Source organism: Bradyrhizobium sp. Mp19 (assembly GCF_029952935.1).
Taxonomy (GTDB): domain Bacteria; phylum Pseudomonadota; class Alphaproteobacteria; order Rhizobiales; family Xanthobacteraceae; genus Bradyrhizobium; species Bradyrhizobium elkanii.
This window is the reverse complement of sequence record NZ_JASAUT010000031.1, coordinates 1-95775: the sequence shown is the minus strand read 5'-3', so window position 1 is coordinate 95775 and position 95775 is coordinate 1. Positions and strand designations below refer to the sequence as shown.

Here is a 95775-nt window from a genome sequence, read left to right as displayed (position 1 = left end):
TGCGCGGCAAGCTCAAACGCGCCGGATGGAACGATGCGTTCGTCTTCGAACTCCTCGGTCACATGCGATAGCCCTGCGCTTGCGGGGGAGGTCGCATCGCATCGAAGATGCGATGCGGGTGGGGGCTCTCTCCACCAAATGATTCGTGGAGAGAGCCCCCACCCCAGCCCTCCCCCGCAAGCGGGAGAGGGGGCGCACTGCCCTCGCGATAGCTAACGCGGCGTCAGCTCCTCGCGCAGCGCCGACAGGATGGTGAGATCGGCGGCATGCTTGCCGGCCTTGTCGGCCAGCGCAGGGTCGGCGCCATGCGTCAGCAGTGTCCTGGCAATCGCCGGATGATTGCCTTCGGCTGCGATCATCAGCGCCGTGCGGCCGCGCGCATCGCGGTCGTCGACCTTGGCGCCGCCTTCCAGCAGGTATGAGACGACCTCGAGCGCCTGCGCCTCCGGCACGGTCTCATCCGGCCCGGCCGCCCACATCAGGAGCGTCAGATCGTTGGTGTAGCGCGCATTGATGTCGATCTCGCGCGCGAGCAGCTGCTTGACGATGCCGAGCTGGCCGCCGGCCGCGGCATAGACGACCGGCGGCTTGCCGGTGTCGTCGGCCTTGCGGCCGTCGGCGCCGTGCGCCAGCAGCATGCGCACCACCATGTCCCTGCCGGCATAGGCGGCGGCCGCGACCGGGGAGGCGCCGCTGCGTCCGGTGAGATTGACGTCGGCGCCGCGGTCGATCAGCCGCTGCACGATCGCGACATGGCCGTGCTCGGCGGCAAAATACAGCGCGGTCGATCCCGCGAGGTTGCGCGCATCGACCGGCGCGCCGCGCGCCAGCAGCAGGTCGACCATGGCAAGATGGCCGGAGCGGGCGGCGTGGCTCAGCGGCCTTGCGCCCAGCCGGTCCCGCGCGTCGACGGAGGCGCCGTGATCGAGCAGCTCGGTGGCAAGGTTGATGCAATCGGCATTGGCGGCCGCAAACAGCGACAGCGAGATCTCGACCGCGCTGAGCTGGGCCTTGTCGGTTTCGTATTTGCGGATCAGCTCGCGGCACCGTGCCGGATCGGCCGCCGCGAGGCTGCCGTGCACGCTGCCGGCAACGATCAGCGCGGCGAGGGCGAGGCGGCGATACAAGACGTGTTCCTCCGTATGGCGGATCGAGCGTCGCATGATCCTCCGTCGCTGCCAAGCCGCGCGGCCGGGAAGGGCCCGCCGGCACCCGGCAGGCCATGCACTCGTCGCGGCGCCGCGGCCTTTCGCCATGCGTCCGAGCCGATGGACTTGCCGCATGCCGCGCGGCACGATGCGGGCGTCGACCATGCCTGCGCGAGTCCTTGCCCAAATGAGCGACGATCTGTGTCTGCTGTCTGCCGTTGAGCTTCGTGGGCGCATCGCCCGCAAGGAGGTTTCGCCTGTCGAGGTTACGCGCGCGGTGCTCGCCCGTGCCGAGCGGCTGCAACCCGAATTGAACTGCTTCATCACGCTGTGCGGCGATGCGGCGATGGCGCAGGCGAAAGCTGCCGAGCGGCAAATCACGGCCGGCGAGCCGCCCGGTCTGCTCCACGGCATCCCCTTCACCGTGAAGGACATCGTCAGCACCAAAGACGTCCGGACGACCTTCGGCGCGGTGCCGTACCGGGACAACGTGCCCGACAATGACGCCGTCGCGGTGGCCCGCCTCCGTGCCCAGGGCGGCATATTAATCGGCAAGACCACGACGCCGGAATTCGGCAGCAAGTGCCTGACCGACTCGCCGCTGTTCGGGCGGACGCGGAATGCATGGAGTGCCGAGCGGTCCAGTGGCGGCTCCAGCGGCGGCGCGGCGGTGGCCGTCGCGAGCGGCATCGCGCCGCTGGCGGTTGCGACCGATGGCGGCGGCTCCACCCGGATTCCCGCCGCCTGCAACGGCGTGGTCGGAATCAAGCAGAGCAATGGGGTGATCCCGCATAGCCAGGTGCAGGATGCTTTCGGCAACCAGACCTATGTCACACCGACCACGCGCACCGTTGCCGATACGGCGCTGATGATGCAGGCGATGGCGGGAGAGGATCCGTCGGACCCCTGGTCGATCGGGGTGCCGGTCCCCGACTATCTCGGGCTTGCCGCGCCGCGCGGCGACCTCAAGGGCCGACGGGTGCTGTTCTGCGTGTCGCCGCCGGGGCGCCCGGTCACATCAGATGTGGCTGCGGCGTTCAAGGCAAGCCTCGACCGTCTTTCGAGCCTTGGCGCCGAGCTCGAAGAGTTTTCCGGCGACGGCTTTGACATCGAGCCGATCTGGCGTGCGATCAATCACACCGTCTGGCGCACCCGCTTCGAGAAGCTCGCCGCCGATCATCCGGATGATCTCAGCGCAACCTTCCTGAAGCAGCTCGCGCTGGCGGCGCAGGTCAGCGGTGTCGACTACCAGCGGGCGATGTTCGAGCGCACCGCGCTGTTCCGCCGGGTGCAGTCGCTGTTCGCGCGCGGCGATCTCCTGGCGATGCCGACCTTGACCCGGTCGGCGTTGCCGATCGACCAGGACCTATTCGGCACGATCGAGATCGACGGCCGGAGTTTCGACAGCGTGCGGCCGCATTGGTTTCCCTGGACCATGCTGTTCAACATGACCGGGCATCCCGCCGTCAGCATCCCCGCAGGTTTCGGCCGCGACGGCCTGCCGATCGGACTGCACCTGGTCGGCCGCTTCCGGGCCGATGCCGAATTGTTGCGCGTTGCAGCGTTGTTCGAGGCGGCGAGCGACTTGCTTGGTCGCTGGCCGACCTGACGTTGTCGGAGACGCTGATCGCGGCGTCGCTGGTTCAGCCGCTCTGCCCGGTGCTCGCATTGGCGACGGCGCGCGCGACATTGGCGATCACCTCGTTGCACTTCTCCATGGGGGCACTTGCCCCGGTCAGGTAAACCGTCACCACGATCGGCTTGCGGCCTGGCGGCCAGAACACGCCGATGTCGTTGTAGGTGCCGCGCTCGCCGGTGCCGGTCTTGTCGGCGACCCGCCAGTCGCGGGGCACGCCGGCACGCAGCCGGGCGTCGCCGGTTTTGTTGGCGACCATCCAATCCGCCAGCTTCTGGCGCGAGACGGTCTGCAGAACGTTGCCGAGCACGACGCGCTGCAGGTTCTTCAGCATCGCCACCGGGCTCGTGGTGTCGCGCGGATCGCCTGATACCCCCTCGTTCAGCGCCAGCTCCCAGCGATCGAGCCGGCTCACATTGTCGCCGATGGTGCGGAAGAAGCCGGTCAGGCCGGCTGGCCCGCCGATCTCGCGGAGGATCATGTTGCCCGCAGTGTTGTCGCTCCTTGTGATGGCGGCCTCGCAAAGCTCGGCAAGCGTCATGCCCGAGGCGACGTGCTCCTTGGTGACGGGCGAGTTGGCCAAGATATCCTTGGCCTCGAACCGGATTTGCTGATCGAGGCTGGATTCGCCGCGGTCGCCCCGGTGCAGCACCGCAGCCGAGGCCAACGCCTTGAAGGTGCTGCACATCGGGAACCGCTCGTCGCCGCGCCGGCTCGCGCGCAATCCCGTCTCCATGTCGAGCGCGGCGACGCCGAGCCGGCCACTGGTTGCCAGCTCGATGCGCGCAAACTCCTGCTGCAGCCGCTGCGCCGGCTCGCCTTGTTCCGCGGCCGCGCCTGACCGTGGCAGGGTGCAGGACACCGCAAGGCCCAGCGCGCGCAATCCAAATGTCCGTCTCGTCAGCATGTCGAATCTCCCGTTGGCGGCGCGAACCTGCCGGGCGGCGTGACGGCGCACAAACAATCATTTATACAGCGAGACATGAGGAAAACTTGGTCATGACGCCGTGCGCCGGCATCTCCCGCTGAACGCGCTGCGCGCCTTCGAGGCCTCCGCGCGGCTGCTCAGCTTCACCCGCGCCGGGATGGAGCTGCGCGTGACGCAGACCGCGATCAGCCATCAGGTCAAGCAACTCGAGGATCTCCTGGGCACGAGCCTGTTCCGCCGGCTGCCGCGCGGGCTGGTGCTCACCGACGAAGGGCTGGCGCTGCTGCCGGTGCTGTCGGACGCGCTCGACCGGATCGGCGTCGCGATCGACCGCATCGAGGCCAAGGGCACGCGCGAGGTCGTGACCGTCGGCTGCGTCACGACGTTCGCGACCGGATGGCTCTTGCAACGGGTCGACCGCTTCAAGCGCGCGTATCCCTATATCGATTTGCGCCTGCTCACCAACAACAACCGCGTCGACATCGCGGGCGACGGGCTCGATCTCGCGCTGCGCTTCGGCGACGGCTCCTGGCACGGCACCGAGGCGATCCATCTGTTGTCCGCGCCGCTCTCGCCGGTGTGTTGCCCCGACGCGGCGGACCGGCTGCGCAAGCCGTCCGATCTCGCACAGGAGTTCTTGCTGCGGTCCTACCGCGCCGAGGAATGGCCGCTATGGTTTGCAGTCGCCGGCGCGCCGTGTCCGAAAATCCAGGGGCCGATCTTCGACAGTTCGGTCGCGATGGCCGAGGCCGCCGCGCGCGGCGTCGGCGTCAGGCTGGTGCCGATCGCGATGTTCGAAAATGAGCTGGCCTCCGGCCGGCTGCTGCGGCCGTTCGCGGCCGAGGTCCCGGCGGGATCCTATTGGTTGACCTGGCTGAAGTCGCGCGACGTGACGCCGGGCATGCGCGCGTTTCGTGACTGGCTGCTCGAGACGCTGCGGACGGAGGCGAGCGAGAGCGAGGAAGCGCAGGTGAAGGCGCCGGCCGCGCGGCCCAAGACGAAAGCCAAAGCAAAGACAAAGACTGCGAAGAGGCGGCGGCGGGCGAAGCTTTTTGCCCCGTCATCCTGAGGCGCGAGCGGAGCGAGCCTCGAAGGATGCACGGCCACCAGCGGGGCCGTCGACCCTTCGAGACGCGCTGCGCGCTCCTCAGGGTGACGGTGAAAGAGTGGTCGTGCCGACAGTTTGATCGTCGCAGGCGATCCACTCTACGCGAGATGGCACGCCACGGAATGCCCGTTCCTGCCTTCCAGCAGTTCCGGTGCGGTCTGCCGGCAGCGCTCTTCGGCGATCGGGCAGCGGGTGTGGAAGTGGCAGCCCCTGGGCGGATTCATCGGGCTCGGCACGTCGCCCTTCAGGCGGATGCGGTCGCGCTTCGCCTTGGGATCCGGCACCGGCACCGCCGAGAGCAGCGCCTTGGTGTAGGGGTGCTGCGGGTTGCGGTAGAGATCGCTGGCCTTGGCGAGCTCGACGATGCGGCCGAGATACATCACCGCGACGCGGTCGGAGATGTGCTCCACGACAGAGAGATCGTGGGCGACGAACAGATAGGTGAGGTTCAGCTCGGCCTGCAGATCCTCGAGCAGGTTGATGACCTGGGCCTGGATCGAGACGTCGAGCGCGGAGACCGGCTCGTCGCACACGATCAGCTTCGGCTCCAAGGTGAGCGCGCGGGCGATCGCGATGCGCTGGCGCTGGCCGCCGGAGAATTCGTGCGGGTAGCGGCGCATGTGTTCGGCCTTCAGCCCGACCTTGACCAACAGGCTCGCGACGCGGTCCTCGCGCTCGCTGGCCGAGGTCACGAGGTTGTGGATGATAAAGGGCTCGCCGAGGATCGCGCCGACGGTCATCCGCGGATTGAGCGAGGCGAACGGATCCTGGAACACGAGCTGCATGTTGCGCCGCATGGCGCGCAGATCGCCGCCGCCGAGGCCGGTGACGCTCCGGCCGTCGAACACGATTTCGCCCGAGGTCGGTTCGATCAGGCGCAGCACGCAGCGGCCGGTGGTCGACTTGCCGCAGCCGGATTCGCCGACGAGGCCGAGCGTCTCGCCGCGGTTGACCGAGAACGACACGCCGTCGACCGCATAGACCTGGCCGACCTCGCGCGAGAGCAGGCCGCCCAGCACCGGAAAGTGCTTCTTCAGATTGGAAACGCGCAGCAGCGGTTCGCTCATGACGCGTCTCCGAGGTGGCAGGCCATGCGATGGCCGGGTGCGATCTCGCGCAGCCGCGGCTCCTTTTCGGTGCAGATGCTCATGGCGTATTTGCAGCGGGCGGCAAAACGGCAGCCGGGCGGCGGGTTGATCAGGATCGGCACCGAGCCGCCGATTGCCTCCAGTCGGGTCTTGTGCGTGGCGTCGAGATCGATGCGCGGGATCGAGCGGATCAGGCCCTGGGTGTAGGGGTGGCCGGGATTGCCGAACAGTTCGTCGACCGGCGCCTCTTCCACCACCTTGCCGGCGTACATCACGACGACGCGCTGCGCGGTCTCGGCGACCACGCCCATCGCGTGCGTGATCAGCATCACCGCCATGCCGAAGCGTTCCTTCATGTCCTGCAACAGGTCGAGGATCTGCGCCTGGATGGTTACGTCGAGCGCGGTGGTCGGCTCGTCGGCGATCACGAGCTTGGGGCGGCAGGCCAGCGCCATCGCGATCATCACGCGCTGGCGCATGCCGCCGGAGAACTGGTGCGGATAATGATGCACGCGGCCCGCGGCGTTGGGGATCTGCACCAGCTTCAGCATCTCGATGGTGCGCTCGAGCGCCTGCTTCTTGGTCACCGCCTCGTGGCGGCGCAGGCTCTCGGCGATCTGCTCGCCGATGGTCAGCACCGGATTGAGCGAGGTCATCGGCTCCTGGAAGATGAAGCCGATCTCCTTGGCCCTGATGTCGTCGAGCTCATGGCTGGTCAATGGCACCAGGTCGCGGCCCTCGAAGATGATCTCGCCTTCGACGATCTTGCCCGGCGGCATCGCGATCAGCTTCAGGATCGACATCGCGGTGACGGTCTTGCCGCAGCCGGATTCGCCGACCACGCACAGCGTCTCGCCGCGGTTGATGCTGATGTCGACGCCGTCGACCGCCTGGAGGATGCCGTCGTCGGTGGTGAAATGGGTTTTCAGGCCCTTGATGTCGAGCAGCGCCATCAGATCACCTTGCGCGCGTCGAGCGCGTCGCGCAGCCCGTCGCCGATGAAGTTGATGGCGACGACCGCGATGAAGATCGCGCCGCCCGGAAACAGCGCCCAATGCGGGCCGATGTCGAGAAAGTCCTTGGCGTCATAGAGGATGCGGCCCCAGGTCGGGGTATCCGGCGGAAAGCCGAGGCCGAGAAACGACAGCGTCGATTCCGCGATGATGGCGGCGGCGACGTCGATCGTGCCGGCGATGATCACGGGTCCCAGCGCATTGGGCAGGATGTGGCGCACCACCTGCCGCACCGGGCTTGCGCCGAGCGCGCGCGCCGCCTCGACGAATTCCTTCTCGCGCAGCGACAGGAACTGGGCGCGCACCAGGCGCGCGACCGGCATCCAGCGCAAGCCGCCGATCACCAGCACGATCAGGATGAAGATGCCGCCCTCCGGGCCGAACATCGCCTTCAGCCCGTCGCGGAACAGATAGATCAGCATCAACAGCAGCGGCAGTTGCGGCAGCGACAGAAACAAGTCGGTCAGCCACATCAACGCGTAGCCGAGCGCGCCGCGCGACATGCCGGCGAGCGCGCCGATCAGCGTGCCGACGAACACCGAGACCAGCATCGCGGCGAGGCCGACCGCGAGCGAGATGCGCCCGCCATAGATCATGCGGGCGAGCAGGTCCTGGCCGAGATCGTCGGTGCCGAATGGATGCGCCAGCGACGGCCCCTGCAGGCCGGCCACGACGTCCATGTCGCTGATCGAGACGCGCCAGACGAACGGGCCGATCACGACGGCCGCGATCAGCAGCAGCAGCAGCACGGCGCTGACCACGGCCGGCCGGTGCCGGCGGTAGCGCCGCCAGGTTTCGCGCCAGGGCGAATAGCCGCGCCGCTCAGCGGAAGGAGATGCGAGGGTCAAGCCAGCCATAGAGGACATCTGCGATCAGGTTGAACAGCACCACGAGACACGCGAAGACGAAGGTCACGGCCATCACGACCGGCGTGTCATTGGCGAGGATGGAGGAAATCAGCAGCGAGCCGATGCCGGGAATCCGGAAGATCTGCTCGGTGACGATGGCGCCGCCGAACACGGCGGGCATTTGCAGCGCAATGAGCGTGACGACCGGGATCATCGCGTTGCGCATCACGTGCTTGACGATCACCTTGGCCTGCCCGAGTCCCTTGGCGCGGGCGGTGGTGACGTAGTCGAGCCGGATCACGTCGAGCATTGCCGAGCGCACGAAGCGGGTCATCGATGCCGCCTGGAACAGGCCAAGCACCATCACCGGCATGATCGCCTGCCGGATCATCTCCAGCAGCCAGCGAATGCCGCTGCCCGGTACGTCGGTGTAGACGAAGGGCAGCCAGTCCAGCTTCACCGAGAACACCAGGATGAACAGGATGCCGGTGAAGAAGGTCGGCAGCGAGAAGCCGATGAAGGCGAAGGTGTTGGCGAGCTGGTCGAAGATCGAGTAGGGCCGGGTGGCGGCATAGACGCCGACCGGAATCGCGATGAGCAGCGCCAGCAGCTGGGCCGAGCCGATCACGTAGAGCGTGGTCGGCAGCCGCTGCAGGATCAGGGTGTCGACATTGATCCGGCTGACAAAGGAGAAGCCCCAGTCGCCCTGCGCCATCGCCGCGAGCCAGTGCAGGTAGCGAAGATAGATCGGGTCGTCGAGGCCGAACTTGGCGCGCAGCGCGGCCTGCACCTCGGGCGGCACGTTCGGATTGGTCGCGAGCTCGCTGAACGGATCGCCCGGCGCGAGCGCCAGCACGACGAACAGCACGAGCGAGATTCCGAGCAGGCTCGGGATCGCGATCATCAGACGGCGCAGGATATATTGACTCATCGAGAGATCATCTAACTTACGCTCGCACCTTGAGCACGTTGATCTTGCTTCCAGTCGAAAGGCGAGCTTCACCTCGCGCCGCGTGCGGGGAGAGGTCGGAATTCAAGCGCACCTTGAATTCCGGGTGAGAGGGACTCTCCACGAACTCACCTTCCAACGCATTTGCGGATAGGGCCTCACCCCGCCCTCCAAGAGCGAGCTCCGCTCGTCTCGACCCCGTAAGAACGAGGAGAGGGAGAAGAGTGCCCGTTCGATTCCGAGCACGTCACGTCTCAGGTTTCACGATACCAGTCTTGCAGATTGTCGGTCTGGTTGGCCCAGCCGGAGAGCGCGGGCCGCACCGTGTTGGAGCAGGCTTCCACTGCGAGGCGGTGCATCACCGGGATCACCACCGTGTCCTGCCACATCAGATCGTTGCACTTGATGTAGAGCTCGGCCCGCTTGATCGGATCGGTCTCGGTATCGGCCGCCTCGATCGCGGCGTCGAAATCCTTGTTGACCCAACGCGGGAAGTTCTGCCCTTGCCACTTGTTCTCCTTGGTCGCGACATTGCGCGACAGATAGCGGCGCATGTGCAGGCCCGGGTCGGGTTGCGTCATCGGGATCTGGAACATCTCGATGTCGGCGTAGAACTTGGAATAGGTGTCGGGATTGGCGACGTCGGAGGAGAAGAACACCGAGGCCACCACCGACTTCAGCTCGACGTCGATGCCGGCCTTCTGGCAAGCCTGCTTGACGATCGCCTGGGTCTTCTGCCGCGGGCCGTTGATCGAGGTCTGGTACAGGAGCTTCAGCTTCTTGCCATCCTTCTCGCGGATGCCGTCGGAGCCGACCTTCCAGCCGGCCTGCTCGAGCAGCGCGCTCGCCTTCTCGACCGAGAACTCCCACTTGGTGTTCTTGGAAACGAACTCTTCGGGGCCGTTGAGATAATTGGCGGTGGCGCGGCCGGCGCGGCCGTAGATCACCTTCTTGACGGAGTCGCGGTCGACCAGCAGCGCCAGCGCTTTGCGCACCGCGGGATCCGACAGGATCGGATGCTTGGTCTTGATCGACGAGCGTTCGCCGTCGACCTCGGTGTTCGGGTCGGTGAAGTTGATGGCGATGAATTCGATGTCGCCGCCGACGGCATAGAGCGTCTTGCCCTTGCCGCCCTTTTCCAGCCGCAGCAGCACCTCGTCCTCGACCTGGATGTTCCAGGCGAAATCATATTCGCCGGTCTGGATCACCGCGCGCGCCGCCGACACCGCATCGCCGCCGCCCTTCATCTCGATCGTGTCGAAATAGGGCCGGTTCGGCATGTGGTAATCGGGATTGATCTCGCCGCGCACCAGATCGCCCGGCTTGAACTCGACGAATTTGTAGGGGCTGGTGCCGACCGGCTTCAGATTGTTCGGCGCCTCGCGCGACTTGCTGCCCTTGTATTCGGCGAACAAATGCTTCGGGATGATGCAACCATAGGCGCCGACGAACGCGTTGGCCCAGAACGGCGTCGGATCCTTGAACTTGATGCGGACCGTGAGGTCGTCGACCTTCTCCACGGTCATGCCGGAATAGGTGCCGCTCGAGACCGCTGCCGTCGCGGGGTCGGTGGCATATTCCCAGTTGAACACGACGTCGTCGGCGGTGAAGGGCTTGCCGTCATGCCATTTGACGCCGGGCTTGAGTTTCCAGACCACGGTCTTGGCATCTTTGGAAAGTCCGCCGTTTTGGATCGAGGGGATTTCGGCGGCGAGGATCGGGTTGAGATGGCCGTCGACGTCCCAGCTTGCCAGCGGTTCGTAGAACAGCCGCGAGCCGTCCTGGTCCTTGGTGCCGGTGGCGAAGTGCGGATTGAGCAGGGTCGGGCCCTGCCACCACAACAGCTTCAGCGGACCGCCGCCGCCGCGCTTGGTCGGCTTGTAGGGATTCGGGCTCTGCGCCATCGCGACGCCGCCGATCGCAAGGATCTGGTTGGCCATCGGCGCGGTGAGGCCGACGGCAATCATTCGCTTGACGAAGGCGCGGCGATCCATCCGCCCGTCCTTCACCTCGTCGATCATGCCTCGCAGATTCTTCTCGAACATTGTCCCCTCGGTCCGGCTCAATTGGTTATTGCGGCGGGCCGTGGAACCGGCCGCCGTGTTGGCGGCAGGATGGCACACCGAATGACCGCGAAGGTCAACGCCTCCCGCCCGTCAGCGCCTAGGTCTTTTGGCTATCGCTTGTGCAGAACCTCCCCTCGCCGCACATCGGTTCAGCAGATCGGCGCCAAAAGCGCGCCCTTGCGCGCCTCGCAGTGCGGAAAATTTGTTCGTTATCCTTTGTTCCGAGATGCTTTTTTGCCACGCAGGCCGGAGTTCGCATCTGAAGCCCGAGCTATCGCATATGCGCTCGATCCCTCCACAAACTCGTCATGCCCGGCCTTGTACCGGGCATCCACGTCGCCGTTTCCGCGTGAGAAAGACGTGGATGGCCGGGACAAGCCCGGCCATGACGATGTGGATATGCGATTGCTTGATCCGGAGAGCAGGTCCGGCCCACTCTCAATGCGGCTCTTAGGCGATCGACATGTCCAACGGCGGTGCAACATTCGTCGGCAGCGGACTGACATAGGGCGTTCTTGTGGTCCGCTTCTTGAGGTCGGCCTTGGCGGCCGCGATCAGCTCCGGCTCCATCAGCGCCTTGACGCCGAGGCCGGCCATCGCCTTGGCGGCCTGCACCATCGCCTTGTGGGCGGCCGGCGTCTTGCCCTGTGCCACAACCTGCCAGGTGTGGAACGGCGTGCCGATTGCAACCGTCGGTGCATGGACCTGCACGGTCGGCACCACCCAGCTGACGTCGCCGACGTCGGTCGAGCCGATCAGCGGATTGCGCTTGGCGTCGATCGGCACCAGGAAATCGGCGAGCGGCCGGTCGGTCGGCTCCATGCCGATCGCGTAATAGACCGAGGCGATGTCCTTGTCGGTCAGGGTCGCGCGGATCTTGCCGGCGAAATCCTTATCGGCATCGTCGAAATGCGGCGGGCCGAGCTCTTCCATGATCCGGTGCAGCGTCTGTTCCAGCGGCGTGTTGGGCAGGATGTTCGAGACGGCGGAGATGATCTTCATCTCCACCTTGGTCTCGGTCATCAGCGCCGCGCCCTGCGCGATCTTGTGCACGCGCTCGACCAGCTCGTTCATGCCGGGCAGGTCGCGGGCGCGGATCGAATAGCGCACGCGGGCATGGGCCTGCACCACGTTGGGCGCGATACCGCCGGTGTCGAGCAGCGCGTAATGCACGCGGGCGTCGCTCGGCATGTGCTCGCGCATGTAGTTGACGCCGACATTCATCAATTCCACCGCATCGAGCGCGCTGCGGCCGAGATGCGGCGAGGCCGCCGCATGCGAGGTGCGCCCGGTGAAGATGAAGTCGGCGCGGGTATTGGCGAGCGACGGTGTCACCGCCACCTCCCAGAAACTGTGCGGATGCCAGGTGATGGCGATGTCGGAGTCCTCGAACGCGCCACAGCGCACCATGAAGGCCTTTGCCGCGCCGCCTTCCTCGGCGGGACAGCCGTAATAGCGCACGCGGCCCGGCACCTTGTTGGCGGCGAGCCAGTCCTTCACCGCGGTCGCGGCGAGCAGCGCGGAGGAGCCGAGCAGATTGTGGCCGCAGCCATGGCCGTGGCCGCCGCTCTCGACCGGGCGATGTTCGGCGATTCCGGCCTCCTGGCTGAGGCCGGGCAGGGCGTCATATTCGCCGAGGAAGGCGATCACCGGGCCGCCTTCGCCCCATTCGCCCATCACCGCGGTCGGGATGTCGGCGAGGTTCTCGGTGATGCGAAAACCCTGATGGCGCAGTTCGGCCAGATGTTCGGCGGATGAGCGCGCCTCGGTGTAGCAGACCTCCGGCATCGCCCAGACCCGGTCGCTCAATTCGATGAAACGCGGCTTGATCGCGTCGACGCCGCGCCAAACATCACTACGGTTGTCCATTTGCTCCGATCCCTTAACTCGCTAGAGCATGATCCGGAAAAGTGTGAAGCGGTTTTCCGAAAGGATCATGCTCAGACAATGAGCCAAAGCGCGATGATCTCATCGCGCCTTGGGCAATCCGAAGCGCAAAAGGCTAGCAGCTTGGCGTGAGCGCGACTAGGGCGCCTGCTCGCAGACCCGATCCGCGACTTGAGGTTATGTCTTCCGGCTTGGTTTCAACAGCGGATGTCGCCAACATGTCCAATTGTGTCCGCCCAAGGGTTCAACAGCGGAAGTTGCGAAACCGATTCACGCATAGTACTCATGCCGCAATGCCCGTTGAAGTAGAGAGGGCCGCAAGAGGGGAAGTGATATGCATCGGATACTCGCCGTGGTCAGTATCGCGATCTTCACCTTGGTAATGACGGGTTTCGCACGCGCAGAGAAGATCTACTATCTTCACGACCCTGGCGGCAACACCGCCGCGCACATCTACAAGTACCGGCAAGTCAATGCGGAGTATGATCGCGTGGTGATCGATGGTCGCTGCAAGTCTTCTTGCACGACGGTCCTGGGGACCGTTCCCCTCAACAAGATCTGCATTACCCCGAGCGGCTACTTCATGTTTCACGCTGCACATCACGGCGACCGCAGCATGAACCCCGGCGAGACCCAGCTGATGATGTCGGCCTATGCGCCCGAGGTTCGCGACTGGGTGATGCGGCACCATGCGCTCGAACAGGTGGACCCTTACACGTACCTGTACGCCAGGGATGTAAGGTTCATCCGCCACTGTAGCCGATAGCCCAAGCCAGCCGTCCCTCATCCCGCGCTGAGCCGCTCCAGGCCTTTCCAGTCGAAGGCGATGCCGTGCCCCGGGCGATCCGGTGCCATCGCCATACCTTGCTCCAGAACCAGCGGATGCTCGATATAGCGATCGAGGCCGAAGCCGTGCGCCTCGAGATACGACCGGTTCGGGCACGCCGCCAGCAGATGCACGGTGATGTCATGCGCGCCATGACTGGTGACCGGAATATTGAAAGCCTCGGCGAGGCGGGCGATCTTCATGAAGCTGGTCACGCCGCCGCAATTGGTGACGTCGGGCTCGGCGTAGGACAGCGCGCCGCCGGCGATATAGGGCTTGAACTCCCACAGGCTGCGCAGGTTCTCGCCGGCTGCGATCGGCACGCCGCCGGCTTGCAGGATGCGCGCGTGTCCCGCGACGTCGTCCGGAATGGTCGGCTCCTCGAGCCAGGTCAGGTCGAACGGTTGCAGGGCGCGCGCGGCGCGGATCGCTTCCTCGACGGTCCATTTCATGTTGGCGTCGGCCATCAGCGGAAACTCGTCGCCGAGATGGCCGCGCATCGCCTTCACGCGCGCCACGTCGGACGCAAGGCTCGGCCGGCCGACTTTCATCTTGATGGCGCGAAAGCCCTTGGCGAGATTGTCGTCGGTCTGCTTCAGCAAACCATCCAGCGGCAGATCAAGATCGATGCCGCCGGCATAGCAGGGCACGCGGCGGTCGAAGCCGCCGAGCAGCCGCCACAGCGGAAGCGATGCCCGCCGCGCCTTGAGGTCCCACAACGCGATGTCGAGCGCGGACAGCGCCAGCACTGCCGGCCCGCCGCGGCCGCCATAATGCAGCGCCCACCACACCTTGTGCCAAAGCTGCTCGGTGTCGTCGGCCTCCATCCCGCGCGCGATCTCGCCGATTTCGCGGCCCAGGATATCGGCGACGGCGCCGCCATTGCGGCCGACCGTGTAGGTGTAGCCGGTGCCTTCCGCGCCGTCGGCATCGCGGGCGCGGATCGTGACGAGCTCGAACGCCTTGATCTCGCCATGCGTGCTGTCGCTGAGCACCACCGGGAGCGGGATCTTGTAGAATCCGATGCTGAAGTCCTTGAGGATGGCCACGCCGGAACTCCTTGTCATGGACGAATGCAATGCGCGGCGCACGATCCCAGAAGCGCCTGTCGGCCGCAACCTTGCGCCTGCGAATGTCTGCCTTGAGCGATCAGTCTGCCTTCCTCTATGATGTGGCTCGCGAGGACGTGGTCCGACCATGGATGATGCAATTCCGTCTCTGTTGCCGAGAACTTCGGGCCACCAGTTCGTGATCTATGCCGATGCCTGCTCGGGCGTTCCGGGCGCGCTGCATGAGCGCACCTTCGCGTCGGTGAACGACGTGGTGCGCCGGCTGCATCCTGCGCCCGAATTCATTCTGTTCCCCGGCGACGAAATCATCGGCCTCACCGCCGATGCAGACGCGCTGCGCGCGCAATGGCGGCATTGGTTCGAGGTCGAGATGTCCTGGCTCGACCGGCGCGTGGTGCCGCTGTGGCACACGACCGGCAACCACACCACCTATGACGAGATGAGCGAGGCGGTGTTCCGCGAGGTGCTGCAGCTGCCGAGCAACGGCCCGCCCGGTCAGGATGGGCTGTCCTACTGGGTTCGCCGCGACGATCTCCTGATGGTGTTCGTGCACACGCTCTGGAGCGGCCTCGGCGGCGAGGGGCATGTCGAGACCGACTGGCTGCAAGCGGTCCTCGCACAGCACGAGGACGCCAGGCACAAGCTGGTGCTGGGCCATCATCCCGTGTACGCCATCAACGGCTACAGCGGCAGCTATCAGCGCGAGATCGGCCACGAATATCGCGAGCGGTTCTGGGATATCCTCGTCCGCGCCGATGTCACCGCCTATCTGTGCAGCCACATTCTCGCCTTCGACGTCCAGGTTCATCGCAGTGTGCTGCAGGTCTGCACGGCGGGTGCGGGCACCGCGCACCGGATGCCCGAAGGCGTCGAGTATCTGCATTGCGTGCAAGCCGCGCTCGATCAGGATGGGTTTCGCTATCAGGTGCTCGATACCGAAGGTGTGGTGCGCGAGCAGCTCACATGGCCGCTACCATCGCTGGACCAGGCCGCGTGGTCGCCGCTGCCGCGCGGGACCAGCCCTGCACCGCTGTCGGGGACATTGGCGCCTGCGACGGTCATCGCGTTGAAACTGTCGGGCCGCACCGCCGCGGCAACTGCCGCGCCACAAACGCTGCTCTGCACGCCCGCGCCCGGCGTGATCGCACCGCTCTGGCTGGGCTTGCGCGGACCGAACCAGACGCTCACCTTGATCCTTGGACGTGAGCGTGGACGCAGTCCCTATTACTGGATCGGTCCCGATCTCGGCGCCAACAGCGATTTCGACCTCGACATCGCCTTCTACCCGGACATGGGACCGGGCGGCGTGCTGTGGCGACGCAGCGGTGACACGCGCTGGACATCGTGGGCGGCGATATCGGCAACGGGGCTTGAGCGGTTCACATGGCCGGCGGTCTGGAACGTCGGGTGCGGCGAGGGTGGGCCGGATGACAAGCGCTATGCCGGACCACGGCTCGGGATCGCTATTTCCGTCATCGCATTGTAGTCAGTCGCGCCCGGATCGACGCGCTGGACGTCGACGCCGCGGTTGAGCGGGCTTCGACGCCCGCATTGCGGTCGCATTGGCTCCAATGAATGGCCACGGAAAAATCAGACGCCGGCCAAACTTCGCGCGTAGGTTTTATCGCTTGCTGACTCGGATAAGGACTCGGAAAGGAATCGATCATGCGCAATCTCACTGCATTCGTCACTGTTGCCGCGCTCGCCCTCGGAACGCCCGCCTTGGTGCAAGCGCAAGGCGCACAACCCAAGGCGCCGCCGCAGGCATCTGATCAGTCCACTGTCATCCGGAGCATAGAGGTCGTGGACATCAAGGACCTCAAGCCCGAGATGCGATCGAAGGTCGAGGATGCCATCGCAAAGACAAAGGAGGACGACATCCAGTCGCTTCGGAAGTCGATTGACGCGACGCCGCAGGCGGTCTCCGCGCTCAAGGCCAAGGGCCTGACTTCGTCGCAGGTCGTCGCTATCAACATCGCCGATGGCGTCCTGACGATGTTCGCCAAAACAGCCTGACAGGGTTCGAATGTCGGCTTCGGTGGTTGGACCTCCCCGCGACCATCGATGCCAACACCTCCCGCAGCCGGTGCTGCGGGAGTTTTCATTTCTCATAGGCGTGGCACGTCCAATGGACTTTCACCGGGGAGAGTGATCAGTCAGGCTCGTTGGGCCTGGTACGTTCCGCGCGTTTCAATTCGCGATCGATCAGCGTGCAGACGCGCCGCCGCGCCAGCAGGTCGAGCCGCGCGCGCGTGGTGCCTTGCTTGGTCTTGCCGTTGATGTCGAACGACCAACCCCAGAGGTCGGGTTCGATGTTGGTGAGTGTGTATTGAATGTCCCGATGACGACCGATCAGCTTCTTCATGCCGTTTCTTCTTGTTGGCTGAAGATTGCATAGCCAGATCGTGAAGGCGTCTGTATCCGGTCGAATACTGAGCCGGGTGCCCGCAGGGCGGAATTTTCCAAATCACTGATTTAGGGTCGCTGTGCAGTGGCTGCGTGCAACTGACGAGTGCGCATGAAGATTCGCCGTCGTCCTGGCGAAGGCCAGGACCCATTACCCCAAGTGCGCATTGTTGCGCGACGCTGGGGCCACGATCTCGTTCACGATCAAAATGCGGTGGTTATGGGTCCTGGCGCCAGGACGACAATGATGAGTCCCGACTGCAATATCTGCCGCGGCGTATGGGTCCCTGCTTTCGCAGGGACGACGGGTGGAGAGATCTCAGCTCAGCGTCACTACAACAGCAATCCCACCCCTCACAAATTTATCACCCCGCGCCGCGCGGCATGGGCGACGGCGTCGGTGCGGCCGGTGGCGTCGAGCTTGTCGAGCAGGGAGCCGACATGAAACTTGGCGGTGTGGACGGAAATTCCGAGCCGCTGTGCGATCATCTTGTTGGATGCGCCTTCGGCCAGCAGCGCCAGCACGTCGAGCTCGCGCGGCGTCAGCTCGAAGTCGCCGGCGCCCGCGGCCTCGCGGTTGCGTGCGACGACCGCCGCCGTGGCCTGTTCGCCCGGCGCAGCGAGCCGCAGGCCGGCGACGCTGCCGAGCAGGGTCGCCAGCCGATCGGCGAGGACGGCGTCGTCGACCTCGAGCGCGATGACGATGTCGTTGGCCGGCTCACCGCTCACGTCTCGGGCCTCTCGCCGACCGTCACCTTGAAGTTCAGCGGCTCGCCGCCGCGATGCACGGTGAGCTCGACCTCCGTGCCGACGCTCTGCGGTCCGAGGCCGCGCGACAGCGCCCGCACGCCGGACAGCTTCTCGCCATTCACGGCAATGATCACGTCGCCCTGCCGGACGCCGGCCGCGGCCGAGGGGCCGGCCTTGTCGACGTTCATCACCATCGCGCCGAGGCCGTCGTCGAGCCGGACCGGCTGCAATCCGACGCCAAGATATCCGCGCGCGATGCGGCCGCTCTTCTCGAGCTGTGTTGCGACCCGCTCGATGGTCGTAGCCGGGATCGTCAGCACGCGGCGCGGGCCGAGCACGGCCATGCCGAACGGCTCGCCCGCGGCGTTCAGCGCGAGGCCACCCTGCTGGCTGTGCCGCAGCCGGACGTCGAGCTCGATCCGTGCATCGATTTCGCCGCCGCGCAGGCTGCGCCAGGCCGGACCCGACAGCGCGACCATGCCGAGCCGCGCGGTCGGCGCGCCGCGGTCGGCGGCGACGATCACCGCGAGCGATCCCAGCGCGGGGCTCCCGGTCGAGAGCTTGACGGGGGCGGCGTCGCCATCGACGCGCAGCAGCGCGATGTCGGTGGTGTGGTCGCGTCCGACGACGGTCGCGGGCCCGCGGCTGCCGTCGGCGAACTGGATCTCGATCTCGCCCTCGTCGGCCAGCGCTTCGTCGGCAGTGACGACGAGGCCCGCCTTCCAGACAAAGCCGGAGGCGCGTGCGCGATGCGAATGCACGGAGACGATTGCGGGCGCGGCGCGCGCAATGGTCTCCGCAAGGGCTGACGACAGCGAGGACAGGATATTCGGTTCGGTCATGGGAAACTCCGTTGGCTTCCCTCAATCTGGGATGTCGCGGCTGACGGCGATACTGGCCGGATGGGCAGGGCGTGGCCGGGCCGCCCGGAACTGCCGCTCAGCTCAGCCGCTGCAGGGTCGCCTTCGGGCTCTCGCCGAACTTGGCGCGGTAGGCGCTCGCCATCCGGCTCAGATGGGTAAAGCCGAGGTCGAATGCAATATCGACGATGCGTTCGCCCGGCCGCGCCGTCTTGAGGCGGGCGTTCAGATGGGCGAGGCGGATGTCGAGCAACATCTCGGACACGGTGGTGCCGAAGTGACGGCGGAAGCCGAGTTGCAGCGCGCGGATGCCGGTGCCCGCGATCTCCGCAAGCTCGGCGAGGTCCAGCGGCTCGGTCGCCCGGCTCTCCAGATAGGCGCGCACGCGTTTCAAGGCGGCCGGCTGGGCCTCAGTGCGGCCGTTGAAGACATCGATCGCCGAACTCAGGCTGTGCCGCTGCCCGTTGAGCAGGGCATTGAGAAACGACTCGCGCCAATCGGCCGCCGCGATCGCCGACAAGGTCTTGCGCGGCCCGAGCTGCTCGGCCGCCGTGACAAGATGCTCGATCCGGGCCGAGAGCGTCTGCCCGAGCGGCCCGCTCAGCGCGACGGCCGGGTCGAACTCGACCGGCCTCACCGGCACGCCGCCAAGCGCCGCGGCGCGATGCTCGACCAGCCTGCGGTCGAGCAGCAAGATCAGCTGGGCGCAGTCGCCGCGCCAGGTCATTTCGGTCGGAATGGTCGGCGACAGCAGCGAGGCGGTGTGTCGTGGTCCGGTGGTGAGCTCGCGCGCGGCGGTCCGCACCGAGGCCGAGCCGGACAGCGGCATCTGCAACAGGAAGAAGCGGTCGAGGCAGCCGGGATTGATCGCGACCGATCCGCCATAGGCGACATAGTTGACGGAGAAGCCGTCGAAGTCGGCGCAATTGTGATGCGCGGAGAAATTGCTCGCGGAATGATCGACCGGCGTCAGATCGTGCGGGCAGAAGATGCGGCCGATCGCTTCCGCCGCGTCATCGACGCGATCAGTCGCGACCCGTGCGAACTCCGTCAGCCTTGCGCTTGGAGAATTTGCGCTTGCCGAAACCTCGTTGCCAACAGCAGTCACGCCGGCCGTCCGGAGTTGTTTGAGGCCTAAAACATCATGCAGCCTAGAGCATCCCGCGGCAAAGGGGAACGCCGTTTCGTCGCGCAAACTGCCCGATCTGAGCGCAGGCGAATGCGGCGGCATTGGGCAGCAGCCGGCCGGCGCCGCGCTCCCGCATTGCAGCATGAGGTGCCAGGTGCGGATTCGTTTATCGGCTAGACAGCCTCAGCGGCCGGCGACAGGCTCCGTGCCGGCAATGCGCATCAAAACTGGAGAGGCTGACATGGGCACGCTCGAAAAAGGCATTACCCGAACCGGCACCGGCTACGGCGGCAAGACCTGGAATATCCTGGGCCAGGTCTACTATCCGAAGGCGATTACCGACTCGACCTTCGCGTTCGAGACCAACAGCGACCCCGGCCAGTTCGTGCCGGTGCACATCCACCCGACCCAGGACGAGTTCATCCTGGTGCAGGAGGGCGTGCTCGACCTCAAGCTCGACGGCGTCTGGGTGCAGGCCAAGGCCGGCGACCTCGTGCGCATGCCGCGCGGCATCCCGCACGGCTATTTCAACAAGTCGGACAAGCCGGCGCGGGCGCTGTTCTGGGTGTCGCCGATGCAGAAGCTCGAGGCGCTGTTCGAGAAGCTGCACAATCTGCAGGACCCCGTCGAGGTGGTGCGTATCTCCGCCGAGCACGAGGTGGATTTTCTGCCGCCGGAAGCCAACGACTAGCCGGCGGCCAAACAGACAATACGCACGCGAGGCGGCAATCGCCGGGGCTGGCTCCGGCGATGACGGGGACGCGTGCGCCTAACGAAATTGGACCTGTTCATTCAATTCGGAGCGGTTTCATGGTCAAGCAGAAGCATGTGTGCGTCATCGGCGCCGGCATTTCCGGGCTCGCCGCCGGCAAGGCCTTTGCCGGTCGCGGCCACAAGGTGACCATCATCGAGCGCAGCGGCGATCTCGGCGGGGTTTGGGAGCCGGCGCGCTCCTATCCCGACGTGCAGACCCAGAGCCCGAAGGAGCTCTATCGCTACACCGACAAGGCGATGCCGGAGGCCTATCCGGAATGGCCGAAGGGTCCGCAGGTCCATGCCTATTTGCGCGACTACGCCCGCAGCCATGGGCTCGACGGCGCGATGCGGTTCGACACCAAGGTCGAAGGCATGAAGCGCCGTGCCGACGGCAGGCCGGGCTGGACGCTGGCGCTGCGCTCGACCGACGGCGCCACCGGCCACGAGGATTTCGACTTCGTCGCGGTCTGCACCGGGCAGTTCAACGAGCCGCAGACCTTGCCGCTGGCCGGCGAGGATGGCTTCAAGGCGCACGGCGGGCAAATCCTGCATTCGTCGCAATACAGCGATCCAGCGCTTGCCAAGGGCCGCAAGGTAGTGGTGCTCGGCGGCTCCAAATCGGCGACCGACATCGCGGTGAATGCGGTCAATTCCGGCGCCAGCGAAGTCACCATCGTGTTTCGCGAGCCGGTCTGGCGGATTCCCTATTTCGTCGGCGGCCTCGTCAACTTCAAGCGCATCCTCTACATCCGCGCCCAGGAGCAGATGTTTGCGAGCTGGGGCATCGGACCGATGGCGCGCCTTGCGCATGTCGTGGCAAAGCCGTTCGTGTGGGCGAACTGGCGCGGGCTCGAAAGCATGCTGAAGATGCAGCTCAAGCTGAAGCAATGCGGCATGGTGCCGAAGGAGCGGATCGAGGACGGCGTCAACTGCTCGGTGCCGATCGCAACGCCCGGCTTCTATCCGATGGTCGCCGACGGCCGGATCAAGGCGGTGCGCGGCACCTTCGACCATTACGACGGCAAGACCATCGTGATGAGCTGCGGCCAGCGCGTCGCGGCCGATGTCGCGGTGCTCGCGATCGGCTACAAGCTCGGCGTGCCGTTCCTGCCCGAGGAGTATCAGAACAAGCTGGTCGAGCCCGACGGGCAGTACCGGCTCTATCGGTTGATCGCCAATCCCGATCTGCCCGACATGGGCTTTGTCGGCTTCAATTCGAGCTTCTGCACCGTGCTGTGCGCCGATCTCGCCGCGAACTGGCTGGTGCGCTACGCCGACGGCCAGCTGGCACGGCAGCCGAGCGCGGCCGAGATGAATAGCAACATCGCGATGATGCTGAACTTCAAGCGCGTCGAGCGCCCGGCAGCGGGCGTCTATGGCGGGCTGTGCGTCGCGCCCTATCACTTCAAGCATTTCGACGAGCTGCTCGCCGACATCGGCACCAAGGCGTCGCGCCGCAACCCGCTCGTCGAAAAGTTCACGCCGCCGGATGCGGACGCCTATGCCCGCTTCCTCGCGACCGCGCCGGCATACAGGGCGGTGGCCTAATCGCGGCCGGCGTCGAGGAAGGCCTGCGCGAGGCGCTCGGGATTAGAGAAGCACAGCTCGTGGCTGCCCGGCACCTGGACCAGGCGGAACAGCCCGAGCTTCTCCGACAACCGCGGATGCCAGGGCAGGCTGTGCGGCATCGCGGTGTCCTCGATGCAGTTCACGTAGGATTTCGCGATGGGCATCTCGGCGGGATTGGTGCGCAGCGCGATCTTGTCCTGGAAGGTCTTCAACGGGTGCGGATTGAGCTTGTCATAGGCCCGCTGCGCCGTCTCGAGGTCGGCGTCGTTGATGAAGGCCTCGCGCCAGATCGGGAACGGCAGCACCACCGAGCCGTCGCCGCGCTCGGCGTGGATCGCATCGAACAGGCCGACATAGTGCGGCGGCACCATGTCGTTGAGGCACTCGCCATTGTTGGGCACGAACGCGTTCCAGTAGACCAGCCGGCGGATGCGGTTCGCGGCGGCGTCGGCAACGCCGGTGATGACCATGCCGCCATAGCTGTGGCCGACCAGCACGATGTCATTCAGATTGTGCTCGGCGAGGTAATCCACGATCGACTGGATCGCCTCGGCAAGGCCGGAGTCCTTCCGGTCGCCGGGCCGGTTGCCTTTGATGGTCGGGGTGTGGACGACATGGCCGGCCTTGCGGATAACGGCCGCAACCGGTTCAAACTCGGCGCCGGTATGCCAGGCGCCATGGACGAGAACATAGGTCGACATGTTGTACCTCCCTGTCTGGTTTGGTTAGATCGATTGCCGCGTCCGGACGGACCGGGATACGCGCAAGTTTCATCCGCTTCCTGATGGATACTGACCTGGATATTGACCTGGACCCGCGGAACGCGCTTGGCTGTGAGCGAACCGGACTGGGCTCGGAGTGAACTGATGCAGCAAATCGCCGCCGCGGATCGCTCGCGCAAACTGAGCTGGAATACCGCGGACACCAGGCCGGGCGAGCAGTTTGCCTATTATCGCGAGGCGATCTGCCAGGCCTTCATGAACCTGACGCCGGAGCCGCCGGCGACGCCAGGCTTCCTCGCCCGGGTCGAGACCGTTGGACTCGGCGACGGCGCGGTCAACCGGGTCAGCTTCCCGGAGCATATCGTGCGACGCTCCGCTGCCGACATCGCCGCGTCAAGCCGGCGCTGCTACTACCTCAATCTGAAGCTCGCCGGCCGCTGCCGGATCCAGCAGGCGGGACGCGAGATCAGCCTGTCGCCGGGACAGGTCGGAATCTTCGACAGCGGCCAGCGCTTTGCGCTGCTGCACGACCGCGGCCCGGCGCTGCAGGTCGCCTCGTTCTGGGTGCCGGCCGAGGCGCTGGATGAACGGCTGCCGTCGGCGCCCGAGGCCGCGCCGGCGCGGGTCTCCGATGATCCCTTCGTCGGCCATCTCATCACAGAAACGGCGCAGGTCTTGAACACATCGGCGCTCCGTGCTTCGGATGCGGACAACGCGCGGCTGTTCGGCGTGCTGCTCGATCTGGTCGCGCTTAGCCTGTCGCGCAGCGGCCGCGCAGGCGCCGCCGAGAGCGCCGGCCTTGCCGATGCGACGTGGCTTGCGCTGCGCCGCGCCGTGGACCGCAGGCTGCGCGAGCCCGGGCTCGGCGTTGCCGCCATTGCGGCTGCGATCGGCATCAGCGAGCGCTACGTCCACAAGCTGTTCGAGCGCGCCGGCACGACATTCGCCAGCCATGTGATGGACCGCCGCCTCGACGGCACGGCGCGCGATCTGAGGGACCCCGCGATCGCCGGGCGCACGATCGGCGACATCGCGTTCGACTGGGGCTTCTCCGACCTGTCGCATTTCACGCGGCGCTTCAGGCACCGCTTCGGCTGCACGCCGCGCGACTGGCGCCGCGGCTGACCAACGCTTCGGAAATCGCCATGGCACAGCCGTTCACCTACCAGGTCAGCCCGATGCGGGTCGTGTTCGGGGTCGGCACGGTCGCGCAGTTGGCGGACGAGCTCGACCGGCTCGGCATCAGCCGCGCGCTGGTGCTGGCGAGCCGGCGGCAGCAGGCCGAGCTCGGCGATCTCGCTGACCTGACCGGCGGCCGTGTGGCCGGATTGTTCGACGGTGCAGTGGTGCACACGCCGGTCGCGGTGACCGAACGTGCGATGGAGATCGTCCGCGAGCTCAAGCCGGACGGCGTGGTTGCGATCGGTGCCGGCGCCGCGACCGGCCTCAGCAAGGCGATCGCGCTGCGCACCGACCTGCCGCAACTGATCGTGCCGACGAGCTATGCCGGCTCCGAGATGACGCCGGTGCTCGGCGAGACCGTCGACGGCGTCAAGACCACGCAATCATCGCCGAAGATCCTGCCCGAGGCCGTGATCTACGACGTCAACCTGACCGTCTCGATGCCGGCCAAATTCTCCGCGATCTCCGGCCTCAACGCCATCGCACACGCGGCCGAGGCGCTGTACGCGCGGGATGGCAATCCGATCACCTCGCTGATGGCGGAAGAGGCGATTGCGAAGCTCGCCTCGTCGCTGCCGGAGGTGATCGCGCGGCCGCACGATCTCGACGCGCGCTCCGACGCCCTCTACGGCGCCTGGCTGTGCGCGGTCTGTCTCGGCACCGTCGGCATGGCGCTGCATCACAAGCTCTGCCACACCGTTGGCGCGCTGTTCGACCTGCCGCATGCCGAGACCCATGCGGTGCTGCTGCCGCACACCATCGCCTACAACACACCGGCCGCCCGCGATGCAGTCAGCCGCGCGGCGAGGGCGCTCGGAGCGGCTGACGCCGCCGACGGCCTGTTCGATCTGTCGGCAAGGCTCGGCGCGCCGCGTTCGCTCGCCGAGATCGGCATGCCCGAAGACGGCATCGCAAAGGCCGCCGCGCTCGCCACCAAAAACCCTTACTGGAATCCGCGGCCGATCGAGGAGAGCGGCATCCGCGACCTGCTGAAGCGTGCGTGGTCCGGCGCGCGCCCGCAGGCCGGATAGATCAAACCCCGATCGCGTTGCGCGCGATCACGTCGCGGTAGAATGCCGCGCTCAATTTCGGCACCCGGGCCTGGGTCTCGAAATCCACCCGGTAGAGGCCGAAGCGCTTCTCGTAGCCGAAGATCCATTCGAAATTATCCATCAGGCTCCACAGGAAATAACCGTGGACCGGGACCCCGTCGGCGGTCGCGCGCTGCAACTGCGCAAGGTAGTTGCGCAGGAACATGATGCGGTCGAGGTCGTAGATCTGCCCGTCCGGATGCACCCTGTCCTCGCCGGACGTGCCGTTCTCGCTGATATAGATGCTCTTGATGTTCCACAGCTTGGCGGCGATCCGCGGCGCCCAATAGATCGTCTCTGGCGCGATCCGCAGCCATTCCGAGCTCATATGCGGGAAGGAAGCCGGCATCGGCAGCGGCTTCCAGCCGGGCGCATTATCGGTCGCGAGGATGTAGCATTGCGGCGCGTAGATGTTCAGCCCGACGAAATCATTGGGCTGTGCGATGATCTTCAGCTCGTCCGCGGTGAATTTGGGCGCATCCGCGCCGGCATATTGCAGGAAGCCTTCGGTGTACTTGCCTTCGAGGACGACACCGAGAAAACCCGCATTGAGCTCGCGGGTCGCGATCTCGGTGGCGCGGATGTTCTCCGGCGTGTTGAAGGCGGGGACACAGGCGGTGATGTTTTCGGCCGGCCCCACCCGCGTGCCGGCACGGCCTTTGGCGCGGATCGCCTGCACCGCAAGGCCATGCGCCAGCGCGACGTGGTGGCGCGCCTGGTTCACCTCGCCCGCCGGCAGCTTCAGCCCGGGGGCGTCGACGCCGAGCGCATAGCCGAAGGGGAGGAAACGCCCGACTTCGTTGAGGGTGAAGACGTTCTTCACGCGGTCGGTCAGTCGCTGCGCCACGTAGCCGGCATAGTCGCCGAATGCCTTCGAGGTGTCGCGCGAGCGCCAGCCGCCGACACGGTCCTGCAACGCCTGCGGCAGGTCCCAGTGATAGAGCGTGGCGTAGGGCTCGATGCCGTTCGCAAGCAACTCGTCGACCAGGCGGTTGTAGAAGTCGAGGCCCTTCGGGTTCGGCGCCCCGGTGCCGTCGGGAAACACCCGCGGCCAGGCAATCGAGAAGCGATAGGCCCTGGCGCCGAGCTCCTTGATGAGGCGGACATCCTCCTTGTAGCGGTGATAGTGGTCGTTGGCGCGATCGCCGGTCGAGCCGTCCTCGATCTTGCCCGATGTATGGGTGAATGTGTCCCAGATCGATGGGCCGCGGCCGTCCTCATTGACCGCGCCCTCGACCTGGTAGGACGAGGTCGCGGTGCCCCAGACGAAGCCCGTGGGAAAGTTTGTGCCGTCCGGCCGCGACGCACGGTTTGCAGCCTCGGCGGGGCCGGTCAAACCGAGCGCCGAGAGGCCTGCGAGGCTCGCAAACTGCCGGCGCGAGAACTTTCCGAACATTGTTGTCTCCCGTCGCGGACGTTGCCGCTGGAATGCGAGCCGTACGTTAACCTTCCATCCCGCCGTTGAGCAACAAGGGTCAGCAGGCCAAAGCGGCGTGGCGAGCGGCGCACCAATCAATGCGAAGCATTGTGACGCCAATGTCGCGGAGTTGTCAGTTTTGTGGCGACATTTTCTCTACTAGATTGCCTGCTACGTCCTTCCGCAATGACATCCGAATATCCCCGAGATCCCCGTGAGCTGCGCGCGATGAACAAGCCTGCAACCCATGTCCGAAGGGCGCTGCTGCGGCGTCTTGCCACTGCGATCGGCTTGGCTTTGGCGATGGCCGCAAGCGCGCAGGCCGAGCAGACATTTTCGTTCGACCACACGCCCGGAAAGCTCGCGAAGACGGTCGTCCCGTTGCATTACGCGATCGAGCTGACGCCTGACATCGCCAGCCTCGCTCTGCCTGGGGTGGAGACCGTCGACATCGAGGTGCGCGAGGCGACCGCGCAGCTGACGCTGAACGCGATCAACACGGCATTCGCAGGGGTCACGATCGATGACGGCGCGCAGCGCGCGGAGGTCGCGACCGACGCCGCCGCGCAGACCGCGACGCTGACCTTCGCCAAGCCGCTCGCGGCCGGCCGCCACAAGCTGCGCATCGCCTTCACGGCGCAGATCAATAAATTCGGCACCGGCCTGTTCTCGGTCGATTACCCGACCAAAATCGGGATCAAGCGGATGATCTCCAGCAAGCTGGAGCCGGCCGATGCAAGGCGGATCTTCCCGTGCTGGGATGAGCCGTCGTTCAAGGCGAGCTTCGCGCTGACCGTCGTCATTTCGCGCAATCTGCTCGCGGTCGGCAACATGCCGGTGACCAGCGAAGAGCCGGTCGCCGGCGATCTCAAGAAGGTTACGTTCGCGCCGACGCCGAAGATGTCGAGCTATCTGTTCGTGCTCACCGTCGGCGAACTCGAGCGCGTCACAGCGGATGCCGGCGGCGTCACGGTCGGCGTGGTGACGACGGAGGGCAAGGGCGGGCAGGGCCGGTTCGCGCTCGACAGCGCGGTGAAGCTGCTCGCCTATTACAACGACTATTTCGGCGTGAAGTATCCTCTGCCGAAGCTCGACCTGATCGCCGTTCCCGGCGGGTTCGGCGGCGCGATGGAGAACTGGGGTGGCATCACCTTCTTCGAGAGCCGGCTGCTGTTCGATCCCGCGACCTCTGCGGAGACCGCGCGGCGCGGCATCTTCGCGATCATCGCGCACGAGATGGCGCATATGTGGTTCGGCGATCTCGTCACCATGGCGTGGTGGGATAATCTCTGGCTCAACGAGGGCTTTGCCAGCTGGATGGCAACCAAGGCCTCGGAGCAGTTCTATCCAGAGTGGCAGGGCTGGCTGAACGGCTACGGCGCGAAGCAGTTCGCCATGACGCTCGATGCGCGGCGCACCTCGCATCCGGTCCAGCAGCCGATTGCCGATCACAGTGAAGCGGTCACGGCATTCGACGCCATTACCTACAACAAGGGGCAGGCGCTGATCCGCATGCTCGAGAACTATCTCGGCGAACAGGCGTTCCGCGACGGCATCCGCAAATACATGGCCGCGCATGCCTACGGCAACTCGATGACCGCTGATCTCTGGCAGGCGCTCGAGAGTACCGGCGGCAAGACGATCGCCGGTATCGCGGCCTCGTTCACCGAGCAGGACGGCGTGCCGCTGGTCGTGGCCGAGGCGGCTTGCGATGGCGTGGCGCAACGCCTGACCTTGCGGCAGGATCGCTTCGTGATCGTGCCGGCCAACAATCCGCCGCTGCCGGCCCGCAACTGGCAGATTCCGGTCGCGGTCGGACCGGCGCATGGCAGGCCGTTTGACGAGATATTGCTGAAGGGAAGCACCAATATCCCGGCCGGCGCCTGCGGCGATGCGATCAAGGTCAATCTCGGCGATGTCGGCTACTACAGGGTCGAGTACGGTCCGAAGAACCGTGCGGCGTTGTTGAACGCCTTCCCGCAAATGCAGGTCGCCGACCGTCTCAATGTCGTCACCGACAGCTGGGCGCTGGTGCAGGCGGGCCGCGCGGAGGCGCCGTCCTATCTCGCGCTGCTCGACGCGCTCGATGCCGGTGACCATCGCGCGGTGTGGGACCAGGTGATCTCGACATTCGCGGCGCTGAACCGCCTGTCGCGCGGCCGCACCGAGCAGCCGGTGATCCAGGCCTATGCCCGCGCCAAGCTGCGCCCGGTGTTCGATCGGATCGGATGGGACGGCGCCGGTTCAGGCGGCGATGACACTGCGTTGTTGCGTGCAAGCCTGATCTCGACGCTTAGCGACCTCGGGGATGCGGCTATTGTGGCGGAAGCGAAGCGGCGCTTTGCGGCATTCGTCGATGATCCCAATTCGCTTCCGACCGCATTGCGCGATGCCGTCACGCATGTTGTCGGTGTGACCGCCGATCGGGCAACCTATGACAAATTGCTCGCGCTGGCGCGCAACAGCACGGCGACCAATGAACGGCTGCGTTATTATCTCGCGGCGGCAAGCGCCCGCGATGCCGAATTGGCGCGGGCGACGCTGGCGTTGACGCTGACCAACGAATTGCCCGATACGATCGTGACGGGGATGATCAACGCGGTTGCGTCCGCAGGCGAGCAGCCACAGCTCGCCTGGGACTTCGTCCGGACCAATTTCGATATCTTGCTGGCAAGGCAGGGGCCGAACTTCCGCGACCAGTTCGTGCCGAACTTCATGACCAATTTTACCGATGAGGACCACGCGGCGGAACTCGCCGCGTTTGCTCCGTCGCAATCAACCACCGGCGGACGGGTGATGGTGGCGCGATCCGTGCAGGCGATCGCAATTTCAGCCGATCTTGCCGCGCGCGTGCTGCCCGCCGCCGACGCCTGGATCAGGGCGCACAAGCCGTGAGATCGCGAGGGAGTTTCCGGCAGCGCGCGATGCGGATATGCTCCGTGCGCGGCATGCAATCAACGATGCGAGGCTGAGATGGTCAAAGGTTCCGATTTGCTGGTCGCGGCCCTCGAGAATGAGGGCGTGGAGCGGGTGTTCGGCGTTCCCGGCGAGGAGAATCTCGACGTCGTCGAGAGCCTGCGCAAATCCTCGATCAAGCTGATCGTCACCCGCCACGAGCAGGCTGCGGCGTTCATGGCGGCGACCTATGGCCGGCTGACCGGTAAGCCCGGTGTGTGCATGACGACGCTCGGCCCCGGCGCGCTCAACCTCACTACCGGCGCCGCCTACGCGCTGCTCGGCGCGATGCCGATGGTGATGCTGACGGGCCAGAAGGGCATCTTGAGCAGCCGGCAGGCCAAGTTCCAGATCGTCGACATCGTCAACACGTTCCGCCCGCTAACCAAATTGTCGCTGCAGATCGTCAGCGGCGCGACCATTCCGACGCTGGTCCGTGACGCCTTCCGCATTGCGACGCAGGAACGGCCGGGGCCGGTGCTGCTCGAGCTGCCGGAAGACATCGCAGGCGACGAGACGACGCCGGTCGAAATGATACCGCCGCATCCGATCGAGATTCCGATCGCGCACGCCGCCGCGCTCGACCGCGCCGCTGACATGATCCTGAAGGCACAGCGCCCGCTGATCATGCTTGGTGCGGCGGCATCGCGTCCGCGTTCGACTGCCGGGATCGGCGATTTCGTGCGGCGCACGAAAATCCCGTTCTTCACGACGCAGATGGGCAAGGGCACGGTATCCGGCGGCACCAATCAGTATATGGGAACCGCCGCGCTGAGCGAGCGCGACTATGTGCACGAGGCGATCGACCGCGCCGACCTCATCATCGCGATCGGTCACGACACGGTCGAGAAGCCGCCCTTCATCATGGGCCCGAAGGGCCCGCAGGTGATCCATGTCAGCTACATGCCGGCAACGGTCGAGCAGGTCTATTTCCCGCAATGCGAGGTGATCGGCGACGTCGGTCCGAGCCTTAAGCTGCTGGCCGATCGGGTCGAGGGAAAGCTGCCGCATGCCAGCGCGCTGCTCAGCCTGCGCCAGGGCATTCTGGCGAAGATCACCGATCGCGCCACCGAGGGCCGCTGGCCGCCGACGCCGCAGCGCATCGTGCACGATGTGCGGCAGGTCATTCCGGAGGACGGCATCGTCGCGCTCGACAACGGCATGTACAAGATCTGGTTCGCGCGCAACTACCGCACGCTGCTCGCGAACTCGCTGCTGCTCGACAACGCGCTCGCGACCATGGGCGCCGGTCTGCCGTCGGCGATGATGGCGGCGATGCTGTATCCGAACAACCGCGTGCTCGCGGTGTGCGGCGACGGCGGCTTCATGATGAACTCGCAGGAGCTCGAGACCGCGGTCCGCCTCAAGCTCAATCTGGTGATCCTGATCCTGGAGGATTCCGCTTACGGCATGATCCGCTGGAAGCAGGCGGTCGATCATTTTCCGGATTTCGGCCTGACCTTCGGCAATCCGGATTTCGTCAAATACGCTGAAAGCTACGGCGCCAAGGGTTCGCGGATCGCGAGCACGGATGCGATCGTCCCGACACTGGAACGGGCGTTCTCCGGCGGCGGCGTGCACCTCGTCGTGGTGCCGATCGACTATACCGAGAACAAGCGGGTGCTGGTCGACGAATTGCGCGAGAAGGTGCAGCAGATCGATGTGTCGTAGAGCATGATCCGGACCCGAAAGGCCGCGTTAGCGCAAAGTGCGAAGCGGTTTTCCCTCGCGACAAACGCAAAGCGTTTGCGCGGAGATCATGCTCAAACAAGAAGCTGAAGCATGGCTGCGGTGGGCAAGGAACGAAAAGCCCTCGGCTTGATTGAACGTAAGCCGCCATGGTAGCACGCCAAGATGTCACGCAATGGCATCACCATTGCGCAGATGGTCGGCGATACCAGATCTGAGAGGTCACGTGACTGCACCAAATCCTGCCGCCGGCAAACCCATCGATCCCGCCTCGCTCGCCAATGTGCCGCGGCTCGTCACGGCCTATTTTGCCGGCAAGCCCGATGCCACCGATCCTACCCAGCGGGTTGCGTTCGGCACCTCGGGCCATCGCGGCTCGTCGCTGAAGAATTCCTTCAACGAGGACCATATCCTCGCCACCACGCAGGCGATCTGCGATTACCGGCGCGAGAAGGGCCTCACCGGGCCGTTGTTCATCGGCATCGACACCCATGCGCTGGCCGAGCCGGCGCTGGCCAGCGCGGTCGAGGTGTTCGCGGCGAACGGCGTCGAGATCATGATCGATGCGCAGGGCGGCTACACGCCGACGCCGGTGATCTCGCACGCGATCCTGAGCTACAACAAGGGCCGCAGCACGGGCCTTGCCGACGGCGTCGTCATCACGCCGTCACACAATCCGCCGGAGGATGGCGGCTACAAATACAATCCGCCGCATGGCGGCCCGGCCGACACCGATGTCACCGCCGTGGTCGAGAAGAACGCCAACCGCTATATCGAGACCGGCCTCAAGGGCGTGGCGCGGATGCTCTACGATCGCGCGCGCAAGGCCGCGACCACGCATCTGCACGACTACATCACGCCCTATGTCGCCGATCTCGGCAACACCGTCGATCTGGCGCTCATCAAGTCCGCCGGCGTCAAGATCGGCATCGACCCGCTCGGCGGCGCGGCGGTGCACTACTGGCAGCCGATCATCGCGCGCTACGGCATCAGCGCCAGCGTCGTCAATGAGGCCGTCGATCCGACCTTCCGCTTCATGACCGCGGACTGGGACGGCAAGGTCCGGATGGACTGCTCGTCGCCTTATGCGATGGCGAGCCTGATCGGGATGCGCGACCGGTTCGACGTCGCCTTCGCTAACGACACCGACGCCGACCGCCACGGCATCGTGACCCGCTCGAACGGGCTGATGAACCCGAACCACTTCCTCGCCACCGCGATCGCCTATCTGTTCGCGCACCGGCCGCAATGGAGCAAGGACGCCGCGATCGGCAAGACCATCGTGTCGAGCTCGATCATCGATCGCGTGGCGAAGAAGCTGAACCGCAAGCTGGTCGAGACGCCGGTCGGCTTCAAATGGTTCGTCGACGGGCTCGGCAGCGGCGGCTTCGGCTTTGCCGGCGAGGAGAGCGCGGGCGCTTCGTTCCTGAAGCGCGACGGCTCGGTGTGGACCACCGACAAGGACGGCATCATCCTCGGCCTCCTGGCAGCCGAGATCATCGCCAGGACCGAGCGTGATCCGAGTGAATTGTTTGGCGAGCTGACCGCCGAACTCGGCGTTCCCTATTACGAGCGCATCGATGTGGCGGCGACGCCGAAGCAGAAGAACGCGCTGAAGGCGCTCGGGCCCGAGCAACTCAACATGACGCAGCTCGCCGGCGATGCCGTGCGCGCGGTCAGGACCAAGGCGCCGGGCAACGACCAGCCGTTCGGCGGCATCAAGGTCGAAAGCGAGGCGGGCTGGTTCGCCGCGCGTCCCTCCGGCACCGAGGATGTCTACAAGATCTACGCCGAAAGCTTCCGCGGGCCGGATCATCTGAAGCAGATCCAGGGCGATGCGCAGGCCGCGATCGCCAAGGTGTTCTGAAAGGCGCGGGCCGGGCGGAATTCATGCGAATATTGTTGACCGGCTCCTCCGGCTGGCTCGGCCGTTTCCTCGCGCCGCGGCTTCGACAGGCCGGCCATGACGTGGTCGGCCTCGACGTCGTCGCGGGTGAGGCGACCGATGTCACAGGCTCGGTAGCCGAACGATCGGTGGTCGAGCGTGTGTTCGCCGATCACGGCATCGAGGCCGTGATCCATGGCGGGGCGCTGCACAAGCCCGATATCGCGCGGTTCGCGCCGCAGGCCTTTGTCGACGTCAACGTCACAGGCACGCTCAATTTGCTGCAGGCAGCAGTGGCTGCCGGCCACGACCGTTTCGTCTTCACCTCGACGACCTCGCTGATGATCTCGCAGGCGATCCGCGACGAGGAAGGCCATGCTGCGGTGTGGCTCGACGAGACGACAGGACCGCTCGAGCCGCGCAACATTTACGGAGTGACAAAACTCGCCGCTGAAGGGCTGTGCCGCCTGTATAGTCGCGAGCACGGGCTGAACTGCGCGGTGTTGCGCACCAGCCGCTTCTTCCCCGAGGATGACGACACCATCCGTGACATCCATGGTGAGAACCTGAAGGCGACCGAGCTGCTGTACCGCCGCCTCACGGTCGAGGACGCCGCCGATGCCCATGTCGTGGCGCTGGACAAGATCCGCGGCTTCGAGGTCTTTGTGATCAGCGCGCCGACGCCGTTTGCGCGCGGCGACGTCGCCGACCTGAAGACGGACGCGGCTGGCGTGATCGCGCGCCATTTCCCTGATGCGCCGGCGCTGTTCGCGCGGCGCGGCTGGCGTCTGCCGAAATCGATCGGCCGGATCTACGACGCCGGCAAGGCCGAACGGCTGCTCGGCTTCCGCGCTGGGACGGATTTCGCAGCGGTGCTCGGCGCCTTGCGCAGCGGCGCGCCGCTTCCCTTTGCGCACGATCCCGATTATGTCTCGCCGTCAACGAGGCTCGCAAATGACTGATTTCCACGGCGTCTTTCCGTACCTGGTGTCCCCGGTCGACCCCGCCGGCCATGTCCGGACCGAGGTGCTGGGCCGGCTCTGCGACGATCTGGTCAAGGCCGGCGTCCACGGCTTGACGCCGCTCGGCTCGACCGGCGAGTTCGCCTATCTCAACAATGCGCAGCGCATGCAGGTGGTGCAGACCACGATCGAGGCCGCGCAGGGCCGCGTGCCCGTGGTGGCCGGCGTCGCCTCGACCTCGACGGCGGATGCTGTGGCGCAGGCCAAGGCCTACCAGAAGCGCGGCGCGACCGGCATACTCGCGATCCTGGAGGCCTATTTCCCGATCGCCGATGCGCAGGTCGAATCCTATTTCCGCGCCATCGCCGATGCCGTCGACATTCCGGTCGTGATCTACACCAATCCGAATTTCCAGCGCTCCGACCTCACGCTCGACGTCATCGCGCGGCTCGCCGAGCATCCGCGCATCGGCTACATCAAGGACGCCTCGACCAACACCGGGCGGCTGCTGTCGATCATGAACCGCTGCGGCGACAGCCTGAAAGTGTTCTCGGCCTCCGCCCATATTCCGGCCGCGGTGATGCTGATCGGCGGCCATGGCTGGATGGCGGGCCCGGCCTGCATCATCCCGCGGCAGAGCGTCGAGCTCTACAATCTGTGCCGCCGCACCCGCTGGGACGAGGCGATGACCTTGCAGCGCAAGCTCTGGCGCATCAACGAGGCGTTTGCCCGCTTCAACCTCGCCGCCTGCATCAAGGCCGGGCTGGCGAGCCAGGGCTACGACGTCGGCGACCCCGTGCCGCCGCAGGCGCCGCTCGCGGCCGAGCAGCGCAAGGTGGTCGAGGCGGCGTTGCGCGATCTGGCCTGAAGCCGTCGGGGGCTGCGCGGCAAAATGCCGGGCAATCCGCCTTGGCCATGCCGGAAACCTCTGCTTCTTCAGCGCGTTTGTTGCGTGGAGCACACCAATGAATCGGCGCACCGTCCTTGTCCTGGCCGTGATTGCGGCCGTTCTGCTGATCTTCGCGGCCGGCAGCATCCGTCAGGCGCCGTGGAGCGGCCCGGCTGCCCGCGCCGTCGCCGAGCGCGGCGCGCTGTCGGATGCCGAAAAGGCCAATGTCGAGATCTTCGAGAAGGTCTCGCCGTCGGTGGTGCAGGTGGTGACGCAAACCGCCGCCAATCCGCTGAGCGAGGACCAGGAGGGCGGCGGCGCGGCGTCGGGCACCGGCATTGTCTGGGACAATGACGGCCACGTCGTCACCAACAACCATGTCGTGCAGAACGCAGGCCAGGTCGCGATCCGCTTTGCCTCCGGCGAAGCGGTACGCGCCGAGATCGTCGGCACGGCGCCGAACTACGATCTGGCCGTGCTGCGCATCCGCAGCGCGCGCAAGCTGCCGCCGTCGTTGGCGCTCGGCAGCTCGTCCGATCTCAAGGTCGGCCAGTTTGCCTATGCGATCGGCAACCCGTTCGGGCTCGATCAATCGATGTCCAGCGGCATCATCAGCGCGCTCAAGCGCCGGCTGCCGACCTCGAGCGGCCGCGAGATCTCCAATGTGATCCAGACCGACACCGCGATCAATCCGGGCAATTCGGGCGGCCCGTTGCTCGATTCCGCCGGCCGGCTGATCGGCGTGACCACGGCGATCCTGTCGCCGTCGGGCTCGAATGCCGGCATCGGCTTTGCGATCCCGGTCGACATCGTCAATCGCGTGGTGCCCGAGCTGATCCGCAACGGCCGCGTGCCGACGCCGGGGATCGGCATCGTCACCGCCAATGAGGCGGTCGCCACCCGTATCGGTGCCGAAGGATTGATCGTGGTACGCACGACACCGGGGTCGCCGGCCGAGCGCGCCGGGATACGCGGGGTCGACATGTCGACCGGTGAGCTCGGCGACGTGATCACCGCGGTCGACGGCAAGCCGGTCCACCGGCTCTCCGATCTGGCCGACCAGCTCGAGCAGATCGGGGTCGGCAAGAAAGTGCGGCTCAGCGTGAACCGCGACGGCTCGGCGCGCGATGTCGAGGTCGCCATCGTCGATATCGGCCGGGCGCAATAATGTCGTCACTGGCCTGACGCGTGCCACCGAATTGTGCTTCCGCGCGCCGCGCGACGACACGCCTGTCCTCCGGCCGGCGCGTGGTTGTCAGGCCGCCAAAATCCGCTAAAACCCCCGCCAAATTCTCTGGAAATTCTTGGAAGCTCGAAGGACCCTCTGATGAACATTCTTCCCGGCAATATGCGTTTTGGTGCGGGCCAGCCAGTCAAGCGTCTGGAGGACCAGCGGCTGGTCACCGGGAAGGGGCATTTCATCGACGACAAGCCGCAGGACGGCGCGCTCTGGCTGCACGTGCTGCGCTCGCCGCACGCACACGCCTACATCAAGTCGATCGACGCCAAGGCGGCGCTGGAGATGCCCGGCGTCAAGGCCGTTTATACCGGCGCCGACCTCGTCAAGGACGATATCGGCACGCTGCCGACGCTTGCGATCTTCAAGCGGCCCGACGGCTCGCCGATGACCGTGCCGCCGCGGCGCCTGCTGGCTCATGAGGTGGTGCGTTACGCGGGCGAGGGCGTCGCGGCCGTGGTCGCGACCTCGCGGGTGCTGGCGCAGACCGCGACTGAGGCGATCGAGATCGATTACGAGGTGCTGCCCTCGGTGGTCGATCCGGTCGAGGCGATCAAGCCGGGCGCGCCGGCGGTCTGGCCGGAGGCGCCCGACAACATCGTGGCCGCGATGAGCTATGGCGATGCCGCCAAGGTCGAGGAAGCCTTCGCCAACGCCGCGCACACGGTGTCGCTCGACCTGGTCAGCCAGCGCCTGGTGCCGTCGGCGATGGAGCCGCGCTCGACCATTGCCGAGATCGAGAAGAAGACCGGCCGGCTGATTCTCCACGTGCAGTCGCAGACCCCGGGCTCGACCCGCGACCTGTTGGCGGAATCGATCCTGAAGCGGCCGAAGGACAGCGTGCGCGTGCTGGTCGGCGACATCGGCGGCGGCTTCGGCCAGAAGACCAGCCTGTATCCGGAAGACGGCATCGTCGCCTATGCCGCGACCAAGCTGAACGAGAAGATCCGCTGGCGCGGCGACCGCACCGACGAGTTCGTCGGCGGCACCCATGGCCGCGATCTGACCTCGACCGGCGAGTTCGCACTCGACGCCAAGGGCCGCGTGCTGGCCTATCGGGTGCGCTCGATCGGCGGCACCGGCGCCTATTCGTCGGGCACCGCCAACATCATTCCGCTGGTGCTCGGCCCGTTCGTGCAGACCGGCGTCTACGATTTGCCGCTGGTGCATTTCGAGGTGAAGTCGGTGATGACCCACACCGCGCCGGTCGGCGCCTATCGCGGCGCCGGCAGGCCCGAAGCGGTGTTCATCGTCGAGCGGTTGTTCGATGCGGCCGCGCGCCAGATCGGCATGGATCCGCGCACCATCCGCAAGGTCAACTACATCAAGCCGGCGCAGCTGCCCTACACCAATGCGGTCGGGCAGGTGTACGATTCCGGTGCCTTCGCGCACATGCTGGAGCGCGCGTCTGATTTGGCCGACTGGAACGGCTTTGCCGCGCGCAAGAAGGCGGCGAAGAAGAAGGGCCTGCTCTACGGCCGCGGCCTGACCAGCTACATCGAGTGGACCGGCGGCCGCGCCCACACCGAGAACGTCTCGCTGCACGCGACCGCCGAGGGCCGCATCATTCTGCATTCCGGCACGATGGCGATGGGGCAGGGCCTCGCCACCACCTACACCCAGATGATCGCCGATACGCTCGGCATCGCCATGGACAAGATCGACGTCATCCAGGGCGACACGGACCTCGCCACCGGCTTCGGCAGTGTCGGCTCGCGCTCGCTGTTCGTCGGCGGCACCGCGGTTGCGGTCTCCAGCAACGACATGATCAACAAGGCGCGCGACAAGGCCTCCAATTTGCTGGAAGCCTCCGTCGAGGACATCGAGTATCGCGACGGCTTCCTCACCGTGGTCGGCACCGACAGGCGCATCAGCCTGTTCGAGATCGCGGCTAAGGAAAGCGGCGCAAAGCTCTCGGTCGAGAGCGAGGGCAATGTCGACGGGCCGAGCTGGCCGAACGGCACGCATATCTGCGAGGTCGAGATCGATCCCGAGACCGGCGTCACGCGGGTGGTGCGCTACACCACGGTCGACGACGTTGGCGTTGCGGTCAATCCGATGCTGGTGACGGGGCAGGTGCATGGCGGTGTTGTCCAGGGCATCGGCCAGGCGTTGTACGAAGGAGTGGCCTACAACGAAGAAGGCCAGCTGCTGACCGCGAGCTATCAGGACTATTGCATCCCGCGCGCGGACGACATTCCGCCGATCACGGTGACGCTCGATGGCTCCGCGCCGTGCAAGACCAATCCGCTGGGCGCCAAGGGCTGCGGCGAGTCCGGTGCGATCGGCGGGCCGCCCTGCATCACCAACGGCGTGATGGATGCGCTGAGCGAAGTCGGGATCATCCAGCTGAACACGCCGCTGACGCCGTCGAAGATCTGGCAGGCGATCCGCGACGCCAAGGTGGGGGCGGCGTAGTGTCATTCCGGGGCGCGCCAGCGCGAACCCGAAATCTCGCGCCATAACATCGAGGTTCCGGGTTCATCGCTTTGCGATGCCCCGGAACGACGGTGCCCTACAGCCCCAACACCATCTTCGCGATGATGTCGCGCTGGATCTCGGACGAGCCGCCGAAGATCGTATAGGCGCGCCCGTTGAGATATTCCGGCACCACCGGCAGCAGTTCTTCGGGGATCGCCGGCTCGTGGTTGAGCCGGTAGAACGGCCGCGCCGGCTCGACGGCAAGCCCATCCTGGCCGATCACGTCGACGCCGAGCCGCGTCACCGCCTGGCGGATCTCGCTGACGCGGAGCTTGATCAGCGACGACACCGCGCCGGGATTCTGCCCGGTCTGCAGCGCCGACAGCACCCTGAGCTCGGTCATCTCGAGCGCATCGATATCGACCTCGACCTCCGACATGGGGATCGCGATGTCGGGATCCTCGATGGCACGGCCGGTGATCTCGGAGACTGCGAGATCGGAGATCGTCTTCAGCGCCTCGCGCAGCTTGGCCGACGCGATGCCGGAGCCGCGCTCGAATTCGAGCAGGTACTTGCCGTAGGTCCAGCCCTTGCCTTCCTCGCCGACGCGGTTGGCGACGGGTACCCGGACGTCGTCGAAGAACACCTGGTTGACCTCGTGGTCGCCGCCGATGGTCAGGATCGGGCGCGTGGTGATGCCCGGCGTCTTCATGTCGATCAGGATGAAGCTGATGCCGTCCTGCTGCCGCTCGCCGTCATTGGTGCGCACCAGCGCGAACATGCGGTTGGCGTGGTGCGCATGCGTGGTCCAGATCTTGGTGCCGTTGATGACGTAGTCGTCGCCGTCGCGCACCGCGCGGGTCTTCAGTGAGGCGAGGTCGGAGCCCGAGCCCGGCTCGGAATAGCCCTGACACCAGTAGTCTTCGCCGGAGAGAATCCGCGGCAGGTAGAAGTTCTGCTGCTCGGGCGAGCCGAACCCGATGATGACGGGGCCGACCATCTTCACCCCCATCACGTTGACATTGGGCACGCCGGCGCGGGCGCATTCGGCCTCGAAGATCCAGCGCTGGGCCGGCGTCCAGTCCGGTCCGCCATGTTCCACCGGCCAGCCCGGGGCGCCCCAGCCCTTCTTGTGCAGCGCGCGCTGCCAGGCCATGCCGATATCGGGGTCGGAGAACACCGACGGCGTCAGCGCGGTGGCGCGCTTCATCTCCGGCGTGAGGCTCCCGGCAATGAACTCGCGGACTTCCTGCTCGAAGGCGCGTTCCTCGGCGCTGAAGGTGAGATCCATGGTGCGCTCTCCGTTAGGCGTGGGCGCGGCCGCTGAGCGCGGCGTGGCGGCGGTAATGATGGGCGCTGTTGCCGAACAGCGTATCGAAGGCGAGCAGCCGCTTGAAATAGGCGCCGATGTCGAGCTCCTCGGTGACGCCCATCGCGCCGTGCAGCTGCACCGCCTGCTCGGCGACGAAGCGCGCGCATTTGCCGATCTTCGCCTTGGCGCCGGACGCCGCACGGCTGCGGGCCACGGGCTCGGCATTGGCCATCAGCGCGGCGCGCAGGGCCATCGAGCGCGCCTCGTCGACCTGCATCGCGACGTCGGCGAGGCGGTGACGGATCACTTGGTTGGCCGACAGCGGCCGGCCGAACTGTTTTCGAATCTTGGTGTATTCGAGCGTGGTGTCGAGCAGCGTTTGCATGATGCCGACCGCTTCCGCACCGAGCGCGGCCATCGCGCGGTCGACCACGGTTTCGATCGCAGACAGCGCATCCTGGCCGTCGCCGAGCAGCGCATCGGCGGGCAATTGCACATCCCTGAGATCGAGATTGCAGCCGCGGCCGCCACCGAGCCGCGCGTAATCGCGCAGCGCGAGACCCGCCGTTCCCGCCGGCATCAGGAACAGTCCGAGCTTGCCCGTCGCGCCGTTGGCGCTGGCAGCGCGGGCGGAGACGATGATCTGGTTGGCGGCGGCGCCGTCGAGCACCGCGATCTTGCTGCCGTTCAGCTTCCAGCCGTCGGCAGTCTTGGTCGCCGTCGTGTCGACATGGCCGAGGTCGAAGCGCGCGGCGCGCTCGGAATGCGCGAAGGCGAGCGTGAGCGCGCCCTCGGCAACTTTGGGCAGGATCGCCTGCTGCTGCGCCTCGGTGCCGCATTCGGCGACCAGTGCGGCGCCGATCACGACGGTGGAAAGGAACGGCTCGGACACCAGGCCACGACCGAACGCCTCCATCAGCAGCCCGATCTCGATCGCGCCGCCGCCGAGCCCGCCATGGGCTTCGGCGATCGGCAGCGCAAGCCAGCCAAGCTCGGCGAACTGCTTCCAGATCGCAGGCGAATAGCCCAACGGGTCGTTCGCCGCCTTCTTGCGATGATCTGACGTGAAGGTCTCCGCCACGAAGCGGTCGGCACTTTCGCGCAGCAGGCGCTGCTCGTCGCTGAGGGTGAGGTCCATCTGGCTTTCTACACGTTGGCGGTTTTCTTGACGGAGGGATGCAGACCCGCGGGGTCCACCACCATTCCGAATTCCTGGAGATTATGGGCGTGGCAGAGCTGATGCAGCGCAAACGCCTGATCGATCGCGGCTGGCTGCCCCATGATGTCGATCGAGCGGTTCACCGCTTCCTTGGAGAGCTTCAGCGCAAAGGCGGGCTTGGCGGCAATGCGCCGTGCCAGCGCCAGCGTGAACGACGTGAGATCGCCGCGCGGCACCACATGATTGACCATGCCGAGGCGATGCGCCTCGTCGGCGCTCCAGATGTCGGCGGTGAACAACATCTCCTTGGCCTTGCGCGCGCCGAGCTCCCAGGGATGCACGAACCACTCGACGCCGCAGACGCCCATCGTCACCACGGGATCGCAGAATTCGGCATCGCTGCTCGCGACGATCAGGTCGCAGGCCCAGGCCAGCATCAGCCCGCCGGCGATGCACTTGCCGTGCACCTCCGCGATCGTGGGCTTTGCCAGATTGCGCCAGCGCCGTGTGATCTGCAGATAGATCTCCTGCTCGCGCGCGAAGCGGCCGTGGGCGTTGGGCTCGGCGAAGCCGCCCCAATTTCCGACTGGCGGGAAATCGACGCCGGCCTGGTTCTTGGCGCCGGGCCGCAGATCGTGGCCGGCCGAGAAATGTGGACCGTTGCCGGCGAGGATGATGACCTTGATCGCGTCGTCCTGCACCGCCTGGTCGAAGGCGGCGTTGAGGTCGTAGGTCATCTGCAGGTTCTGGGCGTTGCGCGCCTCGGGGCGGTTCATCACGATCCGCGCAATCGCGGGCTCGGGCCGTTCGACAACCATCGTCTCGAATTGTTCAGACGCCAATGGATCCTCCCGCGATCGATTTTTTTGCCATGATGAACGGCGCGGGCAGGGATAGGCAAGCGTCATCATCCGCAAAAGAAGCCGCGAAATCCGCCGCACGGGATTATCCGGCGAAAATCTGTTAAGCTGACGCGGAATCCACCGGGGAGGACCATCTTCATGCGCAAGCTTTGGACCGTGCTCGCAGCGCTGGCGACATTGAGCCTGACCAACTGCGGCTACAACGCGATCCAGACCAATGACGAGCAGGTCAAGTCGGGCTGGTCGGAGGTGGTGAACCAGTACCAGCGGCGCGCCGATCTCGTGCCCAACCTGGTCAACTCGGTGAAGGGCTTTGCGCAGCAGGAGAAGGACGTGCTGCTCGGCGTCACCAACGCGCGCGCCAAGGTCGGCAGCATCCAGGCAACGCCCGAGGTGCTCAACGATCCGGCTGCGTTCCAGAAGTTCACGCAGGCGCAAGGCGAATTGACCAGCGCGCTGTCGCGGCTCTTGGTCGTCACTGAAAATTATCCGCAGCTGAAATCGGATGCGCTGTTCCGCGACCTGATGGCGCAGCTCGAGGGCACCGAGAACCGCATCACGGTGGCGCGCAATCGCTACATCAAGGCGGTGCAGGACTACAACGTCGGCATTCGCACCTTCCCGAACAATCTGACCGCGATGGCGTTCGGCTACAAGGAGAAGCCCAACTTCACGGTCGACAATGAAAAGGAAATATCGACCGCGCCGAAGGTCGATTTCAATAATCCGTCGCCGGCCCCGGCGCCGTCGAAATAACGCCGGCGTGCGCGCATCGCGATGACCGCCGCACGCGTTATCCTGCTCGCCTTCCTGCTGGGCTTGGTGTGCCCGGCATGGGCTGAGGTCGCGGTGCCTCCGCTCACCGGCCGCGTCGTCGACCAGACCGGGACGCTGTCCGCCGGCGATGTCGCATCGCTGACCGACCGGCTGAAGGATCTGGAGACCCGCAAGGGCAGCCAGATCGCAGTCCTTATCGTGCCCACTACGGGCGAAGAAACCATCGAGCAGTTCTCGATCCGCGTGGCCGAGGCCTGGAAGATCGGGCGCAAGAAGATCGACGACGGTGCGCTCCTCGTCGTCGCCAAGAACGATCGGCATTTGCGCATCGAGGTCGGCTACGGCCTCGAAGGCGTGCTGAGCGATGCCGTCACCCATCGCATCATCGACGAAGACATCACGCCGAAATTCAAGGCCGGCGATTTCGCCGGCGGCATCTCGGCCGGCGTCGACCGGATGATCCGCCTGATCAATGGCGAGCAATTGCCGGCGCCGGAGCCCGAGCATTGGCAAGGGCCGAACCTGGTCGACTTCGCCAATCCGGTGACGATCTTTATCGTCATCATCGTGGCCGGCGTGTTGCGTGGGATACTGGGACGGTTGTTGGGCTCGGTCGCGACCGGCGGTGTCGTCGGCGTCTTCACCTGGATGGTGGCCGGCTCGCTCGCCACGGCGCTGGTGGTCGGCCTGTTCGCCGCCATCGCGGCGCTGATCTTCGGCGGATTGAACTTTGGCGGTCCGGCGGCAGGCTCGGGACCGTACCGGCGCGGCGGCGGTTATTCCGGCGGCTGGTCCGGCGGCGGGGGCTGGAGCAGCGGCTCGAGCTCGAGCGATAGCGGCGGCTTCAGCGGCGGAGGCGGCAGCTTCGGCGGCGGCGGCGCCTCGGGGAGCTGGTAGGCATGGGCATCAAGCGCATTGGCAAGCATCTGCTCGAACACCGCTGGCGGGTGCGGCGTGATTTTCCGCCGCGCGTGCTCGACGCCATCGAGCGGGCGATCAAGGCCGGCGAGGCCACTCATTCCGGCCAAATCCGTTTCGTCGTCGAGGGCGCGCTCGACGGCGTGCCGCTGTTCCGCAATCAGCCTGCGCGGGAGCGCGCGCTCGACGTGTTCTCGCATTTGCGGATCTGGGACACCGATCACAACAATGGCGTTCTGATCTATCTGTTGCTCGCCGACCGCGACGTCGAGATCGTCGCTGACCGCGGCATCGACGCGAAGGTCAGCCATGCCGGCTGGGAGGCGATCTGCCGCACGATGGAAACGGACTTCCGGGCCGGCCGGTTCGAGCAGGGCGTGATCAAGGGGATTGAGGCGGTGTCGCGCGAGCTGGCGAAGTATTTTCCGCCGCCGGCCGGCCCGAACGAGCTGCCGGACAAGCCGGTGGTGATTTGAGTTCGTCATTCGGGGGCGATGCGAGAGCATCGAACCTCAGATGCGCAATCGCGCATCGGGGAATCCAGGGGTACTGGCTTGAGATTCCGGGTTCGCGCTACGCGCGCCCCGGAATGACGGTAGAGAGAGGTCTACGCCTTCACCGATGGCCGCGCGCCGACGCGGCTGAACCAGGCGACGATGTTGGCGTTCGACTGGTCCAGCGGCTGGCCGACCTGGTTGCCGAAATCGAGCCAGCAATAGAGCAGCATGTCGGCGAGCGTGAAGCGCTTGCCGCAGATATAGTCGCGGCCGTCGGCCATCTGGTCATCGAGCCATTTGATGCGGTTGGCGGCGATCATCTTCAGGCCGGGCGAGGCTTCGGGCGCAACGGGAATGCGCTTCTCGAAGAATTTCAGCGCTTCGCCGAAGCGGTAGCCGTTGGCGAGCGGCTCGGCGATGTTGAGATCGACGCGGCGCGTCCACATCCGGCATTCCGCCCGCTCTTCCGGCGTGGTGCCGATCATCGCGGGCGAGGGGTGCTTCTCCTCGAGATATTCGCAGATCGCCGTAATTTCCGAGAGGTAGTTGCCGCAATCCAGCTCGAGCGCCGGCATCTGGCCGTGCGGATTACGCTTCAGGTGTTCCGTCTCGCGGTTCTCGCCCTTGCGCAGGTCGACGGTCTGCTTGGGTATCTCGATGCCCTTCTCCGCCATGAACATGCGCACGATGCGCGGATTGGGTCCGATCGAGTCGTAAAGCTTCATGGTCCTCGCTCCCTGTTTTCTTCAGCGTTGTTGTTGCCGCTGTTGAACAGGCCGGGCGTGGATTTGTCAAATGTGAAGGTGCTCGGTCGCCCGAACGTCATTGCGACCCGTTGGCTCGCAACGACGGGGAAGAACCAAGCGTCAATCGTCGAGCTTGTTGAGGTCGCGCACCGACTGCATGATCGGCTCGAAATTCGAGCGCGCGTCGAGCGCGTCGAACAGTTGCGCGGTGTCCTCGAGCAGGCCGTGCGAGCGCTGCAGCGCGATCCGGACATCATCCTGCGGCGTATCGGACAGCCGGCCATGACCCGACAGCAGGATCTTCGAGTTGAGGCCCTTCAGCCGCTCCAGCGACTGGATGTAGTCGGCGATCGAGCCGGAGCCGAACACGCCGCCCATCACGCCGCCGGGCATCAGCGTGTCGGCGGCGAACAGCAGGCCCTTGTCCTGGTCGAACAGCGTGATGCAGGCCGAGGTGTGGCCGGGCGTGTACATCACGTTGAGGCGGAAATTGCCGAGGTCGATCAGGTTACCTTCCTCGAGCCAGATGTCGATATCGATCGGCACGTTCGGCTCGTTGAACATCTTGCGCAGCATCGAGAAATCGTCGCGCAGCATGATCTTGTTGGCGGCGAGCCGGTGCGCGGCGATATAGGCGCTGCCGTGGAAATGATAGGCCGCGCCGATGTGGTCGAGATGCTCATGGCTCAGCACCACCATGTCGATCATCTCGGGCGTCACCCCGAGATGGTTGAGGCAGGCAATGAGCGATGGATAGTTGGTCGACAGTCCGACGTCGATCATGATCGTCCGCTTGCTGCCGCGCACCAGATAGGCGTTCGCCGCACGGTTCTTGAAGCGGATCTGATAGACGTCGTCGGCAGCCTGGATCAGCGTTGCGACCTCGGCGTCGAACAGCGTCTTGAACGGGCTTGGCTTGCGGTCGCTCATGGGGTTGCCGCCGTCCGGTAAGTGACCGCGTTGGATGCGCGCAGGCGCTTCGAGAGCGCATCCATCACCATCAGCGCAAACGCCGGTTGCTGGCTGACCAGATAGACGAAGCGGGCGTGGTTGATCCGCATCACCCGCGTCGCGGGCGCTGAGGCGATCGCGGTCGCCGAGCGCGCCGAGCCGTCGATCACGGCCATCTCGCCGAAGAACTCGCCCTTGCCGAGGCTGACGATAACAGTCTTGTTTCCGCGATCGATCTTGGCGATGTCGACCTTGCCGTCGAGCACGACAAACAACTCGCGGCCGGTCGAGCCTTCCTCAAAGATGACGTCATCGACACCAAATTCCTTGATGCATTTCTCGATCGTCATGGCGCTCTCCTGCCTTCTGGCTGGAAGATGGCGGTATGTTAATCGGGAAAGCGCCGCGCGCAAACGGAAGCGGCGCAGATTGCCGCAGGGCAGCATCGCCCAAATCCGGCCCGGAAAACTCCCTAAAATTTAGGTAATGGCGGAGCGGGGTAACCATTTCGCAAGCAATAAAAGTTACCGAATTGTCAACCTAGTCTGGAGACTTTGAACGTGAGTGAGCAGCAGAGCGAGCCGGTCAGCGGTCAAACCGGCGCCGAAACGGCGGCGAAAAGCGAGCCCGTGATGGCCGCGACCGGTGTCGAAGCTCCCCGGCTTGCGCCCGAGCAGGAAGAGACGTCGCCAAAGGCGGACGCGCCCCGGATGGACGCGCCCAAGATTGAACCCTCGAAGGTTGAACCGCCCAAGATCGAGCCCAAGATCGGGTCCACGATCGAGCCGAAGGTCGAGGCCAAGGTCGAGCCGACCAATATGGACGTGCCCAAGGTCGAGACCGGCAAGCGGGAAGAGCCGCATTTTCCGGGCAAGCTGATGATCATGGCGCCGGGTGACCGCACCTGGGACCATGAGGCGACCGCATCCAGGCCGGGCGCCGAGCAGGCGGCCAAGGCGGCAGGCAAGCCGGCCGGCCCGCGCCGGATCGGGGCGATGGCCGCGGTGATCGCGCTGGCGACCGTGGCCGGCGCCGTTGGCGGTGCGCTCGCGACCGCGGGGCTCGGCCATCTTGCCACCCCCGCCGTCGCCTCCGCGACGGATACGGCTGCCAAGGACGCGGCGGCGAAGGAAGCGGCCGATGCCGCGCTCGCCCGGATCGAATCCGAAATCGCCGCGCTGAAGGCCAGCGTCGAGCAGACCGCCAAGGCCGGCCAGGCCCAGTTCAGCAAGGCCAGCGACCGGATCGAGAAGGTCGAGAAGGCCCAGGCCGAGCCGATGGCCAAGCTTAACAAGCTCAGCGAGGCGGTCGACAAGCTCCGCGCCACGCCGCAGACGACCGTCGCCGCGGCGACGCCCGCCCGTGAGGTCACGGGCTCGATCACCCCGGCGACTGCCGCGGCGGCCCCGGCCGCGCCCAGGCCCGAGGTCGGCCGCCTGCCGGTGGTCGACGGCTGGTCGCTGCGCGACGTCGGCAATGGCGGCGCGTTGATCGAGGGCCGCGGCGGCATCTACGAGGTTTACGCCGGCGACCCCGTCCCGGGCCTCGGCCGTGTCGACGCCATCCGCAAGCAGGATGGCCGCTGGGTGGTCGTCACCAGCAAGGGCCTGATCGTTTCGCGCTGATCGCCGAAACGCGACAACACCAAGGCGCTTCACCACGATGTGAAGCGCCTTTTTTCTTGAATAGGGTTTGCCGCGCGGTGTTAGTGGGGCATGAGCCGTGCGCTGAAATGCCTCCTGCTGATGTCCGTCCTGCTCTGCGGCGTTGCGCCCGTACAGGCTGCCGAGGATCGCGTGCTCGAGCGCGGCGCGGCTGTCATCGATCCCGCCATCCTGCGCGAGCTCGATCATGGCCGCTTCAACCTCGGCCGGATGCTCGCGCCGGAGCGTTCCGCCGACACGCCGCTGTCCAACCGCGATCTGTTCGGGCTCGCCGCGATGATTCCGGTGCGCGAGGCGCTGGATCGCGAATTCGATCGCTACGTCGCAAAGCATAAGGCAAGCCTGCCGAATGAGAGCATCGGTGTCGGCGACGGCTTCGCGTTTCAGCTGTTCGATCGCGCGCCGCTTGAATCCCCCGACGTCCGCTTCGTGCTGTCAGGCATCGTCAACCGCATGGACCGCGCCTATGTGGCGCCGAAAGACTGCGGCGAGATCCGGTTGATCTACCGGCTGACCCGCACCGATGTGCCGCCGATCGGCGAGAACGCAGTCTCGCAACGGCTGCCGATGACGCTGAACCTCGTGCTGAAGGCGAAGGGTGACGGCAACGACGCATCGCTCGGCTGCCGCGAAATCGCGCGGCGCTGGCTCGCGATCGGCAGCGCGCCGCCGGCGATGGAGAAACTGTTCGGCAAGGATGGTCCGCTCGACCTGATCGACGCGCGCAATATCGATCGCATCGAGACCAATCTGCAGATCGCGCACGCGCCGAAATCCGCGGTGCGCGATTTCCGCACCGACTATCTGCTCAAGGTGTTCGATTATGACCGCGCGGCAAAGCGCTTTGCCGAGGCGCCGCTGGAGAACCAGATCGATCGCGACCGCATTCTGGCGGACGAGGCACTGAGGCGCGACTTCAAGGCGTGGCTGCTCGATCCCAAACATTTTGCCGAGCTCGATCGCGGCACCTTGCTGGTCCCCGATCGCTTCCTCGCGACCTCAGCGGTCGCGCCGACGCCGACCGGTTTCGATGTCAGCGAGCTGGAGCCCGAGTTCGGCATGGTGCAGGGTGAGGGCACAGCCGGCAACGCGGTGTTCTCGGATGGCGACATCGTCGGCGCCCTGCAGAAGGCCGCGGCCGACGGAACGAAGCTGCAAAACATCCAGTCGCTGGCCGGCTTCGAACGGCGCCTCAACGATGTCACCTGCGCCGGCTGCCACCAGACCCGCGGCATCGGCGGCTTCCATTTCCCCGGCGTCGACTGGATGGCGGCAAAGCCGTCGAACTCCACTGTGGTGCCGGCCTCGCCGCATTTCTTCGGCGACCAACCCCGCCGCCGCGATATCCTCGCAAGCTTCCGCGACGGCAAGGCGCCGGACTTTTCGCGCGGCTTCTCCAACCGGCCGCAACTGCGCGGCAGCACCGAGCTTGCCGGCACCGAATACAGCGACGGCTGGGGCGCGCATTGCTATCTGCCGGGCGCGAGGCCCGCCGAGATCGACCGCAGCTTCCGCGGCTGGACCTGCGCCGAGGGCCTTGCCTGCCAGGTGGCCGGGAAGGCCTCGCGCATCGGGATGTGCTTCGTGAAGGGCCGGTGATTTCGGCCGGAACCGAAGCGGCTGCGCGTCATTATTCGATGCTACATTCCGCGTCGCGACCACGCCCCGAACAGCCCAGCCTTGAGCGGAGACCGGCCGATGAGTGCTCCCGAGCAGGACAAGCAGCGCGACCGCGAGATCGCGGCCAACGAGGCCGAACGTCAGGCGGTCAGCGCCGTCCGCGTCAGCAGCTGGGCGATCGGGCTCGCGGTCATCATCGGCATCATCGTTGTGGCCATCGTCTGGGCCTGGATGAAGCGCTGAAGCGACGCTCTACGGAGATCGATCCGCTACGCCACCGCGCCGGATGCGCGCAGCTTTTGGATCGTGGCATCGTCGTAGCCGGCCTGGCGCAGGATCTCGTCGGAATGCTCGCCGACCTCGGGCGGCTTGCGCGGCTGCACCTTCCTCGCGCCGTCGATGAAGATCGGGCTGTTGACGGTCAGCATGGTGTCGTTCTCGAAGCGCACTAGCACCTCGTTCTCGATCATCTGCTTGTCGTTCGGGATGTCGTCGAGGATGCCGACGACGCCGAACACGAGACCGTTGCCGTCGAGGATCTTGCGCCATTCGGCGAGGTCTTTGCTAGCGAATACCTCGTCGAAGATCTTGATCAGCTCGACCGAGCGCGCATGGCGGTCCGCCTTGGTGGCGAAGCGCGGATCGGCGATGAGGTCCTCGCGGCCCATGCAGCGCGCCAGCGTCGGCCATTGCCGGTCTTCATTGAGCAGCGACAGGATCAGCCAGCGGCCGTCCTTGCACTTGTAGTGGTTGGTGACCGCGTTCAGCGCCTCTTCGCGCGGCTTGCGCTTCTTGAACTTGGCGCCGGCGAGCTTGGCCTGCGCCAGCACGCCGTTGGCCCAGACGCCGTTGGCCATCAGATTGGTCGAGACATGCGAGCCCTTGCCGGTCTTCTCGCGCTGGAACAGCGCGGTGACGATCGCGCCGTAGAACGCCATCGCGCAAGGGTGATCGCCCATGCCGGCGACGGAACGGGCCGGCGTGGTCTCCTCGTCGGCGCGCACCAGATCCATCAGGCCGGAGCGGGCCCAATAGGCGTTGGAGTCGAAGCCGGGCTTGTTGGCCTCTTCGCCCTTCTCGCCATAGCCGGTGAAGGAGGCGTAGATCAGCCGGTCGTTGAGATGGGCGAGATGGTCGTAGGTGATGCCGAGCTTCTGGCGCACCTGCGGCGGCATGTTGGTGATGAAGACGTCGGCCTCGGCGACGAGCTTGTACAGCACCTGCTGCGCGTCGGGCTTGGTGAGGTCGAGCGCGAGGCTCTTCTTGTTGCGGGCCTCCAGCATCCACGCGAAATTGTGCTCGCTCGATGGATAGCCGGGCAGATTGGGCAGATTGCGATAGGGGTCGCCGGCGCCGGGCGGCTCGATCTTGATGACGTCGGCGCCGAAGTCGGACAGCACGGTGGCGGCCGCGGGCGCGGCGATGAAGCTCGCGCAGTCCAGGACCTTGAGCCCGTCAAAAATGCCTTTTTCCATCGTGCCGTCGCTCCCGTGGCGCTTGTTGGTGTTTTTCCGGTAGCTGGAATAATCGCAAGCGATGATCCCGATCGGACCGCCATTTGACCCATCTGGGGGGCACGATGCAACGGCTTGTTAGGCCGTCATTGCGAGGAGCGAAGCGACGAAGCAATCCATGTTTCGGCTTGCGGAGGTATGGATTGCTTCGCGGAGCCTGTCATCGGGCGCGCGTTCGCGCGACCCGTTGGCTCGCAATGACGGTGTCTACTACTCCACCCCCGCCATCAGCGCCGCATTGCCGCCCGCGGCGGCGGTGTTGATGGTGATCGTCTGCTCGGTGGCGAAGCGCGCGAGGTAATGCGGGCCGCCGGCCTTGGGGCCGGTGCCGGAGAGGCCGCTGCCGCCGAACGGCTGCACGCCGACCACGGCGCCGATCATGTTGCGGTTGACATAGATGTTGCCGACCTGGAGGCGGTCGATCACGTGCTCGATCGTGTCGTCGATGCGGGAATGGATGCCGAGCGTCAGCCCGAACCCGGTCGCCTCGATCGCGCTCAGCACCTCGCCGAGCTTGTCGGCGCGGTAGCGCACCACGTGCAGGATCGGGCCGAACACCTCTTCCTTCAGTTGACCGGCCGCCGACAGCTCGAAGATGTGCGGCGCGACGAAATTGCCTGACGGCGCCTCGCCGGCGAGATGCACCCGCGCCTCCTGCTTCATCCGCGCGATATGGGCATCGAGCCGCTGCTTGGCCTCGGCATCGATCACCGGTCCGATATGCGTCGACGGTTCCGAGGGATCGCCGATCTTCAATTCGCGCGCGGCGCCCGCGATCATCTCGATCATGCGGTCGGCGACGTCGTCCTGCACGAACAACAGCCGCAGCGCCGAGCAGCGCTGACCGGCGGAGCGGAACGCCGAAGTCACGACGTCGTCGGCGACCTGCTCGGGCAGCGCGGTGGCGTCGACGATCATGGCGTTGATGCCGCCGGTTTCCGCGATCAGCGGCACGATCGGGCCGTCCTTGGCGGCGAGCGTGCGGTTGATCGACCGCGCGACCTCCGTCGAGCCGGTGAAGACGACCCCGGCAATGGCGGAATTCGCCACCAGCGCGGCGCCGACCGCGCCGTCGCCCTGGACCAGGTGCAGCGCCGATGGCGGCACCCCGGCCTGATGCAGCAGCGCGATGGCTTCGGCTGCGATGCGCGGCGTCTGCTCGGCCGGCTTTGCGATCACCGCATTGCCGGCCATCAATGCCGCCGTCACCTGGCCAAGGAAGATCGCAAGCGGGAAATTCCACGGCGAGATCGCAACGAACGCACCACGGCCGTGCAGCTCCAGCACGTTGCTTTCGCCGGTCGGACCCGGCATCGTCTCGCCTTCACCGAACAGCTTTTGCCCCAGCGCGGCATAGTAGCGGCAGAAGTCGATCGCCTCGCGCACCTCGGAGAGCGCATCGTCGAGGGTCTTGCCGCCCTCGCTTTGCAGCAAAGCGAGGAAATGGGCGCGGCGCTGCTCGAGCAGGCCCGCGGCCTTGTCCAGGATCGCCGCGCGTTTTGTGGCCGGTGTGGCGTTCCAGGCCCTGAAGCCCCGGCGCGCCGCGACAACGACGGCATTCGCCTGCTCGGTTGTTGATGGGGTGATGGAAGGCGAGACCTTGTGCTCGGCCGCGATCGCCGACGTCAGCGCGCCCAGCGCCTTGCGCTCGCCGAACTCGATGCCGTGCGAATTCTCGCGCTGCGGCCGATAAAGCTCGGCCGGCAACGGAATCGCGGAGTGCGACGCCTTGTCGTCGGCGCCGATGATCTCGGCCGGGCGGCGCAGCAGGTCCACAATGGACACACGATTGTCGGCGGCCAGCGCCACGAAGGACGAGTTGGCGCCGTTCTCGAGCAGCCGCCGCACCAGATAGGCGAGCAGGTCGCGGTGGCTGCCGACCGGCGCATAGGTCCGGTGGGCGATCTCGGGCCTGTCCTCGCCGAGCTGGGCGTAGAGCGCTTCGCCCATGCCGTGCAGCCGCTGGAATTCGAAGCTTGAGGGATCGTCGGCGAGTTCGAGGATGGTCGCGACCGTCAGCGCGTTGTGGGTGGCGAATTGCGGAAACAGCCGCGGCCGTAGCGCCAGCAGCTTTCGCGCGCAGGCGACGTAGTTCAGGTCGGTCATCGCCTTGCGGGTGAACACCGGATAGCCGTCGAGCCCACGCTCCTGCGCGCGCTTGATCTCGGTGTCCCAATAGGCGCCCTTGACCAGGCGCACCATCATCCTGCGGTCCAGCGCACGCGTCAGCGCATCGACATAGTCGATGACGTCGGCGGCGCGCTTCTGATAGGCCTGGATTGCGAGGCCAAAGCCGCTCCAGCCGGCGAGCGAGGGGGCGGCGAACGCGGCGGCGATGACGTCGAGCGACAGCTCCAGCCGGTCGGCCTCCTCGGCATCAACGGTGAAGTTGAGCTCGAACGCCTTGGCGCGGCGCGCGAGATCGATCAGCTGCGGCACCAGCTCGGTCATCACTCGCGCGTGGCTCACCGCCTCGAAGCGCGGGTGCAGCGCGGAGAGTTTCACCGAGATGCCGGGCCGGTCGGGCAGGGGCTGATCGCCGGCCGCCTTGCCGATCGCCTCGATCGCGCGGGCGTAGGATTCGAAATAGCGCTGGGCATCGTCGGCGGTGCGCGCACCCTCGCCGAGCATGTCGAACGAATAGCGCGAGCCGCGCGCCGTATGCGATTGCGCGCGCGACAGCGCCGCCTCGATGGTCTCGCCGAGCACGAAATGGCTGCCCATCAGCCGCATCGCCTGCCGCGTCGCGGCGCGCACCGCCGGCGCACCGAGCCGCTTCGTCAGCCGCCCGATCGTGCCCTGCGGCGTCTCGCCGGGCTGGATCACGCGGGCCGACATGCCGAGCGCCCAGGCCGAGGCGTTGACCAGGAACGCGCTCGATCTGGTCTCGTGGTTGACGAAGTCGCCCTGGCCGAGCTTGTCCTCGATGAACTGGTCGGCGGTGCGCGCGTCCGGGACCCGCAGCAGCGCCTCCGCCAGCACCATCAGCGCCAGCCCTTCCTTGGTCGACAGCGCGAACTCCCGCAGCATGTCCTCGACCCCGCCGAGCGGATCGTCATTGGCCCGGATCGCCTCGATCAGGCGGGTTGCGGTGCGGTCGATCCGTGCCTCCACCTCCGCGCCAAGCTTCGCGTCCTGACGCAGGCGGGCGGCGACGGCGGCGTCGTCGGGCGCGTAGGGCGCGTTGAACGGGGGCGGGAGCGGCGACGGGTCTGGCATGGCGGTTCCTGAGATTGTGTGGGAACACGTACGCGCTAGCGAACCGTAGTTCGATAGACAAATTAGCAGATTTGCCTTAGAAAATCAGGATCAATTCGAGAATTACCGTAGATATGACAGAGATCGACAAGACTGACCGCAAAATCCTCTCGATCCTGCAAGGGGATGGCCGGATTGCCAATGTGGAACTGGCGGAAAGGATCGGCCTGTCGCCGACTTCGGTCGGCGAACGGCTGAAGCGGCTGCAGCGCGACGGCTTCGTCGAGGGCTATGGCGCGCGGCTCAATCCGCACCGGCTCGGGCTTGGCCTGCTGGTGTTCGTCGAGGTGCTGCTCGACAAGACCACGCCGGATGTATTCGAGAAGTTCGCCAGGGCGGTCCAGACCGCGCCGGAAGTGCTCGAGTGTCACATGGTGGCCGGCGGCTTCGACTATCTGGTCAAGGCGCGGGTCGCCAACATGACCGCCTATCGCAGGTTTCTTGGCGAGACCCTGCTGGCGCTGCCGGGCGTACGGGAGACGCGAACCTACGCGGTGATGGAGGAAGTCAAGCGCGACGCGCCGCTGCCGGTCGGCTGACATGCACCCGATGCGATCCACAGCCATGCGCCGGATGTCTTGGCATCGCGACGCGCCCGCGATAATCCTTTGGTTGAGTTGGGGCAGTGGATCATGAAAGACGCCGATCAGCCGATACGAGCGATGCGGGCCGGATTTGCCGGCGCGCTTGCTGTGCTCATGCTGTCGTTGCCGTCGGTGGCGCCGGCCCGCGCAGCCGAGCTCAGCTCCGGCGTCATGCAGCTCTATTCCTCGGTCTCGATCTATCCGCCGTCGGCGACGGGGATGACGGTCTGTTACGGCTTCGTCTGCCGGCGTCGCGAGATGCTTGACTTCAGCGCGGCCGACCGGGCGGCCCTGACCAAGATCATGGCCGCGGGCCGCGCCAATGCCGCCGCCGAACGCGCGGCCGTGCAAAAGGCCGTGATCTGGTTCGACCGCCGCATGGGGCCGATCCTCGGCACCGACAAGCGCGTGGCGAAAGCGGACTTCCGCGCCAACGACGACAAACACAATTATGATTGCTGGGACACGACGCGGAACACGACCAGCCTGATGCTGGTGATGCAGGCGTGGAACCTGTTCAGGTTTCATGACGTCGGGGATCCCCACTACCGCGGATTTTCGTTGGCGCAAACGCCGCACAACACCGCCGTTCTCGTCGAGCGCGCGACCAAGGTGGAATGGGCCGTCGATCTCTGGCCCCGCGGCTATCTGCAACCGCCTGACGTCATGACCGTCGCCAAATGGGTGACGGAAGATTGAACGACTGAGCAGTGCAGCTGCGCGTTCCGCGCTGTTCCCATCCTCATTGATCGCAGGGGTATAGCGTTCCGCCTGACGCCGGAACCGAACGCCAAGGTTCGAACACTAAGCTTCGAACAGTAATCTTCGAACGATATGGTTCCAAAAAATACGTTCAGCGCCGATCACCATAAGAACCAAGTGACGCGTTAACACCGGCAGCATTCGGTCAACCCGAGGCTACCACATGCGTTCACGCTCGATCTGCATTGATGCCGCCGCCGGCGGCGTTCGTTTCCTACAGCTGCTGGCGCTGGCGTTGCTGCTTGGGCCTGTGCTCGCCGGCCCCGCGCGCGCGGGTGATGTCGAGGATTGCAGCGGGCCGCCGACGGACAAGGTCGAGGCGGCGTGCTCGGGCATCATCAACGATACCGCACGCTCCACCGAGGATCGCACCAAGGCCTTCACCGGCCGCTCGCGATTTAACATCGCGCGCGGCAAGATCGATCAGGCGCTCAGCGATGCCGATGCGGCGGTGCAGCTGAATGGACAGTTCGTGCCGGCGCTGATCGCGCGCGGCTATGTCCAGCAACGCAAGGGGAGCCCGGATCAGGCCCGCGCCGATTTCGATCGCGCGATCGAGCTCGAGCCGAAGAACCCGTTTGGCTTCCTGGCGCGCGGCAATCTGCGCGCCGACCAGCACGCCTGGAGCGATGCGATCTCGGATTACGGCCAGGCGATCACGTTGCGGCAGGATCTCCCCGCCGCCCATGTCGGGCGCGCGCGGGCCTATGTCGAATCCGGACAGCCCGATGCGGCGCTGGCCGACGCCAACACCGCGATTGCCGTCAACGCCGGCACGCCGAATGCGTTCTACTGGCGCGGTCAGGCCTATCGCCGCAAGGGCGACATGGATCGCGCGATCGAGGATTTCTCGCGCGCCATCGCGCAGGCGCCGCAGGCCGAGCGCAAGGCCTATTTCGCCCGAGCCCAGCTCTACAGCGCCAAGGGCGACTATGCCCGCGCCATTGCCGACTTCGACCGGCTGTTGACGGTTCTTCCCGACAACAAGGAGATCCAGCAGCAGCGCCAGCAGGCGGTCGCGATGCAGGCCGAACTCGCCAAGGCAGCAGGCGACGCCGCGCCGCCACAGGCCGCACCGCCGCCAGGTGCAACGGCGGCGCGGCCAGCCGCGCCGGCGGCGGGTAACCAGCAGGTCGAGCAGGCCAAGCAGTTCGTCGCACAGGGCAACAATGCGGGCGCCGTTGCCAATCTCACCCAGGTACTGGGCGGCGACCCGCGCAACGAGGCTGCGCTGCGCCTGCGTGCACTGGCCTATTCAAGGCTCGGCCGGTTGGCGGACGCGCGCAACGATCTCAATGCCCTGCTCAAGCTCAAGCCGGACGATCCGCAGCTGCTGGCGTCCCGCGCGCTCAATGCCGCCGGCATGCGGCAGTTCGATGAGGCCAAGGCTGATGCCGGCCGTGCCATCACGCTCGATCAGAACAATTCGTTGGCCTATTTGGCGCGCGGCCTCGTCAAGGCCGGCACCGGCAAGGTGCAGGACGCGCTTGCCGACTACGATCATTCGATCTCGCTGAATACCAAGGAGACGCTCGCCTTCACCGAGCGCGGGCTCGCCCATATCGGCCTCAACCAGCTTGACAAGGCGCTGCTGGATTTCGATCAGGCCCTGGCGCTGGTGCCGACCAATCTGGTCGCCAAATCGTGGCGCGGCCTCGCACTGATGCTCAAGGGCCGTGCCGATGAGGGGCTGGTCGATATCGACGCTGTGCTGGAGCGAAGCCCGAACAATCCGACGGCCCAGCTCGGCCGCGGGCTCGCGATGCTGACCTCGTCCCAGTACGACCGTGCCATCGCCGCCTTCGACCAGATCATCACGCGGGCGCCCAACGATGCCTTCCCGCATGTGCTGCGCGCCCGGGCCTATCTCGGGCTGAAGAAGCCGGATAACGCGATGAAGGATCTCAACTTCATCCTCTCCGCGCGGCCCGATTATCAGCCGGCGCTGACATTGCGCGGCATCACCTGGTCGGCGCTGCGCAACTACGACAAGGCGGTCGAGGATCTCGACCGGGCGATTGCGCAGAAGGAGACAGTTGAGGGCCTGTTCGCCCGCGCCAAGGCGCATGAGGCGCTCAACCATGCCGACAAGGCGACCGAGGACTTCCGCAAGGCAACGCAGCTCACGCCGTCAAGCGTGTTCGACGTGCTGGCGCAGGCCGAGTCGAAGCGCAAGGTTCAGGAGCTGTCGAAGCGGGTGCCGTGCGGCAACGGTCAGAGCGGCACCTGCCTGTGACGCGGCAACTCGGCGGCGGTGCGCTTTGCTGGAGCAAAGGATGAACGTCGGCGCGCGCTGGCGATGGCGGCCGAAAAAAAGCTCAACGCCGTGGCGCGCGGGCATCGTGCCCGCCCCGCCGAACGTCACGTTGTCTGATGTTGGGTCGGCCCCCACTCCCGGACGGTATCCGAGAGTGCGCCGCCGGATCTGGCGCTAATACGCTAGACCTTGAGATTCTCGGCTGACGTCTTGCCGCGATTTGCGATCTCTTCGTACTCGACGGATTGGCCTTCGTTCAGGGTCTGAAGGCCAGCCTTCTGAACTGCTGAAATATGCACGAAAATGTCCTTGCCGCCCGTTGCGGGCTGGATGAATCCATAGCCCTTCGTCGGGTTGAACCACTTCACTGTACCTTTGGGCATTCCAGTCGTCTCCGCGGAATCAATCGAAAACAGACCAGCCGGCCCCCGCACAAACCGGCTTGTCCGCAACGACAGGATAGCAGTTTGAAAAAAGCTGGGTAGATCAAACGACGGTGTGTTTTTGACCGGAAACAACCCGCTTTGCGGGGGTTTGACGCCAGATTGCCCGTTTCGTGGTCAATTGATGCGCTGCAAAAACGGATCGGTTCCAGTGTACCGAATTGGATCGATGGTCCCGCGCGCTGCCTTTTCGGCCGGCGCGCGGGGATCAACCGGCCGTCTCTCAATAGGTCGCGGAGAGGTATTCGACGATCTTGCCGACGTCGGCTTCGTCGATCGGCGCACCGTAGACCTTGATCATCTTGGTCACCTCGGCCTGCCAAAAGTCCTTCTTGAACTTCTCGCCCTGCGGCTGGGTCTTGACGTAGTCGGCCGAGTGGCAGGCGGTGCAGTTGTTTTGCACCACATCGAGGTTGGGGCCCGGCTTGAAGGCCGCGGTCTCCTCGGGGACCGTGTAGTTCACGGGCGCGGCGACGGCGGCGCCGATCGACAACATGGCGATCGCGGCGAGGGATGGAAGCAGCTTGCTGGTCATGATGCTTCTCCTCACGCCGCGGTGACGCGCACGGTTTCGACGACGTTGCGCAGATAGCCGGCCGGATTCCACAACGGATCCATCGGCTGGGTATCGCCGGCATTGTTGGTGGCGCGCACCTTCAGCTCTGCGGGACCGGCCGCGAGCTTCACCGGCAGCTTCCATTCGCGGAAGGCGTATTTGCCGAGGTCCTTGCCGAGCTTGGCCGGCGTCCAGCTCTTGCCGCCGTCGGTCGAGACCATCACCTCCTTGATGCCCTTGCCGCCGTCGAAGGCGATGCCGCGCAGCATGGTGCGGCCGGCCTTCAGCTTGGCGCCGTCGGCAACGCTGGTGATGAACGAGCGCACCGTGAAGCGATTGATCGGGATCGTCGCCTTCGGTGCGGTCCCGGGCTCGACCGCATTGTTCGGCGTATCCGGTATCCGGTAGGCGGACTTCATCCAGAAGCCCTCGAACACGTTGTCGATCACGGTGATCTCGTTGAGGTGCTTCACCCAATAGGTGCCGTAATAGCCGGGCACCACGAGGCGGAGCGGGAAGCCGTTGAGGAACGGCAGGTCCTCGCCGTTCATGCCCCAGGCCAGCATCACCTCGCCGTCGCGTGCGTGGTCGATGTCGAGCGCCTTGACGAAATCCGGCGTCTTGTCGCTGACCGGACCGTCCATGCCGTTGAAGGTGACCTGCTTGGCTCTGGCCTGCACGCCGGCCATGTCGAGCACGGTCTTCAGCGGCACGCCGTGCCAGCGCGCGCACCCCATCGCGCCGTTGCCGAGCTGGCCGCCGGCGACGCGCGGACTGAAGAAGCCGCGGCTGTTGCCGGAGCACTGGTTGACTGCAACGATATCGGTCGCCTTCAGCTTCCTGATGTCCTTCAGCGACAGCTTCAGCGGCTTATCGACCTTGCCCTTGATCTCCAGCGTGAACTTGTCCGGATCGAGATTGTAGGGGAGGTCGGCGAGGTGATAGCGGACGAAGAACGCATTGTTCGGCGTGAGCGGGCCGTCGTTGAAGACCGCAAACGGCGTTTCCAGCTGCGGCGGGCGGGCGGTCAGGCCGATCATCGGGCGCTTCTGCGGGTAGCGCACCAGCGGCCGCTCGCCATTGCCAAAGGGCAGCGTCACGGTGTCGAGGGCGAATGCGCCCCTTGATCCCAGCCCCGTCACCAAAGCGGCCAATCCGGCGCGCTTCATCAAGTCTCGTCGATCGAGCATTCCGCTTCCTCCGAAGCTGTTCTGTCGTGAGCCGGTCATCACCAGCCCCAGATTACCTTGCGCGCGTTCGCATCATGGAATGCACGCAGCCCAAATGTCGCACCTGACAACCGCGAGTCAATTGAGCTTTCGCAACGTTGCGTCGCAACAACGAAAAGCCCCGGTCGCGTGGACGACCGGGGCGTTTCCATCCAGGTAGAAGGTTCGATCAGTAGCAGACGTTCACGGTGCGATAGCGATAGCCGTAGGGCGTCAGCACCAGGCGGGTGGCGTAGCAGCCGGAGTCGACGAAGCCGACGGCAATGCCCGGGCCACCCCAGAAGTGATGGTGATGCGGATGCCAGAAGAACGGCTTGGCGGAAGCTGCGGTCGGCGCCAGCGCCGCGGCACCGAGGGTTGCGGCAGTGGCGAGAGCGAGTGTGACTTTGCGAAACATGGTCTTCTCCTTCGGATGCGCGTTGAGCTCTGTCGCGGCGCGGTTGCAGTGTTACCCATCGCCAGTCAGTCGCATCCGGCACCGGGCACGTTCGAGCATCTCTGCTGAACGCACCGTCGGATGTGCGGCAGGTCACATTCGGAAAGAGGGAGATGAACCGGTCAGGCCGCGACGGCACGCCGGTCGTCGACCAGCGTTGACAGGAGCTGCGTCTTTTCGACCGTGCGCACGGTCATCGGCTCGTTGCGGCCGCGGATCGCGACCTCCTGCGCCGGCAGGGCATCGTCGGCCAGCCCGGCGGTGACGCGCACCTCGTCCGAGATGATCGCCTCGCAGGCCAACGCCTTGGTCATGTCCTGCAGCCGTGCCGCGACGTTGACGGCATCGCCGAGCGCGGTGAACACCATGTGGTCGCGATAGCCGATATCGCCGACGATCACCTCGCCGCCATGGATGCCGATGCCAAAGCGGATCGGCTCCCGCAGATCGTGGCCCAGGAACTGGTTCAGCTCGTCGATATGGGTTGCGATCAGCGCCGCCGCACGCAACGCCTGGCGGCAGGCCACCTGCCGGTCGGTGGCAAGCCCGAACAGCGCCAGCATGCCGTCGCCGATGAACTGGTTGGGCCGCCCGCCGGCTTCCAGCACCGCCTGCGACACCGCGCCGAGGAAGCGGTTGACGATGAACACGGTGTCGAACGGCAGCCGCTTTTCGGCAAGCTGCGTCGAGCCGCGCATGTCGACGAACATGCTGACCAGATAGCGCTCCTGGCCGACCCGTGCCGGATTGGTGGCGTGCGCGTTGGCCGACGTCGTGCTCGGCAGGAACAGCTGGAAGAAATTCAGGTCGGCGGTCGGCCGCAACTGGCAGGCCAACCGGATCGACGGATCGTCATTGCCGACCCGGTGCAGCACGAAGGCTTCGCGCGGCGAGGGCTCGGGCAATCCGGCGTGATCGCCGATGATGCGGATGCGGCAGGTCGAGCAGCGCGCGCGGCCGCCGCAGACGCTCGCATGGGGCACGTTGTAGCGCAGGCTTGCTTCCAGCACGCTCAGTCCCTTCGGTACCCGCAGCGTGCGGCCGTTGCCATAGGATAGCGCGATCATGCCGCCGCGGCGCTCCAGCAGGGCGCGCACGCCGCGCGCCAGCAGCACGAGGCCGAGCAGGCCGAGATAGCCGATGGTCAGGCCGTCGGTGATCTTCTCGAGCGTGGTCCCCTGCGCCGCGGTGCCGAGCTTCTGCACCGACAGCTCCTCGCGCCGCCAGTCGGGGTCTTGATAGTCGATGATCGTGGCGCGGCCGCCCTGGTAGATGCCGAGCATCGCCAGGGTCGGGATCAGCACCGCTCCGGCGAGCAGGAACGGCGCGGCGCGCTTGAAGAACGGACGCAGCCGCAGCCAGAAATACAGGCCGATGCAGCCATGCACCCAGGCGATCACCAGCACCGCCAGCATCTGCCACAGCCGGTTCGGCGAGGCGATGAAGAAGGTGTACAGCTCCTGGGGGTAGAGCTTCTCTTGTCCGTACAGGGTCTGGCCGAGCCGTACGCCGACGACGTGCGCGACGATCAGCATCGGGATGCTGAGGCCGAGCGTCAGTTGCAGCGGCTCGATCGCCTTCCAGTGGAACTCGCGGCGCTGATAGAGCGCCCAGATGCCGAGCCCGGTATGCACCAGACAGGCACTGTAGAACACGATCGCGACCGGCAGGAACTGCCAGAATTCGGTGTGGTAGTAGACCCCGATCGCCAGCGCCTGCGTCGAGATATTGCCGAGCGCGTGGTTGAGGAAATGGCTGGTCAGGTAGGCGAACATGATCGCCCCCGTGACGATGCGGACCTGCCGCAGGCCGATACCGCGGGCCATGTCCTGCAAATGCTCGCGCGAGGGGGAGGCCATGTGATTCATGATCGGCAAGTCTAGTGGTTAATTCCCGCGCTGAACACCGTCGCGGGTCCGGACCAGTCGCGAGAGCGGGCCGCGCGGCACGTTGACACCCCGTTAAGAGTCGAACAAAAAGCGCGCCGTGACGATAGCCCAAGCCGAACCTGGAGCCGATAACAACAGCGTTAAGCCGGCCCGTTTGCGCGTGCCGGACTGGCGGGGCGTCATTGCCGTGATCGTTGCCATGACCGCGATGCGGCTGGTCTACGCCCATGCGCTCGATCTGCGCACCGACGAGGCCTATTACTGGACCTGGTCGAAGGAAAACGTGCTGTCGTTCCTCGACCATCCCCCGATGGTTGCCTGGTTCATCCGCTTCGGCACCGCGATCCTCGGCGACACCAATCTCGGCGTCCGCCTCGGCGGCATCGTGGCGATGCTGGCCACCCAGCTCCTGCTCGCCGACATCGTCCGCCGCGTGACGGCCAACAACGTCCGCGCCGTGATGCTGGCGCTGCTGCTGCCGGAGGCGGCGCTGTATTACGGCCTCTTGATGGCCAAGGTCGCGCCCGATACGGCGCTGATCCCGTTTTCGGTGGCGATGCTGTGGTCGCTGGTCCGGCTTGCGCAAAGTGGTGACGGACGCTGGTGGCTCGCTGCCGGGCTGTTTGCCGGGCTGTCGCTGCTGTCGAAATTCACCGCGATCATGTTCGCGCCGGCGGTGCTCGCCTTTGCGCTGGTGCCGGATTGGCGCTGGCGCTGGCTGCGCAGCCCGTATCCGTATCTTGCCGCGCTGATCGCGATTATCGTGTTCGCGCCGGTGCTGATCTGGAATGCCGGGCACGACTGGGCCTCGTTCCGCTTCCAGGCGGTGCGCGCCACCGCCGAGCGCGCCTTCGCGGTGCGCACCGTCGGCGAGTTTATCGGCATGCAGTTCGGCCTGGTCGGCTTCGTGCTGCTGCCGGTGACGCTGTTCGGCACCGCGCTGACGGCATGGCGCGGCTATCGCAAGCGCGAGCCGGTCGCGATCCTGCTGGCGACTGCGGTGCTGGTGCCGTTCGTCTACTTCCTCTGGAAGTCCTTCACGCTGCGGGTCGGCGACACCTGGCCGATGTTCCTGTGGCCGGCCGGCTTCGCGGCAATTGCCATCAACGTCACGCGGATGCCGTTCGAGGGCTGGTCGGTCGGGCTCGTCAAATCGACGGTCTATTGGGCGCGGACCGCGATCACCACGGGCATCGTGTTCGTGGTCTGCGTCTTCCTCTATTACATGTTCGCGCCGTGGAATCTGATCGGCCGCACCGATCCGATCGGCACCGAGGCGGGCTACGATGTGGTGGCCGCGCGTACCCTGGCGCAGGTTGAGGCGACCGGCGCGACCTGGGTCGCGACCACGGATTACCGCACCTATGCGATGCTGCGCTGGTTGCTGCGCGGGAAGGTGACGGTCATCGAAATCAACGAGCGCGGCCGCTTCCAGGGCTTTGCCGATCCCGGCATGAGCAAGATCCGCGATCACGCCGGCATCTATGTCGGGCGCGAGCCCGAGAACAATCTGCCGCTGTGGAGCGAGACGACAGCGGTGCGCCAGCTGCTGGAGCGCGTGACGCGCAGCTGGCGCGGCATGGTGATGGACACCTATTCGCTGGAGAAGATCAGCGGCTGGACGCCCGATCTGTCGCCGCCGCCGGACACCACCTTCTTCCGCTGGCGCGTGCTGGCGATGCTGGCGGAGCGTTGCGAGATCACCTTCTCCCCTTGTGGGAGAAGGTGGCAGCCGAAGGCTGCCGGATGAGGGGTCTCTCTCCGCGGGCGAGGTGCGTATGGATGGAGACCCCTCACCCAAGCGCGGGCGTGGTGAACAACTGAGTTGCCCTCTCCCACAAGGGGAGAGAGCGCAGCAACGAGCACTGCTCGCTCAAGAGAAGCGCTATTCCTCTTCCTCGCGCTTGCGGATCAGGTCCTTCGCGAGATCCGTTAGCGCCGGGCGCGGCAGGGCGTTGAAGGGAAGCGGACGGGTGACGTCGATCGCGGCGAGGCCGAGCCGGGCGGTCAACAGGCCGTTGAGCATGCCTTCGCCGAGGCGTTGTGATAGTTTTGCCGCGATGCCGTGACCGAGCATCTGCTGGATCAGGCTGTCGCTCGCGGCCATGCCGCCGGTGATGGCGAGATGCGCGATGACGTGGCGCAGCAGGCGGATCATGCCGAGCGCGCCGGGCCGGCCGCCATAGAGCCGCGCCAGCTGCCGGATCATCCGCAAGCTCGCCACGAACACGAACAGCACGTCGATCATCGCGCGCGGGCTGACCGCGGTGACGACCGAGACGCGTTGCGCGGCGGTCGATACCAGCCGTCGCGCCTCCTCGTCGAGCGGCGTCATCAACTCGCGCTCGGCGAGGCGGATCATGTCGGCGCCGTCGATGATGTCGTCGGTGTGGCTCTGCAGCGTGCTGCGGGCGCGGGCGAGCTGCGGGGTCTGGTGCGCGAGCTTGAGCAAATCGGCGACGATCACCCGGCTCGCGGCGCGGTCGTCGCTGATCAGCACCTCGGCGGCGCGCAGATGCAGCTTCTCGATGGTCGCAAGCCGCGCCAGACCGACCAGCTCGCGCGTCGTGACGACCGCGAGCGCCACCGCGGCGATGACGGCGAGTCCCAGCCCGAGGACGCCGAGGCCTTCATTGCGTGCGAACAGATCCTCAACCAGATTGATGACGCCAAGCCCGGTGCCGAGCACCACGAGGCCCGCGACCGCGCTCCAGAACAGCGTGCCCCAGCGGAAGCCGCGGCGCGCCGGCACCAGCGGCGTATCAACCGGGACCGGGAGCTGCGCGGGCTCGGCCTCGGGCACGATCTGGATCGTGCCGCGGGTGAGGCGGCCGCCGTCGTCCGGATCCATCACGACCACGCCGGGATCGTCGAGCTTGAACGTCGCCGGCCGCCGCGGGGGCGTCTTCTCGTTCATTGCAGTTTGTCTCCGATCAGGAACTGGAGGGCGCGGTCAAGGCGGATGTGAGGCAGCGCCGGCTCTGCATCGCCGTTTCGTTCCAGCTTTGGCGGACGGAAGCGCAGGAAGCGGTAGTCTGCGGCCTCTGTGTCTGAGTTTGAGAGACCGCGGAAACCGCCGTTGAACAGCTCCTCCGGATTGTCGGGCAGGTCGCCCGGAAAGGTCGCAACCTCCGTCTCGCCGTCAAGCCGCTCGCCATTGGCGACCTCGCCCGGCGCCGGCGTGCCGAGGATCGACGGCAGCCGGTCGCGCCCGCGCTGGACCTGCGCCTCGCGCGTGGCGCGCACCGCGGCGAGCGCGACGACGTCGATGTCGGCGCCGGCATATTCCGCGCGCTCGGCGGCCTTGGCCACGATCCGCCGCAGCACGGCCTCCAGCCGGTCGTGGCTCTGATGGTGCAGATGGTCGGCCTTGGTTGCCGCGAACAGGATGCGGTCGATGCGCGGCCGGAACAGCGCGCTCAGGATCGTGCTGCGGCCGATCCGGAAGCAGTCGAGAATGCCGGCGAGCGCGGCTTCGAGATCGTGCAGCGCCTCAGGGCCGGCGTTGAATGCGGCGAGCGCATCGGCCAGCACGATCTGGCGGTCGAGCCGCGCGAAATGGTCGCGGAAGAACGGCCGCACCACGACGTCCTTGTAGGCTTCAAAGCGCCGCCGCATCATCGCCCACAGCGAGCCGTCACCCGCGCTGCCGCCTGCGGGCACGTCGAGCGGTGCAAAGGTGAGTGCCGGCGTGTCGGCGAGATTGCCGGGCATCAGGAAGCGGCCGGGCGGCAACAGGCTCATCGCGAAGCGCTCGTCGCGGCAGGCGCGCAGATAGTCGGTGAACAGGCGTGCTTCGGTGAGCGCGGCCTGCTCGTCCTCTCTGGCCTCGGGCTTCAGCGTCGCGAGATGGGCGTGCCAGGGCGCCGCGAGTTTGGCGCGCAGCGGCTCGCGCGACAGCGCAAGGCTTTCCGCCGACCATTGCTCGTAGCTCTTGTTGAGCAGCGGCAAGTCGAGCAGCCACTCGCCGGGATAGTCGACGATATCGAGGGTCAGCGTGCGGTCCGCGCCATTTTGCCGCTGATACTCGATCACGAGACGGAGCTCGGAGATGTCGATGGTCGAGCTCGGCCAGGTCCGCTCCTCGACCAATGTCCGGACATGGTTCTCATAGGCGAAGCGCGGCACCGCATCGTCGGGCTGCGGGGCGAGATAGGCGCGCGCGATCCGCCCCGAGGCATAGGCCTCGAACACCGGGAAGCGGCCGCCGCGGGTCAGGCCGTGCACCAGCGCGGTGATGAACACGGTCTTGCCGGCGCGCGACAGGCCGGTGACGCCGAGCCGCACCGTCGGGTTGAAGAATCCCTCGCCATAGTCGAGCAGCGCCCGCGCCGAGAGACGGGCTTCCTCGACGATATCAGTGAAGCTGGGGGGCATGGAGGGTTAACGAAAAACCCGGCAGGAGGGACCAAAAGGGGCGGGCGATCACCCGCAAAGTGGCGATTATCGGGCCAAAATCAAGCTTCACATTTCCGGCGCCTTTACGGGCGAGGGGATGGTAAGGGGGCAAGGGAATTGAACGCGTCACCATGCCCGCGCTACCCATCGTCCATCGGCCCACGGGAAAGCCTGCATGACGGTCTTCCGCCTGAAGCAACTTGCCTCGACCTCGATCCACGCGGCCGGCGCCGCGCTGTGGAACTACGACCGTGCCGAGCTGATCGCCGACGGCGTCATTCATCTCGTCGGCGTCGCGTTCGGGCTGGTCGCCGCCACCGCACTGATCGTGCTGACCGCGGTCTATGCCGGCCCGTTCGACATCGCCGTGGTCTCGGTCTATGTCGCCGGCCTGCTCGCGATGCTGGTGCTGTCGGCGACCTATAATCTGTGGCCGGTGTCGCGCGCCAAATGGGTGCTGCGGCGCTTCGATCATTCCGCGATCTATCTGCTGATCGCCGCGACCTATACGCCGTTCATCGTGGAACTGAAGGACAGCACTTTCGCGATCGCGTTGCTGGTCGGGGTGTGGTGCGTGGCGATCGTCGGGATCTGGCTGAAGCTACGCTATCCCGGCCGCTTCGACCGGCTCTCGGTCGGGCTCTACCTTGCGATGGGCTGGAGCGGCATCATGCTCTACGACGCCGTCGTCAAGGTGCTGCCGGCGATGGCGCTCGGCTTCGTGCTGGCCGGCGGCATCCTCTACAGCCTGGGGGTGATCTTCCACTCCTGGCGCCGGCTGCGTTTCCAGAACGCGATCTGGCACTGCTTCGTGCTGCTCGGGGCCGCCTGCCACTATACGGCGGTGTTCGACGTCGTGCTGGCCAGTTGAAGCTCTCGCCATCTGCGGCGAATGGGCTATCATGCTTCGTGATACGCCCGTTGCGCTTTGTCCCGTCATCCTGAGGAGCGCGGAGCGCGTCTCGAAGGATGCACGGCCCGGCTGGTGGCCGTCGACCCTTCGAGACGCGCGTGCCGCGCTCCTCCAGCGACAACGGCTTCGCCGTTGCGCGGGGGTGACGGGACACGCAGGAGCGAGTGGGTAAAGCGACAGTGTGCAAGCAAAGATATCGGGAGGATGGCCATGCAGGTGGCAGGTAAGGTTGTGGTGGTCACCGGCGGTGGCAATGGCATCGGCAAGGCGTTGTGCGAGGCATTCCACGCCGCGGGCGCATCGAAGGTCGTGGTCGTCGACCTCGATCACGGCGCGGCCGAGAAGATCGCGGCCACGGTCGGCGGCGCCGCCTTCAAATGCGACGTCGGGCAGGAGAAGAACATCCTGCACGTGATCGAAGAGACCGAGCGCATGTTCGGCCCGATCGCGCTGTTCTGCTCCAACGCCGGCATCGGCGGCGGCTTCGATCCGTTGTCGGTGAACGCCGGCGGCACCTCGGACGAGCCGTGGTCGCGGAGCTGGGCGATCCATGTGATGGCGCATGTCTATGCCGCGCGGCATCTGGTGCCGCGCATGAAGGCGCGCGGCGGCGGATATTTCCTCAACACGATCTCGGCCGCGGGCCTGTTGTCGCAGGTCGGCAGCCCGGCCTACTCGACCACCAAGCACGCCGCGGTCGGCTTTGCGGAAAACCTCGCGATCTCGCACCGCGCCGACAACATCAAGGTCTCGATCCTCTGCCCGCAGGGCGTCGACACCAACATGCTGCGCTCGATCCCGAAGGGCCCGCAGTCCGGTGACGGCGATCTTTCCGCCGAGCAGGTCGCGCAGGATGCGCTCAAGGGCATCGAGCAGGAGACCTTCCTGATCCTGCCGCACCCGCAGGTGCTCGGCTACATGCGCAAGAAGACCGAGAATTACGACCGCTGGATCGGCGGCATGGCCAAGATCCAGGCCAAGATGCGGGAAGCGCACGGGAAGTGAGACCGGCCCGGATGAAGCGAAGCGTAATCCGGGTCACTCCCTGGCGAGTTGTGCGATCCTGTCGCGCAGATAGGCGTCCATCAGATCGGGCGCCGACGCGCCGAACATCCTGATGCGGCCGGTGTGCAGCAACAGCAGCAGGCCGGTCGCATGCGCGAAGCAGTCGACCATCACGGTGTTCGCCTTCTGCCTCGACGCGCCGAGCGCTTCAGCGGCTTCGGCGATCGGATGCAGTGCCGCCTCCAGTGCGGCGTTCAGCGCGTGGTCGCGGTCATGGCCTAGCCCGGCCGGCTTCATGCCGCCGCGGAACAGGTAGAAGCCGAGATCGAGGTCGCGCGGGTGCTCCGCGTAATAGCGGAAGAAGCCCATGCCTGCGGCGTGCAGCTTCTGCTTGGCGCCGCGTGTCGTCGCGACCGCCGCGCTGACGGCTTCGCCGAGCGATGCCAGCGATTGCTGCAGCACCTCGGCATAGATCGCCTCCTTGGAATCGAAATGGAAATACAGCGCCGCCGGCGTGTAGCCGGCCCGCGTCGCGATCGCCCGCAGGCTCGCGCCCTCGAGGCCTTCCTCCGCGAACACGCTGCGCGCCGCGTCGAGGATCAGCTCCCGCTTGTGGCGGCTGACCGCTTCCCTCCTGCTCTCGCGCATCTGCATGGCCCGGCGAATCCGTTCTTGACTCAATTCTAACAGCGTTAGATAATTTAACAACGTTAGAATAAATGAGCAAGGGAGAAGCGCCATGCTGATGACGGCTGCGGACTACCGGGAATCCCTGCGCCGCTACAAGCCGCGTGTGTTCGTCAACGGCGCGGCCGTTGCGAGCGTCGCGGACGAGCCGTTGCTGGCGCCCGGCGTGGCGGGCGTCGGCGTGACCTATGATTTCGCGCTGCAGCCCGAGCACGTGCCGATCATGACGGCGCGGCAGGGTACCTCGGGCAAGACCGTCAACCGCATGCTCCACATCAATCAGAGCTCGCAGGACCTGCTCGACAAGCTCGAGGCGGTGCGGCTGGTGTGCAGGACGTCGGGCTGCGCGCAGCGCTACCTGAGCCATGATGCGCTGAACGGTCTCTATCAGGCGACCAGGCTGACCGACGATCGCCACGGCACCGATTACAGCCAGCGCTTCCTCAACTATCTGCACGAGGTGCAGGACCAGGATCTGACGCTCGGCATCGCCATGACCGACGCCAAGGGCGACCGCTCGAAGCGACCGGGCCTGCAAGCCAACGCGGACGTCTACGTCCATATCAAGGAGCGCCGCCCCGACGGCATCGTGATCCGCGGCACCAAGGCGATCGTGACCGGCGCGCCCTACATGCACGAATTCCTGGTCATGCCGTGCCGCACCCATGTGCCTGCCGACAAGGATTTTGCGGTCTGTTGCGCGGTGCCGGTCGATGCGCCCGGCGTCACCATCGTCGCGCGCCCGGCCGGCCGGCCCGGCGATGCCGCGGCGAAATTCTCGGCGAAGTACGGCCAGTCGGTCGGCGTCGTGATGTTCGACGACGTGTTCGTGCCGCATGGCCGCGTGTTCCTCGCCGGCGAGACCGAGGAGGGCGGCTTCCTCACCACGTCCTACGCCACGCACCACCGCCATTCCTGCATCGGCGCCCGTGCCGGCTTCGGCGATCTATTGATCGGCGCCAGCGCGCTGATGATCGAGGCCAACGGGCTCGATGCCGAGAAGCATGCGCATATCCGCGAGGCAATGGTCGAGCTGATCACCATCACCGAAAGCTTCTACGCCTGCGGCGTCGCCTCCTCGGTCTACTGCACGAAGGATCCGGCGGGCTCGGTGATGCCGGATGCGGTGTTCTCCAACATCGGCAAGCTGCTGCTGGCGACCAAGATCTACGACATGCACCGCGTCGCGCATTACGTCTCCGGCGGGCTGATCGTCGCGCTGCCGGGTCCCGACGAGGATCACAATCCGGAAACGCGCGCCTCGCTTGCCGCTGTCATGGGCGGACGTCCCGATATCCCGGCCGACCAGCGCGCCGAGGTGGCACGGCTGATCGAGGACCTCACCGTCTCGCACGAGGCCGGCTGGTATTCGGTGATCTCGTTGCACGGCGGCGGCTCGCCGGAGGCGATGAAGCGCGAGATCTGGCGCAACTATCCTGTCATGGAGAAGGCCGAGCTGGTCGAGAATCTGCTCGGCCGCGGCCTTGTCGACCAGGGACAGCGGGTGTCGAAGCAGCCCGGACGCTGCTGCGCGACCGGCTGCGAGGTGCCGGCGCCAGCGGCGCTGGAGCAGGAGTCCGATCTCGTCAGGTGAGCACGTCCGCCAGGCTCCCTCTCCCGCTTGCGGGGGAGGGCTGGGGTGGGGGTTCTCTCCGCGAGTCACATCGTGGAAAAATCCCCCACCCGCATCGCATCTTCAATGCGATGCGACCTCCCCCGCAAGCGGGAGAGGTGCAGGCAGGTCTGCCGCAAGATCAGCTAACATAGCTCCACGATGCCCTGCTGAGGGCCATCGCCGCTGCGCTCACGCCTTCTGCGCGTAAAGCAGCGGCACCGCGGAATCCACCATCACCTCGATCAGGCTGGTGCCCTGATGCGACAGGGCGCGCTGGTAGGCGCCGGCGAGTTCGGCTGACTTCGTCACCCGCACGGCGTCGCAGCCCATGCCTTCGGCGAGCTTGACGAAATCGATGCCGGGCAAATCGAGGCCCGGCACGTTGCGCACTTGCATCACCTGGCTGAACGAGCGCATCGCGCCATAGCCGGAATTGTTGAGCACCACGACCGTCAGCGGCAGCTTGCGCTGCGCCGATGTCCACAGCGCCTGGATCGAATACATCGCCGAGCCGTCGCCGATCAGGCAAACCGTGCGTCCCTGACGTCGACCGAGCGCCATGCCGACCGCGGCCGGCAGGCTGTAGCCGAGGCCGCCGCTCGCCATGGTGTAGAAGCTGTCCTGGCCGTGCATCGGCATCGCCTTCTGCATCAGCGGGCGGTGCGACGGTATTTCCTCGACCAGCGCATCATGCGGCCCCATAGCGGCCGAGAGCGCGTGCAGCGCATATTCGGCGGGGATCGGGTCGCCGGCGGCCGGTGCCGGCGGCAGGACACGGCCGGCCGGCGCGGTGCGCCTGGTCTCGGGCAGCATCTCGAGCAGCGCCGTCAGCGCGGGCTTCATCGTCGCGACGATGCTGTGACCGGTCGGTGTCATCGCGGCGGCGTCCGGATCGTCGGTGATCTGGAAGATTGTGGTCGAGCCGTCGAAGATCGCGGCATGGCCCTCGACATGGAAGGTGAAGACCGGCGCGCCGACCACGACGACAAGATCGTGACCGCGCAGTGCGTCGGAGAGCTGGCCCGGCGCGGCATGCAGGAAGCCGACAAACTGCGCATGCCGCTCGGGGAACGAGCAGCGCGCCGAGAACGGGCTGGCCCAGACCGCGGCCTTGGTCTTCTCGGCGACGTCAACCATGAGATCGACCGCTTCGGCACGATCGACCGCCGGGCCGACGACGAGGGCAGGGCGCTTGGCCTCGCCGAGCGCGGCCACCAGCGCCTGCATCGCCGACAGATCGGGGCCGATGTCGCGGCTGACCTGGCGCGCGTCGAGCGGCTGCGTCGCATGCGCCCAGTCGTCGATCGGCACCGAGACGAAGGTCGGCCCGCAGGGCGGCTGCATCGCGACATAATAGGCGCGCGCGATCGCGGCAGGCACGTCTTCGGCGCGCGCCGGCTCGACCGCGAATTTCACGTAAGGCCTGGGGAATTCGGAGGCCCGCTCGGCATAGAGGAAGGCCTGCAGCGGCATGATCGAGCGCGCCTGCTGGCCCGCGGTGATCACCAGCGGGGTCTGGTTGCGATAGGCGTTGTAGATGTTGCCGAGCGCGTTGCCGACGCCGGCCGCCGAATGCAGATTGACGAAACCGGCATTGCGCGTCGCCAGCGCATAGCCGTCGGCCATGCCGACGACGGATGCCTCCTGCAGGCCGAGCACGTAGTCGATGTCGTCGGGCCAGTCGCTCAGGAACGGCAGCTCGGTCGAGCCGGGATTGCCGAACACCTTGTTGATGCCCCATGCGCGGAGCAGGCCGAATGTGGCGTCCTTGACGGTGACGGTCTTGCCTTTGCTGGCGGCGGGTTTGCGGGACGACATCATTGAACCCCGGGAGTTGGCGATACGCTCGTTACAGGCAACGGAGATCGGCCTTGACGTCCAACGAGCGCGTCTTGGATCGTCTGATCGTTCTAGGATACGGTTCGGACGCTGTCCAATCGAGCGCCAGCCGACGTCGTGCTCCAAGGTGAGGCGTACCGAGTGCCTTGAGCCTGCGTCGGAATATTCCGCTTTTGACCTGTGCCCTGCAACCCCGCCAGCCGGTCGGCGTTGAGGTGTGGCACGAGTTCCGGCCGCGGATAAGCGATGGTCAAGCGAAGGAGGCACGCATGAAGACGATACTCGTTTTGTTCTTTGCCGTTCTGTCCACTTCAGCGCTCGCTGACGTTCCGGGCGCGGACTGGCTCACCAAGCAACAGATTGTCGATCGGCTTCATAGTCTGGGCTACACGAATATCACGGATCTGGAGGCTGACGACGGCCATTGGGAAGGCGATGCAGTGAAGGATGGCAAGACGTACGAGTTGCACATCGACCCGCACACCGGACAGTTGACCAAGAACGAGCCAAAGAATTGATATCCGCCGCCTTCGCGCCTGCTCGTGGCTGCGCTGCGGTGAGATGGCTGCATGCGATCCGCCTGCTGCACCGGAAGCGGAGATGAAGGCCGCGCCTGTTGAAACGTTCCGCTCGCTGAGACTAGCGCCAAAGGCCCAGCGACGCCCATTTCGACGTCGGAATAGCCTCACCGACTTTGTATTGCAGGCTGGTTACATGCAGGTGGTCGGGAGTGCCCTTGCAGGTATAGCTCAACGAGAACCACTGGCCTTTGCTCCGGAACGCGCCGCCTTTTGCGATCACCGTATCGCCATGGTGCGACGGGCTGGAGATCACGTCGGACTTTGCCCTGTCGGCCTGTCGCCCGGTGTCGCGGTTGATGTCGGACATGACGGCATAGTCGCAGACTTGCTCTAGCCTTGTTGCCGGCTCGACGTGACGCAGGCTGTCGAGAAAGCGCTGGTCCTGTGCGCAGGCGGGAACGGAGAGCACGAGCAGCGACACCAGAAGAAGCAGTCTCAACAGGTCCTCGTCGGGAAAGTGGTTAACCAGGGCTTTGCCATATACAGAAGAGCCGCGGGCTTCAATCCACGAATTCGTGCTCGCAGGTACGTGGGAAAAGCAATCCACCGGTCGGTGGATCGCCTGACGATGTGGCCGCAGCAACGGCTGAAAATCGTATTGGCGGCTGTTCCACGTCATCCTGAGGTGCGAGCGGAGCGAGCCTCGAAGGATGCGTGGCCACAAACCGGGCCGTCGATCCTTCGAGACGCCGCTTCGCGGCTCCTCAGGATGACGGTATGACCTTTCGCTGGGATACCTAGTTCGACTTTTGCAACGCCGCGGTCTGCTTGGCGAGCTGCTTGTCGAAATCCTGCTCCAGCCCGGCCACATAGGTGGCATTCTCGCCCGGCTTGACGAACGGATTCGGCGCGCCGTCCTTCATCTGCGCCCGCTTGGCCTGCATGTCGTAGACCTCCGGATGCGGCCCGAGCAATACGTCGACCTTCATCGCCTTGACCCTGGCGAGGGTCGAGCGGTAGTCGTCGACGATGCCGGGATAGGTCGGACGGCCGACCAGCCGGTTCAGCGCCACCGTTCCGCTGCAGAAGAACAGCACGTTGCGTTGCTGATTTCCGTCCTTCACCGTCATCTCCCAGCTGGTGCAGCCGGGCGAATGGCCGGGGGTGGTGTGCGCCGTGAGCGTGACGTCGCCGAGCGTCACCTTGTCGCCTTCCTTGACGGTGCGGTCGACCTTCACAGGCGTAAAGGCGAGATCGGCGTTGTTCTCGTCGCCCGGATAGTAACCGCCCTCGAGCAGCGGCTTGTCACGCTCGCCGGCGATCAGTTGCGCGCCGGTCTCCTTCTTGATCTCGGCAAAGCCGCCGGTGTGATCGAGATGGGCGTGGGTGTTGAGGATGATCTTGATGTCGCCTTCCCTGAAGCCGAGCTTGGCGATGTTGTCCTTGATCATGCCGGTCGACTGTTGCATCGCCGTGTCCATCAGGATCAACCCCTGCGACGTCTTGACGACGTAGACCGCGATCCCGTCGGTGCCCACATAGTAGATATTGTCGATGAGCTGGAACGGTTCGAACGGCGCGGTCCATTTCTTCATGACAACGGCCATGAAGTCCTTGAGCGTCTGTGCCTGCGCATCGGTTGCGATCAGCGTGAGCGCGCACAGCGCGGCTGCGATCGTCCTCATGGTTGCCTCCCTGCTTGTTGTTGTTCGTGCACGGGCGGGACTATGCGTGCTGGCAAAGCCGTCCGCAAGCGGCGGAAGGCAAGCCGGCAGGCAGACGGCCGTCCGTCCGGCGCATTCCTGTTCTGCGTTCAGCTCGCGTATTGCGCGATGCCGTGGCCGAACGACCAGTTCTCCTTGGCGACCTCAACGAGGTTGATGACAACGTCGTCCGGCCGGCCCTGCAGCTGGCTCTGATAGTCGTCCACGATCCGCTTGTAGAACGCCTTCTTCATCTCGATGGTGCGCCCGGCATTCATGGTGATCTGGATGAAGACGAGATCGTCGCTGTAGGTATTGCCGAGATAGTTGTCGGCGTAGTTCAGATCGCCACGGTCGTGCTCGGTGATGACCTGAAACTTGTCGTTCTCGGGGACGTTGATCACCTCGCGCATCGCCTTGTAGACGATCTCGCCCAGCGTCTTGCGATATTCGGCGGACTTGCCGCGCTTCAGGTCGATGCGAACGAATGGCATGGTGGTCTCCTGTGTTGTGCGAGGCTCCGCCCCGCGTTGATCGGGATGTGCGACAGCGCGAACGGGCATTGTCCGCTTGCGCCGGCGCGGTCGTTTCGTTCAGCGGGCCGCCTTGAAGGCCTCCCAGCGCGCATCGCGCTCTCTCTGATATTTGGGCGTTCGCTCCGCCACCATGTCCGCCCAATGCAGCGGCTTGCCGCAGGACTGACAGAGCGGACCGAGCCCCGCCGGCTTGCCGCAGCTGAGGTGCGTATAGTTCATGGAAAGACCGTCCTTGGGTGATTTGCACCAGGTCTCGCCCCAGGCGCGCAGCGCGAACATGACGGGGAAGAACGCCGCGCCCTTCTCCGTCAAATGATATTCGTGGCGCAACGGACGCTTGTTGTAAACGCGCCGCGTCACCAGTCCGCCCGCCTCCAGCTTCTTCAGCCGCGCGGTGAGCATCTGCGGGGTCGCGCCGGTATAGGCCTGAATCTCTTCGAAGCGATGGTTGCGCGCGAACAGCTCGCGCAGCACCAGCACGGTCCAGCGATCGCCCACCACGGTCTCCGCGCGCGCCACCGGACACAGGGTTTGGTCAGCAGGATTGCCCTTTGGCCTTGCCATCACGTTTTCTTCATCTGCATTGTTACTATGATTTTCATAGCAATATGGGCTATCGTCAACGTGGGTGCAACGGGCGTTTCCGGCCCGGTCCCTCACATTTCAAGGAGCGCGCCATGAGTACCGAAAGCAGGAAACCGGGTATCGACATGAAGCTCGAGGTCGTGGTGCTTCCCGTGTCCGATGTCGACCGGGCCAAGCGCTTCTATGAAGATCTCGGCTGGCGGCTCGACGCCGATTTCGTCAGGGCGGACGGATCCCGGGCGCTGCAGCTGACGCCGCCGGGCTCGCCGACCTCGATCCATCTCGACAAGGGATCCGCGCTGCCGCGCTTCCTGATCGTGAACGACATCGAGGCGGCGCGTGCCGAGCTGATCGCGCGTGGCGTCGATGTCAGCGAGGTGTTTCATCGCGGGGCGGCGGGCCGCGTCAAGGGATCCGATCCGGAGCGGCCGAGCTACGGTTCGCTCGCCACCTTCAACGATCCCGACGGCAATGTCTGGCTGCTGCAGCAGGTGACACAGCGCCTGCCCGGTCGCGTCGACGGAAACAGCACGACTTTCGCTTCATCCGCTGATCTTGCCGCGGCGCTCCGGCGCGCGGCAGCCGCGCATGGCGAGCACGAGAAGCGAACCGGCGGCCACGATGCGAACTGGCCGGACTGGTACGCCGACTACATCGTGCACGAGCAGGCCGGCAAGCCGCTGCCGGAGTGACGAGGAGCTTCATTGACGCAATTCCATCCTGACCACCGCCGGGGCGATCGCGGCTCTGCCGACAGCCTCTCATCCCAGGGGAACGTCCAATGACAACGCCATCGAACACATCAGTTGCAATCGCAACAAACCAATCGGAGCAGGACGCCATCGACCAGGACCGACGCAGGCTGCTCACCGGCGCGGCGTTGGGCCTTGCCGCCGCTGGTGCAGCAGGCCTGTTCCCCATGCATCCGGCCGTGGCGGCCGAGAGTGATGCGATCCGCCCGTTCCACATCAACATCCCCGAAGAGGATCTTGTCGACCTTCGCAAGCGTCTTGCGGCAACCCGATGGTCCGACAAGGAAATCGTCAATGACGACTCCCAAGGTGTCCCGCAGGCGATGCTGCGCGATCTCGTCCGCTACTGGCAAACCGACTATGACTGGCGGAAGGTGGAGGCGCGGCTCAATGCCCTGCCGCAATTCATCACCGAAATCGACGGGGTGGACATCCACTTTATTCACGTCCGCTCGAAACACGACAATGCACTGCCCTTGATCGTCACGCACGGCTGGCCTGGCTCGGTGATCGAGCAGATGAAGATCATCGACCCCCTGACCAATCCCACCGCGCATGGCGGCAGCGCGTCGGACGCCTTTCATCTCGTGATCCCGTCAATGCCGGGCTACGGCTTCTCCGGCAAGCCGACCACGGTCGGCTGGGATCCCCAGCGCATCGCGCGGGCCTGGGTCCAGTTGATGAAACGGCTCGGTTACAGCAAGTTCGTGGCGCAGGGCGGCGACTGGGGGTCGCCGGTCTCCAATGAAATGGCCAAGCTGGGTGCGCCGGAACTGCTCGGCATCCACGTCAATCTGCCCGGTGTCGTTCCGCCCGAGGTCCTCAAGGCAGTCACCACCGGCGGCCCTGCGCCGGACAATATGTCGGCGGAGGAGCAGCACGCCTTCGAGCAGATCAAGCTTCAATTCGCGAAACGGCGGGCCTACGCGCAGATCATGGGCACGCGCCCGCAGACGCTTGCGGCTTTTGCAGATTCGCCGGCCGGCCTCGCCGCCTGGCTGCTCGATCACGGCGACGGCTATGCCCAGCCGGCCTCCGCGATGCAATCAGCCGTGCTCGGGCGCGAGGTCAACGGGCATTCCGCCGGCGCACTGACCCGCGACGACGTGCTCGACAACATCACGCTCTACTGGCTGACCAACACGGCGATCTCTTCGGGCCGCCTATACTGGGAGAACAAGACCAACCTCTATCTGCCCGCCAATGTCACGATCCCAGCCGCCGTGACCGCGTTTCCCGGCGAGAGCTTTGTGGCGCCGCGGAGCTGGGCGGAAAAGGCCTATCACAAGCTGATCTACTTCCATCAGGCTGAAGCCGGCGGCCACTTCGCCGCATGGGAGCAGCCCGATATCTTCAGCAGAGAGATTCGGGACGCATTTCGGACGCTCCGCAGCTGATCTGAACATTCAAAGAAGCGCGATCAGGCGCTGTCGCTGCTCTCGGCGCATGGCGCCCGATCGCTCAGGGATGAACCGGGCACGCTGAATTTCGAGATCCTGGTGCCGCGCGAGAACGCCGCAAAGCTCTTGATCTACGAGGTCTATAAGGACGACGCTGCGTTCGAGGCGCACCGCAATGTGCGATCGATCGCGCAGTTCCGCGACGAGAGCGCAGGCCTCGGCATCAAGATATCAGCGACGCGGTGCACGCCTGCCGCGTAGGGAGTTGCCGCGAGCGGCGTCACGCCTTGAGGCTGGCGCCGCGCTCGGACAAAACCTTCTCGGCCTTCGGCGTCAGCTCGTAGAGGTCGCCGTCCTTGGCGACGTATCCTTCCCTGATGAGCCGGTCGACCTCGCCTTGCACGTCGTCGGCAAAGGCAATGGATTGGGCGATGTCGCAGAGAACCGCGACCTGTTCATCTCTAAGCATGGCGTCCTCCGTCAGGGCGGGGAACGCGCAAGCCGGGTTTCGGTTCCAATGGACTGGATGATACGCCCGGCTTTCACTTGGTGAGCCGCGGCGCCGGGTGTTGCATCTTACCAATGCCGGGCATCGAACACCGGCGCATAGCCACCGCCGTCTCGACGAATATGGGCACAGCGCGGGCCGCGGAAGTGGGCGGGTATGACGAGACGGCCGCTGTCGGCGGCTTCTGCCAGGATCTTCGCGCGCGTCTCGCCCGCGAGCTGCGGGTCGGCACAGGATGATGTCGACAGACCGGGCTGGAAGATCTGCACCGGGTTGTGCACGGCATCGCCGCAAAAGATCGCGCGATGTTGTGCGTAGTCTACCATCAGCCCCATCTGGCCGCTGGTGTGGCCCGGCAGCGGGACCAGCCGCAGGCCCGGTCCCAACTGATGGCCGTCGTCGACCAGATCGACACGGCCCGCCTCGACGATCGGTATGACGCTCTGCTCCAGAGCGCGGGCGTGGATCGGCGGAGCACGCCCGGCATCATGCTGCGTCATCCAGTCGGCCAACTCGCGGCGGCCGAACAGATAGCGCGCGTTGGGAAAGGTCGGCTGCCAGCGGCCGTTGTGCTGGCGCGTATTCCAGCCGACGTGATCGACATGCAGATGGGTGCAGAATACGACGTCGATGCCGGCCGGATCGACGCCGCACGCACGCAACCGATCGAGGAAGCCGCTGCCGCGCCGCCGATGCCATGCGGGAATCTCGGGGATGTCCTTGTGCTCGCCGATGCAGGCGTCGATCAACAGCGTCCGGCCGCCGGTTCGCACCACAAAACTCTGGATCGCGTGTTTCGCGAGGCCCCGGGCGAGGTCGATAAACACCGGCTCCAGCGTGGCGCGATGTACTTCGATCACGCCGCGATCGTATCCGGGCAGGAATTCGGCGAGCGGAAGGCCGAAATCGTCGTCGTCGACGATGACGTCGACGATGACGTCGACGGTCGCATCGCCGATCGCAAATCGCATGACCGCTCCTTCCCGGAGAACCGTGCCATCCTGTCGCGCGGTCACTATGCAGGTTGGCGCCGTCGATCGCAAGTTGCGTCGTCGGTGAACGGCTATCAGACCATGCCGCGCAGCAGGCCGAGCAGGCGGCCGCACTCATCGTCGGTGCCGACCGTGATGCGCAAAAAGTCCTCGATCCGCGGCTTCTGGAAATGCCGCACCAAAACGCCGCGTGCGCGCAGCTTCGCGGCGAGGTCGGCGCCGCGATGGCTGGGATGGCGGGCGAACACGAAATTCGCCTGCGACGGCAGCACCTCGAAGCCCAGCTCAATGAGGCCGCGCACCAGCGCCTCTCTGCTCCGGATGATGCGTTGCCGCGTCTCCTCGAACCACGCCTCGTCCTCGATGGAGGCGACCGCGCCCGCGATCGCGAAGCAGTCGAGCGGATAGGAGTTGAAGCTGTCCTTGACACGTTCCAGCGCCTCGATCAGCGGGCGCTGGCCGATCGCGAAGCCGACCCGCAGGCCCGCCAGCGCGCGCGATTTGGAGAGCGTCTGGATGACCAGCAGATTGTCGTGGCGCGCGACCAGCGGCACGGCGCTCTCGGCGCCGAAGTCGACATAGGCCTCGTCGACCACCACCAGCCGGTCGGGATGCTCGGCGAGCAGCGCCTCGATCGCGGCGCGCGGCAGCGCGGTGCCGGTCGGTGCGTTGGGGTTGCACAGCAGGATGGCGCTGCCGGGCCGCCGGTAGTCGGCAAGCTGCACGCGCATCGAGGCGTCGAGCGGCACGGTCTCGTAGCTCACGCTATAGAGGCGGCAGTAGACCGGGTAGAAGCTGTAGGTAATGTCGGGAAAAAGCAGCGGCGCATCGTGTTTCAGCAGCGCCGGGAAAGCGTGGGCCAGCACCTCGTCCGAGCCGTTGCCGACGAACACCTCGTCCGCCGTGACGCCGTAGCGCTTCGCGATTGCCTCGCGCAGGGCGGTTGCGCGCGGATCCGGATAGAGCCGCAGGCGATCCGTGGTCGCAGTGATCGCCGCCACCGCGCGTGGCGACGGCGGGTAGGGATTTTCGTTGGTATTGAGCTTGATAAGGCCGTCGATCTTCGGCTGCTCGCCGGGCACGTAGGGCGACAGATTGTGGACGACCGAACTCCAGAAGCGACTCATGATCTGCGATCCAGGGATGAACGCGATCACAATAAGGAATACGAGGCGCTGATGAAAGCGCCTCTTTATTCCCTCGCATCATGACACGCGTCGCGCTCGCGCGTTACCAGGTCGCCGTGCCCTTCATGGTCGGCTGGCCCTCGGCATTCGCGGTCCACAGCTCCATGCCGCCGTCCTTGTCGCTGGCATTGATCGAGAACTCGCTGCCCTCGAACAGCGGCTGCACGCCGCGATAGGCGAGCTTCTTCGGCGGCTTGCCGCCGCGCAGCTTGGCGGCGAACTCGACGATGAAGGAAGCCTGCAGCGGGCCGTGGAAGATCAGGCCCGGATAGCCCTCGATCTTGGTGACATAGTCGCGGTCGTAATGGATGCGATGGCCGTTGAAGGTCAGCGCGGAGTACCGAAACAGCAGCACCGGGTCGGAGACGTGGCTCTCGCGATGCTGCGCGACCGGCGGAGGCGGCGGCGCCTTGGCAGGCGCTGTGCCTTGCGTGCTCGTCATCTCGCGATAGACGATGTCCTGCCGCTCGCGCACCGCAAGTCCGCGCGACGTCGTCACCTCGTGATTGACCGAGACGAAGCACAGCGTGCCGGTCGAGCCCGATTTGACCGTGACGTCGGCGATCTTCGAGGTGCGTTTGGCCTCATCGCCAATGCGCAAGCTGTCGAAGAATTCGAGCTCGCCGCCGGCCCACATCCGCCGCGGCAGCGGCACCGGCGGCAGGAAGCCGCCGCGGGTCGGGTGGCCGTCGGGGCCAAGCTGCGACATCGGAAACACCGGCTGCGCCAGGCACCAATGCGTGGTCCACGGCGCGGCGTCGCCGGCCTTCGGCTCGCCGATCTCCTGGAACAGCGTCGCGCGCAGTCCCATCACGAGATATTTGGTGACGACGTCGGAGGCCTCCGTGCTGCGGCCGATCCACTGGCGGAGATGATCGAGGTCGAGTTTGTCGGTCATGAGATATTGTCCTCGGTGAGAGACATCTGAGCGTGATGGCGTCGATCGGACGACAAGCTCGGTACACCTCTCCCGCTTGCGGGGGAGGTCGGCGCGTAGCGCCGGGTGGGGGCTCTCTCCACGGCGGGATTCGTGGAGGGAGCCCCCACCTCAACCCTCCCCCGCAAGCGGGAGAGGGGCGCAGCTCGTTCTTGATTGCGATCGCGCCTGATCTCATTGCAGCCTAACGTTTGGTGCGCTCGCCGATCGCGGGCACCTTGCCGTAGTGCCTGTTCTCGCCGACCACGATCGCGGCCGGCGCCGGATAGTTGACCTTGCCGTTCGGCGTGTCGACCTCGACGCGGCGCAGATGCGGATGTTTCGCGAGGTCGTCCATGCTGTTGACCTCGGCAAAGGCAATGTCGGCCTCGGCAAGCTTCGCCAGCAACTCCTCGCGCGTGAGCTTGCCGAAGCTGTCGCTGACGATCTGGTCGGTCAGCGCGCGGTTGCGCACGCGCTCGACCATGTTGGCGAAGCGCGGATCGTCGGGCAGGCTGGGCTGGCCCAGCACCTTGGCGCAGAGTGTCTTCCACTCGCGCTCGCTCTGGATCGAGATCAGGATCTCCTTGCCGTCCTTCGAGCGGAACACGCCATAGGGCGCGATCGAGGGATGGGCGAGGCCGATCCGCTTCGGCGACTTGCCGTCCTCGGCATTGAGCAGCGGCACGGTGAGCCAGTCGGCCATCACGTCGAACATCGAGATCCGGATGTCGGCACCGTCTCCGGTGCGGCCGCGGCCGATCAGCGCCTCGAGGATCGCGGCATGCGCGGTGGCGCCGGTCGCGACGTCGACGATCGACATGCCGACGCGCGAGGCGCCCTCGGGGCCGCCGGTGATCGAAGCGAGACCGCTTTCGGCCTGGATCAACAGATCATAGGCCTTGCGGTCGGCATAGGGCCCGGTGTCGCCATAGCCGGTGATCGTGCACATGATCAGCTTCGGATAGTCCTTGCGCAGCCGCTCGCGTGAGAAGCCGAGCTTGTCCATCGAGCCCGGCTTGAGGTTCTGCAGCAGCACGTCGGCGCCCGCGATCAGCGCCTCGAGCTGCGCGCGACCTTCCTTGGTGGCGAGATCGACCACGGCGGAATCCTTGCCGCGGTTGAGCCAGACGAAATAGCTGCTCTGGCCCTTCGCCGCGGCGTCGTAGCCGCGGGCGAAATCGCCCTCGGGCCGCTCGATCTTGATGACATGGGCGCCGGCGTCGGCGAGGCGTGACGAGCAGAACGGCGCGGCAACCGCCTGTTCGACGGCGATGACGGTCAATCCCTCAAGCGGCAGCATGTTCTGACAACTCAGTAGGAGCGGGGCATGCCGAGCACGTGCTCGGCGACGTAGGACAGGATCAGATTGGTCGAGATCGGCGCCACCTGGTAGAGCCGGGTCTCGCGGAACTTGCGCTCGACGTCGTACTCCTCGGCGAAGCCGAAGCCGCCATGGGTCTGCACGCAGGCATTGGCGGCTTCCCAGGAGGCATCGGCCGCCAGCATCTTGGCCATGTTGGCCTCGGCGCCGCAGTCGAGACCGGCCTCATATTTGCGGGTGGCTTCCTTCACCATCAATTCCGCCGCGCGCATCGAGGCGTAGGCCTTTGCGATCGGGAACTGGATGCCTTGATTCTGGCCGATCGGCCGGCCGAACACGCTGCGCTCCTTGGCGTAATTGGTCGCCTTGGCGATGAACCACTTGGCATCGCCGACGCACTCGGCCGCGATCAGGATGCGCTCGGCATTCATGCCGGAGAGGATGTAGCGAAAGCCCTTGCCTTCATCGCCGATCAGATTCTCCGCCGGCACCTTCATGTCGGTGAAGAACACCTCGGTCGTGGCGTGGTTCATCATGGTGCGGATCGGGCGGATCTCCAGCCCCTTGCCCTTCACCTCGCGCATGTCGACGATGAACACCGAGAGACCGTCGGTGCGCTTCTTCGACTGCTCCTTTGGCGTAGTGCGCGCCAGCAGGATCATCAGGTCGGAATATTCGGCGCGGCTGGTCCAGATTTTCTGGCCGTTGACGACGTAGTGGTCGCCCTCGCGGCGCGCGAAGGTCTTCAGCGAGGACGTATCGGTGCCGCTGGTCGGCTCGGTGACACCGAACGCCTGCAACCGCAATTCGCCGGTCGCGACCTTCGGCAGATACTTGGCCTTCTGCGCGTCATTGCCGTGCCGCAGCACGGTGCCCATCGTGTACATCTGGGCGTGGCAACCGCCGCCATTGCAGCCGGCGCGCTGGATCTCTTCCAGGATCGCCGCCGCGGCCGACAGCTTCAGGCCGGCGCCGCCATATTCCTCGGGGATCAGGACTGAGAGATAGCCGGCCTCCGTCAACGCATCGACGAACTCCTTCGGATAGGCCATCTGGCGATCGAGCTTGCGCCAGTATTCGCCGGGAAACTGCGCGCAGAGTTTTGCTACCGCGTCGCGGATGTCGGAATGGTCGTCGATGTGTTGATCGTGTGCGGTCATTGTTTCGTCTTGCCGAGAGGTTGCGCCAGAGCGTGTTCGAGCGAAGCGGAAATCGGTTCGCGCGAAGAAAACGCCCGCTGTTGTGGGGCCCCGGTAAACTCCCTATGCTGTTTTGTTATAGCGTATGAACCTGCCTTCCAGGATTGGCAAGTATGGATTTCCGCCAGCTTAGGACCTTTGCGTGCGTCGCGGAACTCGGGAGCCTGAGCAAGGCATCCGATACCTTGCGGGTCGCGCAGCCGGCGCTGAGCCGGCAGATCAAGCTGCTGGAACACGAGCTGCGCACCGAATTGTTCACGCGCAACGGCCGCGGCATGGTGCTGACCGATGCCGGCCGGCTGCTGCTGGCGCGCACCAGCGGTATCGTGCGGCAGATCGACCAGATCCGCGACGACATCCAGTCCGCCGGCGGCGCGCCGTCCGGGCGCGTCGTGCTCGGGCTGGTGCCGACGGTGAGCTGCGTGCTGTCGGCGCGGCTGGCGCGGCGCACGGTGGAGCGCTATCCCGGCATCTCGCTCTGCATCGTCGAGAGCTACAGCGGCCATCTGATCGAGTGGCTGCATCGCGGCGAGATGGACCTTGCCGTGATCTACGGGCCGTCGGTCGATCTGCATCTGGCGGTGCAGAGCCTCGGCCGCGACAGTATCGTCGCGGTCGGCCCGCGCGGCAGCGGGCTGAAGCCGAAGAAGCAGGTCGACTTCGGCTGGCTGATGCGCCAGCGCCTGGTGCTGCCGAGTCACTCGCACGGCCTCCGTGCGCTGCTCGAACATGCCGCGGCCAAAAAGAAGATCGATCTCGACGTCAAGCTCGAGGCGGATTCGTTTCGTGTGCTGACCAGCCTGGTCGAGGAGGGGCTCGGATATACCTTGCTGCCGCCGTCCTCGGTGCGCGCCGAGGTGGCGGAGGGCCGGCTCGAGACCGCCGCCATCGCGCGGCCGGCGCCGCGGCGCGAGCTGACCCTGGCCTCGCCGGTCGAGCATGCCGGCTCCAACGCGATGACGCTGATCGCGAAGCTGTTGCGCGACGAGGTCGCCGCGCTGCGCGCCGAGGGGCTCTGGGACATCCAGCTCGCCTGAGCGCGGCTTCGCATCAGCTCACCTTGAAGCCGAGGTGGCCGCGGAAGCGGTTCTTCAGGTAGGTGCCGTCGCGCGGCGGCAGCGCGCGCTCGACCTCGCCGGCGGCGATGCGAATGCGCGCCAGCCGCGGGCCGCCGCCGAGATCACGAAGACTGTTGCGGAATTTCTCGATGCCGGCCATGTCGGCGATCTCACAGACATTGCCGATGCCCGCGCCATCAGCGATCACCTCGAGTTTGGCGCCAAGGCCGGAGTGGCTCGGCTGCATGCCGGTCTCGCCGAAATGGCCGTTGTCGAGCACCGCGATCGAGAGATTGACGGGCTGCTTGGTCGCGATGGTCAGCAGGCTGCCGATCCCCATCAACTGCTCGCCGTCGCCGGTGATCACGAGCACCGGGCGCTTCGGCTGCGCCAGCGCGAGGCCGAGCCCAACCATCGCCGCGCCGCCCATCGCGCCCCACAGATAGAAATTACCGGGATGCTCGCCGGCGTCGAACAAATCGTAAGAGGAGGAGCCGAGCCCGGAGATCACGAGCAGCTCGCCGCGCTCAGTGAGCAGCGCCTTCACGGCGGCGCGGCGATCGAGAGTGCCTGTTGATGCTGACATCAGTGCGTCTCCTTGGTCCACTTCTTGCGGCCGATCATCCGCTGCGAGATCAAGACCGCGACCTGCTGGTCGCCGTCATAGGCGAGCGAGGCGGCCGCCGAGATCACCTCCTCGGCATCGTCAGGGTTCTCCAGCCGCAGCACGGTGGTGCCCATGATTTCGAACGCCTGCGGCGTCGCCCGGCCCATCGGAATCTGCCAGGGATTGAACTCGGCCCATTCGCCGCGCATCGTCACCAGCGTCAGCAGCGGGAAGCGGCAGCTCGCCATCAGCGACAGCATGTTGACGCAATTGCCGACGCCGCTCGATTGCATCAACAGCACCGCGCGATCGCCGCCGAGCCAGGCGCCGGCCGCCATCGCCACGCCTTCTTCCTCGGTCGTCAGCACCGTGGTCTTGATGTCGGCATCCGCGTGCGACAGCTTGATCAGCTTGGAATGTCCCGCATCGGGGACGTAGGACACCTGCGCCACGCCGAAGCTCTTCAGCGTGCGGTAGATCGCAACCGGCCAGTCCCGGCTGGTCGCGCTGTCCTGGTGAAGGGCAATCTGGTCCATCATGGCCTCGGCGGTAGCGTTTTCGAACGAACCGGGTACCGGTTCGCGAAGAAAAACGCGTCAATACAAGGGACGCGCATTGGCGCGTCCTCACACCGATAGGCTTAGGGCAGGCGGGGACTTAATTCTCTTCGCATCTGGCTCGCCCAGCTATGCCGGAATTCTATAGGGCCAAGGTTTTGCAGGGCCGACGCAAGCGCAATGGCGGCCGGATCCGACTGCGTCCTTTGGCCGGGTCGAACAACAGCCCCATTACGGCCTAAAACGGCTCATTATGCTAGAAGATGCCGGTTGGCGGCAGCGCCGGGGCTTCATTTTCAAGGCTTCATTTCGCATATCGATATATCCGTCGCATTTTCAGGGATCAGGGCATGATTGTCCGAGATCGGTTTCGCGGCCTCTTCCCAAAGTATTTTCTCGGACTGTTCCTGGCCGTCGCGCTTCCGCTCGTGATCAACGGGTCGATCGAAGCCTGGTTCGGTTACCGCGATCAGCGCGCAAGGCTGGACCAGTTGCTTGGTGTTCAGGCGACGTCCGCGGCCGCTGAAATTCATAACTTCATCTCCGACATCGCAAGCCAGCTTGGCTGGCTGGTCCAGCTTCCCTGGACCGACGAGGCCGATGAGGGGCGCCGAACCGATGCGTTGCGTCTGTTTCGTCAAGCGCCAGCCGTCGTCAGCCTGACACTGATCGACAACAATGGGCTGGAGCGTCTTTACGTCTCGCGGGTCGGCCTCAATCGAATCGAAAGTCGTACCGACCGATCGGCTGAACCTGCGCTGGTCGGCGCCCACGCGCGCCAGGTTTGGTTCAGCGATGTCAGCTACAACAGAGGCTCGGAACCGTATTTGACCATTGCGCTCGTGGGTAATCGGTCCGCGGTCGGCGCAGTCATCGCCGAAGTCAATCTCAAGCTGATCTGGGATGTCGTATCGGCGATCAAGGTGGGAGAGACCGGCCTCGCCTTCGTGCTGGACCGGCCGGGCCGTCTCATTGCCCATCCCGACATCAGCCTTGTGCTCCGCGGGCTGGAAGAAACAACCTCTCAGCCGTTTCGCACCATACGCGACGCGATCGGCCCGGGAGCGGGCTTTGCAACGGGTCGGGACGGACAGGGACGTCGGGTTGCTGCCCGCGCGGCTCCTGTGGCGGGTCCCGATTGGACCGTCGTGGTGGCGCAGCCGCTCTCCGAGGCTTACGCCCCGATCTATGCCGCGTTGCGACGGACTACGGTACTTCTCGCGGGCAGCACCGTATTTGCAGGGCTGCTCGCCTATGCATTCGCGCACCGGATGACCGAGCCGATCAGGCTGCTTGAGGAGGGGACGGAGCGGATCGGCGCCGGATCGTTCGAGCACCGCATTGCGATCCAGACCGGTGACGAATTTCAGCGTCTGGCAAACAGCTTCAACAGGATGGCCGGCGAGCTGGCGCTGGCGCAGCAGCACCAGGAGCGGATCGCGAAGCTCAAGCGGTTTCTCGCGCCTCAGGTCGCCGATCTCGTCGATCGTGCCGGCGATGACAGCGTGCTGGATGGCCGCCGCACCGACGTCGTCGTCGTGTTCTGTGACTTGCGCGGGTTCACCGCGTTTTCCGCGGGCGTCACTCCCGAGGAAGTCATGAGCGTGCTATCCGAATATTATGAGGTTCTGGGCAGGGTCATTGCGCGGTTCGAAGCAACGCTCATCAGCTTCTCGGGAGACGGGCTGATGGTGCTGGTGAACGCACCCGTGCCGGTCGAGGAGCCGGCGCTGAGAGCCGTCGACCTTGCGAGCGAAATGCAGAAGCGCGTGCAAGGCTTGATCGGCGGCTGGCGGTCGCGAGGCTACCAGGTTGGCTTTGGAATAGGGCTTGCCAGTGGATCGGCGACGGTCGGACGGATCGGCTACGATGACCGGCTCGATTACACGGCCATCGGCAGTGTCGTGAATCTCGCCGCCCGCCTGTGCGCATCTGCCGCAGATCGGGAAATCCTGATGGACGCAAGGACCGCCGCAAGCGTCAGAGGCAAGCGCTCGCTGGAGGATATCGGGAGTCGACAAATCAAGGGCTTCGATGACGCCATTCCGGTGTTCGGAATATCTTTTTGATGTGCGTTGGCCGATGCCGCGAGGCGCGGTTCGGTGCAGTCCATTGGCGACTGGTTTCGGATCGTGGGATATACTTCCGCCGACGGCGAACGCCAGCGGGTCGATAGAGCATGAGTTGCGCTCACTCTGGTGCAGCAACATCCCACGGACGCGGCAGCCGGCGTGAGGTCCTGTTGTTGATGGCCGCCGCCGCGGCTTGGACCACATCCTCGCACGCGCAGAAGCCGTCGATGCCTGTGATCGGCTATCTTTGTCCGGAATCGCCGGAGTTGTTCGGCAGCCGGCTGAAGGCTTTCCACCAGGGACTTCGTGAAGCCGGCTTTGTCGAGGGCCGCGATGTCGCGATCGAATATCGCTGGGCCAATGGGCAATATGCCCAGTTACCTGCGCTGGCCGGCGAATTGATCGCGCGCAACGTCGATGTGGTGGTTGCGCCCGGCGGCGCGCCCGTCGCGCTTGCCGCCAAGGCTGCCGGCGTCACCAAGACAATCGTCTTCGAGATGGGCGGCGACCCCGTTCAGCTGGGTGTGGTGGACAGCCTGTCGCGGCCGGGAGGCAACATCACGGGAGTCTCGAGCCTGAGCGTCGACGTGTCGCCGAAGCGGCTCGAGTTGATGCACGAACTCCTGCCGGCGGCGACAACGTTGGGGGTCGTGACCAACCCGACAAGTCCAACCGCCAGCTCGCAACTGCAGAGGCTTCAGGCCGCCGCCGAAACCTTGGGGGTCCATCTGCAGATATTGCGGGCAAGCAAGGAGGAGGAGTTCGAATCCGTATTCTCTTCCGTGGCGAGAGAGTCGGCAAACGCGCTTGTTTTCACCTCCGATCCCTATTTTGCATTTCGCAGCCGGCGATTGGCCGATCTCGCACTGAAGTATCGTGTTCCCGCAATCACGCAGACCCGGGATTTCCCGACGGCCGGAGGCTTGATGAGCTATGGCGGAGACTTCGTGCAGTCGCATCGACGCGCGGGCGTCTACGCCGGCCGGGTTCTGAAGGGTGAGAAGCCTGCCGATCTTCCGGTCCAGCTGGTCACCAAGGTCGAGTTCGTCATCAACCTGAAGACCGCCAAACTGCTTGGCCACGAGTTCTCTGCTTCAGTCGTCAGCGGTGCAGACGAAGTGATCGAGTGACTAATTCGTTCATGAACCCGGTCGTCCGGCCGGCTCGGACTGAATGGTCCGGCCGGACCGTGGCATCGCCTGCGCTCACGGGCTCAACCGTTGGGCTGTAGAAAGGCGCCGTATTGCTTGCTCGTGGCGACCGCGGCTGCCGCCTGTCCGATGACACGCATTGCCGCCATCATCGGCCACGGCCCGAGGCTCACCCTGCGAACACCGGCACGGGCGAGTTCCGGGATTTCGGGCACGCCTTGCGTCACCATGATGTTGACGGGCAGCGGCGTCAGCTGGACGAACCTCTCGATCAGCGTAAGGTCGGTGAGCCCCGGCACAAAAATTCCGTCAGCGCCGGCATCGGCATAGACTTTTGCACGCCTCGCCGCCTCATTCAGGCATTGCTCGGGCGACCCGAACTTCAGCAGAAACGGATCGGTTCGCGCATTGATGAAGGGGTGAACGCCGAGTTGTTGCGCGGCGTCCCGCACCGCCCTGATCTTCGCGGCATGCTGCTCGGGAGTGGCGAGCTGCCGCTTTCCGCCGATAAGCCCGTCCTCGATATTGATGCCGATCGCGCCGGCCTTCAGGATCCTCGCCGCCGAATGCGCGGCGGCATCCGGAGTGTCGCCATATCCCGCCTCCAGATCGATCGACACCGGAACCGAGACCGAAGCGGTCATCCGCGAGACAAGGCCTTCCACCATGTCGAGCGGGGCATTTTCGCCGTCGGCGTAGCCGAGTGCGGCCGCGACCGCGCCGCTGCTGGTCGCCACCGCCGGTGAGGCCTTCGCGATTGCCTTGGCGGTGGCGACGTCCCAGGCGTTGAACAGGACGAGCGGATCGCCCTGCTTGTGAAGTCGGTGAAATGCTTCGGCGTATTGCTGCTGTGTCGTGGCGTCCATTGCGCGCACTCCTTCTCAGAAAATTTGAAAGATATTGACTGACGCGGCCGCTGCTTGCGGCACGCCCGTTCAGTCGGTGGCGTGCGTTGTGAACCAGTTCATGATCAGATCTGTGACCTCGGCCTCGCGCTCGAGGTGCGGGAAATGGCCGACATCGGGCAGGACAATGCGCTGATGTGGCCCCTTGAAGAGCGGCTCTTCCTTGATCGAATACCGCGCTGTCGGATCGTTGCCGCCATAGATCGTCAGCGTCGGCGTATGCATGTCGTTGATTGGCAACCGGCCCGCAACACCCGCATCGACCAGGCCGTTGTAGTATTTCAGCGCCGCCTTCATGGTGCCGGGAGAGCTGAGCGTCTTCTTGACCGAGCGGAGATGCTCGTCGTTCTGCAGGGTCGGCGACCACAACTTCCAAAGGTAGTCGACGAAGGGAAGTCCCTCGATGTTGACCGCCGAGTGAGCGCCAGGCACCGTAAAGAAATAGACATGGAAGACCGATCGAACGGCATCGGGATCGCTCCTGAGGCTTGGAATTGTGATCGGGTGCGCGGTGTTCATGACCACGGCGGCCTTGATCGCCGATGGCGCCGTGGCCAGCGCCTGGAAGGTTGACGTACCGCCCCAATCCATGCCGACGACGTAGGCTCGTCCGTCGTCGCTCAGCGCCGCGATCAATGCTTCGAGATCCTGGCCCAGCGCGATCGGATCGAAAATGCCGTCGGCCGGAATCTCGGTCGGCGCATAGCCGCGCAGGAACGGTGCGACCGCGCGATATCCGGCATCCGCGAACACCTGCAGCTGCTTTCGGTACGACCAGGCGTTGTCGGGAAAGCCGTGCATGAACAGGACAAGCGGCCCGCTGCCCTGTTCGAGATAGGCAAACCGCACGCCGTTGGCCTGCACGTATTTCAGGGCGGGTTCGCTGCCGGATGCGTCAGGCGTTGCCAGTGCGGTGCTTCGGGTCGTCATCGCTGCTCTCCATTCTTGCCGTCGTTGCTGTCCCGGCTAAATATGTGCGTAGCGCACATATCTGGTCAAGTTGTTTTTTGTGCGCAGCGCACATATTATTCTCCGCATGGAAAACGGAATCGCCAATCTGCTGGGCGCGCTGTCGCTCGCCGTCATGGATCGGATCGAGCAAGGCGCGCGCGAGGTCGTCGGCCGCGGCGGCGAAACGCCCGCGGCACTCATCGTCATCGGCTATGGCCAAGGCATGACCAACGACAAGCTGAGGCGGATCCTCGGCCTGTCGCACTCCGGAACGGTCCGCCTGGTGGATCGGCTGGTTTCGGATCGGCTGGTCGAACGCCGGGCGGGCAAGGACGGCCGCGAGGTCGCCTTGCACCTGACGGCGTCAGGCGCCGCGTCGCGGAACGAATTGTTGGCGTCGCGGATTTCGGCCGTGACGTCGCTGCTGGATGTGCTGTCGTCGACGGAGAGGAAGCAGCTTGCAACGCTGATCCGCGAGCTGCTGGCAAGGCAGGACACCTCCGAGATGGATCGCTTCACGATCTGCCGGATGTGCGACGACCGGGTCTGCACCAACTGCCCGTTGCCGACCAGCAAGGGCCAGCACGCGCGCTAGCGCGCGAAAATCTTGGTTGAATCGGCCGAACCGCAGACTCGCTTGGCCTCTCCCGCTAGCGGGCAGGGTTATCGCATATGCCCCTTGGCGACCGCGCAAGTGCTTGGCCTCGTGGTTCGAGACGCGCCGCAAGCGGCGCTCCTCACCATGAGGGTCTACTATTGTGCCGCAAAACAAGACCTCATCCTGAGGAGCCCGCCGAAGGCGGGCGTCTCGAAGGATAGCCACGAGGCACCGCCACGAAATGCGATAGCCCTGCGCTTGCGGGGGAGGCCGACGCGCGCGGCAGCGCTCTTGCGCGCCTGAGCGCGGCGGGTGGAGGCTCTCTCCACGGTGGGATTCGCGGCGATACCCCCACCCCAGCCCTCCCCCGCAAGCGGGAGAGGGAGCGCAGTTCATTCGCGGCCGCTATTCGACCTCATCTCCTCACGCTCCAGCAGCTTGCCGTCAGCGCGCGTTCTTGCCCGCCATGAAGACGTACATGTCCCAGAACGTCTCGGGATGATCGACCTCGAAGCGGTGCCACTGATCGAGATTGGTCTCGTCGGCCGCTCCTTGAAACTTCTTGCGGAATTGTTCGAGCACCGCCGGATCGTCGAACGGCTCGAATCCCCCGAACGTCAGGCTTTGTTCGCTGAGGAAGGCCGCGATCTCCGGAATCGTCAGCCGGTGTTCCATGACGTTGAACAGCAGATCGCGGCAGCCGCTCATGCTGTAGAAATCCTTGGCGCCGATCAGCGGTTTCCATTTGTCGGCTTCGCGGAAGATGTCCTGCCGGCAGCGTCTGATGTCGTCGGCGGTGGCGCGATAATTGCGCGCCGCGATGCGATCGCGGGCCTCGACGATGACGCGGCGCGCCAGATCGCTGTAGAGCCCGATGCGCATCGTGCCGCCCGGCCGCAGCAGCGAGACCAGCACGCGCCAGCCGGCCAAGGGTTCGGCAAGATGATGCAGCACGCCGACCGACTCGATGCTGTCGAAGCTGCGGCCGATCGAGCCCAATTCCAGGATGTCCGCCTGCGCATACTCGATGTTGCGCAAGCCGAGCTCCCGCGTCTCGCGGCGCGCATAGGCGAGGCTGGTCATGCTGATGTCGACGGCGAGCAAGCGGGCATTGGGATAGACCTGCGCGATCTGGATCGCGTGCGAGCCGGTGCCGCAACCCGCGATCAGGATATCCCGTTCGGCTTGCTGGTCCGCGGTCGCGACGGTTCGTCCCCGCGCCCGATCGGCGGCGAATGCCGTCAGCGGGTTGACGGTCCAGCGCGGATAGGGATTTTCCTCGTATTGGCGCATCACGTCGACCGACACGCTGTTCTTGATCGGTGTGAGCGTTGGAATGGTGCTGCGCTCTTCCATCTCCTCGCGGGGTTCGCGAAGCTGAACCCGCAACAGGCCGGCGACAGTCGCGGGCCAATCCCGGCGCAGCAGCGCGTCCGCCGCGGGCAGGGTATGAAGCGGAAAATAGGCCGCCACCACGGTTAGCGTGAGCGGCGAGATCGCAGAGCCTGATGCCAGGTCCTGCAGCAATCGATCGCGTAGCGCGCCGGCACCTTCGCTTTCCGCCTCGGTCTGCGCATAGACATATTCGTTGATGAAGCACTGCCGGGCGAGCGCGCACGCAAAGCCAATGACATCGTCGTCGACGTCACCGTCATCCGAGCCTTGCTCGCCGCCAAGCCGCAGCAGCTCGGCCCGCGCATATCCGAGCAGCACCTCGAGCTGCATGCTTGCCAGCGTCGTCGCTTCCATCGCCGAGCGCAGGAACAGGTCGCGCGCAAGCGGCGCGACGCCCTCGCTGCCGAACAATTCGGAGCTTGTCACCGGCAGCGGCCACTTGCTTGCAATCCGCCCGACATAGCTGGTGACGACAGGACTTTGCAGGATGAAGCCGACCGCCTTCGCGTCCATGCCGAGCGCCAGCGCCTTGCTGAAATGCGTGGCCGCCTTGCTGCGATTGCCCAGCGCCTGGTGCGAATTCCCCGCATTGTAGTGGCAGGCGTCGTTCACCTCGTCGGAAGCAATCGCTTTCGTGAACATCTTCGCAGCAGCCCGATGATCGCCGGATGCCTGCGCCATCAGGCCGAGGAGATTCAGGCTCTGCACATGGCCAGGCTCGCGCGCGAGAATCTGCCGGCAGATCTCCTGCGCCTCGTTGAAGCGGCGCATCCCGTAGAAGCGGCTGGCCTCGGCGGCGAGATCGGCGATGCTGACGCCCGCGGAGGCGAAGGCCGGTGCGTTCTTGGCGGACTCGTCCCGTCGCTTGCCAGCCGCACGCCGTTCTTTTCGGTTCATGTTCCGTCAACTGGCCCAAACTGCAAGACGCGGTGCATCAACCCTCCACGCCCGGCAAAGACATAGGGCCGATCGCGCTTGTGGCCAAGGACAATCTAGCTTCAGCCCGGGATCCGCACCGGCAGGTTCTCGATGCCGCGGACGAAGCTGGAATAGACCCGCTTTGGCTCGCCGACCACCTCAATGCGGTCGAAGCGCTTCAGCATTTCTTCCCAGACAATCCGAAGCTGCAACTCGGCGAGCCGCATGCCGACGCAGCGGTGGATGCCGAAGCCGAACGACAGGTGGATGCGCGGCCGGGGGCGGTCGATGATGAACTCGTTCGGGCGGTCGATCACCTCGTCGTCGCGGTTGCCGGAGACGTACCACATCACGACGCGGTCGCCCTTCCTGATCGTCTTGCCGCCGATCTCGGTGTCCTGAAGGGCGGTGCGCCGCATATGCGCCAGCGGCGTCTGCCAGCGGATCACCTCCGGCACCATGGTGTCGATCAGCGCGGGGTTCTCCTTCAGTTTCTGGAACTGGTCGGGATGCTCGTGCAGCGCCAGCACCGAGCCGCTCATGGTGTTGCGCGTGGTGTCGTTGCCGCCGACGATGAGCAGGATGATGTTGCCCATCAGATTGTCGGGGTCCATGTGCCGCGTGGCGTCGCTGTGCGCCATCATCGACAGCAAGTCGTTGCGCGGCGCCGAGTTGACGCGCTCGTTCCAGAGCTTCGAGAAATAGGCGTAGCACTCGTCCATCTCCTGCCGCCGCTGCTCCGGCGACTCGACGATGCCGCTCTTCGGCAGCGCGGTGGAGACGTCGGACCAGCGCGTCAGCTTGCGCCGCTCCTCCCAGGGGAAGTCGAACAGCGTCGCCAGCATCTGGGTGGTCAATTCGATCGAAACGCGCTCGACGAAATTGAAGGTCTCGTTGCGCGGCAAATTGTCGAGCACGCTGGCCGAACGCTGCCGGATCAGCTTTGCCAGCTCGTCGAGATGCGTGGGGGTGAACATCGGCGACACGGTCTTGCGCTGATGGGCGTGCCTCGGCTGGTCCATCGCGATGAAGCTCGGATAGTCGTAGCCGGGCGGCACGTCGCGGATCGAGATGCCGCCGAGCGTGGAGTCCGAGGAGAAGATGCCGTGGCTGGTGTCGACATGCATGATGTCGTTGTACTTCACGACAGACCAATAGGGTTCGATCGGCGCATTGGTGCAGTAGTGCACCGGCTCTTCCTTGCGCAGCCGCTCGAACCACGGCCACAGCGTGTCGTTCTGGAACAGTCTTGGCGCGCCGGGATGAAAATCCCTGAGCGGTGTCGAATAGGCTTCCTCGCGGGCCTGGCGCAGCTGCTCGGCCCGGTCGGCACGGATGGCGGTCTGGACGTTCATCTTCATTCGCTCCGGCGGCAGTTCCTACCTCTCCCGCTTGTGGGGGAGGTCGGATCGCATCGAATGATGCGATCCGGGTGGGGGCTCTCTCCACGGGAAGACTACCTCTGCGGTGGCACCCCCACCCCAGCCCTCCCCCGCAAGCGAGGGCTTTGCGCAATCGGGCGTGCGCGGGTGGAGGCCAGTGTCAGGCATTTTTTTGCGTG

At 65.6% G+C, this 95775-nt stretch carries 85 protein-coding genes; 37 read left to right on the top strand and 48 right to left on the bottom strand.

The annotated features are described in order from the left end of the window. Window positions 1-212 precede the first annotated feature (212 nt). Window positions 213-1127 carry an ankyrin repeat domain-containing protein gene (locus QJT82_RS28765; RefSeq protein WP_196238200.1) on the bottom strand — a complete coding sequence of 305 codons (915 nt, stop codon included), beginning with the start codon at window positions 1125-1127 and terminating at the stop codon, window positions 213-215. Window positions 1128-1335: 208 nt separating this feature from the next. Here QJT82_RS28765 and QJT82_RS28760 point away from each other — a divergent pair, with 208 nt between their 5' ends. Further along, window positions 1336-2757: an amidase gene (locus tag QJT82_RS28760; RefSeq protein ID WP_028342549.1), complete on the top strand. Its 1422-nt coding sequence runs from the start codon at window positions 1336-1338 to the stop codon at window positions 2755-2757. A gap of 34 nt (window positions 2758-2791) precedes the next feature. Here the strand turns inward: QJT82_RS28760 and bla are convergent, their stop codons facing one another. After that, window positions 2792-3691 (bottom strand): class A beta-lactamase, encoded by a 900-nt coding sequence (gene bla / locus QJT82_RS28755; RefSeq protein WP_063607103.1) that lies wholly within the window; start codon window positions 3689-3691, stop codon window positions 2792-2794. A 100-nt stretch (window positions 3692-3791) separates the two neighbouring features. Between bla and QJT82_RS28750 the strand changes: the two genes are divergently transcribed. Continuing rightward, a complete protein-coding gene (locus tag QJT82_RS28750; RefSeq protein WP_028342547.1) occupies window positions 3792-4781 on the top strand; it encodes a LysR family transcriptional regulator in 990 nt (329 codons plus the stop codon). Between the two features lie 137 nt (window positions 4782-4918). Here the strand turns inward: QJT82_RS28750 and QJT82_RS28745 are convergent, their stop codons facing one another. The 6 genes from QJT82_RS28745 to QJT82_RS28720 all read right to left on the bottom strand — a co-directional run bounded on the left by QJT82_RS28745 (window position 4919) and on the right by QJT82_RS28720 (window position 12653). Continuing rightward, window positions 4919-5887 (bottom strand): dipeptide ABC transporter ATP-binding protein, encoded by a 969-nt coding sequence (locus QJT82_RS28745; protein WP_028342546.1) that lies wholly within the window; start codon window positions 5885-5887, stop codon window positions 4919-4921. After that, window positions 5884-6864: an ABC transporter ATP-binding protein gene (locus QJT82_RS28740; protein WP_155258632.1), complete on the bottom strand. Its 981-nt coding sequence runs from the start codon at window positions 6862-6864 to the stop codon at window positions 5884-5886. Before QJT82_RS28740 ends, QJT82_RS28745 begins: the two co-directional genes overlap by 4 nt. Continuing rightward, window positions 6861-7778, bottom strand: a complete 918-nt coding sequence (locus QJT82_RS28735; protein WP_028334911.1) for an ABC transporter permease — start codon at window positions 7776-7778, stop codon at window positions 6861-6863. The genes QJT82_RS28740 and QJT82_RS28735 overlap by 4 nt, the downstream gene beginning before the upstream one ends. Next, window positions 7744-8700: an ABC transporter permease gene (locus tag QJT82_RS28730; protein ID WP_028342544.1), complete on the bottom strand. Its 957-nt coding sequence runs from the start codon at window positions 8698-8700 to the stop codon at window positions 7744-7746. The genes QJT82_RS28735 and QJT82_RS28730 overlap by 35 nt, the downstream gene beginning before the upstream one ends. Window positions 8701-8972: 272 nt before the next feature. Further along, entirely contained in the window at window positions 8973-10763 is a 1791-nt protein-coding gene (locus tag QJT82_RS28725) for a peptide ABC transporter substrate-binding protein (RefSeq protein ID WP_028342543.1), read from the bottom strand. A 471-nt stretch (window positions 10764-11234) separates the two neighbouring features. Then, window positions 11235-12653, bottom strand: a complete 1419-nt coding sequence (locus QJT82_RS28720; RefSeq protein ID WP_028342542.1) for a M20 family metallopeptidase — start codon at window positions 12651-12653, stop codon at window positions 11235-11237. Window positions 12654-13005: 352 nt separating this feature from the next. Between QJT82_RS28720 and QJT82_RS28715 the strand changes: the two genes are divergently transcribed. Then, a complete protein-coding gene (locus QJT82_RS28715; RefSeq protein ID WP_028342541.1) occupies window positions 13006-13437 on the top strand; it encodes a hypothetical protein in 432 nt (143 codons plus the stop codon). A gap of 17 nt (window positions 13438-13454) precedes the next feature. Here QJT82_RS28715 and QJT82_RS28710 read toward each other — a convergent pair whose 3' ends face one another. Then, window positions 13455-14546, bottom strand: a complete 1092-nt coding sequence (locus QJT82_RS28710; protein ID WP_028342540.1) for a mandelate racemase/muconate lactonizing enzyme family protein — start codon at window positions 14544-14546, stop codon at window positions 13455-13457. A gap of 148 nt (window positions 14547-14694) precedes the next feature. Between QJT82_RS28710 and QJT82_RS28705 the strand changes: the two genes are divergently transcribed. Then, complete coding sequence (locus QJT82_RS28705) at window positions 14695-16053, top strand: metallophosphoesterase (protein ID WP_028342539.1); 1359 nt, start codon at window positions 14695-14697, stop codon at window positions 16051-16053. 179 nt (window positions 16054-16232) lie between these two features. Beyond that, window positions 16233-16583, top strand: coding sequence for a hypothetical protein (locus tag QJT82_RS28700; protein ID WP_028342538.1), 351 nt, complete (start codon window positions 16233-16235; stop codon window positions 16581-16583). Between the two features lie 136 nt (window positions 16584-16719). On the opposite strand, the gene QJT82_RS28695 is transcribed toward QJT82_RS28700, so the two are convergent. From QJT82_RS28695 to QJT82_RS28680, 4 genes are all read right to left on the bottom strand, one after another. Next, a complete protein-coding gene (locus QJT82_RS28695; RefSeq protein ID WP_028342537.1) occupies window positions 16720-16932 on the bottom strand; it encodes a hypothetical protein in 213 nt (70 codons plus the stop codon). A 395-nt stretch (window positions 16933-17327) separates the two neighbouring features. Continuing rightward, window positions 17328-17702 carry a LuxR C-terminal-related transcriptional regulator gene (locus QJT82_RS28690; RefSeq protein ID WP_028342536.1) on the bottom strand — a complete coding sequence of 125 codons (375 nt, stop codon included), beginning with the start codon at window positions 17700-17702 and terminating at the stop codon, window positions 17328-17330. After that, entirely contained in the window at window positions 17699-18565 is an 867-nt protein-coding gene (locus QJT82_RS28685) for a S1C family serine protease (RefSeq protein ID WP_028342535.1), read from the bottom strand. The genes QJT82_RS28690 and QJT82_RS28685 overlap by 4 nt, the downstream gene beginning before the upstream one ends. Window positions 18566-18662: 97 nt before the next feature. Next, window positions 18663-19691 (bottom strand): AraC family transcriptional regulator, encoded by a 1029-nt coding sequence (locus QJT82_RS28680; protein WP_028342534.1) that lies wholly within the window; start codon window positions 19689-19691, stop codon window positions 18663-18665. A gap of 262 nt (window positions 19692-19953) precedes the next feature. Here QJT82_RS28680 and QJT82_RS28675 point away from each other — a divergent pair, with 262 nt between their 5' ends. Beyond that, on the top strand, window positions 19954-20403 hold the full coding sequence (locus tag QJT82_RS28675) for a cupin domain-containing protein (RefSeq protein WP_016842394.1): 450 nt from the start codon (window positions 19954-19956) through the stop codon (window positions 20401-20403). A 119-nt stretch (window positions 20404-20522) separates the two neighbouring features. Then, complete coding sequence (locus QJT82_RS28670) at window positions 20523-22016, top strand: NAD(P)/FAD-dependent oxidoreductase (protein WP_028342533.1); 1494 nt, start codon at window positions 20523-20525, stop codon at window positions 22014-22016. Here the strand turns inward: QJT82_RS28670 and QJT82_RS28665 are convergent. After that, the gene (locus QJT82_RS28665; RefSeq protein ID WP_028342532.1) at window positions 22013-22738 is read right to left on the bottom strand and encodes an alpha/beta hydrolase; all 726 of its coding nucleotides are present in this window, start codon (window positions 22736-22738) and stop codon (window positions 22013-22015) included. The two genes, QJT82_RS28670 and QJT82_RS28665, sit on opposite strands and share 4 nt — an antisense overlap. Window positions 22739-22903: 165 nt before the next feature. Between QJT82_RS28665 and QJT82_RS28660 the strand changes: the two genes are divergently transcribed. Then, complete coding sequence (locus QJT82_RS28660; protein WP_028342531.1) at window positions 22904-23884, top strand: helix-turn-helix domain-containing protein; 981 nt, start codon at window positions 22904-22906, stop codon at window positions 23882-23884. A gap of 20 nt (window positions 23885-23904) precedes the next feature. After that, the gene (locus QJT82_RS28655) at window positions 23905-24972 is read left to right on the top strand and encodes a maleylacetate reductase (RefSeq protein WP_028342530.1); all 1068 of its coding nucleotides are present in this window, start codon (window positions 23905-23907) and stop codon (window positions 24970-24972) included. Between the two features lies 1 nt (window position 24973). Here QJT82_RS28655 and QJT82_RS28650 read toward each other — a convergent pair whose 3' ends face one another. Then, complete coding sequence (locus QJT82_RS28650; protein WP_028342529.1) at window positions 24974-26428, bottom strand: GH1 family beta-glucosidase; 1455 nt, start codon at window positions 26426-26428, stop codon at window positions 24974-24976. Between the two features lie 249 nt (window positions 26429-26677). Here QJT82_RS28650 and QJT82_RS28645 point away from each other — a divergent pair, with 249 nt between their 5' ends. From QJT82_RS28645 to QJT82_RS28615, 7 genes are all read left to right on the top strand, one after another. Next, complete coding sequence (locus tag QJT82_RS28645) at window positions 26678-29344, top strand: M1 family metallopeptidase (protein WP_028342528.1); 2667 nt, start codon at window positions 26678-26680, stop codon at window positions 29342-29344. A gap of 78 nt (window positions 29345-29422) precedes the next feature. After that, window positions 29423-31075 carry an acetolactate synthase large subunit gene (locus QJT82_RS28640; protein WP_028342527.1) on the top strand — a complete coding sequence of 551 codons (1653 nt, stop codon included), beginning with the start codon at window positions 29423-29425 and terminating at the stop codon, window positions 31073-31075. A gap of 244 nt (window positions 31076-31319) precedes the next feature. Continuing rightward, entirely contained in the window at window positions 31320-32960 is a 1641-nt protein-coding gene (pgm, locus tag QJT82_RS28635) for a phosphoglucomutase (alpha-D-glucose-1,6-bisphosphate-dependent) (protein ID WP_028342526.1), read from the top strand. A gap of 23 nt (window positions 32961-32983) precedes the next feature. Further along, window positions 32984-33940 carry an NAD(P)-dependent oxidoreductase gene (locus QJT82_RS28630; protein ID WP_028342525.1) on the top strand — a complete coding sequence of 319 codons (957 nt, stop codon included), beginning with the start codon at window positions 32984-32986 and terminating at the stop codon, window positions 33938-33940. Then, on the top strand, window positions 33933-34808 hold the full coding sequence (locus QJT82_RS28625; protein ID WP_028342524.1) for a dihydrodipicolinate synthase family protein: 876 nt from the start codon (window positions 33933-33935) through the stop codon (window positions 34806-34808). The genes QJT82_RS28630 and QJT82_RS28625 overlap by 8 nt, the downstream gene beginning before the upstream one ends. Before the next feature lie 97 nt (window positions 34809-34905). Next, window positions 34906-35997 (top strand): trypsin-like peptidase domain-containing protein, encoded by a 1092-nt coding sequence (locus tag QJT82_RS28620; protein WP_028342523.1) that lies wholly within the window; start codon window positions 34906-34908, stop codon window positions 35995-35997. Between the two features lie 159 nt (window positions 35998-36156). Beyond that, a complete protein-coding gene (locus tag QJT82_RS28615) occupies window positions 36157-38484 on the top strand; it encodes a xanthine dehydrogenase family protein molybdopterin-binding subunit (RefSeq protein WP_028342522.1) in 2328 nt (775 codons plus the stop codon). A 97-nt stretch (window positions 38485-38581) separates the two neighbouring features. On the opposite strand, the gene QJT82_RS28610 is transcribed toward QJT82_RS28615, so the two are convergent. Genes QJT82_RS28610 through QJT82_RS28600 form a run of 3 tightly spaced genes read right to left on the bottom strand, consistent with a single transcriptional unit; the run spans window position 38582 to window position 41800 of the window. Then, window positions 38582-39778 carry an acyl-CoA dehydrogenase family protein gene (locus QJT82_RS28610; protein WP_028342521.1) on the bottom strand — a complete coding sequence of 399 codons (1197 nt, stop codon included), beginning with the start codon at window positions 39776-39778 and terminating at the stop codon, window positions 38582-38584. Between the two features lie 13 nt (window positions 39779-39791). Continuing rightward, window positions 39792-40937 carry an acyl-CoA dehydrogenase gene (locus QJT82_RS28605; RefSeq protein ID WP_028342520.1) on the bottom strand — a complete coding sequence of 382 codons (1146 nt, stop codon included), beginning with the start codon at window positions 40935-40937 and terminating at the stop codon, window positions 39792-39794. Window positions 40938-40945: 8 nt separating this feature from the next. Beyond that, window positions 40946-41800 carry an enoyl-CoA hydratase gene (locus QJT82_RS28600; RefSeq protein WP_028342519.1) on the bottom strand — a complete coding sequence of 285 codons (855 nt, stop codon included), beginning with the start codon at window positions 41798-41800 and terminating at the stop codon, window positions 40946-40948. Between the two features lie 159 nt (window positions 41801-41959). Here QJT82_RS28600 and QJT82_RS28595 point away from each other — a divergent pair, with 159 nt between their 5' ends. Genes QJT82_RS28595 through QJT82_RS28585 form a run of 3 tightly spaced genes read left to right on the top strand, consistent with a single transcriptional unit; the run spans window position 41960 to window position 43992 of the window. Continuing rightward, window positions 41960-42577 (top strand): LemA family protein, encoded by a 618-nt coding sequence (locus tag QJT82_RS28595; RefSeq protein ID WP_028342518.1) that lies wholly within the window; start codon window positions 41960-41962, stop codon window positions 42575-42577. Between the two features lie 21 nt (window positions 42578-42598). Further along, complete coding sequence (locus QJT82_RS28590; RefSeq protein ID WP_028342517.1) at window positions 42599-43495, top strand: YgcG family protein; 897 nt, start codon at window positions 42599-42601, stop codon at window positions 43493-43495. Window positions 43496-43497: 2 nt separating this feature from the next. Then, window positions 43498-43992, top strand: a complete 495-nt coding sequence (locus QJT82_RS28585) for a TPM domain-containing protein (RefSeq protein ID WP_028342516.1) — start codon at window positions 43498-43500, stop codon at window positions 43990-43992. A 131-nt stretch (window positions 43993-44123) separates the two neighbouring features. Here QJT82_RS28585 and QJT82_RS28580 read toward each other — a convergent pair whose 3' ends face one another. From QJT82_RS28580 to QJT82_RS28570, 3 genes are all read right to left on the bottom strand, one after another. Beyond that, window positions 44124-44738, bottom strand: coding sequence for a glutathione S-transferase family protein (locus QJT82_RS28580; protein WP_028342515.1), 615 nt, complete (start codon window positions 44736-44738; stop codon window positions 44124-44126). A gap of 141 nt (window positions 44739-44879) precedes the next feature. Then, window positions 44880-45689, bottom strand: coding sequence for an MBL fold metallo-hydrolase (locus QJT82_RS28575; protein WP_028342514.1), 810 nt, complete (start codon window positions 45687-45689; stop codon window positions 44880-44882). Then, on the bottom strand, window positions 45686-46060 hold the full coding sequence (locus QJT82_RS28570; RefSeq protein ID WP_018273297.1) for a cyclic nucleotide-binding domain-containing protein: 375 nt from the start codon (window positions 46058-46060) through the stop codon (window positions 45686-45688). Before QJT82_RS28570 ends, QJT82_RS28575 begins: the two co-directional genes overlap by 4 nt. A gap of 204 nt (window positions 46061-46264) precedes the next feature. Here QJT82_RS28570 and QJT82_RS28565 point away from each other — a divergent pair, with 204 nt between their 5' ends. The 3 genes from QJT82_RS28565 to QJT82_RS28555 all read left to right on the top strand — a co-directional run bounded on the left by QJT82_RS28565 (window position 46265) and on the right by QJT82_RS28555 (window position 49237). Continuing rightward, window positions 46265-47335, top strand: coding sequence for a hypothetical protein (locus tag QJT82_RS28565; RefSeq protein WP_028342513.1), 1071 nt, complete (start codon window positions 46265-46267; stop codon window positions 47333-47335). Between the two features lie 90 nt (window positions 47336-47425). Beyond that, window positions 47426-48973 carry a hypothetical protein gene (locus QJT82_RS28560; RefSeq protein WP_028342512.1) on the top strand — a complete coding sequence of 516 codons (1548 nt, stop codon included), beginning with the start codon at window positions 47426-47428 and terminating at the stop codon, window positions 48971-48973. A gap of 99 nt (window positions 48974-49072) precedes the next feature. After that, entirely contained in the window at window positions 49073-49237 is a 165-nt protein-coding gene (locus QJT82_RS28555; protein ID WP_196238199.1) for a hypothetical protein, read from the top strand. 26 nt (window positions 49238-49263) lie between these two features. Here the strand turns inward: QJT82_RS28555 and QJT82_RS28550 are convergent, their stop codons facing one another. Both QJT82_RS28550 and putA read right to left on the bottom strand, forming a co-directional pair. Then, a complete protein-coding gene (locus QJT82_RS28550) occupies window positions 49264-50469 on the bottom strand; it encodes a CoA transferase (protein ID WP_028342511.1) in 1206 nt (401 codons plus the stop codon). Between the two features lie 249 nt (window positions 50470-50718). Next, window positions 50719-53727 (bottom strand): bifunctional proline dehydrogenase/L-glutamate gamma-semialdehyde dehydrogenase PutA, encoded by a 3009-nt coding sequence (gene putA / locus QJT82_RS28545; RefSeq protein WP_028342510.1) that lies wholly within the window; start codon window positions 53725-53727, stop codon window positions 50719-50721. Window positions 53728-53840: 113 nt separating this feature from the next. On the opposite strand from putA, the gene QJT82_RS28540 reads away from it, so the two are divergent. The 3 genes from QJT82_RS28540 to QJT82_RS28530 all read left to right on the top strand — a co-directional run bounded on the left by QJT82_RS28540 (window position 53841) and on the right by QJT82_RS28530 (window position 57348). Further along, window positions 53841-54305 carry an Lrp/AsnC ligand binding domain-containing protein gene (locus tag QJT82_RS28540; protein ID WP_018273295.1) on the top strand — a complete coding sequence of 155 codons (465 nt, stop codon included), beginning with the start codon at window positions 53841-53843 and terminating at the stop codon, window positions 54303-54305. A 123-nt stretch (window positions 54306-54428) separates the two neighbouring features. Further along, window positions 54429-55049, top strand: a complete 621-nt coding sequence (locus QJT82_RS28535; protein WP_028342509.1) for a hypothetical protein — start codon at window positions 54429-54431, stop codon at window positions 55047-55049. A gap of 226 nt (window positions 55050-55275) precedes the next feature. Then, window positions 55276-57348, top strand: a complete 2073-nt coding sequence (locus QJT82_RS28530; protein ID WP_028342508.1) for a tetratricopeptide repeat protein — start codon at window positions 55276-55278, stop codon at window positions 57346-57348. A 203-nt stretch (window positions 57349-57551) separates the two neighbouring features. Here QJT82_RS28530 and QJT82_RS28525 read toward each other — a convergent pair whose 3' ends face one another. From QJT82_RS28525 to QJT82_RS28505, 5 genes are all read right to left on the bottom strand, one after another. Next, window positions 57552-57752 (bottom strand): cold-shock protein, encoded by a 201-nt coding sequence (locus QJT82_RS28525; protein ID WP_016842427.1) that lies wholly within the window; start codon window positions 57750-57752, stop codon window positions 57552-57554. Window positions 57753-58035: 283 nt separating this feature from the next. Next, a complete protein-coding gene (locus tag QJT82_RS28520) occupies window positions 58036-58347 on the bottom strand; it encodes a cytochrome c (RefSeq protein ID WP_028342507.1) in 312 nt (103 codons plus the stop codon). A gap of 11 nt (window positions 58348-58358) precedes the next feature. Then, the gene (locus QJT82_RS28515; RefSeq protein ID WP_028342506.1) at window positions 58359-59558 is read right to left on the bottom strand and encodes a molybdopterin-dependent oxidoreductase; all 1200 of its coding nucleotides are present in this window, start codon (window positions 59556-59558) and stop codon (window positions 58359-58361) included. A 208-nt stretch (window positions 59559-59766) separates the two neighbouring features. Continuing rightward, window positions 59767-59994, bottom strand: a complete 228-nt coding sequence (locus QJT82_RS28510) for a hypothetical protein (protein WP_028342505.1) — start codon at window positions 59992-59994, stop codon at window positions 59767-59769. Between the two features lie 161 nt (window positions 59995-60155). Next, window positions 60156-61892 carry an adenylate/guanylate cyclase domain-containing protein gene (locus QJT82_RS28505; RefSeq protein WP_028342504.1) on the bottom strand — a complete coding sequence of 579 codons (1737 nt, stop codon included), beginning with the start codon at window positions 61890-61892 and terminating at the stop codon, window positions 60156-60158. Window positions 61893-62121: 229 nt separating this feature from the next. On the opposite strand from QJT82_RS28505, the gene QJT82_RS28500 reads away from it, so the two are divergent. Further along, window positions 62122-63672, top strand: a complete 1551-nt coding sequence (locus QJT82_RS28500; protein WP_051447986.1) for a glycosyltransferase family 39 protein — start codon at window positions 62122-62124, stop codon at window positions 63670-63672. A gap of 135 nt (window positions 63673-63807) precedes the next feature. On the opposite strand, the gene QJT82_RS28495 is transcribed toward QJT82_RS28500, so the two are convergent. Together QJT82_RS28495 and QJT82_RS28490 are read right to left on the bottom strand one after the other, a co-directional pair. Continuing rightward, entirely contained in the window at window positions 63808-64839 is a 1032-nt protein-coding gene (locus QJT82_RS28495) for a TIGR01620 family protein (protein WP_028342503.1), read from the bottom strand. Beyond that, window positions 64836-66299 (bottom strand): YcjX family protein, encoded by a 1464-nt coding sequence (locus QJT82_RS28490; RefSeq protein ID WP_028342502.1) that lies wholly within the window; start codon window positions 66297-66299, stop codon window positions 64836-64838. The genes QJT82_RS28495 and QJT82_RS28490 overlap by 4 nt, the downstream gene beginning before the upstream one ends. A gap of 196 nt (window positions 66300-66495) precedes the next feature. On the opposite strand from QJT82_RS28490, the gene QJT82_RS28485 reads away from it, so the two are divergent. Both QJT82_RS28485 and QJT82_RS28480 read left to right on the top strand, forming a co-directional pair. After that, complete coding sequence (locus QJT82_RS28485) at window positions 66496-67191, top strand: hemolysin III family protein (protein ID WP_028342501.1); 696 nt, start codon at window positions 66496-66498, stop codon at window positions 67189-67191. A gap of 252 nt (window positions 67192-67443) precedes the next feature. Then, window positions 67444-68238 (top strand): SDR family oxidoreductase, encoded by a 795-nt coding sequence (locus tag QJT82_RS28480; RefSeq protein ID WP_028342500.1) that lies wholly within the window; start codon window positions 67444-67446, stop codon window positions 68236-68238. A 33-nt stretch (window positions 68239-68271) separates the two neighbouring features. On the opposite strand, the gene QJT82_RS28475 is transcribed toward QJT82_RS28480, so the two are convergent. Next, on the bottom strand, window positions 68272-68886 hold the full coding sequence (locus QJT82_RS28475) for a TetR/AcrR family transcriptional regulator (RefSeq protein ID WP_245288808.1): 615 nt from the start codon (window positions 68884-68886) through the stop codon (window positions 68272-68274). A 91-nt stretch (window positions 68887-68977) separates the two neighbouring features. Between QJT82_RS28475 and QJT82_RS28470 the strand changes: the two genes are divergently transcribed. Continuing rightward, window positions 68978-70519, top strand: coding sequence for a 4-hydroxyphenylacetate 3-hydroxylase N-terminal domain-containing protein (locus QJT82_RS28470; protein WP_028342498.1), 1542 nt, complete (start codon window positions 68978-68980; stop codon window positions 70517-70519). Between the two features lie 210 nt (window positions 70520-70729). Here the strand turns inward: QJT82_RS28470 and mdlC are convergent, their stop codons facing one another. After that, window positions 70730-72358 carry a benzoylformate decarboxylase gene (mdlC, locus tag QJT82_RS28465; RefSeq protein WP_028342497.1) on the bottom strand — a complete coding sequence of 543 codons (1629 nt, stop codon included), beginning with the start codon at window positions 72356-72358 and terminating at the stop codon, window positions 70730-70732. Window positions 72359-72648: 290 nt separating this feature from the next. Between mdlC and QJT82_RS28460 the strand changes: the two genes are divergently transcribed. Further along, entirely contained in the window at window positions 72649-72897 is a 249-nt protein-coding gene (locus QJT82_RS28460; protein ID WP_028342496.1) for a PepSY domain-containing protein, read from the top strand. 121 nt (window positions 72898-73018) lie between these two features. Here the strand turns inward: QJT82_RS28460 and QJT82_RS28455 are convergent, their stop codons facing one another. The 4 genes from QJT82_RS28455 to QJT82_RS28440 all read right to left on the bottom strand — a co-directional run bounded on the left by QJT82_RS28455 (window position 73019) and on the right by QJT82_RS28440 (window position 75703). After that, window positions 73019-73579: a DUF930 domain-containing protein gene (locus tag QJT82_RS28455; protein ID WP_080686837.1), complete on the bottom strand. Its 561-nt coding sequence runs from the start codon at window positions 73577-73579 to the stop codon at window positions 73019-73021. A gap of 118 nt (window positions 73580-73697) precedes the next feature. Beyond that, entirely contained in the window at window positions 73698-74585 is an 888-nt protein-coding gene (blaBJP, locus tag QJT82_RS28450; RefSeq protein ID WP_028342494.1) for a BJP family subclass B3 metallo-beta-lactamase, read from the bottom strand. A 128-nt stretch (window positions 74586-74713) separates the two neighbouring features. Then, on the bottom strand, window positions 74714-75097 hold the full coding sequence (locus tag QJT82_RS28445; RefSeq protein ID WP_028342493.1) for a tautomerase family protein: 384 nt from the start codon (window positions 75095-75097) through the stop codon (window positions 74714-74716). A 99-nt stretch (window positions 75098-75196) separates the two neighbouring features. Further along, window positions 75197-75703 carry a helix-turn-helix domain-containing protein gene (locus QJT82_RS28440; RefSeq protein WP_028342492.1) on the bottom strand — a complete coding sequence of 169 codons (507 nt, stop codon included), beginning with the start codon at window positions 75701-75703 and terminating at the stop codon, window positions 75197-75199. A 113-nt stretch (window positions 75704-75816) separates the two neighbouring features. Here QJT82_RS28440 and QJT82_RS28435 point away from each other — a divergent pair, with 113 nt between their 5' ends. The 3 genes from QJT82_RS28435 (at window position 75817) to QJT82_RS28425 (ending at window position 78137) form a co-directional block, all read left to right on the top strand. Next, window positions 75817-76416, top strand: coding sequence for a VOC family protein (locus tag QJT82_RS28435; protein ID WP_028342491.1), 600 nt, complete (start codon window positions 75817-75819; stop codon window positions 76414-76416). A gap of 89 nt (window positions 76417-76505) precedes the next feature. After that, window positions 76506-77873: an epoxide hydrolase gene (locus QJT82_RS28430; RefSeq protein WP_051447983.1), complete on the top strand. Its 1368-nt coding sequence runs from the start codon at window positions 76506-76508 to the stop codon at window positions 77871-77873. 30 nt (window positions 77874-77903) lie between these two features. After that, the gene (locus QJT82_RS28425) at window positions 77904-78137 is read left to right on the top strand and encodes an antibiotic biosynthesis monooxygenase family protein (RefSeq protein WP_051447982.1); all 234 of its coding nucleotides are present in this window, start codon (window positions 77904-77906) and stop codon (window positions 78135-78137) included. Window positions 78138-78156: 19 nt separating this feature from the next. Here QJT82_RS28425 and QJT82_RS28420 read toward each other — a convergent pair whose 3' ends face one another. The 6 genes from QJT82_RS28420 to QJT82_RS28395 all read right to left on the bottom strand — a co-directional run bounded on the left by QJT82_RS28420 (window position 78157) and on the right by QJT82_RS28395 (window position 83963). Next, a complete protein-coding gene (locus QJT82_RS28420; protein ID WP_028334959.1) occupies window positions 78157-78345 on the bottom strand; it encodes a hypothetical protein in 189 nt (62 codons plus the stop codon). Between the two features lie 107 nt (window positions 78346-78452). Continuing rightward, window positions 78453-79355: an MBL fold metallo-hydrolase gene (locus QJT82_RS28415; protein ID WP_028342489.1), complete on the bottom strand. Its 903-nt coding sequence runs from the start codon at window positions 79353-79355 to the stop codon at window positions 78453-78455. Window positions 79356-79450: 95 nt separating this feature from the next. Beyond that, the gene (gene hisC / locus QJT82_RS28410; RefSeq protein WP_028342488.1) at window positions 79451-80503 is read right to left on the bottom strand and encodes a histidinol-phosphate transaminase; all 1053 of its coding nucleotides are present in this window, start codon (window positions 80501-80503) and stop codon (window positions 79451-79453) included. 103 nt (window positions 80504-80606) lie between these two features. Continuing rightward, entirely contained in the window at window positions 80607-81461 is an 855-nt protein-coding gene (locus QJT82_RS28405) for a MaoC family dehydratase N-terminal domain-containing protein (RefSeq protein WP_028342487.1), read from the bottom strand. Window positions 81462-81684: 223 nt separating this feature from the next. Then, the gene (locus QJT82_RS28400; RefSeq protein ID WP_028342486.1) at window positions 81685-82782 is read right to left on the bottom strand and encodes a CaiB/BaiF CoA-transferase family protein; all 1098 of its coding nucleotides are present in this window, start codon (window positions 82780-82782) and stop codon (window positions 81685-81687) included. Window positions 82783-82793: 11 nt separating this feature from the next. Further along, complete coding sequence (locus QJT82_RS28395; protein ID WP_028342485.1) at window positions 82794-83963, bottom strand: acyl-CoA dehydrogenase family protein; 1170 nt, start codon at window positions 83961-83963, stop codon at window positions 82794-82796. 152 nt (window positions 83964-84115) lie between these two features. Between QJT82_RS28395 and QJT82_RS28390 the strand changes: the two genes are divergently transcribed. Next, on the top strand, window positions 84116-85039 hold the full coding sequence (locus tag QJT82_RS28390) for a LysR substrate-binding domain-containing protein (protein WP_028342484.1): 924 nt from the start codon (window positions 84116-84118) through the stop codon (window positions 85037-85039). A 13-nt stretch (window positions 85040-85052) separates the two neighbouring features. Here QJT82_RS28390 and QJT82_RS28385 read toward each other — a convergent pair whose 3' ends face one another. Then, window positions 85053-85646: a thiamine pyrophosphate-dependent enzyme gene (locus QJT82_RS28385; RefSeq protein ID WP_028342483.1), complete on the bottom strand. Its 594-nt coding sequence runs from the start codon at window positions 85644-85646 to the stop codon at window positions 85053-85055. Next, a complete protein-coding gene (locus QJT82_RS28380) occupies window positions 85646-86206 on the bottom strand; it encodes a thiamine pyrophosphate-binding protein (RefSeq protein WP_155258630.1) in 561 nt (186 codons plus the stop codon). The genes QJT82_RS28385 and QJT82_RS28380 overlap by 1 nt, the downstream gene beginning before the upstream one ends. A 368-nt stretch (window positions 86207-86574) precedes the next feature. Between QJT82_RS28380 and QJT82_RS28375 the strand changes: the two genes are divergently transcribed. Both QJT82_RS28375 and QJT82_RS28370 read left to right on the top strand, forming a co-directional pair. After that, complete coding sequence (locus tag QJT82_RS28375) at window positions 86575-88293, top strand: adenylate/guanylate cyclase domain-containing protein (RefSeq protein ID WP_028342481.1); 1719 nt, start codon at window positions 86575-86577, stop codon at window positions 88291-88293. Between the two features lie 179 nt (window positions 88294-88472). Next, entirely contained in the window at window positions 88473-89426 is a 954-nt protein-coding gene (locus QJT82_RS28370; RefSeq protein ID WP_035632186.1) for an ABC transporter substrate-binding protein, read from the top strand. A gap of 83 nt (window positions 89427-89509) precedes the next feature. Here the strand turns inward: QJT82_RS28370 and QJT82_RS28365 are convergent, their stop codons facing one another. Both QJT82_RS28365 and QJT82_RS28360 read right to left on the bottom strand, forming a co-directional pair. Next, window positions 89510-90313, bottom strand: a complete 804-nt coding sequence (locus QJT82_RS28365) for an isocitrate lyase/phosphoenolpyruvate mutase family protein (protein WP_028342479.1) — start codon at window positions 90311-90313, stop codon at window positions 89510-89512. A gap of 69 nt (window positions 90314-90382) precedes the next feature. Further along, entirely contained in the window at window positions 90383-91282 is a 900-nt protein-coding gene (locus QJT82_RS28360) for an alpha/beta hydrolase (RefSeq protein ID WP_028342478.1), read from the bottom strand. A gap of 106 nt (window positions 91283-91388) precedes the next feature. On the opposite strand from QJT82_RS28360, the gene QJT82_RS28355 reads away from it, so the two are divergent. Further along, a complete protein-coding gene (locus tag QJT82_RS28355) occupies window positions 91389-91898 on the top strand; it encodes a MarR family transcriptional regulator (protein WP_028342477.1) in 510 nt (169 codons plus the stop codon). Window positions 91899-92345: 447 nt separating this feature from the next. On the opposite strand, the gene QJT82_RS28350 is transcribed toward QJT82_RS28355, so the two are convergent. Both QJT82_RS28350 and QJT82_RS28345 read right to left on the bottom strand, forming a co-directional pair. Then, on the bottom strand, window positions 92346-94193 hold the full coding sequence (locus tag QJT82_RS28350; RefSeq protein WP_245288807.1) for a class I SAM-dependent methyltransferase: 1848 nt from the start codon (window positions 94191-94193) through the stop codon (window positions 92346-92348). Window positions 94194-94294: 101 nt separating this feature from the next. Continuing rightward, on the bottom strand, window positions 94295-95569 hold the full coding sequence (locus QJT82_RS28345; protein ID WP_028342474.1) for a cytochrome P450: 1275 nt from the start codon (window positions 95567-95569) through the stop codon (window positions 94295-94297). Window positions 95570-95775 lie beyond the last annotated feature (206 nt).

Bases quoted from the DNA above. Each gene is read 5' to 3' on its own strand.
- QJT82_RS28760 (WP_028342549.1), top strand. From the start codon at position 1,336: ATGAGCGACGATCTGTGTCTGCTGTCTGCCGTTGAGCTTCGTGGGCGC.
- bla (WP_063607103.1), bottom strand. From the start codon at position 3,691: ATGCTGACGAGACGGACATTTGGATTGCGCGCGCTGGGCCTTGCGGTG.
- QJT82_RS28745 (WP_028342546.1), bottom strand. From the start codon at position 5,887: ATGAGCGAACCGCTGCTGCGCGTTTCCAATCTGAAGAAGCACTTTCCG.
- QJT82_RS28735 (WP_028334911.1), bottom strand. From the start codon at position 7,778: ATGGCTGGCTTGACCCTCGCATCTCCTTCCGCTGAGCGGCGCGGCTAT.
- QJT82_RS28730 (WP_028342544.1), bottom strand. From the start codon at position 8,700: ATGAGTCAATATATCCTGCGCCGTCTGATGATCGCGATCCCGAGCCTG.
- QJT82_RS28725 (WP_028342543.1), bottom strand. From the start codon at position 10,763: ATGTTCGAGAAGAATCTGCGAGGCATGATCGACGAGGTGAAGGACGGG.
- QJT82_RS28720 (WP_028342542.1), bottom strand. From the start codon at position 12,653: ATGGACAACCGTAGTGATGTTTGGCGCGGCGTCGACGCGATCAAGCCG.
- QJT82_RS28715 (WP_028342541.1), top strand. From the start codon at position 13,006: ATGCATCGGATACTCGCCGTGGTCAGTATCGCGATCTTCACCTTGGTA.
- QJT82_RS28705 (WP_028342539.1), top strand. From the start codon at position 14,695: ATGGATGATGCAATTCCGTCTCTGTTGCCGAGAACTTCGGGCCACCAG.
- QJT82_RS28700 (WP_028342538.1), top strand. From the start codon at position 16,233: ATGCGCAATCTCACTGCATTCGTCACTGTTGCCGCGCTCGCCCTCGGA.
- QJT82_RS28695 (WP_028342537.1), bottom strand. From the start codon at position 16,932: ATGAAGAAGCTGATCGGTCGTCATCGGGACATTCAATACACACTCACC.
- QJT82_RS28685 (WP_028342535.1), bottom strand. From the start codon at position 18,565: ATGACCGAACCGAATATCCTGTCCTCGCTGTCGTCAGCCCTTGCGGAG.
- QJT82_RS28675 (WP_016842394.1), top strand. From the start codon at position 19,954: ATGGGCACGCTCGAAAAAGGCATTACCCGAACCGGCACCGGCTACGGC.
- QJT82_RS28670 (WP_028342533.1), top strand. From the start codon at position 20,523: ATGGTCAAGCAGAAGCATGTGTGCGTCATCGGCGCCGGCATTTCCGGG.
- QJT82_RS28665 (WP_028342532.1), bottom strand. From the start codon at position 22,738: ATGTCGACCTATGTTCTCGTCCATGGCGCCTGGCATACCGGCGCCGAG.
- QJT82_RS28660 (WP_028342531.1), top strand. From the start codon at position 22,904: ATGCAGCAAATCGCCGCCGCGGATCGCTCGCGCAAACTGAGCTGGAAT.
- QJT82_RS28655 (WP_028342530.1), top strand. From the start codon at position 23,905: ATGGCACAGCCGTTCACCTACCAGGTCAGCCCGATGCGGGTCGTGTTC.
- QJT82_RS28650 (WP_028342529.1), bottom strand. From the start codon at position 26,428: ATGTTCGGAAAGTTCTCGCGCCGGCAGTTTGCGAGCCTCGCAGGCCTC.
- QJT82_RS28645 (WP_028342528.1), top strand. From the start codon at position 26,678: ATGAACAAGCCTGCAACCCATGTCCGAAGGGCGCTGCTGCGGCGTCTT.
- QJT82_RS28640 (WP_028342527.1), top strand. From the start codon at position 29,423: ATGGTCAAAGGTTCCGATTTGCTGGTCGCGGCCCTCGAGAATGAGGGC.
- QJT82_RS28630 (WP_028342525.1), top strand. From the start codon at position 32,984: ATGCGAATATTGTTGACCGGCTCCTCCGGCTGGCTCGGCCGTTTCCTC.
- QJT82_RS28625 (WP_028342524.1), top strand. From the start codon at position 33,933: ATGACTGATTTCCACGGCGTCTTTCCGTACCTGGTGTCCCCGGTCGAC.
- QJT82_RS28620 (WP_028342523.1), top strand. From the start codon at position 34,906: ATGAATCGGCGCACCGTCCTTGTCCTGGCCGTGATTGCGGCCGTTCTG.
- QJT82_RS28615 (WP_028342522.1), top strand. From the start codon at position 36,157: ATGAACATTCTTCCCGGCAATATGCGTTTTGGTGCGGGCCAGCCAGTC.
- QJT82_RS28610 (WP_028342521.1), bottom strand. From the start codon at position 39,778: ATGGATCTCACCTTCAGCGCCGAGGAACGCGCCTTCGAGCAGGAAGTC.
- QJT82_RS28605 (WP_028342520.1), bottom strand. From the start codon at position 40,937: ATGGACCTCACCCTCAGCGACGAGCAGCGCCTGCTGCGCGAAAGTGCC.
- QJT82_RS28595 (WP_028342518.1), top strand. From the start codon at position 41,960: ATGCGCAAGCTTTGGACCGTGCTCGCAGCGCTGGCGACATTGAGCCTG.
- QJT82_RS28590 (WP_028342517.1), top strand. From the start codon at position 42,599: ATGACCGCCGCACGCGTTATCCTGCTCGCCTTCCTGCTGGGCTTGGTG.
- QJT82_RS28585 (WP_028342516.1), top strand. From the start codon at position 43,498: ATGGGCATCAAGCGCATTGGCAAGCATCTGCTCGAACACCGCTGGCGG.
- QJT82_RS28580 (WP_028342515.1), bottom strand. From the start codon at position 44,738: ATGAAGCTTTACGACTCGATCGGACCCAATCCGCGCATCGTGCGCATG.
- QJT82_RS28575 (WP_028342514.1), bottom strand. From the start codon at position 45,689: ATGAGCGACCGCAAGCCAAGCCCGTTCAAGACGCTGTTCGACGCCGAG.
- QJT82_RS28570 (WP_018273297.1), bottom strand. From the start codon at position 46,060: ATGACGATCGAGAAATGCATCAAGGAATTTGGTGTCGATGACGTCATC.
- QJT82_RS28560 (WP_028342512.1), top strand. From the start codon at position 47,426: ATGAGCCGTGCGCTGAAATGCCTCCTGCTGATGTCCGTCCTGCTCTGC.
- QJT82_RS28555 (WP_196238199.1), top strand. From the start codon at position 49,073: ATGAGTGCTCCCGAGCAGGACAAGCAGCGCGACCGCGAGATCGCGGCC.
- QJT82_RS28550 (WP_028342511.1), bottom strand. From the start codon at position 50,469: ATGGAAAAAGGCATTTTTGACGGGCTCAAGGTCCTGGACTGCGCGAGC.
- putA (WP_028342510.1), bottom strand. From the start codon at position 53,727: ATGCCAGACCCGTCGCCGCTCCCGCCCCCGTTCAACGCGCCCTACGCG.
- QJT82_RS28540 (WP_018273295.1), top strand. From the start codon at position 53,841: ATGACAGAGATCGACAAGACTGACCGCAAAATCCTCTCGATCCTGCAA.
- QJT82_RS28535 (WP_028342509.1), top strand. From the start codon at position 54,429: ATGCGGGCCGGATTTGCCGGCGCGCTTGCTGTGCTCATGCTGTCGTTG.
- QJT82_RS28530 (WP_028342508.1), top strand. From the start codon at position 55,276: ATGCGTTCACGCTCGATCTGCATTGATGCCGCCGCCGGCGGCGTTCGT.
- QJT82_RS28525 (WP_016842427.1), bottom strand. From the start codon at position 57,752: ATGCCCAAAGGTACAGTGAAGTGGTTCAACCCGACGAAGGGCTATGGA.
- QJT82_RS28520 (WP_028342507.1), bottom strand. From the start codon at position 58,347: ATGACCAGCAAGCTGCTTCCATCCCTCGCCGCGATCGCCATGTTGTCG.
- QJT82_RS28515 (WP_028342506.1), bottom strand. From the start codon at position 59,558: ATGCTCGATCGACGAGACTTGATGAAGCGCGCCGGATTGGCCGCTTTG.
- QJT82_RS28510 (WP_028342505.1), bottom strand. From the start codon at position 59,994: ATGTTTCGCAAAGTCACACTCGCTCTCGCCACTGCCGCAACCCTCGGT.
- QJT82_RS28505 (WP_028342504.1), bottom strand. From the start codon at position 61,892: ATGGCCTCCCCCTCGCGCGAGCATTTGCAGGACATGGCCCGCGGTATC.
- QJT82_RS28500 (WP_051447986.1), top strand. From the start codon at position 62,122: ATGACCGCGATGCGGCTGGTCTACGCCCATGCGCTCGATCTGCGCACC.
- QJT82_RS28495 (WP_028342503.1), bottom strand. From the start codon at position 64,839: ATGAACGAGAAGACGCCCCCGCGGCGGCCGGCGACGTTCAAGCTCGAC.
- QJT82_RS28490 (WP_028342502.1), bottom strand. From the start codon at position 66,299: ATGCCCCCCAGCTTCACTGATATCGTCGAGGAAGCCCGTCTCTCGGCG.
- QJT82_RS28485 (WP_028342501.1), top strand. From the start codon at position 66,496: ATGACGGTCTTCCGCCTGAAGCAACTTGCCTCGACCTCGATCCACGCG.
- QJT82_RS28480 (WP_028342500.1), top strand. From the start codon at position 67,444: ATGCAGGTGGCAGGTAAGGTTGTGGTGGTCACCGGCGGTGGCAATGGC.
- QJT82_RS28475 (WP_245288808.1), bottom strand. From the start codon at position 68,886: ATGCGCGAGAGCAGGAGGGAAGCGGTCAGCCGCCACAAGCGGGAGCTG.
- QJT82_RS28470 (WP_028342498.1), top strand. From the start codon at position 68,978: ATGCTGATGACGGCTGCGGACTACCGGGAATCCCTGCGCCGCTACAAG.
- mdlC (WP_028342497.1), bottom strand. From the start codon at position 72,358: ATGTCGTCCCGCAAACCCGCCGCCAGCAAAGGCAAGACCGTCACCGTC.
- QJT82_RS28460 (WP_028342496.1), top strand. From the start codon at position 72,649: ATGAAGACGATACTCGTTTTGTTCTTTGCCGTTCTGTCCACTTCAGCG.
- QJT82_RS28455 (WP_080686837.1), bottom strand. From the start codon at position 73,579: ATGACGTGGAACAGCCGCCAATACGATTTTCAGCCGTTGCTGCGGCCA.
- blaBJP (WP_028342494.1), bottom strand. From the start codon at position 74,585: ATGAGGACGATCGCAGCCGCGCTGTGCGCGCTCACGCTGATCGCAACC.
- QJT82_RS28445 (WP_028342493.1), bottom strand. From the start codon at position 75,097: ATGCCATTCGTTCGCATCGACCTGAAGCGCGGCAAGTCCGCCGAATAT.
- QJT82_RS28440 (WP_028342492.1), bottom strand. From the start codon at position 75,703: ATGGCAAGGCCAAAGGGCAATCCTGCTGACCAAACCCTGTGTCCGGTG.
- QJT82_RS28435 (WP_028342491.1), top strand. From the start codon at position 75,817: ATGAGTACCGAAAGCAGGAAACCGGGTATCGACATGAAGCTCGAGGTC.
- QJT82_RS28430 (WP_051447983.1), top strand. From the start codon at position 76,506: ATGACAACGCCATCGAACACATCAGTTGCAATCGCAACAAACCAATCG.
- QJT82_RS28420 (WP_028334959.1), bottom strand. From the start codon at position 78,345: ATGCTTAGAGATGAACAGGTCGCGGTTCTCTGCGACATCGCCCAATCC.
- QJT82_RS28415 (WP_028342489.1), bottom strand. From the start codon at position 79,355: ATGCGATTTGCGATCGGCGATGCGACCGTCGACGTCATCGTCGACGTC.
- hisC (WP_028342488.1), bottom strand. From the start codon at position 80,503: ATGAGTCGCTTCTGGAGTTCGGTCGTCCACAATCTGTCGCCCTACGTG.
- QJT82_RS28405 (WP_028342487.1), bottom strand. From the start codon at position 81,461: ATGACCGACAAACTCGACCTCGATCATCTCCGCCAGTGGATCGGCCGC.
- QJT82_RS28400 (WP_028342486.1), bottom strand. From the start codon at position 82,782: ATGCTGCCGCTTGAGGGATTGACCGTCATCGCCGTCGAACAGGCGGTT.
- QJT82_RS28395 (WP_028342485.1), bottom strand. From the start codon at position 83,963: ATGACCGCACACGATCAACACATCGACGACCATTCCGACATCCGCGAC.
- QJT82_RS28390 (WP_028342484.1), top strand. From the start codon at position 84,116: ATGGATTTCCGCCAGCTTAGGACCTTTGCGTGCGTCGCGGAACTCGGG.
- QJT82_RS28385 (WP_028342483.1), bottom strand. From the start codon at position 85,646: ATGTCAGCATCAACAGGCACTCTCGATCGCCGCGCCGCCGTGAAGGCG.
- QJT82_RS28380 (WP_155258630.1), bottom strand. From the start codon at position 86,206: ATGATGGACCAGATTGCCCTTCACCAGGACAGCGCGACCAGCCGGGAC.
- QJT82_RS28375 (WP_028342481.1), top strand. From the start codon at position 86,575: ATGATTGTCCGAGATCGGTTTCGCGGCCTCTTCCCAAAGTATTTTCTC.
- QJT82_RS28370 (WP_035632186.1), top strand. From the start codon at position 88,473: ATGGCCGCCGCCGCGGCTTGGACCACATCCTCGCACGCGCAGAAGCCG.
- QJT82_RS28365 (WP_028342479.1), bottom strand. From the start codon at position 90,313: ATGGACGCCACGACACAGCAGCAATACGCCGAAGCATTTCACCGACTT.
- QJT82_RS28360 (WP_028342478.1), bottom strand. From the start codon at position 91,282: ATGACGACCCGAAGCACCGCACTGGCAACGCCTGACGCATCCGGCAGC.
- QJT82_RS28355 (WP_028342477.1), top strand. From the start codon at position 91,389: ATGGAAAACGGAATCGCCAATCTGCTGGGCGCGCTGTCGCTCGCCGTC.
- QJT82_RS28350 (WP_245288807.1), bottom strand. From the start codon at position 94,193: ATGAACCGAAAAGAACGGCGTGCGGCTGGCAAGCGACGGGACGAGTCC.
- QJT82_RS28345 (WP_028342474.1), bottom strand. From the start codon at position 95,569: ATGAACGTCCAGACCGCCATCCGTGCCGACCGGGCCGAGCAGCTGCGC.